An 86,195-nucleotide genomic window follows, 5' to 3' on the forward strand; every position below is an offset into this window, starting at 1 on the left:
GGCCCGCCCGGGCGTGGACACACGGACGCGCGGCGGCCGCGGTGGTCCCCCTCCGGCCACCGCGGCCCCCGTGCGTCGTTCCCCCGTGCGGACGGCCCGGATTCCCCCGAATCCCCCGTGGACCGTCCGTCCCGGCGTTCTCCCCCCCCCCGTACGCCCCCCGAGCGGTTCCCCCGTACGACCGCTCAAGGGCCCCCCGTACGTTTCCCCCCGTACGCCTTGCCGTGCTCCCGGTGTTACGGGAGCGGGCCGGACGCGTGGTTGTCCAGCGAGACGATCTCCTCGCCGGAAGCGTGGACCCCGTCCGGTGTCTCCCCGGGCTGCGCCACCGGCGGCTCCGCGGGAAGCTCCCGCGGATCGACCTCGGCGCCCGAGGCGTGGTTGTCGAAAGGTCTGATGTCTCCGTCGAGCGGCAGGCTGTTCTCGTTCGTCGTCATCGGATCTCCAGATCGTGTGTCGGGCCCGTTCGGCGGTTCCCCCGTGGACCGCCGAACGGGTAGTCCTCCAACCGGCCCGGATGCCCCCCGAAGCGCCGGGTCGATGTATCCATGGTGGCGTGAGGCGATAAACGAACGATGAACGTCCACGTCCATCGCGAAGCCACCCGGCCGCCACCCGGCCGCCGCGCCGCCCGGGGCGCGGTCAGGCGGCCAGTTCCGACGCCAGCAGGGCCCGCACCTCGGCCAGTTCGGCGGACCCCAGCTGGGCGAACACCGTCTCCGCGTCCCGCCAGCAGGCCCGCGCCCGGTCCGGCTGGCCCAGGCGCCACAGCGCCTTCCCGAGGACGGTCAGCACCGTCGCCCGGCGCCACTCCCCGCCGATGCCGCGCAGCGCGATGGCCTGCTCGGCGTGCTTGGCCGCCAGGGTGGGCCGCAGCGCCGCCAGGTGCGCCTCGGCGAGCCGGAAGTGCGTGACGCCCTCCCACAGCGGCTGGCGGTTGTCGTGGAACAGCGACAGGGCCTCACCGAGCTGGGCGAGGGCCTCGCCGAGCCGGCCGGCCTGGGTGAGGGCGATGCCCAGCGCGTAGCGGCCGTTGGCCAGGCGCAGGGTCAGGCCCATCCGGTCGTAGACGGCGATGCCCTGCTGGGCGAGGTCGATGGCGCTGCCGAGGCGGCCCAGGCCGACGTGGATGCGTGAGAGGTTGCACAGGGCGCTGGCCTCGCCGATGCGGTTGTCGTCGGCGCGGAAGTTCTCTATGGCCTCCAGCAGGTAGCGCTCGCCGTCCTCGTAGCGGTTCTGGTAGAGGGCGATGATCCCCCGGTCGTTGGGGGCCCAGCAGCTGGGCAGCGGGTCGCCGGCCTCGCGCGCCAGGTCCATGGCCTGGCGGGCCTCGTCGTCGGCCTCGCAGAAGCGCCCGGCGAAGAGGTGGACCATGGTCAGCGTGGTGCGCGCCCGGCCCTCCGCGCGCGGGTCCCGCGCGGCGCGGGCTGCCTCGCACAGGGTCAGCGCGGCGGACTCGTACTGCTTGGAGTTGGCACCGGACTCGGACAGGTCCTTGGCCGCCCACAGCAGGTCCACGGCCCGGCGCAGGGCCCCCGGGCGGCCGGCGGACTGCCGTACGCAGGCCAGCAGCGGGTCGGCCTCGGCGAAGAGCCAGTCAAGGGCGGCGCGGGGGTCGGTGAGGACCAGGCCGGGGTGGCGGGTGGCACTGAGGTGGGCGGGGAGCCGGTCCCCGGGGCGCTCCACGGAGTACACGCGGGCGGCGGTGGCGAGGTAGAAGTCGAGGAGCCGGTCCAGGGCGTCCTCGCGGCCCGGGGCCTGCTCGTCCCGTTCGGCGCACGCACGCGCGTAGAGGCGTACGAGGTCGTGGAAGCGGTAGCGGCCGGGCGCGGCGGATTCCAGCAGGGAGCAGTCGACTAAAGCCTCCAGGAGGTCCTCGGTGTCGTGCTCGGGCAGGTCGAGGACGGCGGCCGCGGCGGCCAGGGAGATGTCGGGGCCGTCGGCGAGCCCGAGCAGGCGGAAGGCGCGCTGCTGGGCGGGCTCCAGCTGGCCGTAGCCCAGCTCGAAGGTGGCCTTGACGGCGAGGTCGCCGGCCTGGAGCTCGTCGAGGCGGCGGCGCTCGTCGGCGAGCTTGGCGGCGAGGACGGAGACGGTCCAGGTGCGGCGGGCGGCGAGCCGGGACGCGGCGATGCGGATGGCGAGCGGCAGGAACCCGCAGGCGCCGACGACGTCGAGGGCGGCCTGGCGTTCGGCGCCGACCCGTTCGGCGCCCACTATGCGGGTGAACAGCTGCAGGGCCTCCTCGGGGCTCATCACGTCGAGGTCGACGAGATGGGCCCCGGCGAGGCCCGACATCCGGACCCGGCTGGTGACGAGGGCGGCGCAGCCGGCGGTGCCGGGCAGCAGCGGCCGTACCTGGGCGGCGTCCCGGGCGTTGTCGAGCAGGACCAGGACGCGGCGGCCGTCGAGGATCGAGCGGTAGAGCGCGGCCCGGTCGGCGGGGGAGTCGGGGATGGAGCTGTCGGGGGTGCCGAGGGCCCGCAGGAAGGAGCCGAGGACGGCTTCGGGGAGGGCGGGGCGGGGTTCGGTGCCCTGGAGGTCGACGTAGAGCTGGCCGTCGGGGAAGTGCGGGCGGGCGGCGTGCGCGACGTGCACGGCGAGGGTGGTCTTGCCGACACCGCCGATGCCGGCCAGCGCGGAGACGGCCATCACCTGCCCGTCGGCGCCGGCGAGGATCTCCCCGAGCTCGGTGACGAAGGCGGCGCGCCCGGTGAAGTCGGGCACGGTGGCGGGCAGTTGCGCGGGCCTCACGGGGACGGGTGCGGCGGCGGGCGCGGGGCCCTCGGCGCGGGCGAGTTCGGCGTCGGCGTTCAGGATCCGCTGCTGGAGCGCGGAGAGCTCGGGGCGCGGGTCGACGCCGAGTTCCTCGGCGAGGAGCCGACGGGTGTCCGCGTACACGGCGAGGGCCTCGGCCTGCCGGCCGCTGCGGTAGAGGGCGAGCATCAGCAGCTCGCGCAGCCGCTCCTGGAGGGGGTGGGCGGCGGTGAGGGCGGTGAGCTCGGAGACGGCCTCGGCGTGGTGGCCGACCTCCAGGTCGAGGTCGAGGCGGGTCTCCAGCAGCTGGAGGCGCCATTCGGACAGACGGGTGCGCTCGGTCTCGGCGTGCGGGCCGGGGACCCCGGCGAGGGGCTCGCCGTCCCACATCTCCAGGGCGCGGGCCAGCAGCGTACGGGCGAGGGTGCGGTCCCCGGCGGCGCGCGCCTTCTCGGCGTCGGCGGCCAGGCTGCGGGCGATGCCGAGGTCCAGGGCCTCCTGGTGGCGCAGCCGGATGGCGTAACCGCCGGCGTCGCTGACGAGCAGCCCGGGTTCGAGGACCTTGCGCAGCCGGGAGGCGTAGGTGCGGATGGTGGCGAGGGCCTGCTGCGGGGGGTCGTCGCCCCAGATGGCGTCGATGAGCTCGGGTGCGGTGGCGGTGCGGCCGTCGCGCAGGAGCAGTACGGCGAGCAGCGCGCGCTGCTGGGGGCTGCCGGAGGGCAGTCCCACGCCGCCGCGCCAGGCGCGGACGGGGCCGAGGACGGCGAAGCGGTTGTCGGCGGTGGCGGTGGCGGTGGCGGGGGAGGGGGCCGGGGCGGCTGCCGCGTGCGCGCCGGGGGACACGGGGGTGTCCGGGGGCGTGCGGGTGCTGGTGCTGGTGCGGTTGTCGGTGCGGGTGTTGGTGCGGGACCGGGCCGCTTCGGGGTGGTTCCGCTGGTGCGGGATGGCCGGTACGCCGTCCATCTGTCGTCCCCCCTGCCTTCCGTCGGTTTAAGGGTCAGTCTGCCCTGTGTCGCGCGTACGCGTCAGCCCGCGGCGGAGCCATCCGCTCCTGGCCGAAGCGCGACCGCGGCCGGAGTAGCTGACGGTTCGTCAGATCAGCGCTACGGTAGAGCGCATGGAGACCTTCCCGAAGATCATCTCGGTGGACGACCACACGGTTGAGCCCCCCAACGTCTGGCGGGACCGGCTCCCGTCCAAGTACCGCGACACCGGCCCCCGGATCGTCCGCGCCCCCCTCAAGGAAATGACCTTCCTCGGCGGCAGGTTCGCGCCCGTCATGGGCGCGAGGGGCGACGAGGGCCCGGTCGGCGACTGGTGGGTGTACGAGGATCTGCACCGGCCGCTCACCCGCCTCGACACCGCGGTGGGGTACGACCGTGACGAGATCAAACTGGAAGTCATCACCTACGAGCAGATGCGCCCGGGCTCCTTCTCGGTTCCCGAGCGGCTCGCCGACATGGACGTCAACCACGTCCAGTCCGCCCTCTGCTTCCCCACCTTCCCGCGCTTCTGCGGCCAGACCTTCACCGAGGCCAAGGACCGCGAGCTCGGGCTGCTCGGCGTACGTGCCTACAACGACTGGATGGTGGAGGAGTGGTGCGGCCCCGAGGCACACGGCCGCCTCATCCCGCTGACCCTGGTCCCGCTGTGGGACGCGCACCTCGCCGCCGCCGAGGTCCGCCGCAACGCCGCCCGGGGCGTGCGCGCGGTCGCCTTCTCCGAGATACCCCCCCACCTGGGGCTGCCGTCGATCCACACCGACGAGTGGGACCCCTTCCTCCGGGCCTGCGACGAGACCGGCACGGTCATCGCCATGCACATCGGCTCCTCGTCGAGGATGCCGTCCACCTCCGCGGACGCCCCGCCGGCCGTCGGCTCCACCATCACCTTCGCCAACTGCTGCTTCTCGATGGTCGACTGGCTGATGAGCGGCAAGTTCGAGCGCTTCCCGAACCTGAGGATCATGTACGCGGAGGGCCAGATCGGGTGGATCCCCTACGTCCTGGAGCGCGCCGACGTGGTCTGGGAGGAGAACCGGGGTTGGGGCGGAGTCGCCGACAAGGTGCACCGCCCGCCGTCCGAGCTCTTCGCGGAGCACGTCTTCGGCTGCTTCTTCGACGACGCCTTCGGGCTGCGGAACCTGGGCGCCATCGGCGTGGGCAACGTCCTCTACGAGACGGACTACCCCCACTCGGACTCCACCTGGCCGAAGTCCCGCGAGGTCGGCGAGGCGCAGATGGGCCACCTGGACGCGGAGGTGGTGGACCGCATCGTGCGGGGCAACGCGATCGACCTGCTGGGACTGACGGCGGAGGGGCTCTGGGCTGCCGGACCTGACCGGCCCGGTGGAGCCGTCTGCCGGTGAGGTCGACGATGTGCAGGCCAGGGCGGTATGACCGAGCGCTTCCTGATCGACAAGTCCGCCCCGGCCCGCTATCCCAAGCCGCCAGTGCGTGCCGTGATCGATCCGCTGCACGTTGCGGGAGTGCTGGGTGTGTGCGGCGCGGTGGAACTGGAGGTTCTTTACGGCGCCCGCTCCAAGGCGGACGCCGACCGGGTCCGAGCAGGGTGGGGAGCCTTCGCCTGGCTTCCGGCCCCGGACGAGGTCTGGGACCGGGCCCTGGAGGTGCAGAAGCAGCTGATCGAGACGGGGAAGTGGAAGGCGGTGTCACTGCCGGACCTGGTCATCGCGGCGACGGCTGAACGGCACGGCGCGACCGTCCTGCACTACGACGGCGACTACGACATGATCGCCGCCGTCACGGGCCAGTCGATGCGGTGGGTCGTCCCGCGCGGCACGGCGGACTGACGCCGGAGGCCGTCAGACGGTGGTGCGGGCGGCCGTCACGGCCGGGCGGACGTGCCTCGGGAGGAGCTCCAGGAAGCGCTCCGGGTGGCGCAGCGCCGCGAAGTGACTCGCGTCCTCGATCAGCTCGAACGCCTTCACCGGAGCCTCGACCGCGTCGAAGTACGCCTTCGCCCGCGCCGCCGGGGTGATCACGTCCCGGGCGCCCTGGAAGACGAAGAACGGCATCCGGAAGATGGTCCCCTCCGCCCAGACGTCGATGCCGTGGGAGCCGGGCGTGACGGACTCCGAGAAGCCCTGGGCCCTGAAGTACGCCGCGATCCGCCCGAGGCGACGGCGACAACTGCGTCGAAGTAGCCCTCTCCTGGCACAAGTCGACGTACAGCAGTGCCGACGGTGACGACTGCGTCGAGGTGGCCACCTGCGCGCAGGCCGTCCACGTCCGGGACTCCAAGGTGACGGCCGGGCCCGAGCTGGCCCTGGCCCCTGCGGCCTGGGTGGCCTTCCTCGGCGGCGTCACGGGCTGACGGGGTTCCGGCCGGGCGGTCTCGGGGAAGGTCGGGGGCTTCCCGTCAGTCCCATCGTCCTTCCGCGTCGGGCCGGCCTGTCAAGGGCGCTCCTTCGTCGCGTCGCTTCGCGATGGCCTTCGGCCACCCCTTGACAGACCGTCCCGCCCCGGAAAAACGAAGACTGCCGGGAACCCCCAAAGAAACGGGACGGTCCAGAGGAGAAGGGACGGGTCCGTCACGGACCAGTCGAGGGACCGGGCACCGGCCCACCGGGCATCCGGGCCCCCTTCGGCCTCATCCGAGCCAGGACCCGCGGCGGATCGCTACGCGCTCCTCCCGGCTTGGCGTCCGACGACCGTCCTGGGCCGATACCCGCACCAGAGGGTGACGAGAAGCCCGCCGGGGACCGGCAGGCGCATCAGATCGCTACGCGCTCCTCAGATCTCGGCGACAGCGGGCCTCTGGGTCCGATACCCACACCAGAGGGTGATCAGGAGCCCATCTGGAGCCGACAGGCGCGCCAGATCGCTGCGCGATCCTCGGGATGTCATCAGATGTCGATCAGAGGCGCATCAGGGGACGACCGGGACCCGTCGCGCCCATCCGGTGGCGGCGTGGATCACGTCGCGCTCCTCTGAGGTGGCGGGGCGGAAGTCGAGGCGCTCGCCGTACCAGTCGAGGACTCCACTGCGCAGCTCGGCGGCCAGCTCGTCGAGTCCGTCGGTCTCGAACATGTCGTTCGCATCCGACGGACGTCCCGGTGCCGCCGTCTGGAAGAGGACGACCTGGATGAAGTCGAAGGCTCCCTCGCCACGGTCATAGGTGAGCTCGCCCGTGGTGATCCGTACGTAGAACGGCAGCCCGTCACCGTCTTCGCCGATGCCCACGACACCGTTCAGATCCATGTGTTCCCGACTCATGCGCCCATTCTCCGCTCCGGACGGCCGCCGTTACATGAGGAACGGATACCGGTCCCTCGCGTCTGCGGGTATCTGCCCAGGACGGTCGTCGGACGCTGAGACGAGGGGAGCGCGTAGCGATCTGGTGCGCCTGTCGGCTCCTGGCGGGCTGCTCGTCACCCTCTGGTGCGGGCATCAGCCCCAGAGGCCCGCTGTCGCCAAGCCGGGAGGAGCGCGTAGCGATCTGTCGCGGGCCCTGGCTCGGATGAGGCAGAAGGGGGCCCGGATGCCCGGTGGGCCGGCGCCCGGCCCCTCGACTGGTCCGTGACGGACCCGTCCCTTCTCCTCTGGACCGTCCCGTTTCTTTGGGGGGTTCCCGGCAGTCCTTGTCTTTCCGGGGCGGGACGGTCGGTCAAGGGTGGAGCGAAGCGACATCGCGTAGCGACGCGAACGAAGTGAGCGCCCTTGAGGGACCGGCACGAACCGGAAGGACGATGGGACTGACGGGAAACCCCCAAACCCTCCCCGACCCGGCCCCACCAGGGCTCCGTCCCCGTGCCCCGTCCCCCGCCCGGTCTGCCCGCGCCGCGACAGGCGCAGGGGGCGCCGCCCGTCTCCGACGTGATTCGGCCAGGTTGGTTCGCGCCAACCCCGGTCCGCCCGACCCTCCGGCCTTGCTCTTCGGTGCACCCCCAAGGCATGCTCGCCACGGGCGAAGCGGGAGGGATCATGGCGGTGGACAAGCGGTCCGTGGTGACGGCGGTGCTGTGTGCGTTGGCGGCGCTGGGCGCCTCTGCGGCGGTGGCCGAGTTGGCTCCGCCCCCCGAGGGGGCCGCTCCCGTGCGGGCCGAGTCGGCCCTGCCCTCGGCGTCACCGACCGGGCCGTCACGGCCGCAGGTGTCCAAGCCGCAGCTCGCCACGCCGCCGCCGGCCGCCACGTCGCCCGCCGCCGCGAACCCACGGCCCGGCGGGACCGCCGCGTTCACCGGCGCCCTCTTCACCGGGGGCCTCGACGGTGAGCACTTCTGCACCGCGACCGTGGTGCGCAGCCCCGGCAAGAACCTGATCGTCACCGCCGGCCACTGTCTGATGGAGGGCAAGCAGTCCGGTGGCGCCGGCGCCGTCTTCGCTCCCGGGTACGTGAACGGAACGGCCCCCTACGGCGTGTGGAAGCTCGACGAGGTCTACGAGGACGAGCGCTGGGCCGAGGGCACCGACGACGACTACGACCTCGCCTTCGCCCGTCTCGCCCCCGACGACAAGGGTCGCGCCATCGAGGACGTCACCGGCGGCGCGCCGCTGGACACCTCCGGCCGCGCGGGCGAGGAGGTCACGGTGACGGGCTACCCCGCCGACCGCAAGGTTCCGCGTACCTGCACGGCGGTCGCCGTCCGCACCGGTGAGCGGGAGCAGCGCTTCGACTGCGCCGATTTCCCCGGCGGCACCAGCGGCAGCGCCTGGATCGGCCGCGACGGGAAGATCATCGGCATCCTGACCGGCGGGGACACGGACGACGTCTCCACGAGCACGGTCCTCGGCGACTACGCGGCCAGGCTCTACGCGCGGGCCACCGCCCAGCGCTGACCCCGTACGGCCCGGCCGGCCCGCCCCGCATCTCGGTGCGGTTCAGGCGAGCAGCCCCAGGTGCACCGGTTCGGCGGGGGTGCGGGCGAGGAGCTCGGGCAGGCGCGGGGGCCAGAGCGGTTCGCCGAGGCCGGCGAGGCGTTCCGGGGAGAGCCACTGCCAGTGGATGCCGGGGGCTTCGAGGACCGGCTCGCGGCGGGGGCCCGTGGTGACGTAGATGTGCTCGTGCTGGCGAACCCGGACGCCCTGGTGGGTGAAGTCGTGCTCCCAGGTGCACAGCAGCCGCTGCGGCTCCAGGTCGGTCCACCCGGTCTCCTCGCGCAGCTCGCGCCGCACGCACTCCTCCGGGGTCTCCCCCGGGTCCATCCCGCCGCCCGGGGGCAGCCAGTGGATGCCGACTTCGACGTTGTTCTCGCGGAACAGGAACACCGATCCGCTGGGGGAGAGGACGACAATGCGGGCTGCCTGGCGCGGAGTTCTCATCAGATCAGAGTAAGTCGGGCGGTACCGGGGCGGGAGGGGTCGGAGGAGTGCAGGCGTGCCGGAGTGCCGGGCCGGGGCGTGCCGCTCCGCCGGTCCCCGTGATGGTTCCGCTTCCGCTCCGGAGCCGCCCCCGCCCCCCGGGCCGGGCCGTCGCCGGGCCGGCGCCACGCCGACGGTGACCGGCACCGGGCCGCCGGCGGAGCCCGGCGGCGGCCCGGGCCCGGCGGCGGCCCGGGCGGCGGCGTCCGTTTTCCCGCGCCGCACGGTGCGCGGCGTACCGCCGTTCGCGGGGAACGATGATCACCTGATGTACCTTCGGGTGGATGAGCAAGCACGCCCGAGCCGGCTCCCGCTTCCGGACCGGTGGCCGTACGCTGTCCCGTACGGGCCCCCGCGCGGCCGAACGCCGACGTTCCGCTTCGGCCGCCCGCCCGCCGAAGGCCCTGATCGCCGTGGCCGTCCTCGGCCTGCTGACCTTCGCCGCCGGCTGGGTGCACGCCCTGCACGAGCAGCCCGGCGCGCCCGTCCCGGCGGCCCGTTCGGACGCCCGCCCCCAGGGCCCGGCCGCCCAAGGGGTCCGCCCCCAGGCCGCCCCCGCGCAGGGCGTCCCCGCCCACGCCACCCGCGGCACCCCCCGGGCGGACGCGCTCCACGGCCTCCCCGCGTCCCTCAGCGCGGCGACCCGTGCCCGGATCCCGGCGAGCGCCCGCCAGCTGGTGCTGGTCACCGGCAAGGCGAAGGACTCCTCGGACTCCACCGTCACCTTCTTCCAGCGGACCGCCCCGGGCGCCGACTGGACCGCCGCCGGGCACTGGCCGGCCCGCAACGGCGCCAAGGGCTGGTCGACCGAGCGCGAGTACGGGGACCTGACCTCCCCGCAGGGCGTGTTCTCCCTGACCGACGCGGGCGGGCTGCTGCCGGCGCCGCCCGGCACGAAACTCCCGTACGACCAGGACGAGGGTTTCGTCCCGTCCGGCCGGGGCGTGAACGGCGAGTCCCTCGACGGTTCCTTCGACTACGTCGTGGCCATCGACTACAACCGCCGCAAGGGGGTCTCCCCGCTCGACCCGGGCATGCCGGAGGGCGAGGACAAGGGCGGCAACATCTGGCTCCACGTGGACCACGACGGCCCCTCCCAGGGCTGCGTCGGCCTCCCCAAGGAGGCGATGAAGCAGCTGCTGCGGACCCTGGACCCGGCGGCGAAGCCGGTCATCGCCATGGGGCCCTCCGGGTTCTGAGCCCGCCCGCACCGAAGCCGCACGCACCCCTTGCCTGACGGACCGTCAGCTACGACGATGGCCCGGCACCGCACGACGAATCGGCGGCACACGAAGGCGAGGCGGGCCCGGCATGGCACGCGTGTTTCCGGAAGGCCGGCTGGCGTACGGGATGCAGCTCCCCGTCCAGTCGCAGAGCACCCTCTACGCCGAGCCCTGGGAGGCCTCGGCCGGCGCGGCCGACCTCGCCGAGGTGGCCCGCGCCGCCGACCGGGCGGGCTTCGGGTACGTGGCCACCTGCGACCACGTGGCCGTCCCGCGCCGCCTCGCCGGCCCCATGGGCACCGTCTGGTACGACCCGGTGGCCACCCTCGCCTTCCTGGCGGGGATCACCCGGCGGGTGCGGCTGCTGAGCCACGTCGCGATCGTCGGCCTGCGCCACCCCCTGGTCACCGCCAAGCAGTACGCCACCCTCGACCACCTCTCCGGGGGCCGGCTCGTCCTCGGGGTGGGGGCCGGGCACGTCCAGGAGGAGTTCGAGGTGCTCGGCGTCGGCTTCGAGCGCCGGGGGGCGCTCCTCGACGAGTGTCTGGACGCCCTGCGCGCGGCGCTGGGCCCCGAGGAGTACCCGGAGTTCGACGGGGAGCGGTTCTCCTTCCGCGACCTCGGGCAGCTGCCCCGGCCCGCGCAGGCGCGGATCCCCGTCTGGGTCGGCGGCTCCTCGCCGGCCGCCGTCCGCCGGGCCGCCGTGCGCGGCGACGGCTGGCTCCCGCAGGGGGACCCGCGCGAGCGGATCCCGGGGCAGGTCGCCCGGATCCGCGAGCTGCGGGAGGCGGCCGGGGCCGGGGGGCCCTTCGAGGTCGGCGCGATCACCGAGCCGCTGTACGTGGGCGAGCCGGGCTGGGACACCGGCCGCCGGACCCTGACCGGCAAGGCGGAGGCGCTCGCCGGGTCCCTCCGGGAGTACCGGGCGCTGGGCGTGGACCAGGTCCAGGTCCGCTTCCGCAGCCGCGACCGCGCCGAACTCGTGGACCAGATCGCCGCTTTCGGGGCCGAGGTGGCCCCGCTCCTCAACGACTAGCGACCGGGGGGACCCATGGGCAAGCTGGACGGGCGCGTCGTCGTCATCACCGGTGCGGCGCGCGGCCAGGGCGAGCAGGAGGCCCGTCTCTTCGCCGCCGAGGGCGCGCGGGTGCTGCTGGGCGACGTGCTGGACGAGCGGGGCGCCGCGGTCGCCGGAGAGATCGCCGCGGAGGCGGGCGGTGACCGGGCGCGGTACGTACGGCTGGACGTGAGCCGGGAGGAGGACTGGGCGGCCGCCGTGGCGGTGGCGAAGGACGCCTTCGGCCGGGTGGATGGGCTGGTGAACAACGCGGGCATCCTGCGGTTCAACGAGCTGGCCTCGACCCCGCTGGAGGAGTTCCGCCAGGTGATCGAGGTCAACCAGATCGGGGCCTTCCTCGGCATCAGGGCGCTCGCCCCGGAGATCGCGGCGGCCGGCGGCGGGACCATCGTCAACACCTCCTCCTGCACCGGCCTGACGGGCATGGCGTACGTGGGCGCGTACGCGGCGACGAAGGCCGCGATCCTGGGTCTGACGCGGGTGGCCGCGCTGGAGCTGGCCGCGAAGAACATCCGGGTCAACGCCATGTGCCCGGGCGCGGTGGACACCCCGATGGCGAACCCGGGGCTGCTGGACCCGGCCGGGGTGACGGACGGGGCCAGGGAGGCGATGGCCGGGCTGTACGAGCGAGTGGTCCCGCTGGGCCGGGTGGGGCGGCCGGAGGAGATCGCGAAGCTGGCCCTCTTCCTGACCGGCGATGACTCCTCCTACATCACGGGCCAGCCGTTCGTGGTGGACGGCGGCTGGACGGCCGGGGTCAGCCTTCCCTGAACGTTCCTGACGGTACGTCAGACGAGGCCCTACGGCTCTCTTGACGGTCCCGCCCCGGCGGTGGAACAGTCGGACCATCAAATCTGACGTCACGTCAGAAACCTAAGGACGGTGACCCCTTGGAATTCGGGCTCTTCGTGCAGGGATACGTGCCTGAGGCGCGTTCCAAGGTCGACCCCGAGGCGGAGCACAAGGCGCTGCTCGAGGAGACCCAGTACGTCATCCAGGCCGACAAGTCCGGCTTCAAGTACGCCTGGGCCTCGGAGCACCACTTCCTGGAGGAGTACTCCCACCTCTCCGCCAACGAGGTCTTCCTCGGCTACCTCGCCGCCGCCACCGAACGCATCCACCTCGGCTCCGGCATCTTCAACCCGCTCGCCCCGGTCAACCACCCGGTGAAGGTGGCCGAGAAGGTCACCATGCTCGACCACCTCTCCAAGGGCCGCTTCGAGTTCGGCACGGGCCGTGGCGCGGGCAGCCACGAGATCCTCGGCTTCCTCCCCGGCATCACGGACATGAACCACACCAAGGAGATCTGGGAGGAGACCATCGCGGAGTTCCCCAAGATGTTCCTCCAGGAGGAGTACGAGGGCTTCCAGGGGAAGCACTGGTCACTGCCGCCACGCAAGATATTCCCCAAGCCGTACGGCAAGGCCCACCCGGCCATGTGGTACGCCGCCGGCTCCCCCTCCTCGTACGCGATGGCGGCGAGGAAGGGCCTCGGGGTGCTGGGCTTCAGCGTCCAGAAGGTCTCCGACATGGAGTGGGTCCTGGAGCAGTACAAGACGGCGATCCAGGAGGCGAAGGCGATCGGGGCCTTCGTGAACGACAACGTGATGGTCACCTCGACGGCGATCTGCGCCGAGACGCACGACAAGGCGGTGGAGATCGCGGTCAACGCGAACATGAACCGCTTCCAGTCGCTGGTCTTCCGCTACCACGACACCTTCCCGCGGCCGGAAGCGATCCCGCAGTGGCCCGAGACCCTGCCGGAGTACAACGCGGAGATCATCGAGCTGCTCATCGCGGAGGAGCTGCTGATCTGCGGCGACCCGTCGGAGGTGCGGGCCCAGTGCGAGCGCTGGGAGCGGGCGGGCGCGGACCAGCTGTCCTTCGGCCTGCCGACGGGCGTCTCGTACGAGGACACGATGACGACGATCAAGCTGATCGGCGAACACGTCATCCCGCACATCGACACCGACCCCGTCCACCGCACGACCCGCTTCCGCGAGTCCGCCCCGCCGATTTCCTGACGCGCCGCTCGCACGGCTCGGTCGCGGGCGGCCTTACCGGCATCGCGCCGCTGCGCCGGACTCCGTCCGGCGGGTGCGGTGCGGGGCGGGGCCACGGGCCGGGCCGGGGCCGGTGGTCGGTCCGCGGGTGGTTGCCGCCGCGCGGAGCGGCCCCCAACCCGCCCTTCCACCGTTCCCACCTCAATCGCCGGGCGCGCCGGGGCTGCCCGTCGGGCGGAAACGTCCGGCACGACCGAATCCAGCCCCGCCGGCGCTTGAGGCGCGGGGGTCCGGGGGCGGAGCCCCCAGGGGGTCCGGGGCGCAGCCCCGGGGAACGGAGGAAGGGCGGGTAGGGGACAGCCCCGCAGGGCCGGCCCCGCCCGGGGTCGGCCCCACCCGCAGCCCGCTCGGAAAGCGGGACCCCCGGCGGGAGGCGGCCCGGGCAGCGGGACCCCAGCCCAGCCCCGGGGCGGCCCGCAGGCCAACGCCCCCGCCGCGAGGCCCGGGCAGCGGGACGGCCCGCCGGGGGACCGGACGGCCAACCGGCCGGGAGACCCCGCCCGGCGGGACAGGGAGCACGTCACACCAGGAGGGGAACCGTCATGCTCGACCACCTCATCCGCGGAGCGACCGTCGTCGACGGCACCGGCGCCCCCGCGTACACCGCGGACGTCGGCATCCAGGGCGGCAGGATCGCCCTCATCGCGGCGCCCGGCACCGCGGCGCAGGCCCGCACCAGCGAGGACGCCACCGGCCTCGTCCTCACACCCGGCTTCATCGACCCGCACACCCACTACGACGCCCAGCTCTTCTGGGACCCCTACGCCACCCCCTCCATGAACCACGGCGTCACCACCGTCGCCGGCGGCAACTGCGGTTTCACCCTCGCCCCCCTCAACCCCGCCCGCCCCGAGGACGCCGACTACACCCGCCGCATGATGAGCAAGGTCGAGGGCATGGCCCTCGCGGCCCTCGAGGAAGGCGTCGACTGGACCTGGTCCACCTTCGGCGAATACCTCGACGCCCTCGAAGGCCGCATCGCCGTCAACGCAGGCTTCATGGTCGGCCACTGCGCCCTGCGCCGCCACGTCATGGGCGAGGACGCCGTCGGCGGACAGCCCACCCCCGAGCAGCTGCGGCAGATGACCGGCCTCCTCCACGAGGCCATGGCCGCCGGCGCCTGGGGGCTGTCCACCACCCAGTCCTCCACCCACTCCGACGGCGCCGGCGCCCCCGTGGCCTCCCGGCACGCGAAACCCGCGGAGCTCCTCGCGCTCTCCCGCGCCGTCGGCGAACACGAGGGCACCCAGCTCGAAGCCATCGTCGCCGGCTGCCTCGACCAGTTCTCCGACGAGGAGATCGACCTCTTCGTCGCCATGAGCGCCGCCGCCGGCCGGCCCCTCAACTGGAACGTCCTCACCATCGACGCCGCCGTCCCCGAACGCGTCCCGCGCCAGCTGGTCCCCAGCGAGCGCGCCCGCCGGTCCGGCGGCCGGATCGTCGCGCTGACCATGCCGATCCTCACCCCCATGAACATGTCCCTCGGCACGTTCTGCGCCCTCAACCTCATCCCCGGCTGGGGCGAGGTCCTCGCACTGCCCGTCCCCGAGCGGATCACGAAGCTGCGCGACCCGGGCGTCCGCGCCGCGATGCTGCGCCGCGCCGACAGCAAGGAGGCGGGCGTCTTCCGGCGCCTGGCCGACTTCGGCCGCTACGTCATCGGTGACACGTACAGCAAGGAGAACGCGGGCCTCTCCGGACGGGTCGTCGGCGACATCGCCGCCGAGCGCGGACAGGACCCCTTCCAGTGCCTCGTCGAGATCTGCGCCAACGACGACCTGCGCACCGTCCTGTGGCCCATGCCCACCGACAACGACCCCGCCAGCTGGGCCCTGCGCGCCGAGACCTGGCAGCACGAGGACGTCATGCTCGGCGGCTCGGACGCCGGCGCGCACCTGGACCGCATGTGCGGGGCCCCCTACACGACCCGCTTCCTCGGCGACTGCCTGCGCGGCCGCAGGCTGGTGCCGCTGGAACAGGCGGTACGGATGCTCACCGACGACCCGGCCCGGCTGTTCGGGCTGCGCGAACGCGGCCGGATCGCCGAGGGCTTCCACGCGGACCTGGTCCTCTTCGACCCCGAGCGGATCGACGCCGGCCCGGCGACCCTCGTCCACGACCTGCCCGGCGACAGCCCGCGGCTGGACGCGCGGGCCGTCGGCGTGGTCTCCGTACGCGTCAACGGCGTCGAGACCATCCGCGACGACCGGGTGACGGGCGCGGTCCCCGGGACCGTGCTCCGGTCCGGCCGCGACACGAGGACGGTGAGCACCCGATGACGCGCCTCTACATCGGCGGCGAGTGGGTCGAGCCCGACGGCGGCCACTACGAGGTGGTCGACCCGGCCGACGAGTCCGTGGTCGGCCTGGCCCCCGAGGCCTCGCGCGCCCAGGTCGAGGAGGCGGCCCGCGCCGCCGCCGGGGCCTTCGGCACGTGGTCCCGTACGCCCCCCGAGGAGCGCGCGGCGGTCCTCGACCGCGCGGCGGACGTCATGCGGCGCGAGTTCGAACCGTGGGCGGCCCTCGCGCGGGCGGAGACGGGCGCCCCGACGGGCATCGCACGCGGGATGCAGGTCGGCGTCGGGATGTCCCGCTTCCGGCGCTACGCCAAGGGCGCCCTGGAACCGGTGGAGAGGGGACTCCCGCCCCAGGTCACCGAGGCGGGGCCGATGGGCGCGGCGAGCGTGCTGGGCGCGCTGGAGGTGCGCCAGCCGGTCGGGGTGGTCACCTGCATCACCTCGTACAACAACCCGTGGGCGAACGCGGCGGGCAAGGTCGCCCCGGCCCTGGCCATGGGCAACACGGTAGTGGTCAAGCCGGCGCCGCAGGACCCGCTGTCGGTGTTCAAGATGGCCGAGGCGCTGCACGAGGCGGGCGTCCCGGCGGGAGTGGTGAACGTGGTCTCGGGGACCTCGGTGGAGGTCGGCGAGGCGGCGGTGGACTCCCCGTACGTGGACATGGTGTCCTTCACCGGCTCCACGGGCGTCGGACAGCGCATCGCCGAGGTCTGCGGGCGGTCCATGAAGCGGCAGCTGATGGAGCTGGGCGGCAAGGGCGCGGCGATCGTCCTCCAGGACGCCGACCTGGACGCGGCGGTGCGGGGGATCGGCACCACCTTCTCCTTCTACAGCGGCCAGATCTGCACCGCGCCCACCCGGGTGATCGTCCACCGCTCGGTGTACGAGCCGCTGGTGGAGAAGCTGCGCGGCTACCTGGCGTTCATGAAGGTCGGCGACCCGAAAGAGCGGGACACGGTCGTCGGCCCGGTGATCTCGGCGGCGCACCGCGACCGCGTGGAGTCGTACGTGGAGCTGGGCCGCAAGGAGGGCGCGCGGATCGCGTACGGCGGGGAACGCCCGGTGGTCGGCGACGGCCGCGGCTTCTACGTGGCGCCGACGCTGCTGGTCGACTGCACCAGCGACATGCGGGTGGTGCGGGAGGAGATCTTCGGGCCGGTCGTGGTGGTGGTCCCGTTCGACGGGGACGAGGAGGAGGCGGTCCGGCTGGCGAACGACAGCGACTTCGGCCTGCTGAGCTACGTGTGGTCCGCGGACGTCGCCCGCGCCTTCCGGGTGGCGCGGGCGCTGCGCTCGGGCGGGGTCGGGGTCAACACGGTCGGCCGCAACATGGAGGCCCCGTTCGGCGGGTTCAAACGGTCGGGGGTCGGGCGGGACGTGGGCTCGTACGCGCTGCACGCGTACAGCGAGGTGCAGTCGCTGGTCTGGACGACGTGAGCCGCGCCCCGGGGCCCGCGACCCCGGGGACCGGTGGGTCAGAGCTTGGTGAAGCACATGGTGTAGTCGAACCCGCGGGACGCCGTGCGCTGGATGCCGTAGTCGAACTTCGGCCCGCACTTCATGCCCTCGCCGGGCAGGATCTCGCCGGTCTTGTACTGGGCCTCCGGCGAACCGCAGTCGACGATCGTCGGCAGCGGCTTGCCCTGGGGGTCCTGCACCTTGACGCAGTCGCCGACCTGCGGCTCGTGAGTCTTGTCCTCTTTGTGCTGGGCGACGGCCTCGGCTTCCTTCTTCGCCTGGCCGCCGTTGGGGTTGGTGTTGTAGTCGTACACCCAGTAGCCGACACCACCGACTATCGCCAGGAAGATGACCATGGTGAGGAGCAGCTGGAGCACGTTGCCCTGCCGCGGCCGGTTCGGGCCCCCGGGCGCCGGCTGCCGGGGCTGCCCGTAGGGCTGCTGGTAGGACGGCGGTGTGGACATGGTGACCCCCATGGATCGGATACGGCAAGGGAAGGATCGCAGTGACGATCATGCGCAGGCTACCGTCCGGTGACTGACGGCCCGACCAGCCGCCTTGGCGCTCCAACTGCGGTGTGCGGGCGCCCTGGTTGGCCGGATCTCGGTGGCCCGGGTCGTCGACGCACGGGACGCGGAAGAGCCCGGACGCCGACGCCGGACGCGTGAGGACTAGCTCCGCTGCGGCCAGGTGTAGCCGAGGGACTCGGCCAGCTCCCGGTCCCCGCCCACTACCGTCGCGTACGTCTTGGGGTCGGTGCCCTCCAGCCGCCGCACCGCCGCTTCGGCCTGTGCCCCGGCCGGGCGGCCGTCGTCGGGCAGCCGCCACTCGAAGATCAGGCTCGGGCCGTTCCCCTCGTCCGGTCCCGGCGGGGCCGGGACGGCCGGGGCGGGCCTGTGGAGGAAGGTCACCTGCACGGTGTCCGGGTCGCGCCATCCGGTGGCGGCCCGCATCCGCTGGATGCCCCAGCGGGCCGTCAGCTCGGGCCGTTCCCACAGGGCCGCCGTGATCCGCCGGGCGGTGCAGCGGGCGGGCCAGGACCAGGAGCGGTCCTCCCGGGCCCGCCGGAGCTCCGCTTCGTAGGCGGCGGCGTCGAAGCGCAGCTCGGGCGGGGGCGGTCCGGCCGCTCCGCGCCAGCCGCCCCAGACGACCTCGTCGCCGTCACGGCGGACCGTCACGTACAGGGCGCCGCAGCAGCCCTCGGTGCAGTCCGCCTCGGCGAGCTGCACCTCGCGCGGCTCGGGCCCGGCGCGCAGGGCGCCGCTGTCGAGCAGGTACTCGGGCGGATGGGCCGGGCCCTTGCCGAAGAGGGCCGGTACGAGGGGCCGGCCGTCGATGAGGATCCGCGTCTCGACGGCGGGGGATTCCTCGGGGTCCTCCACCACCACCTCGATGCGCAGGGGTGAGGGGGACGCGGGGCCGCGGAAGGGGCGCGGGCGGTTGCGGCGGAGCCAGTCGGCGCGGCGGGGGTCCTCCTCCCCGGAGGGCGGGGCGGCCGTCCGCAGGTGCCGTCCGAGGAGGGCGAGCTGTGCTTCCCGTTCCCCGGCCGGCCAGTCGAGCAGTGCGCCCGGGCCGCTGTGCAGGTCGAGGGCGAGGGAGAGCAGGAGGGCCTGGTGGCCGAGGTCCGGGGCCGGCCGGCCCGCCCGGGCGATCACCGTCCGGTACGCCTCCACCGCCGGGCCGTAGTCGAGGACGTCGGCCCGGGCGTCGCGCTGACCGGCCATGGCGTGCAGCAGCCGCCCGGCGGCCGTGACCAGCCCGGTGTCGTCGGGGCGGGCGCGCAGGAGCTCGTCGAGCCGGGCGGCCTCGGCGATCCGCCGGGCCTGCCAGCGGACCACCGCGTGCCGCTCCGGGGAGGTGGCGAGGGCGACGAGCGCGTCCCGTACGGACGTGCCTCCGGATCCGGTCGGCCCGTCGGGTGTGCCCCCGTCGCGGCGGGCTTCGTGGGCCGCGACCGCCCGGATGAACGGGGTGATCCCCTCGTCGCGGCTGCGGCCGGCCAGGGACAGCAGGGCGGCCGCCTGCCGGTCGAGGGGGTCGAGTGCGGCCGCGGCCGGCAACCGCAGCGCTGACAGCAGTCCGAGGGCCTTGAGGCAGGGCACGTCCTCGGGTTCTCCGAGGCGGATCAGCAGGGCCAGGCCGACGCCGACGGCGGCGGGGCTGGTTCCGGTGCGGGTCAGCCGTCGGGCGGTGTGCCGGGCGGCCGTCTCGTCGGTCAGCGGCAGCCGGGTGACGACCGCGCGGACGGTGCGGTCCGGCAGCGGGAGGCGGGCGACCGCGAGGTGGACGGCTTCGGCGGCCCGCACCGGGTCCGGGCCGGCGAGCGGCGCGGCGAGGGCGGCGGTGACTTCCTCCCGGGCCTGGTTCCAGCGGAGCGCGGGGCGGGAGGGGGGTGAGGGCGGCGGGCCGTCGGGGACGTGGGCCGGGACGGGGAGGGCGTAGCCGCGGCGGGGGAAACCGCCGTCGGGTTCGATGCCCTGGCGGAACAGGGCGTAGTCGTACAGGGAGGGGCTGGGAGTGAGCGGCGTCCGCTCGTCGCGGGCGCTCAACGGGCGGGGTGGGACTCGATTCCGTAGGTCATGCCGGCAGCCTGCCAGGCGTGGTCACGGGCCGTCCAGCGGTTTTCACCGCACGCAGTCGTTTGGGGGCCTGCGGGGGGTTCCGGAGGGGCCGAAAATTGGCACGGGTAAGTTTTGAAACGGACATAACGGGTACTCCTGCGGTTTCCGCATTCTGGAACTCACGTCTCGGCGCCTCTTGAATCGCGGATGGGTGCGCGTGGGGGCCTTGTATTACGAGTTCGTGAACGGCGTCGATCTTGTCAATCCAAGGGATTTAGACCTGTGAATTACCGGACTTAAGTCTTCCGGAAGAGGAAACCGCAGCATCTAACGTCCTGACCCATGACACAGATGGAGACACGGCCTCAGGTCGGAGACACGGTAAGCGGCGTCGCCGAGGGCGACGCCGGAGTTCGCGGCAAGGGCCTCGGCAAGGGCTCCGTCGGCCTGGTGGGCAGCGCCGTCATCGGCATCTCCACCGTCGCCCCCGTCTACTGCCTGACCTCCACCCTCGGCTCCACCGCCGGCGAGGTCGGCGTCCAGATGCCGGCGGTCTTCCTGGCCGGCTTCCTCCCCATGCTCCTGGTGGCCTTCGCCTACCGCGAGCTCAACAAGGCCATGCCGGACTGCGGCACCTCGTTCACCTGGACCGTCAAGGCCTTCGGCCCCCGGATCGGCTGGATGTGCGGATGGGGCCTGGTGATCGCCACGATCATCGTGCTCTCCAACCTCGCCGGCGTCGCCACCTCCTACTTCTGGCTGCTGGCCGGCGAAATCACCGGGAACCCGTCGGTCGCCGCCCTGGACGGCAACAAGCTCGTCCACATCGCCACCTGCCTGACGCTGATCGCCGTCGCGACCGCCATCAGCTACCGCGGCATGACCGCCACCAAGGGCGTCCAGTACGCCCTGGTCGGCCTCCAGCTCGCCGTACTGGTGATCTTCGTAGCGATGGCCCTCCAGAAGGCCTCCGCCGGCACCTTCGACACCGGCCTGGACTTCTCCTGGCAGTGGATGAACCCCTTCGCGGTCGAGTCCATGGCGGCCTTCACCGCCGGACTCTCCCTCTCGATCTTCATGTACTGGGGCTGGGACGCCTGCCTGGCCACCAACGAGGAGACCACCGGATCCGCCAAGACCCCCGGCCGCGCCTCCCTCATCGCGATGGTCGTCCTGGTCGGCTCCTACCTGGCCACCGGCATCGCCGCCCAGATGGCCGTCGGCTCCGGCGCCGAAGGACTCGGCCTCGCCAACGAGGAGACCTCCGGCAACGTCTTCGCCGCCCTCGCCGGCCCCGTCATGGGCCCCGCGCTCGGCATCCTGCTCTTCGTCGCGGTGCTCGCCTCCGCCGCCGCCTCGCTGCAGACCACCTTCATCCCGGTGGCGCGCACCGTCCTGGCCATGTCCGCGTACGAAGCCCTGCCGCCCTCGTACGCCAAGGTCCACCCGAAGTTCAAGACCCCGGGCCGCGCCACCGTCATGGCGGGCATCGCGACCGGCGCCTTCTACACGGTGATGACCCTGGTCAGCGAGAACGTCCTCACCGACACGATCTTCGCGCTCGGCCTGATGATCTGCTTCTACTACTCCCTGACCGCCTTCGCCTGCGCCTGGTACTTCCGCGGCGACCTGCGCCGCTCCGCGCGGGACCTGTTCTTCAAGGGCGTCTTCCCGGTCCTGGGCGGCCTGCTCCTCGCCGCGGTCTTCTGCAAGACCCTGGTGGACGCGTGGGACCCCGCGTACGGCTCCGGGTCCGACGTGCTCGGTGTCGGCAGCGTCTTCGTCATCGGCGTCGGCCTGCTGGCCCTGGGCCTGGTCATCATGCTCATCACCGAGCGCCGCAGCCCGGCCTTCTTCCGCGGCGAGGTCCTGACGAAGTCCACGCCGGCCCTGGTGGTGCAGGACTGACCGCTGGTCCTGATTCCCCGCTGTGTCATGGCCGTCGGCCCCGGATCGATCCCCCGATCCGGGGCCGACGGCGTACCCGGGGCCGGGTCATCCGATGCGCGGAACGGGCGGGGCCGGCGGTGACCCGGGGTGCCGGGTGTCGTTGGGCGGGGCATGAAGGCAATGAAGCGCACCCTTTCCGTCCTGGCCCTCACCGGCGGGGCCGCACTCGCACTCACCCCCCTCACCGCGCACGCCGCCGACGGAGCCGACGGGGCCACCCTCGGAGGACAGCCGCCCCTCAAGCGCGTCGTCGACATCGTCGACCACCCCGGCCAGGCCGTGACGGACGCCAAGACCGCCATCGCCGTGACCGGCGCCGCCGCCAGCGGCGCGGCGAAGTCCACCAACACCTCCCTCGCGGGAGCCGGCGACGCCCTGGACGCGGGCGTACCGGACGCGCCGAAGGTGAAGGGGTAGCCGGACGGCTCCCTCAGCCGGCGGGGGTGACCAGGACCAGCGGGATCTCCCTGGTCGTGGCGTCGCGGTAGGCCGCGTACGAGGGCATCGCGGCCACCACCGCCGGCCACAGCCGCTCCGCCTCCGCCGGGCTCGCGCGACGGGCGAGCGCCGGGAAGGTGCCGGCGCCGACCTGGAGGGTGACGGCCGGGTCGGCCGACAGATTCAGGTACCAGGCGGGGTGGCGGTCACCACCCGCGTTCGACGCCGTCAGGACGTACGCATCCCCGTCGCGCACGTACGCCAGCGCCGTCCGCCGCAGCAGGCCCGAGCGGCGCCCCCGCGTGGTCAGCAGCAGGTCCGAGATCCCGGGACGCGGCCGGCCGGCGGTCTCCTCGAAGCGCCGGATGTGCTCGGCCACCCAGGGGTTCGGGCTGTCCGTCACACCGGCGGGCGGCGCGGTGGCCGTGCTTCCCGTCTGCGGCTCCCGGCTCATGCCGCCGCCTGCGCGACACCCACGTGGAGCGCCCGCAGGGTCGGGGCCGTGGCCTCGTCCAGGACCGCCGCGGCGAAGTCCGCCGGCGTGATCCGGCTGTCCGCCTCCGCGGGAGCGTACGCGTAGCCGCCCCGCTGGGTGCCGTCGTGGTCGAAGTCCCCGGCCGGGGACAGCACCGCCCAGTCCAGGGCCTCCGGCGCGGCGGCCCGCAGCGCCTCGGTGCCGGCGGCGTGGCCGACGTAGAACTCCCGCCACTCCTGGGGGTACCCGGGGGTGTCCATCAGCGGGGTCCCGTCCGCCGTCGGCAGTACGGAGGCCAGCCCGACGGACACCAGCCGCCGCACCCCCGCCTGCGCGAGGCCCTCCGCCATCGCCCGCGCCACGGCCGGGAAGAACTCCCCGGGCGCCGCCTGGGCGTCGTACACCGACACCACCGCCGCGTCGTGCCCCGCGGCGAGCCGCGCCACGTCCGCCGCCGAGGTCACCTCCCCGTCGGCCCGCCCCACAGCCGTCACCTCGACCCCGCGCGCCCGCGCCCCGGCGACCACGGCCCGGCCGACGCGCCCGGTGGCGCCGAACACGATGAGGCGGGCGGGGGTGGGGGGCTGGTTGCTGTGCTGGTGCTCGTTCGTCATGCCGGTGAGCGTACGGACGGGGGTGGTTACCGATTGGATACCGGCCTACGGTGGTGATCATGACGCAGCCGCCCCTCAACCCCGAGATGTTCGACCCCGTCTGCCCCTCGACGCTGGTGCCGATCCGCGTCGGCGACAAGTGGGCCGCGCTGATCCTGCGCTGCCTGGAGGGCGGTCCACGCCGCTTCTCGGAGCTCAAGGTGCCCCTGCGGGGGATCACCGCAAAGTCCCTGACGCAGTCCCTGCGCGGGATGGAGCGCGACGGCTTCGTCGTACGAGAGGAGCCCGGCGGCTACGCCCTCACCCCGCTCGGCCGTGGCCTGCTGGGGCCGTTGGACGCGGCGTGCGAGTGGACGCGGGAGCACTGGGACGAGCTCATCGACGCCCGGGAGGCGGGACTGGCGGCCCAGCAGCACCCCGCCCCCCGGCCCCTGCCCAGCGCTGCCCCCGCCCCGCCCCCCGCCCCCCGACCCCGCATACTCGGTCCGTGATCACCCCCGAGACCCTCCGCACCCCCCGGCTGGACCTGCTGCCGCTGCGGGTTGAGCACGCCGACGAGATGGCCCGTGTGCTCTCCGATCCCGCCCTGCACACCTTCATCGGTGGCGCCCCGGAGCCCGTCGGGGCGCTGCGGGCGCGTTACGAGGGCTGGTCCGCCGGCTCGCCGGATCCGGGCGTCTCCTGGTGCAACTGGGTGGTGCGGCTCCGTGAGGAGGGCTGCCTGACCGGTACCGTCCAGGCGACGGTCGGAGGCGGCACCGCCGAGGTGTCCTGGGTGGTGGGAACCCCCTGGCAGGGGCGCGGCATCGCCACCGAAGCGGCCCGGGGGCTGGTGGCGTGGCTCCGGGAGCGGGAGGCGGGCACGGTCATCGCCCACGTCCACCCCGACCACCGGGCGTCCGCCGCCGTCGCCGCCGCGGCCGGCCTCGCGCCCACCGGCCAGTGGCAGGACGGCGAGGCCAGGTGGCAGCTGCCCTAGCCCTGCCGTCAGCCCCGTTCGGCGGCGCTGCGTTCCACGCAGAACTCGTTGCCCTCCGGGTCCGCCATGGTCACCCAGCCCGCCCCGTCGGGCTTGCGGTGGTCGCCGACGACGGTGGCGCCCAGGGCCGTCAGCCGTTCCACCTCCTCGTCCCGTGAGCGGTCCTGCGGCTGGAGGTCCAGGTGCAGACGGTTCTTGACCGTCTTGCCCTCCGGTACCCGGATGAACAGCAGCCCGGCACCGGCGGTTTCGACCAGGACCTCGGGGTCGCCGGGGAAGTCGCCGTCGCCGAGTTTGCCGTCGAGCGCGGCGATCCAGAACTGGGCCAGGGCGTAGGGGTCGGAACAGTCGATGGTCACGTGTCGCACGAGAGAAGCCATGGCGGCACTATCGATCACCGCCCGCCCGGTGTCCACGGTGGGCGCCCGGAGAAGTCACCTGCGCCAGAACAGGTGATGTGTCACCCCGCTCGGGCTGGGGACGACCTCCAGGTGGAAGCGGTCGAGCAGTTCGTCGGGGGACTTCCACAGCCGTGAACCGGCTCCCAGCTCCATCGGGGAGACCGCCACGTGCAGGGTGTCGACGAGGTCGGCGTCGAGGAACTCGCGGATGGTGGTGGCCCCGCCGCCCAGCCGTACGTCCTTGCCCCGCGCGGCCTCCTTCGCCCGTGCGAGGACGGTGGCGGGATCGGCGTCCGCGAAGTGGAACGTCGTGTCGGAGAGCGTGAACGAGGGCCGCGTGTGGTGGGTCATGACGAACACCGGTGTGTGGAAGGGCGGCTCGTCGCCCCACCAGCCCTGCCAGTCGTGGTTCTCCCAGGGCCCCCGCTGGGGGCCGAACTTGTTGCGGCCCATGATCTCGGCGCCGATGTTGTGGGAGAAGTCGCGGGTGAAGTAGTCGTCGAGGCCGCGGCTGCCCCCGGGCTCGGTGCGGTTCGGCCAGCTGGCCGTGGCGCCGGCCCAGGCGAACATGGTCCCGGGGTCGGCGTCGCCGAAGGGCCGTTCGAGACTCTGGTGCTCACCGGCACCGAATCCGTCCCGCGAGACGTTGAAGTGCTGCACTCTCAGCAGCTGCACCACGGTTCCTCCTCAGTCGTCGACTGTCGACGACGATGGAGACTGCCCCGGCCGGCGGAACTCATCGCCTGCCCGCCGGTCATTCCCTCCACTAGGCAGTGTCTGACAATGATCACGGATCGGTTCGCGGAGCCAGAGGGTCAGCGAGGCCAGGACGACTCCGGCGCGGTAGCGGTCGGCGAGCCTGTCGAACCTGGTCACGATCGCGCGGAACTGCTTGAGGCGTGCGAAGCATCGTTCGACCACGTTGCGGTCGCGGTAGACCTCCTTATCGAAGGCTGCTCAGCGCATCCATGGGCTCGTAGAGCACGTCGGTTCTGAGAATTGTTTTCGTACCCTCAAGAAGCGGGGCCGAGTCGTGGAGCGTCCGATGCCAGAAGAGGAGCGCATCGCCCGGTTCGGGGCGGTGGGCGCTCAATATTTCCTCAGGCTCTGCGAGCCGGGGCCAGTCCGAGAAGTCGCGTTGCGCAAAGGGAAGGTCGTTCTGCTTGTCGGCGATGAACCGAGTTTCTCCGCCCACTGCCTCATACGACAGGTAGACGACGACCGTCAGGTGAGTTCGCGTTCCGTCGGGGGCGAAATAGGGCGAATCGTAGTGCGGGACGAGCAATCCGCCCTGCTTGTACGTGATGAAGCGCATACGCGGATTGACGGACGCCGGCTTCCAGCGCCTTCCGTCCGCATCCGCCGGATCGTCCGGTCCTACTTCAAACGACAGAAACGTCCGCAGCCTGCGGTAGAACTCTGCCGCCAAGACTTCGGATTCAGCCGTGGCGCGGAGAGAGCCGACCGGATCTCCCTCTGCGTAGTTGGCGGCAATGCCGTCCAGACCCACCGGCACAAAATGCTGGGCAGCGAGTTCGGCCGCGAATACCTCCACTTCAGCCGGAGTGAGGAAATGGCGAATCACCCTGGCATCGACGTGTGGGATCTTCGACTCGGTCGGGGCCCATGAGTCGTCGGCGGATATTCGGCTCAGCGTTTCTTCGGAGAGGTCAAAGGGATTTACCGGCATTGTGAACATGCTCACTTTTCCGTCCTGAGGTCATTGCCGATGCCACCGTGGCCGTGGAGGAGGACAGGGTGCAGCGTGGCGGATGGGGGAGGGGGGCTGGCGTGGCGCACGAAGCGCTCCTGGGGGTGGATTTCTCCGGGAGGAGAGGGGTTGCGCCATCCGAGTTCACACTTCGATCGACGCGCTTCTTCGCGTCGGTCCGGTGGCAGGCGGCCGCCGGGCGGCTGGTGCGCGCGTTGGCATGGCTCCGGGCTCGTGCTCGACGTCACGGCCGTGCGCGCGGCGGCGGATCGAGGCCCCTGGAGGCCATGCCCGCGGGGAGCGGGGGCCGCCGAGCGGTTATCGTCATAATGACGATATTAGACCGGGGTGGACCCGCAAAGCAAGCAGGACGTCCCCAACGCGGCGGAAGGGGGCGGGAGGTGGGGCGGGGACCGGTTCGTGGGACTACCGATGCGCGGTAGTCCCACGCGGCGCTGGGCCGCTCCGTACTGGGTGACCGCACGTGCGGTGTGGGAACACCGCTCTGACGCGGGGCCCGTCAACGACGCCACCGCGTTCGCCCAGGTCCTCGACGGGATCCGCATCCCGCGCATCGCCACGGGCCGCCCGCGCACGACACCGACCCGGGTCCTGGGCGACAAGGCCTACTCCAGCCGGGTCGATCCGGCACCTGCTGCTGCGGCGGGCATCGCCGTCACGATCTCCGAGCGCCGCGACCAAGCGGCCAACCGCCGGCTCCGAGGGCGCACCGGCGGCCGGCCGCCCGCCTTCGACAAGGAGGTCTACCGCGAGGTTCGGCAAGCTCGCCGACCGCTACCGTGCCGGCGTCGTCCTGACCTCACGGATCCTCTGGCTCCGCGAACCAATCCGTGATCATCTGTCAGACACTGCCTGGCCCCGGGCCCCGCCCGGCCGTCAGGGCGTCGGGCCGGGCTTCGTGTGGAGGACATCGCGGGCCTGGTCCGCCGCGCGGACGATGCTCTCGGAGACGAAGTCGACGAAGCGGCCGATGTTCTCCAGGCGGGTCGCGGCGGGGGTGTCGCGGCCGAGGACGCCGACGCCCTTGCGCGCCGTCTCGGCGAGGAGGGCCGTGGAGCGGGCGCTGGCCATCATCGACTCGTACCAGACGTCGTCGTCGACGACGTAGCGCTCGCGGCGGCGCTCGTCGCGTTCCCGGCGGATGAGGCCCTGTCCCTCCAGCAGCGCGACCGCCTTCGAGATGGACCCCGCGCTGACCTGGAGCCGCTGGACGAGTTCGGACGCGGTGAGGGTGCCGCTGTCGGCGGTGTACAGGGAGACCAGGACACGGGCCGTCATCTTGGGCAGGCCCGACTGCATCAGGACGGTCGTGAACATCTCCTCGTACTCGCGGACCGCCTCCGGGTCGCGTCCGTGGGGCAGCGCGGGGGCTTGCGGGTCCTTGGGCGCGGCCTGCTTGCGGCGGTGGGTGCGGTGTTCGGTGGCGCGCTGGGCGAGGTCGGCGCGGTAGCCGGTGGGGCCGCCGTTGCGCATCACCTCGCGGGTGACGGTCGAGGTGGGGCGGTCGAGACGTCTGGCGATCTCGGCGTAGGCGAGGCCGTCGGCCACCCCCAGCGCGATCTGCTGGCGTTCCTGCGGGGTGAGCCTGCCTCCCGGCATCGCGGTCTCCTTGGTCGTTCCCGTTGCTCCTGACGGCCCCAGCGTAGCGTTCAGTTCTGGCCTGTTGCAACGGAGGCGTGGGTTTCGTTGCATTGAATTCAGGAGCGGTGCAACGATATTACGGTCTTGACCTGCGCTAATGAGCACTCTGCGCAACGAATCAGTTGCCTGGATGGTGAACGATCCGTAGCGTTCAGGTCATCGGAAACAACGAACCGAAGGAAAAAGACCATGCAGAAGTTCCAGACCCCCGCCGCGATCGCCACCGTCCTCGACATCCCGGCCGGGAACATCCGCTTCATCGCCGCCGACCGCGCCGACACCACGGTCGAGGTCCGCCCGGCCGACGCCTCCAAGGGCCGCGACGTGAAGGCCGCCGAGCAGACCACCGTCGACTTCCAGGACGGCGTCCTGCGGATCAACACCCCCTCCAAGAACCAGATCCTCGGAGCCCCCGGCTCCGTCGAGGTCACCGTCCAGCTCCCGGCCGGCTCCGGCGTCGAGGCCAAGACGGCCAGCGCCGAGTTCCGCGGCGTCGGTCGCCTGGGCGACGTCGCCCTGGAGAGCGCCCACGGCACCGTCAAGCTCGACGAGACCGCCGAGGTCCACCTCACCCTCGCCGCCGGTGACATCGCCATCGGCCGCCTGGGCGGCTCCGCCGACATCCGCACCCAGAAGGGCGACCTGACCATCGCCGAGGCCACCGGCGGCAACGTCACCCTGCGCACCGAGCACGGCAACATCAGCGTCGGCGCCGCCCGCGGCGTCTCCGCCTCCCTCGACGCCGGCACCTCCTACGGCCGGATCAGCAACTCCCTCAACAACACCGAAGGCGCCCGCGCCGCCCTCACCATCCGGGCCACCACCTCCTACGGCGACATCACCGCCCTCAGCGCCTGAACACCCCCGCCCCGCCCCGCCGCCACCCACACCGAGGAGCACACCGCATGTCCGTCACGTCGAACGACCGTCCGGAACTCCAGAAGGCCATCGAGGAGATCGCCGCATCCGGCAGCTGGGCCGGGGTGCAGGTCCGCGTGAACGACCCGCGCGGCGAATGGACCGGCGCCGCCGGTATACGCGAGCTCGGCAAGAGCGGCGCGCCGCGGACCGACGGTCACTTCCGGATCGGCAGCAACACCAAGACCTTCACCGCCGTCCTCGTCCTCCAGCTGGTCGCCGACGGCCGGATCACCCTGGACGCCCCCGCCGACGACCACCTCCCCGGGTACGGGCTGGACCGGCGGATCACCGTCCGGATGCTGCTCCAGCACACCAGCGGCCTCTTCAACTTCACCGGCGAGTACTACGAGGACGGCACCACCGCCCCGGGCATCGCCTGGCAGGGCCAGGAGTGGGTGGACAGCCTCCACCGCACCTACGAGCCCGGGGAACTCGTCCGCCTCGCCCTGTCCAAGCCGGCCCGCTTCGAGCCGGGAACGGACTGGAGCTACTCCAACACCAACTACGTCGTCCTGCGGCTCCTGGTCGAGGAAGTCACCGGCCGCCCGTTCGCCGAGGAGATGCGGGCCCGGATCCTGACCCCGCTGGGCCTGACGGGCACGGTCGTCCCGGACGCCTCACCGGAGCTCCCCGAGCCGCACGCCCACGGCTACTACACCTACCAGGACGACGGCGCATGGAAGACCGTCGACGTCACCCACGCCAACCCCTCCTGGATCTCCGCCGCGGGCGACATGATCTCCACCACCCGGGACCTGCACACCTTCTTCTCCGCCCTGATGAGCGGCAAGCTCCTGCCCGCCCCGCTGCTCGCCGAGATGCGCACCCCGCACCCCGCGTTCGGCTACGGCCTCGGCCTGATCGTGCAGGAGACCGAACACGGCACGCTCTACACCCACAACGGCGGCTTCTGGGGCTGGGGCGCCCTGATGTTCAGCTCCCCGGACGGCGGGACGACGCTCACCGCCTCGCTCACCACCGGCGACGCACGGCTCGACCTCGCGAAGGCGGCGGAAGCCTTCGCCGAGGTCCAGGGGAGGCTGCTCGGCGAGGTGTTCGGCGCCTGACCTCCCGCAAAAAGCAGGTGCGGCGGCCCGCAGGGGACGCCTAGCTTGAACCGGGTGAGCAGCGACTATCCCTTCGCCGACGGGTACAACCTCGTCTGGGATCTGACCGGATTCGGAACGGACGAAGAGATAGTCGAGTCCGTCTCCCTCTCCCGGGACCAGTTCCTGAAGATCAGGCACCTCTTCGCGCTGGGCGACGACCCCTGGATGGTGGCCGGCGAGTACCGCGTCGCGCCGGGCATCTGGGCGCACGTACGCGACGCCGTGCCGGGTGTCCGGTTCCAGCGCGACTCCGACTACTTCCTCGGCGCCCGTCAGGCCCTGCCTGACGGGCGCTTCTGGCGTCCGGCCCCGGGCGTGGCGGCACCGGGACCGATCCCGCCGCCTTAGGCGGTGACCCCGCCGAGGAACGCGGTCCAGGTGGCGGGGCTGACCGCCAGCTCCGGGCTCGCGGCGAGCTTCGAGTCCCGGACGTGGACGGTGTCGGCGCAGGAGGCGACCTCGACGCAGTTGTCTCCGTCACCGCTGCTGTGCGTCGACTTGTGCCAGGAGAGAGCGACTTCGACGCAGCTGTCGCCCTGGCTACCGCTGTAGCTGCTCTTGAACCACCGGAGCTGGGAGCTGTTCACAGGGATCCTCGCAATCGCATCAACAGGCCCGCACTGTCCGTGGGATTGAGAGCCTGGATGCGAAGTTTTGCATACCGCTGGTGGAGGAGGCTGATGTCTTTCGGGTCGGAAATGACCCGACCGGTCTGCTGTCCCTCGCTGTAGCCCCACCACTCGTTCTCCTGGGATTCGAGGAGTTGGAAGGGACCGTCGGTCCCCGAGTGTTTCGGGGTGACCGTCGGCATGAGCTGGACGTCGACATTGGGCAGTTGGGCGCACTCGAGTAGGCGGTCGATCAGCTCCCGTGTAACCGCTGGCCCTCCTGTCTGCCGCTCGATCACCGTCTGCTCGATGATGAAGCTGAGGGAGGTGTACGGCGTGCGCATGAGCAGCTTCTGCCGCTCCAGGCGCCGAGCTATCCGGTCCTCCGCCTCTTGGGCTGTGGGCATGGGCGGCACGTCCTGGATCAGAGTTCGCGCGTAGGCCTCCGTTTGGAGCAGTCCCGGCACCACCCTGCACTCGTACGTGTTGAGCGCGACCGCCGTCTCCTCCAGTTCGGCCCACCGCCTGAACCACGAGGCCAGCCCCCGTCTCCGTGCCAGCTGCTTCGCCGCGATCTGGATGACCCCGAAGGCATCCAGCACCTCATCCGCCTTGTTCACGAACTTCGCGGACGGATGTCGGCGGCCCTGGTCCACGGACGCCACGTACTGCACCGAGTAGCCCACCAGCGGCGCGAACTGCTCCTGGGTCAGGTCGGCCCGCTTGCGGAACGCCTTGAGCATTTCGCCGAAGTTCCGTAGATCGGCATCCGGTTCCACCTGGTTGTCACCGTCGCCGCCCTCGCCAGCTGTCATTACGGTCACCTCCCGACTCATCATGCTCACGGTCGGTGACTGTCCCTGTCCAGAGCGTGGACTGCTACAGCTGAAGAGTAGTAGTCGCCGTGCTGGGAACTCCCCTGCCCACACGGGACGTTCTCCCCATGACCGCACCCTCCGGCCACCCCCAGGCCGTCGTACGCATGTTCACTCAGCGTTTCAGCTGCACCCCCCGGGGCGCACGCCTCGCACGGCAGCTCGCCCTCGTCTCGCTGCACGACTGGGGTGTCCCCGAGGGCACGGCGCTCTCCGCCGACGCCGGGCTCCTCGTCGCGGAGCTCGCCTCCAACGCCGTCGCCCACGGCCGTGTCATCGGGCGGGACTTCGAGCTGCGCATGACCCTCCTGGAGGGCGTCCTGCGCGTGGAGGTGTCCGACCCCCGGCGGGAGCGGCGTCCCGCCGTGCGGCCGCAGGCGGGCCAGGCGGAGTCGGGGTACGGGCTGCGCATCGTGGAGGCCCTCGCGACCGACTGGGGGGTGACGGACCGGATCATCGGCAAGACCGTCTGGGCGGAGCTGGCCCGGTAGGGGCGTTGTCACACGCGGCGGCTACCTTGCAGCTCGGCACACAGGCAAAGGGGCAAGGAGCCGTCATGGTGGTCGAGGTGGCGTACGCGCGGGCGTGGGACCCGGAGGCCGGCGCGGCCTGGGGGCCGGTGTCCGCCGGGGAGGCCCGGGAGCGGGATGCCGCCGGGCTCCCGTACGTGGTGGTGTACCGGGAGCCGGGCCGGGAGGCTCCGCTGGAGGTCCGGCTCGTCTCCTGGCGGGACCACTACGTCGGGCTGTGGGTGTACGACGCCCAGGGCCGCCGCACCCACGACCTGGACCTGCGGCTGCTGGACGACCCGGCGCGGCTGCTGCGCCGGTACTCCGTCGCCTGGAACTACACCGGGCCGGAGATGGCGGAGTTCGACAGGGAGTGCCCGCGCGTCACCGTGGACCTCCTCCTGGACGGGCGGGGGCGGCGGACCGAGGAGTCGCGGGGCGATGCCGGGGGGTCGTACTGCACCTCGCCCAGGCTCCGGGAGGACGAGCGTTGGATGGACCGGCCCGCCTTCGGGGAGTGGCCGCTGCTCTCGGCGCAGGTCCACGGGCTCACGGAGCCGCCGGTGTTCGAGGTGGTCGAGCCGACGGGCGAGGGCGGCCACGGTGACGCGCCCGCCGGGTGCTGGCGGCCGCCGCGGCCCGCGCGGCCCGGCCGGATCGGCGAGCTGTTCCGGCCCGGGGTGCGGGTCACCGACGGGTACCACCCCGAGCAGACCGTCGTGGAGCCGTGCCGGGTCGGCACCCTGCGCGTGCCCAGCGGGCTGCTGGCCGTCTCCGGCCCCGACAACTGCGACGAGGGTCCGGCGATCACCGTCCCCGTGCCGCCCGGGGAGTACGTGCTCGACGAGGCGCGGGTCCGCTACACCTACCACTGCGAGTGGCGGAACCAAGAGGTGACGACCACGGACCCCACGGCCGTGCGCGTGCTCGTCAGCGAGACCCCCGCCGCGTCCTGGGAGATGGCCCTCGGCGCGGACGACGACCTCCGGCTGTTCATCGAGGACCAGATATCCGGCTTCGACACCGACGGCGCCACGGGCTGCTTCGCCGACGCGGGCGCCTTCGAGCCGCTCATCGGGCTCTACGAGCGGGGGCTGATCAAGGGCGAGCCGGACCTCGACGGGTACGAGGACCTCGCCGACGGCTCCATGTTCATGCAGCGCACGTGGGACACGGCCACCGGCGGCGAGCTGGTGGCCTTCGCGACGTGCGGGGACGGTACCTACCCGGTCTGGGTGGGCCGCTGCGCGGACGGCCGGGTGGTCGCGGTCGTGGTGCTGGTGGAGGGGATGCCGGAGCTGCTCCCGTAGCCGTAGCCGTAGCCGTAGCCGTAGGCGCGGGTGCCGACGCGTGACCGGTCCGCCTCCCGGTGGGGGAGGCGGACCGGCCCGCCGCGACTACGACTTCGGCAGGGCCGGGAGCGAGGGGAGCTTGCCCGGCTCGCTCTTCTGGAAGGTGTCCTGGCCCGCGCCCTCCCAGGTGACCTTCAGGGTGGTGGCGTCGACCGAGTCGACCTTGCCCTTCGAGCGGGTCGCGCCCGCCGGGCACTTCAGGTCCAGGGTCGAGCCGTTGGTGGTGCCCTCGCAGGTCAGGCCGGTGGCGGCCTCGACCACGAACGCCCTCTGGCCCTTGACGGTGAGCACCACGCCCTTGCCCGGCGTCGCCATGGCGATCCAGCCGCCGTCCAGGGTGCCCGCGCCCGCGGCCGAGCCGCCGCCCGCCGAGGGCGTTGCGGCCGGGGTCGGGGCGGAGGCGGAGGCGCCCGGCTTCTTGTCGTCGGCGGGCTTGCTGTCGCTGCCGCAGGCGGTCAGGGTGAGCAGGGCCGCGACTCCGGCTGCGGCGGCGACGGAGATACGCAGGTTGCTGTGCACGGGTGGTCCCCCAGGGGCGAGTCGATCCAAAGACGGGCCAAGCTACCAGCCGTCCGGGCAGGCGGCGGTACCTACGGACACGCCGGGGCGGGGTGGTCCGGTTCCGCGCGGCGCCGGTCAGAGGAACTGGGCGAACTCGTCCAGGGCGCGCAGGACTTCCGACTCCCGCGCCGAGGGGAGCTGGAGGACGACCTCCTCGATGCCCAGGTCGGCGTAGTGCCCGAGCTTGCCCGGCGTCGGCTGGACGGCGTACGGGACCACCTGGAGGGTCTTGGGGTCGCGTCCGGCGTCCTCCCAGACCCGCCGCAGCGCCGGCAGCGACTCGGTCAGGCCGCGTCCGCCGATGGGGAGCCAGCCGTCGGCGTGGTCGGCGATCGCGGCGAAGAGCTTCGGGCCGGCCGCTCCGCCGATCAGGGTGCGCGGCCCGTACAGCGGCTGTCCGGGGGCGAGTTCGCGCGGCGCCTGGACCGGCTTGGGGTACGCGGAGCTGGCGCGGACGGAGGCGTACGGGCCCTCGTACGCGGTCGGCTCCGGCGACCACAGGGCGCGCATCAGCGCCATGTGGTCCCGGACGCGTGCGCGCCGGGTGCGCCAGTCGACGCCGTGGTCGGCGGCCTCCTCGAGGTTCCAGCCGTACCCGATGCCCAGGGTGAGGCGGCCGCCGCTGAGGTGGTCCACGGTCGCGACCTGCTTGGCGAGGCCGATGGGGTCGTGCTGGGCGACGAGGGTGATGCCGGTGCCGAGGTGGAGGCGTTCGGTGACGGCGGCGGCCTGGCCGAGGGCGACGAAGGGGTCGAGGGTGCGCCCGTACTGCTCGGGGAGTTCACCGCCCATCGGGGCGTCGGTGTCCCGGCTGACGGGGATGTGGGTGTGCTCGGGGAGGTAGAGGCCGGAGAAGCCGCGCTGCTCCAGGGAACGGGCGAGGCGGGTGGGGGAGACGGTGCGGTCGGTGAGGAAGATGGTCGTGGCGATCCGCATGGGCGTGGGCACCTCCGAGACGTCGGGAGGGCCAAGTTACGGGCTTCCCCGCCCGGAGGGCAGGGCGCGGGGCGGGCCCGCGCGCCGCGTGTGATGAGGTGTGCGCCATGGACTCGATGGAGACGATCACGGTTCCGGAGGCGTTGCACGGCTACCCCGGAGTGGCCTTCGGCGGATACGTGGCCGGGCTGCTGGCGGAGCGCGTCGCCGGGCGGCTGGCGGCGGACGCCGGGGCGGTACGGGTGGACTTCCGGCGGCCCGTACCGACCGGGGCGGCGGTCCGGCTGGACCCGCACGCCGAGGACGGCGGAGCCGCCCTGCTCGACGCCGACGGGGTGCTGCTCGCCGCCGCGTCGGCGGTGGCCGCGCCGGACGGGGAGGTGCCCGAGCCCCCGTCCTGGGCGGAGGCCTCGAAGGCCGCGGACGCCTACCGGGCGGATCCGCCGGACGGGCAGGTCGACTGCTTCGGCTGCGGGCTGGACCGGACCCCGGCGACGGGGCTGCGGCTGCACTGCGGGCCGGTGCCCGGGCGGGACCTCGTGGCCACGGCCTGGACCCCGGACGCCGGACTCCTCGACGGTGACGGGCTGCTGCCGCCCGAGCTGGCCTGGGCCGCGCTGGACTGCCCCGGCAACGCGGCGGGCCGGCTACTGGGCGCGGGCGGGGGGCCGGCCGGGGCGGTGACGGCGTCACTGACCGGGCGGCTGCTGCGCCCGGTGCCGGCGGCCGGGGGGCTGGTCTCGTACGCGTGGCTGCTGGGCGGGGAGGGCCGCAAGTACACGGTGGGCACGGCGCTGGCCACCGCCGGGGGAGAACTGTGCGCCGTCGGGCGGGCGTTGTGGGTGCACCCGAGGCGGCCGCACGCCTGACCGGCGCCCGGGCCGGGGAGCCGCCCCCGGGCTCCGGGCGGGTCAGCCGCGGGGGTAGCGGGCCAGCCAGCCCGGGGCGGAGCCCGCGGGGCCGTGCAGGGCGGCGCCCTGGGTCATCTCCAGGGCGAAGTCGTCGGCCAGCTCCAGCAGCGTCGCCCGGCCCTCCAGTTCGGCCAGCCAGGCCGCCGGGAGGGCCGTCTCGCCGTGCAGGGCGCCGAGCAGGGCCCCGCACAGGGCGCCGGTGGCGGCGGAGTCGCCGCCGTGGTTCACGGCCAGGCGCAAGCCGTGCGGGACGTCCTCGGCGACCAGGGCGCAGTAGACGGCGGCGGCGAGGGCGTCCTCGGCGGCCCGGCCGTCGCCGCCGGCCGGGAAGAGGGACTCGACGGTGCCGGGGCCGGGCGCGCCCCGGGTGACGGCCGCGAGGGCGCGCCCGAGGGCTTCGGTGACGGGCTCGTGGCCGGGGCGGGCGGCGAGCAGGCCGAGGGCGCGCCGGACGGCGGCGTCCAGGGGTTCGCCCCGGGTGAGGCCGTGGACGGTCACGGCGAAGGCTCCCGCCGACAGGTACGCGGCGGGGTGGCCGTGGCTCTGGACGGCGCACTCGACGGCGAGCTGGAGCACGAGGGCGGGCTCCCAGCCGACCAGCAGCCCGAAGGGGGCCGAGCGGACGGCGGCGGCGGCGTCCCGGGCGGTCGGGTTCTTCGGACGGTCCAGGGTGGCGAGGGTGTCGTCGGCGAAGCCGGTCAGGCAGGCGCGCTCGGGGGCGCGCCGGGCGTAGAGCCACTCCTCGTTGGCGAGCCAGCCGTTGTCCTCGCGCCGCTCGTCGGGGCCCCAGTCGTGCTGGGTCGCGGCCCAGCGGCGGTAGGCGCGGTGGACGTCGGTCGGCGGGTGCCAGCCGCCGGAGTCGCGGCGCACGTGGGCCCGTATCAGGCCGTCGACGGTGAACATGGTCAGCTGCGTGGCGGCGGTGACGGCGCCGCGCCGGCCTGGGGCCGGTGCGGCCGGTGCGGCCGGGGCGGACACCCCGGCCGGGCCGTGGGCGCGGCGGATGGCGTCGAGGGTGAGGCCGGCGACGGGTGCGCCGAGGGCGTCCGCGACGGCGGCGCCGAGCAGGGTGCCGCGTACCCGGCTGCGGAAGTCCTGCTGTTCGGCGCGGCCCCACAGGGCGGTGGCGGCGGCCCCGGCGGGGACCGTCCCCGGCAGGGCCGTGCCCGTCGTCGTGCCCGTCGTGCTCCCCGCCGTGTCCGCCGCCGTGCCGTTCACCGCGTCCACCGCGTCGTCCACCGTGCTCATCGTCGTGTCCATGCCGTCCCCCCAGGCTCAGGACGCGCACTGTAGTGGACAGCTTCGGTCACGTTCGGAAGCACTCTGTCGCGTCGCCCGTAACTGACCGGAGAACGGCCGGAATGCGAAGGGATCCGGCCACGAGGCTGCCCGGCCGCACGCTTCGCCATCCGCCCGGTCGCCGCCGCGCTGCCGCCGCCCGGCCCCCCCGTGCCGCCGCCCGCTCAGTCCAGCACCGGCAGCAGCTCCGGCAGGTGGCCGTCCGAGACGCGGGCCGCGTCCTGGCGTTCCGCCGGGACCTCCCCGTACAGGGTCGTACGGGCCTTCGCGGGGCGGCCCGCCGCCTCCGCGACCGCGACCAGGTCCCGTACGGACTTGTACGAGCCGTAGCTCGACCCCGCCATCCGGGAGATGGTCTCCTCCATCAGGGTCCCGCCCAGGTCGTTGGCGCCGGAGCGGAGCATCTCGGCCGCGCCCTCCGTGCCCAGCTTCACCCAGCTCGTCTGGATGTTGGGGATGTGCGGGTGCAGCAGCAGCCGGGCCATCGCCGTGACCGCCCGGTTGTCGCGGACCGTCGGCCCGGGCCGGGCGATGCCCGCCAGGTAGACGGGGGCGTTGGTGTGGATGAAGGGGAGCGTCACGAACTCCGTGAACCCGCCGGTCCGCTGCTGGATGCGGGACAGGGTGCGGAAGTGGCCGAGCCAGTGCCGGGGCTGGTCCACGTGCCCGTACATCATGGTGGAGGACGAGCGGATGCCCAGCTCGTGCGCGGTCGTGATCACGTCGATCCAGTCGGCCGTCGGGAGCTTGCCCTTGGTGAGCACCCAGCGGACCTCGTCGTCCAGGATCTCCGCCGCCGTGCCCGGGATGGAGTCCAGCCCGGCCTCCTTGGCGGCCGTCAGCCAGTCCCGTACGGACATCCCCGTCCGGGTGGCGCCGTTGACGACCTCCATCGGGGAGAAGGCGTGCACGTGCATCCCCGGGACCCGCTGCTTCACGGCCCGCGCGATGTCGAAGTACGCCGTCCCCGGCAGGTCCGGGTGGATCCCGCCCTGCATGCACACCTCGACCGCGCCGACGTCCCAGGCCTGGGCCGCCCGGTCGGCGACCTGCTCCAGGGACAGGGTGTAGGCGTCGGCGTCCGTACGGCGCTGCGCGAAGGCGCAGAAGCGGCAGCCGGTGTAGCAGACGTTGGTGAAGTTGATGTTCCGCGTGACGACGTACGTGACGTCCTCGCCCACCACCGACCGGCGCAGGTCGTCCGCGATCCGGCACAGCGCGTCCAGCGCCGGGCCGTCCGCGTGCAGCAGGGCCAGGGCCTGGTCGTCGGTGAGCCGCTCCGGGTCGTCGGCGGCCCGCGCGAGGGCGGCCCGTACGTCGGTGTCGATGCGCTCGGGCACCATGCCGGGCGCCGCGGCCTCGCGCAGGGCCTCCCAGTCGCCGTAGACCTCGTCGAAGTCCTCGCGGCGGTCGCCGGTGCGGCCCTCGGTGTCGACGGCGGTGTGCAGGTCGGTGCGCCCGTAGGCGGCGAAGGAGTCGTCGGGCTCCTGCCACGGGTGCCCCTCGACGACCGCGTCCGGATCGGCGAGCCCGGTCTCCGGGTCCGCGAGGGCCCGTACGTGGGGCAGCAGGCGGGGGTCCAGCCACGGCTCGCCGCGGCGCACGAACTCCGGGTAGGCGCAGAGCCGTTCGCGGAGCTCGAAGCCGGCCTCCGCCGAGCGCCGGGCCAGCAGGTCGATCTGGGGCCACGGCCGCTCGGGGTTGACGTGGTCCGGGGTCAGCGGGGAGACCCCGCCCCAGTCGTCGATGCCGGCGCCGATCAGCCGCGCGTACTCCCCGTCGACCAGGTTGGGCGGGGCCTGGAGGCAGGCCGAGGGACCCATGATGTGCCGGGCGACGGCGATCGTGGCAACGAGGTCGTCCAGTTCGGCGTCCGGCATGCCGCGCATGGCCGTGTCCGGCTTGGCGCGGAAGTTCTGGATGATCAGCTCCTGGATGCCGTGGTAGGCCCGGGAGATCCGGCGCAGCGCGAAGAGCGAGTCGGCGCGCTCCTCGTACGTCTCCCCGATGCCGATCAGCAGCCCGGAGGTGAAGGGGACCGAGGAACGTCCGGCGTCCTCCAGGACGCGCAGCCGGACCGCGGGCTCCTTGTCCGGGGAGCCGTGGTGCGGGCCGCCGGGCTCGGACCACAGACGGGTGGCGGTGGTCTCCAGCATCATCCCCATGGAGGGGGCGACGGGCTTGAGGCGCTGGAAGTCGGACCACGACATCACGCCGGGGTTGAGGTGGGGCAGCAGCCCGGTCTCCTCCAGGATGCGGATGGAGACGGCCCGCACGTAGGAGATCGTGTCGTCGTAGCCGTGGGCCTCCAGCCACTCGCGCGCCTCGGGCCAGCGGTCCTCGGGCTTGTCGCCGAGGGTGATGAGCGCTTCCTTGCAGCCGAGCGCGGCACCGCGGCGGGCGATGTCGAGGACCTCGTCCGGGGACATGAACATCCCGTGGCCCGCGCGGCGCAGCTTGCCGGGGACGGTGGCGAAGGTGCAGTAGTGGCACTTGTCGCGGCACAGGCGGGTGAGGGGGATGAACACGCTCTTCGAGTACGTGATCACGCCCGGCCGGCCGGCGGCCGCCAGGCCCGCGTCGCGGACCCGGGCGGCGGAGGCAGCCAGGTCCTCCAGGGCCGGGCCGCGTGCCTGGAGGAGCACGGCCGCCTCGGTCGCGTCGAGGGCGACGCCGTCGCGGGCCCGCCGCAGCGCACGGCGCATCGCGTTGTCGGTCGGAGCGTCACTCGGAGTGGTCATGGGGCGAGCATACGATCCGCCCGGACACCGGCGGAGGGCGTCATCGCATCAGCTCACCGGCGTTGACCAGCAGGGACTGGCCGGTTATCGCCCGCGCCCGGTCGGAGGCGAGGAAGACGGCGGCGTCGGCGACGTCGCCGTCGGTGGCGAGGTCGGGCAGGGCCGTCCGGCCGGTCAGGCGCCGGAGCACCTCGGCCTCGGGGACGCCCTCGGCGTGGGCGGTGAAGGTGACGAAGGCCTGCACGGGCGGACCCCACATCCAGCCGGGGAGCACGGTGTTGACGCGGATCCGGTGCGGGCCGAGCTCCCGCGCCAGGGAGTACATGGCGGAGGTCAGCGCGCCCTTGGAGGCGGCGTACGCGGCCTGGCGGACCTCGCTGGGCGCGGCGACGGCGGACTGGGTGCCGATGAGGACCACGGAGCCGCCGCCCGCCTTGAGGGCGGGCAGGCAGGCCCGGGTCATGCGCAGGGTGCCCAGCAGGTTCACGTCGAGGATCTGCTGCCAGGTCCCGAAGTCGGCGTCCTCCAGGCCGCCGAAGTACGAGTCCCAGGCGGCGACGTGCACCACGGCGTCGATCCCGCCGAAGCGCTCGCGGGCGAGCGCGGCGAGGGCCTCGCACTGCCGCTCGTCGGAGATGTCGGTGGGCAGGTGGGCGGTGTGGGCCCCGTCGGGGTCGATCTCGGCGGCGGACTTGACCAGATTGGCCTCGGTGCGCGCCCCGAGGACGGCGTTGCCGCCGTCGCGCACCACGGCGGCGGCCACCTGGTGGCCGAGCCCGGCCCCCACACCGGAGACGACGACGGTCTTCCCTCGCAGCAGCATCAAGCGCTCCCGGGCGGCTCGGATCCATGGATCTGACGGACCGTCAGGGTAGGGGTGCGGGGTCCCGGTGTGAAGGGGCGGGCCCGGAGATGCCCCGGCGGGGTTCAGCGGCGGCCGGTGACGTCCAGGAAGATGTTCACGGCGACCCAGGTGGCCCAGAGCAGCGGGATGATCGCCACGTAGGCGAGCGGGCGCGCGTGCACGGGCGGACCCTCCTCCAGCGGCTGCCGGCCCGGCGCGGGGGTCGGCTCCGGGAGCTTGGCGTACTTCATCGAGGCGAACAGGTTCCACAGCAGGGTGAACGGCGTGAAGATCACCAGCGAGAAGGGGCTCCACCAGCCCTGGCACAGGGTCTTGGTGGTCATGGTCCGGATCAGCGAGCGGGCGCACCGGCGGCAGAAGGGCCCGTTGAGGGTGTGGAAGCGCATCAGGATCAGTACGCCGACGTGGGCGCGCACCGCGAAGTTCGCCGTCTCCGGCGCCCCGCAGTTCCGGCAGCCGGGCGCCTGGGCGTGCGGGTACGGGGCCGCGTACTGGGGGTAGCCGGGGGCGGGGTGGCCCTGACCGGGGGCGGGGTGGCCCTGACCGGGGGCGGGGTGGCCGCCCGCGTCGGGCTGTCCGTACGGGGCCTGCCCGTACGGGTTCGGGCCCGCCGGCGGCTGGCCGTACGGGTTCTGGCCGTACGGATTCGGGCCCGCCGGCGGCTGGCCGTACGGGTTCTGTCCGGCCGGGGCGCCGGGGTGCGGGTTCGGCGGAACGGGGGCTCCTGAGTAGGGGTTCGGCGGCGGAGTGCTCATGGGCGGGCCTTCGGTATCGGCGACGGCGGGGAGCGGCGACGGGCGGGACCCCCCGGACCGGTCCCGAATCCGGTTCCGATTCCGTTTCCGCTTCCGGGCGTTCTCACGGAAGGGCTCGCGGAAGAGGGGTGCCGAACACCAGTGCGCTCGATCGGCCCTGAACGTATCAGGCTCCGACGACAACTCCCGTTCCGAATCGGCGCGCGCGCCCTCCGCGGCCGGCCGGGCGAAGCCCCCGGGAGTGACGGGCCGTCCCCGCTGCCGCTCGCCCTGACATCCCGGACAAAGGGCGGGGTTCCGTAACGGTGCGGGCCTTCGGGGTGTTACGGACAAGGGCGCCGGTCCTCTCCCGGGCCGGGCCGGAGCGCCGCCGGAGCGGGCTGGACGTCCTGGGCCACAGCCGGGTGAAGCCGAGACGAATGGTGCGTCATATCTCCGGGGGCGCCGGTGAGTCGTATCGGAATACCTGATAGACAGAAGAATCGCGGCCCGACCGGCCGCCCGCCTTTGACGGCCGCCTTGGGGGGATCGCCGCACCGTGAAGCCGCTTCACCGCCATGTAGTCAACACCTCGCGCAAGGTCTTGTGCACCGCCGCGCTCGCGGCCAGTCTGACCACCGCCGCCGTCGTGACCAACACCCCGGTCGCCGGCGCCGGAGAGGCCGAGCCCACGCCCGACAGCCCGCAGGCCGCCGACCGCGGTGACGCCCGCCTCGACCTGCCCGGGCAGCTCGCGGACCCGGTGGTCCCGCCCGCCGCCGGTACGGGCGGCACCGTCGCCGAGGGCGCCTCCGGCATACCCGCGACCGCCCTCGACGCCTACAAGCGTGCCGAGGTGGCCGTGGCCGCCGCCCTCCCCAAGTGCAACCTGTCCTGGGCGCTGGTCGCCGGCATAGGCCGCGTCGAGTCGGTGCACGCGTCCGGCTACGGCCTCAAGACCGACGGCACCACCGAGAAGCCGATCCGCGGCCCGCGCCTGGACGGCAACGGCTACGCGAGGATCCTGGACACCGACAAGGGCGAGTTCGACGCCGACACCGAATTCGACCGCGCCTTCGGCCCGCTCCAGTTCATCCCCTCCACCTGGGCCACCTGGAAGGCCGACGGCAACGGCGACGGCAAGCGCGACGCGAACAACATCTACGACGCGGCGCTCGGCGCGGGGCTCTACCTCTGCTCCGGCGGCAAGGACCTCTCGCTCCCTGCCGACCTCGACAAGGCCGTCCTCAGCTACAACCAGTCGCGCGAGTACGTGAACTCCGTGCTCGGCTACATGCGCCAGTACCAGCAGGACGGCACGGCCGGCATCCCGAACCCGCCCGTCGGCAACTACCCGGCGCCGCCCACGCCGAGCATCCCCACCCCGCACGTCCCCACGCCGCGGCCGCCCGCGACGAAGCCGGCCGACCCGGGCACCCAGACCCCGAAGCCGAAGCCCACCCCGACGCCGGAGCCGACGAAGCCGACGCCGACGCCGGAGCCGTCCAAGCCGACGCCGGCGCCCGCCACCCTGGCCAAGCTGGAGCGGGTCGGCGACGCGAAGCTGGAGGCCGAGGCGGGCAGCCTCTTCGCGGACGGCACCCGCTTCAAGGCGGTGCTCAGCGACGGCAAGCCGGCCGTCGGCCAGGCCGTCGTCGTCGCCGTCGAGCAGGACACCACCGGCGGCACCGGCTTCGTCTTCGGCGACGAGGCGAGCGTGGTCGTCCGTACGGACGCCGAGGGCATCGCCACCGCCCCGCGGCTCAAGGCCGGTCCGAAGGCGGGCACCTTCACCCTGCGGGCCACCGCCTACGACGCCAAGGGCCAGTTCACCGTGGCCCTGGAGGGCAGGACCACCGCGAAGCCGGCCGAGGTGCCGGTCGAGCTGAGCCGCACCGGCTCCGCCACCCCGGTGCGCGTCCAGGCGGGCACCGCGGTCAAGGGCCTGGAGTTCCTGGCCGCCCGCGGCGAGAAGCCGGTGGCCGGCGCCCGGATCACCGCCGCGCTCGTCGAGAAGACCGGCGGCGTCTGGGCCCCCGTGGACCCGCAGACCGCCAAGGGCCCCTACTTCAAGGGCGCCACGGCCGAAGCGAAGCTGTTCACGGCGTCGCTGCCCGCGACCGGGACCGACGGCAAGGCCGTCCTGCCCGACCTGCTCACCCAGGGCGTTCCCGCGGGCACGTACCACCTGCGGCTGCTCACGGCCGACAAGGCCGAGCTGATCGTCACCATCGAGATCACCGCCGCCCCCACGGCCTGACCGGGCTCCGCGCACGACACGGCCGGCCGCCTCCGGGCGGCCGGCCGTGTCGTGTCCTGCGGCGCGTCGGGCGGGCGCGCGTTATACCGGGGTGGCCTGGAGGGGCTGGAAGCCGACCCCGCAGGTGCCCGCCAGGTTCGTCGGGCTGAAGGGGGTCGAGCTGGTGGTGCAGCGGGCCTCGTAGATCACGCCGGTCTTGCTGAGCAGGCTGAGGGTGAGCCGGCCGTTGTTGGCCTCCTCGACGGAGACGGCGACGTCGACGACGCACTTCGGCGCGTGCGGGACGGCCCTCAGGTCGATCCACACGCCCTGGTTGCGGCTGTCGTTGAGGAAGGCGCGTCCGTCCCGGTCGGTCGCCAGGCGGAACACCGTACCGAGGGCGAAGGCGAAGTCGGGGGCGGCGGAGGCGACGTGGCGCGCCACCGGACCGCACTTCCTCTTGGCGTGGGGGTCCGGCTCCGGCGCGGGACCGCCGGTGGCAGCCGCGGACGGGGCCATCAGGGCCCCGAGGAGCAGAGCCCCCGTAGCGGCGGAGATGCCTCGTGCGGTCCAAGCGATCTTCCTCATGTGCTGTGCGTCCTTTCCGTGGCGGCTGGTACCAGGGCCCAGACTCCCCGGAGCCGGAAAGATGAACACATGAAGTGACGCATACTCACCCTGCGGAACCAGCGGCTCCCCCCGAACGGCGTCGGCCGCCCCCCGGCCGCCCGCACACCGCGCACGGAAAAAGGCAGGAGCCCTGCCCCCTCCGCTCGCACGGAGGAGGCAGGGCTCCTTGGGTACTGCTACGTCGACCGCGATCCGGTCGGCCTGGCGACTAGACCGGGGTGACGTTCTCCGCCTGCGGACCCTTCGGGCCCTGCGTGACGTCGAAGTTGACCTGCTGGTTCTCCTCGAGGGAGCGGAAACCAGAGGCGTTGATCGCGGAGTAGTGGACGAAGACATCCGGGCCGCCGCCGTCCTGGGCGATGAAGCCGAAGCCCTTTTCAGCGTTGAACCACTTCACGGTTCCGGTAGCCATGAGCCCTCCTATGGGCCAAAGGGTCGCCCTGCTCCAGAACCTGCTAAGAAGTCTGAAAACTACAAAAGCCTGCGGGTTACATGCTCCGCAGGCCTCGTACTGCAAGGGAAACCAAACTGCAACTTGCGTCGAGCCTAGCACGCACCCTCGGGCCGAGACCAGAGGGAAAGATCACGTCACCCGGACGTTTGAGACCCGCTCGATCGCTGACGGAGAACCGACGCTAGTCTCGCGATGTGGACGTCTATCGCAGCCGGCCCCGCGTCGGCCACATCCAGTTCCTGAACTGCCTGCCCCTCTACTGGGGGCTGGCCCGAACCGGCACGCTGCTGGACATGGAGCTGACCAAGGACACCCCGGAAAAGCTGAGCGAGCGGCTCGTCCAGGGTGACCTGGACATCGCCCCCATCACCCTCGTGGAGTTCCTCCGCAACGCCGACCGGCTCGTGGCCTTCCCCGACCTGGCGGTCGGCTGCGACGGCCCCGTCATGTCCTGCGTGATCGTCTCGCAGGTCCCGCTGGAGCAGCTGGACGGCGCCCGCGTCGCCCTCGGCTCGACCTCCCGCACCTCCGTGCGCCTGGCCCAGCTGCTGCTCGCCGAGCAGTACGGAGTCCGGCCCGACTACTACACCTGCCCCCCTGACCTGGGGGTGATGATGCAGGAGGCCGACGCGGCGGTGCTGATCGGCGACGCCGCGCTGCGCGCCTCGCTGCACGACGCGCCCCGGCTCGGGCTGACCGTGCACGACCTGGGCCACATGTGGAAGGAGTGGACGGGGCTGCCCTTCGTCTTCGCCGTCTGGGCCGCCCGCAAGGACTACCTGGAGCGCGAGCCCCTGGTCGTGCGGGAGGTCCACCAGGCGTTCCTCGCCTCCCGGGACGTCTCCCTGGAGGAGGTCGTCAAGGTCGCCGAGCAGGCCGCCCGCTGGGAGGCCTTCGACGCCGAGCTGCTCCAGCGCTACTTCACCACCCTCGACTTCCGCTTCGGTCCCGACCAGCTGGCCGGCGTACGCGAATTCGCGCGCCGGACCGGAGGCGACACCGGGTACGACGAGGACGTCGTCGTGGAGCTGCTGAAGGCCGCCGCGCCGGATCGCTGACGGCGATATCGGCGCGGGCCTTCCGCTTCTCCCAGAGGAATGTTCCGTTTGCCGGGAATTCGTTCCCCTTTCGTATTCACGTCGCTCGAAGGCGAATGCGAACGGGACCGCCGGAAGCGGAAGGTATTCGGCGGGAACGCGCCCCCGCCACCCCCTAAGGTTCTGTCTGTTCGCACCACACGGATCTCGGGGGACGGGGGACGCGATGCAGCCGCTGGAAGCCGGCGAGCCGCGCACCATCGGCGCTTACCGGCTGCTCGGCCGGCTCGGCGCGGGCGGCATGGGGCGGGTCTATCTGGGGCGCAGCGCCGGCGGCCGGACCGTCGCCGTCAAGATCGTGCACCCGCACTTCGCCTCCGACCGGGAGTTCCGCGCCCGTTTCCGCCGCGAGGTGGAGGCCGCCCGGCGGGTCGGCGGGGAGTGGACCGCGCCCGTGCTGGACGCCGACCCGGAGGCGGCCGTGCCGTGGGTCGCGACCGGGTACGTGGCGGGACCCTCCCTCGACCGGGCCGTGGCCGGGCACGGGCCGCTGCCCGAGACCTCGGTGCGCGCGGTCGGCGGGGGGCTGGCCCGCGCGCTGGTGGCGGTGCACGGACTGGGCCTGGTCCACCGCGACGTGAAGCCCTCCAACGTGATGCTCACCCTCGACGGACCGCGGCTGATCGACTTCGGGATCGCCCGGGCCACGGACGGGACCGCCTCGCTGACCTCCACCGGGGTCTCCGTCGGCTCGCCCGGCTACATGTCCCCGGAACAGATCCTCGGCAAGGGCGTCACCGGTGCGTCGGACGTGTTCTCCCTGGGTGCGGTCCTGGCCTTCGCGGCGACGGGCCGGCCGCCCTTCAGCGGGGACAACTCCGCGACCCTCCTCTACAAGGTGGTCCACGAGCCGCCGGAGCTCGACGGGATCCCCGCCGGGCAGCTGCGCGAGCTGATCGGCGCGTGCCTCGCCAAGACGGCCTCCGAGCGGCCGGCGCCCGAGGCCCTCGCGGGGGCCCTGGGCGGGGCGCTGGGCGCGCCGGGGTGGCTTCCGGCGCCGCTGGTGGAGGAGGCGAGCCGGGCGGCGGTGGCCCTGCTGGACCTGGACGCCGACGCCTCCGGGTCCGGCACCCCGGCCGGGTACGCGGCCCCGCCCGCCACCGAGACCGGCTCCGGGTCCGGGTCCGGGTCCGGTTCCGGGTACGCCGCCGGGTCCGGGTCCGGGCCGGTGCCGTTCACGGGCGGGTCCTCCGGCGGGCCCGCCGGCGTCGGCTTCGGGACGCCCGACCCGTCGTACGGGACCCCGGGCGGCTACGCCGGCGGCGGGGTGTACGGCGCCCCGACCGAGACGGCCGGCGGCGGCGCGGGCGGCGGGGTCCCGCAGCAGCGCACCGCGGCCGGCGCCGGCGGCCGCGGGGTCACCCTCAGCGCGGCCGGCCGCCGCTTCAGCTGCACCCTGGTGCTCGGCGCGGCCGCCGTGCTCGCGGCCGTGTCCGGCGGGCTCTACGGGCTGGGCCTGCTGCCGGGGGGCCGGGAGGAAGGCCGGGACGCGGCCCACGGCAATCCCCCGAAGACCACGGCCCCGAATCCGGCGGGCTCCGCACCGGGCTCCGCCCAGCCGTCGGGGTCCGCTTCGGCGGCCCCGCCCAAGGGGACCCGCAACGACGTCCCCAAGGAACTCGTCGGCACCTGGAAGGGCACGGTCGTCACCGCCCGCATGGGCGTCCCCAGCAAGTTCGAGATCACCATCAGGGCCGGGAAGGTCGGCGAGGTCGTCGCCCGGGACAAGTCGGTCATCGACCTGCTCGGCACCGACTGCAGCGGCGACTGGAAGCTCGCCTCCGCCACCGACCGCTCCCTCGTCCTCGACACCGCCGGCGGCCCCAACCCGGCACCGGGCATCTGCTCCAACGGTTCCTCCGACGAGCGCTTCACCCTCAACGAGAACGGAACCCTGCACTACAAGTCGGGGGACGTGCCCGCCGGGAACCCCGAGGGAGACCTCACCCGCAGCCCGTGACCCCCGCCCTGAAAGCTGCGCACGGCCCCTGGCGTAGGCTGGATCGGTCCGGAACCCTGACACACCGCCGAAAGGTGATCCACCGGTGACCGACCCGGCCGCACTCCAGTCCGTCCTCGACCGCGCCGCCGCAGGGGGCCGGATCACCAAGGAAGAGGCCCTCGACCTCTACCGGCACGCCCCGCTGCACGCGCTCGGCCAGGCCGCCGACGCGGTGCGCCGCCGCCGCTACGCCGGTACGGAGCACATCGCGACGTACATCATCGAGCGCAACATCAACTACACGAACGTGTGCGTCACGGCGTGCAAGTTCTGTGCCTTCTACGCGGCTCCCAAGGACGCGAAGAAGGGCTGGTCCCGCGACCTCGACGACATCCTGCGCCGCTGCGCGGAGACCGTGGAGCTGGGCGGCACCCAGATCATGTTCCAGGGCGGGCACCACCCGGACTACGGCGTCGAGTACTACGAGCACCACTTCTCGGCGATCAAGAAGGACTTCCCGCAACTGGTCATCCACTCACTCGGCGCGTCCGAGGTCGAGCACATGGCCCGCATCTCGGGCGTCTCCGCCGAGGAGGCCATCCAGCGCATCCACGCCGCCGGCCTCGACTCCTTCGCCGGCGCCGGCGCCGAACTCCTCCCCGAGCGCCCGCGCAAGGCGATCGCCCCGCTGAAGGAGTCCGGCGAGCGCTGGCTGGAGATCATGGAGATCGCCCACCGGCTGGGCGTGGAGTCCACCTCCACCATGCTGATGGGCACCGGCGAGACCAACGCCGAGCGCATCGAGCACATCGCGATGATCCGGGACACCCAGGACCGCACGGGCGGCTTCCGCGCCTTCATCCCGTACACGTACCAGCCCGAGAACAACCACCTCAAGGGCCGGACCCAGGCGACCGTCTTCGAGTACCTGCGCATGATCGCCATCGCGCGGCTCTTCCTCGACAACATCGCCCACATCCAGGGCTCCTGGCTCACCGTCGGCAAGGAGGCGGGGCAGCTCGCCCTGCACTACGGCGCCGACGACCTCGGCTCGATCATGCTGGAGGAGAACGTGGTCTCCTCGGCCGGTGCCAAGCACCGCTCCAACCGCCAGGAGATCATCGACCTGATCCGCAAGGCGGGCCGCGTCCCCGCCCAGCGCGCCACCACGTACGAGCACATCGTGGTGCACGACGACCCGGCGGACGACCCCGTCGACGACCGCGTTGTCTCGCACATCTCCTCGACCGCCATCGAGGGCGGCACCGCGCACCCCGAGCTGAAGCTCATCTCCACGAACTGACGCCCGATGCTGACGCTGCACACCGCCGGCCTCCTCGTCACCGGACCGGGCGCCGTCCCGCTGGAGGACGGCGCGGTCCTGGTCGAGGGCGACCGGATCGTCCGCGTGGGCCCGTACGGGGAACTCGGCGCGGCGGCGCCGCACGCCCGGGTCCGCCGCTGGCCCGGCGTGCTGACCCCGGGGCTGCTCGCACGCGGCGCCGACGAGCTGCTGGAGCGCACGTACTACCCGGACGACCCGTACGAGGTCACCGAGCTCGGCGCGGCCCCGATCACCGGGGACGCGGCCCTCGACGCGCTGAAGATCACCGAGTCCCGCTGGGGCAACAGCGCCCGCCGGGGCACGCAGAAGCTGCTCGCGCGCGGGGTGGTGGCGGTGGCGGGGCGTTTCACCACCGCCTCCGTCCGCACGGCGGTGACCCGCTCGGGCCTGGCCGTGGTACCGCCCGCCCCGTACGAGGGCACGCCCGCCCTGGATCCGCTCGCCGGGCGGGAGTCGGCCGGGCAGGCCTTCCACGGGGTGCTGGAGGCGGGCGCCGCGGCCCGGTTCGCGGTCTTCGCGGTCGCGGACGAGGCCGAGCTGCTGGAGCGCGGCGCGACCACCTGCGTGGCCACGGTCATCTCCGGCCGGCTGCTGCACCGGCGGCGCTGAGCGGCGGCATCGGAGTCCCGGCCCGGGGGTGCCGTGACGGCGCGCCCCGGCTCACGGGACGGGCGGTCCGCCCAGGTACGTCCCGTCGGCGCCGTACGGCCACGCGTTGGACGTGCACCCCCGCAGGCCCTTGATCTGCTGCATCATCGCCGGGGCGGGGGCGCCGGGGCCCGGGCAGGTCTCGTGCGCGCGGCCGAGTTCGTGGCCCACCTCGTGGTTGACGATCAGCGCCCGGTACTCGGCGAGCGGGCCCCGGAACCGGGGCGAGCCCTCCTGCCGGCGCTTGAGGTTCACCACGCCCGTGTGACCGACCCGGCAGTTGGCCTCCCCGATCAGCTCGGGAGTGACCACCCCGCACAGCCGGTCGCTGGTGGCGGGCGCGGCGATCCGCACGGTGAAGTCCACCGGTTCCCCGGGGCCGGCCAGCCGGAAGCCGTGAGCGGGGTCGCGCATCCAGCCGCGCCGGTCCCCGAGCATCCCCTCGACGGTCCGGGCGGCGGCGTCCGGATCGATCCCGCTGCCGTTCTCCGCCTCTACCCGCCAGCGCAGCGGACGCCCCTCGCCCTGGGCCCGGCCGGCGGCGGAGGAGGCGGTGAACCCCACCGGCACCGAGGCCGCCCGCTCGGCCGCCCAGCCCGCCGGCCGCCCAGCCCGCCGGCGGCCCCGCCCTCCCGCGGCCCGAGCCGGAAGGCGGCCACCGAGAGGGCGGCCAGCGCCGCCGACCACAGGACCGTGCGGCGCAGTCGCCCGCGCCGCCCGGCCCGCCGAGCGCTCACTGACCGGCCTGTCGCCATCCGTAGACCCTTTGTTCGGATTGTCCGGCCCAGTCTGCCCGGTTCCGGTCCGGATCCGCATGAGTTCCGGCCGGGCCGGGGCAGCGGTCCGCCGGGGCCGGCGGCCTGAGAGGATGACGGTGTACCCGTCCACGCAGACACACCGAGCACCGAGGGGCCAACGCCAGTGACAAGGGCTTCCCTGGACAAGCAGCCGCACGAAGTCGCCTCCATGTTCGACGGGGTGGCCGCGAACTACGACCTCACCAACGACGTCCTGTCCCTCGGCCAGGCGCGCCTGTGGCGCAAGGAGGCCGCCCGGGCGGTCGCCGCCCGGCCCGGCCAGATGGTGCTCGACCTGGCCGCGGGCACCGCGACCTCGTCCCTCCCGTACGCCGCGACCGGCGCGTACGTCGTCCCCTGCGACTTCTCCCTCGGCATGCTCCGCGAGGGCAAGAAGCGCAACCCGTGGCTGCCGCTGACGGCGGGCGACGCGACGCGGCTCCCCTTCAAGGACGACGTCTTCGACACCGTGACGATCTCCTTCGGGCTGCGCAACGTCCAGGACACCGACGGCGCGCTGCGCGAGATGTACCGGGTGACCAAGCCCGGCGGCCAGGTCGTGATCAGCGAGTTCTCGCAGCCCACCTGGACCCCCTTCCGGACCGTCTACACCGAGTACCTGATGCGGGCCCTGCCGCCCGTCGCCCGCGCGGTGTCCTCCAACCCGGACGCGTACGTCTACCTCGCCGAGTCCATCCGCGCATGGCCCGACCAGCCGGCGCTGGCGGCCCTCCTGCGGAAGGCCGGCTGGTCGAAGGTGGCCTGGCGGAACCTGAGCGGCGGCATCGTGGCGCTGCACCGCGGGGTCAAGGCGTAACCGTCCATGGACTACCAAGGGCTGCTGGAGCGGATCGCGGCCGACGTCTCCCCCCTGGTGGGCAGCGGCACGCCCGCCGAGTACATACCGGCGCTGGCCAAGGTCGACCCGCGGCAGTTCGGCATGGCCCTCGCCGACCTCGACGGCAACGTCTTCGGGGTCGGCGACTGGCGCACCCCCTTCTCCGCCCAGTCCGTCACGAAGGTCTTCGCCCTGGCCCTCGCCCTCGCGGAGGGCGGGGACAGCCTGTGGGAGCGCGTGGGCCGGGAGCCGTCGGGCAACCCCTTCAACTCCCTGGTGCAGCTGGAGTACGAGAACGGCATCCCGCGCAACCCGTTCATCAACGCGGGCGCGCTCGTCGTCACCGACCGGCTCCAGACCCTGACGGGCGACGCGAGCAGTGAACTCCTCGACTTCCTCCGGCAGGAGAGCGGCAACCCGGACCTCGGCTTCGACGCCGACGTCGCGGCATCCGAACAGGAACACGGCGACCGCAACGCGGCGGTGGCCCACTTCATGTCCTCCTACGGCAACATCGACAATCCGGTGCCGGCGCTGCTGGAGCACTACTTCTGGCAGTGCTCCATCGAGATGAGCTGCGCCGACCTGGCCCTGGCCGGCCGCTTCCTGGCCAGCCACGGCCTCCGCGCGGACGGCTCGCGCCTCCTCACGCGCAGCGAGGCGAAGCAGGTCAACGCGGTGATGCTGACCTGCGGTACGTACGACGCGGCGGGCGAGTTCGCGTACCGCGTGGGCCTGCCGGGCAAGAGCGGCGTGGGCGGCGGCATCATCGCCGTGGTCCCGGGCCGCTGCACCCTCGCGGTCTGGAGCCCGGGCCTGGACTCCCGGGGCAACTCGGTGGCCGGCGTGGCGGCCCTGGACCGTTTCACCACCCTGACGGGCCTGAGCATCTTCTGAGCCCCTTCCGCGGCCGGGGCGGGGCCGCGGGCCGGGCCGGGGACGGTCCCGCGCAGCGGTGACGCCCTCGGCCCGGCCGGTACCGCGCCGCTGCATAGACTGCGTCATGTTCCTGTGCCGCCGGGCACTTTCCACCGAGCCTCCAGGAGACCCCGCAGTGACCGAGCCCCTCACCGAACACTCCGCGGACGTGATCGTCGTCGGGGCCGGGCCCGCCGGTTCCACGACCGCCCACTACCTCGCCAAGGCCGGGCTGGACGTCCTGCTCCTGGAGAAGACGGCGTTCCCGCGCGAGAAGGTCTGCGGTGACGGTCTGACCCCCCGGGCCACCAAGCAGCTGGTCGCCATGGGCATCGACATCTCCGAAGAGGCCGGCTGGCTCCGCAACAAGGGCCTGCGCATCATCGGCGGCGGGCAGCGGCTCCAGCTGGACTGGCCGGAACTCGCCTCCTTCCCGGACTACGGACTCGTCCGCAAGCGCGACGACTTCGACGAGACCCTGGCCCGCCAGGCGCAGAAGGCGGGCGCCAGGCTGTACGAGCGCTGCAACGTCGGCGAGCCGGTGCGCGACCCCCGCACCGGGCACATCACGGGCGTGCAGGCCAAGCTCGGCGAGGAGAAGACCCCGGTCACCTTCCACGCCCCGCTCGTGGTCGCCGCCGACGGCAACTCCTCGCGGCTGTCCCTCGCCATGGGCCTGCACCGGCGCGAGGACCGCCCGATGGGCGTCGCGGTGCGCACGTACTTCACCTCGCCGCGGCACGACGACGACTACCTGGAGTCCTGGCTGGAGCTGTGGGACCGGCGCGGTCCGCAGGACCGGCTGCTGCCCGGCTACGGCTGGATCTTCGGCATGGGCGACGGCACGTCCAACGTCGGCCTCGGCATCCTCAACTCCTCCTCCGCGTTCAAGGAGCTGGACTGGCGCGAGGTCCTGAAGGCCTGGTGCGCGTCCATGCCGGAGGACTGGGGCTACACCCCGGAGAACATGACGCAGCCGATCCGCGGCGCGGCGCTGCCGATGGCCTTCAACCGCCAGCCGCACTACACCAAGGGCCTGCTGCTGGTCGGTGACGCGGGCGGGCTCGTCAACCCGTTCAACGGCGAGGGCATCGCCTACGCGATGGAGTCGGGACAGATCGCGGCCGAGGTGATCGTGCAGGCCCACGCCCGGGCCACTCCGGCGCAGCGCGAGCTGGCCCTGCACAGCTACCCGAAGGTGCTGAAGGAGACCTACGGCGGCTACTACTCGCTGGGGCGCGCCTTCGTGAAGCTGATCGGCAACCCGAAGGTCATGAAGATCGCCACGCAGCGCGGCCTGACGCACCCGGTGCTGATGCGCTTCACGCTGAAGATGCTGGCGAACCTGACCGACCCGGCGGGCGGCGACGCGATGGACCGCATCATCAACGGCCTCTCGAAGGTGGCCCCGAAGGCCTGATGATCCGACGCCGGGCCGCTCGTCGGACAGTCGAGCGGCCCGGCTCGTCGTGTCCGGACGTCACACGATGACGATCTTCACCTTCGGTGAGCCGGGCGGCTCCTCGGCGGCCTTGCACAGTGCCGGGATGTGCGACGTGTCTGAAGTGACGAGGAGTACCGGGGGAGCGCAGAGGGCGGCCGTGGCGACCGCGAGGGCGTCCACGAGGCATGCGTGTCCGTCAAGGCCCGAGGCTTCCAGCAGCTTCGCTGCGGCCTCCGTCACTGCATCGTTGACCGGTTTCACGTCGAACCGGGACAGCAGGAACTGGAGTCGCCTGGCGGCTTGCCCCGTCCGGCGCACCTCCAAGGGCGTCAGTGCGGACAGCGCCACGCGTCGGCCGCTCTGCTGAGCGACCTCGATGCGCGCACGCATCCCCTCGTCACCGTCGACGTGCAGAGAAAGCCCTCGGGCGTCCAGGACGAGGGTGCCCTCGCTCTTCGCCTTGATCGTGAGGCGCTTGCTTACCACTCCTGCTCGGCCTGCCGCCGCGCTTCGGCGGAGACAGGGCCGAACGCCTTGCGGTCGGCGGTCACGACCTCACGGAGCTTCTGCGCGGCGAGCCATTCCTTCAGAGCTTCGGCCACGTTCCCGTCCGGTGTGCTGCTTCGGCCAAACCCAGGTGTCCGCCCGGCGGCGTCTGAGAGCCGCCCCCGGGGCCGGGGGCGGCTCTCAGACGTCCCCGGGCCTCCGCAAGGGCCGTGCCGGGCCCGTCGGGCGTGTGGGGGGCGTCCTCGCCGCCGTGGCCGCCGTGGACCGTGCGGGGCCGTGTTCTCGGCATGCCGAAGGTCCGCTACTCCGCCCCCGAGCGGGGGAGTACCGGACCTCGCGGACGGTCGTGCGGTCAGAGGACGCGGACGGCGCCCGTCGGCATGTCGTAGCTCATGTTGCGCTCGACGATGCCCGTGCTGGGGTTCTGCGCACCGATGAACTTGCCGTTGCCCGAGTAGATGGCGACGTGGTACGCGCTGCCCTTGGCGCCCCAGTACAGGATGTCGCCGGGCTGCAGGTTGCTCAGCGAGACCGAGCGGCCGGCCATGGACTGGTCCTGGGAGACGCGGTCCAGCTTGATGCCGGCCTGGCGGTACGCGGCCTGGACGAGGCCGGAGCAGTCGTACGCGGTGGGGCCGGTGGAGCCGAGCACGTACGCCTTGCCGATCTGGGCGCGGGCGAAGCTCACGATGGCTGCCGCCGAGCCGGTGGCCGGCTTCGAGGCGGTGGAGCCGGTGGAGGCGGCGGAACCGCCGTTGTCGGCGGCGGAGGCGGTGGTCAGGGAGGTGCGGTCGGTGCTGCGGCCCGCGCGCTCGGCCTCGGCCTTGCGGTCGGCCTCCTGCTTCGCCTTGAGCTCGGCGGCCTTGGTGGCGTCTTCCTTCGCCTTCTTCGCCTCGGCGGCGGCCCCCGTACGGGCGCTCTCCTCCAGGGCGTTCAGCTCGCCGGTGACGGCGGCCTCCACGGCGGCGACGCGGGTGTTCTCGGCGGCCGTGTTGACGGCGTTGGAGACTTCGGTGCCGAGGTCCAGGTCGAGGACCGGCATCTCGAGCGTCGTCTCGGCCACGGGCTCGGACGGCGACGCGCTCGCGGTCCCGGCCATGGCCAGGGTGCTGAGGACGCCACCGGCAACTCCGGCGCGGACCGCGAGCTTCGAGGCGCTGCGGCGGGGCTTCCGGTGGCTGGGTATGTGAGCGGTGTGGGACATGGGACAACCGCTATCAGGGGTGCCGGGTTTCCTTCAAGAAACGTGGTCTGCGCCACAGTTGCCCGCCGAGGCCGCTAACCGGGCGCGTCGCGCCTCTTATTGACGCCGTAACGGACGTAACGGACACGCTTTCACAAGCCTGTGATCATGGGGTTTCAGTAATAAGTCCGAATTGATCCACGGCCTACCATCGACCCGCACAGATGGCCAAGCCCCCTTTCGGCGGCCTCTGTTCCACGTGATGCAGGTCACAGTCACCTGTGGCCGCGAGGGCGTCGTGGCCGCTTCGTGATCCGGCCGTGAACGCGCCGTGCGGTTCGTGAACGGATGCACAGGATCTCCCTCCGCTCCCCTCCGGCGGCGACTTCCGGCCAACGTGTCCACTCCCGTACTCGGGACGTCCCCCGGGTGAGGGACGCGCGCTCCCTTATCACTTGAGCGGCTCAGACACCAATTTGCCTGCACTGCGCATCGTTTGATAGGGCGACAGGCCTTCCACCTGCGCCTACGGGCCCGGATGTCACCTTTGGTGATCATGTGGATGCCTTGCGTGCGAAGATCACCACTCATCGGGGTTCATGATCGTTCGCCAGGTGGTGGAGATCACAAAGCCGGTGTCGGCACCCGTGTCGCAGATCACAGAGCAGCGGGCATAAGATGCGCACCAGTCCGGCTTGTGAACTGCCTCACATGCGATCGGCCCCCGCTTCCGGGGACTGCCTTCGAGGGGGCGGGGCACTCGGTGCCGGCGCAGCGGCCCAACGGTCAAGGACGACTGGAAGGAGCGAGGAGCGTGAATGCGTACGCACCCATCCTCGTGCTCGGCGCCATCGGCGCAGGGTTTGCGATCTTCTCCGTGGTCATGGCCACGCTGATCGGCCCAAAACGGTACAACCGGGCGAAGCTCGAAGCCTACGAGTGCGGCATCGAGCCCACCCCGATGCCCGCCGGCGGCGGTCGCTTCCCCATCAAGTACTACCTGACGGCGATGCTCTTCATCGTCTTCGACATCGAGATCGTCTTCCTCTACCCCTGGGCCGTCACCTTCGACGCCCTGGGGATCTTCGGGCTCGTCGAGATGCTGCTCTTCGTGCTCACCGTCTTCGTCGCCTACGCCTACGTGTGGCGGCGCGGCGGCCTGGAATGGGACTGAGGGGCTGAATTCCCATGGGACTGGAAGAGAAGCTGCCGAGCGGCTTCCTGCTCACCACCGTCGAACAGGCCGCGGGCTGGGTGCGGAAGTCATCCGTCTTCCCGGCCACCTTCGGCCTCGCGTGCTGTGCCATCGAGATGATGACCACCGGCGCCGGCCGCTACGACCTGGCCCGCTTCGGCATGGAGGTCTTCCGCGGCTCCCCGCGCCAGGCCGACCTGATGATCGTGGCGGGACGCGTCAGCCAGAAGATGGCGCCGGTACTGCGCCAGGTCTACGACCAGATGCCCGCCCCCAAGTGGGTCATCTCCATGGGCGTGTGCGCCTCTTCGGGCGGAATGTTCAACAACTACGCGATCGTCCAGGGCGTCGACCACATCGTCCCGGTGGACATCTACCTGCCCGGCTGCCCGCCCCGCCCCGAGATGCTGATGGACGCGATCCTCAAGCTCCACCAGAAGATCCAGGGCTCGAAGCTCGGCGTGAACCGGGAAGAGGCGGCGCGCGAGGCGGAGGAGGCCGCCCTCAAGGCCCTCCCCACCATCGAGATGAAGGGGCTCCTTCGGTGAGCGACGACCCGGCCGTCGAGAACGGCAACAACGTCCCCGCTCCCCGGGCCGTCACCGGACCCGAGGTGATCGGCGTCCGCAAGGGCATGTTCGGCGCCGGGAACGGCGGCGACACCAGCGGCTACGGCGGCCTCGTGCGCACCGTGGCCCTGCCCGGGGCGAGCACCCGCCCGTACGGGTCCTACTTCGACGAGGTCGTCGACGAGCTGGAAGGCGCCCTGGAGGAGCAGGGCCTGCTCCCGGACAACGCCATCGAGAAGACCGTCGTCGACCGGGGGGAGCTGACCCTCCACATCGCCCGCGAGCACCTCGTGCGCGTCGCCTCCACCCTGCGCGACGACCCGGCCCTGCGCTTCGAGCTCTGCACCGGCGTCTCGGGGGTGCACTTCCCCGGCGACAAGGGCCGCGAGCTGCACGCCGTCTACCACCTGCGCTCGCTCACCCACGGCCGGATCCTGCGGCTGGAGGTGTCCGTCCCGGACGGCGACCCGCACCTGCCCTCGCTCGTCGGCGTCTACCCGACCAACGACTGGCACGAGCGCGAGGCCTACGACTTCTTCGGCCTGGTCTTCGACGGCCACCCGGCCCTCACCCGGATCATGATGCCGGACGACTGGCAGGGCTTCCCCCAGCGCAAGGACTACCCGCTCGGCGGGATCCCCGTCGAGTACAAGGGCGCCCAGATCCCGGCTCCCGACCAGCGGAGGTCGTACAGCTGATGTCCCCCACGTCGAACCACGCAGAGAACCCCGCGGCCTCCCGCGACACGACCGAGGGCACCGTCTACACCGTCACCGGCGGGGACTGGGACGAGATCGTCCGGTCGGCGGCCAAGGCCGACGACGAGCGGATCGTCGTCAACATGGGCCCGCAGCACCCCTCCACCCACGGAGTGCTCCGCCTGATCCTGGAGATCGACGGCGAGACCGTCACCGAGGCCCGCTGCGGCATCGGCTACCTGCACACCGGCATCGAGAAGAACCTCGAATTCCGGAACTGGACGCAGGGCACCACCTTCGTGACGCGCATGGACTACCTGACGCCGTTCTTCAACGAGACGGCGTACTGCCTCGGCGTCGAGAAGCTGCTCGGCATCACCGACCAGATCCCCGACCGCGCCACCGTCATCCGCGTCCTGCTGATGGAGCTGAACCGGCTCTCCTCGCACCTGGTGTGCATCGCCACCGGCGGCATGGAGCTGGGCGCGACCACGATCATGATCTACGGGTTCCGGGACCGCGAGCTGATCCTCGACGTCTTCGAGCTGATCACCGGCCTGCGCATGAACCACGCCTTCGTCCGCCCCGGCGGCCTCGCCCAGGACCTGCCCCCCGGCGCGGTCGACCAGCTGCGCGAGTTCGTCAGGACGATGAAGAAGAACCTGCCGGAGTACGACAAGCTCGCCACCGGCAACCCGATCTTCAAGGCCCGCATGCAGGACGTCGGCTACCTCGACCTCACCGGCTGCATGGCGCTCGGCGCCACCGGCCCCATCCTGCGCTCGGCCGGCCTGCCGCACGACCTGCGCAAGGCGGAGCCGTACTGCGGCTACGAGGACTACGAGTTCGACGTCCCCACCACCGAGAGCTGCGACTCCTACGGACGCTTCCTGATCCGCCTGGAGGAGATGCGCCAGTCGCTGCGGATCGTCGAGCAGTGCCTGGACCGGCTGGAGCCGGGCCCGGTGATGGTCGCCGACAAGAAGATCGCCTGGCCGGCGCAGCTCGCCCTGGGCCCCGACGGCCTCGGCAACTCCCTCGACCACATCAAGAACATCATGGGCACCTCCATGGAGGCCCTCATCCACCACTTCAAGCTGGTGACCGAGGGCTTCCGGGTGCCGGCCGGGCAGGCGTACGCGGCCGTCGAGTCACCCAAGGGCGAGCTCGGCGTCCACGTCGTCTCCGACGGCGGCACCCGCCCTTACCGGGTCCACTTCCGCGACCCGTCCTTCACCAACCTGCAGGCCATGGCCGCGATGTGCGAGGGCGGCCAGGTCGCCGACGTCATCGTGGCCGTCGCCTCCATCGACCCCGTGATGGGAGGCGTCGACCGATGACCGCCGTGCCTTCTGGAGGGGGTACCCCCCAGACCGCCCCCCTCAGCCTGGGGATGCCCCAGCTGCCCGCCCCCGACTACCCGGCCGAGGTGCGCGAACGACTGGCGGCCGACGCCGCCGAGATCATCGCCCGCTACCCCGACAGCCGCTCCGCGCTGCTGCCGCTGCTGCACCTGACCCAGTCCGAGGAGGGCTACGTCTCGCGCACCGGCATCCGCTTCTGCGCCGAGACCCTGGGCCTGACCACGGCCGAGGTCACCGCCGTCGCCACCTTCTACACGATGTACCGGCGCAAGCCCTCCGGGGACTACCAGGTCGGCGTCTGTACGAACACCCTGTGCGCGGTGATGGGCGGCGACGCCATCTTCGACGAGCTCAAGCGGCACCTGGGGGTCGGCAACAACGAGACCACCCCCGACGGCAAGGTGACGCTGGAGCACATCGAGTGCAACGCGGCCTGCGACTACGCGCCCGTGGTGATGGTCAACTGGGAGTTCTTCGACAACCAGACCCCCGAGTCCGCCAAGGACCTGGTCGACGACCTGCTGGCCGGCCGCCCCGTCGAGCCGACCCGGGGCGCGCCGCTGTGCACGTACAAGGAGACCGCCCGGATCCTGGCGGGCTTCCCCGACGAGCGCCCGGGAGCGGTCGAGGCGAGCGGCGGCGCGGGCCCCGCCTCCCTGATCGGCCTGCGCATCGCGCGCGGCGAGTCCCCGCGCACCCCGATCGTGCACCCGCGCGGCGAGGCCCGCCGGGAGACCGGTACCGAGGGAGGGGAGTGATGAGCGTGTCCGCCAAGGAAAGCCACGGGGGCACCTCCCGGCCGGAGACCGGCGGAGGGACGAGCCCCGAGAAGCTGCTCTCACCGGTGCTGTCGGCCTTCTGGGACGAGCCCGAGTCCTGGACGCTGGAGACCTACCGGCGCCACGAGGGCTACGAGGGCCTGCGCAAGGCCCTCGCCATGACCCCGGACGAGGTGATCGCGTACGTCAAGGACTCCGGTCTGCGCGGACGCGGCGGCGCCGGCTTCCCCACCGGGATGAAGTGGCAGTTCATCCCGCAGGGCGACGGAAAGCCGCACTACCTCGTCGTGAACGCGGACGAGTCGGAGCCGGGAACCTGCAAGGACATCCCCCTCCTCTTCGCCAATCCGCACGCCCTCATCGAGGGAATGATCATCGCCTGCTACGCGATCCGCTCGGAGCACGCCTTCATCTACCTGCGCGGCGAGACGGTCCCCGTACTGCGGCGCCTGCACGAGGCGGTGCGGGAGGCCTACGCCGCCGGATACCTCGGCAAGGACCTCGGGGGCACCTCCCGGCCGGAGGCCGGGGGAGGCACCGGCCGCAACCTCGACATCACCGTGCACGCGGGAGCGGGCGCGTACATCTGCGGCGAGGAGACGGCACTGCTCGACTCCCTCGAAGGCCGGCGCGGCCAGCCCCGGCTGCGTCCCCCCTTCCCCGCCGTCGAGGGGCTCTACGCCTGCCCCACCGTCGTCAACAACGTCGAGTCCATCGCCTCCGTTCCCGCGATCTTCAACAGGGGCAAGGACTGGTTCAAGGCGATGGGGACGGAGAAGTCCCCCGGCTTCACCCTCTACTCGCTGTCCGGGCACGTCGCCGGCCCCGGCCAGTACGAGGCCCCCCTCGGCATCACCCTGCGCCAGCTCCTCGACATGAGCGGCGGGATGCGCCCCGGGCACCGGCTGAAGTTCTGGACCCCGGGCGGCTCCTCCACGCCCATGTTCACCGACGAGCACCTCGACGTCCCCCTCGACTACGAGGGCGTCGGCGCCGCCGGCTCGATGCTCGGCACCAAGGCGCTCCAGTGCTTCGACGAGACCACCTGCGTGGTACGCGCCGTCACCCGCTGGACCGAGTTCTACGCCCACGAGTCCTGCGGCAAGTGCACCCCCTGCCGCGAGGGCACGTACTGGCTCGTCCAGCTGCTGCGCGACATCGAGGCGGGCAAGGGCGTCATGTCCGACCTCGACAAGCTGAACGACATCGCCGACAACATCAACGGCAAGTCCTTCTGCGCGCTCGGCGACGGCGCGGCCAGCCCGATCTTCTCCTCGCTGAAGTACTTCCGCGAGGAGTACGAGCAGCACATCACCGGCAAGGGCTGCCCCTTCGACCCGGGGAAGTCGACCCTCTGGGCGGACGGTCCCCTCAAGAACACCGAGGTGAACGCATGACCGTCACCACGAACGCCCCGGCGGGCGGCGGCGAGACGGGGAAGCGTCCGCAGGACGCGGACAACACGGTCTCCCTGACCATCGACGGCATCGAACTGTCCGTCCCCAAGGGAACCCTGGTCATCCGGGCCGCCGAGCAGCTCGGCATCGAGATCCCCCGGTTCTGCGACCACCCCCTCCTCTCTCCGGCCGGTGCCTGCCGCCAGTGCATCGTCGAGGTCGAGGGCCAGCGCAAGCCGATGGCCTCCTGCACCATCACCTGCACCGACGGCATGGTCGTCAAGACGCAGCTGACCTCCCCGGTCGCCGACAAGGCCCAGCGCGGGGTGATGGAGCTGCTGCTCATCAACCACCCGCTGGACTGCCCCGTCTGCGACAAGGGCGGCGAATGCCCGCTGCAGAACCAGGCGATGTCGCACGGCAACGCCGAATCCCGGTTCGAGGGCCGCAAGCGGACGTACGAGAAGCCCGTCCCGATCTCCACGCAGGTGCTGCTGGACCGCGAGCGGTGCGTGCTGTGCGCGCGCTGCACCCGCTTCTCCAACGAGATCGCCGGCGACCCGATGATCGAGCTGCTGGAACGCGGCGCGCTCCAGCAGGTCGGCACCGGTGAGGGCGACCCCTTCGAGTCGTACTTCTCCGGCAACACCATCCAGATCTGCCCCGTCGGCGCCCTCACCTCGGCCGCCTACCGGTTCCGCTCCCGCCCCTTCGACCTCGTCTCCTCCCCGAGCGTGTGCGAGCACTGCGCGGGCGGCTGCGCGACCCGTACCGACCACCGGCGCGGCAAGGTGATGCGCCGCCTCGCCGCCGAGGACCCCGAGGTCAACGAGGAGTGGATCTGCGACAAGGGCCGCTTCGCGTTCCGCTACGCGCAGCGCCCCGACCGGCTGACCACCCCGCTGGTGCGCGGCACGGACGGCGTGCTCGCCCCGGCGAGCTGGCCCGAGGCGCTGGAGGCCGCCGCGCGGGGGCTCACCGCCGCGCGCGGGCGGGCCGGCGTCCTGACCGGCGGCCGGCTCACCGTCGAGGACGCCTACGCCTACTCCAAGTTCGCCCGGGTGGTGCTCGACACCAACGACATCGACTTCCGGGCCCGGGTGCACAGCGCAGAGGAGACCGACTTCCTGGCCGCCGAGGTGGCCGGCAGCGGCAAGGACCTTGACAGTACGGGCGTCACGTACGCCTCCCTGGAGGCGGCCCCCGCCGTGCTCCTCGCCGGCATCGAGGCCGAGGAGGAGGCCCCAGGGGTGTTCCTGCGCCTGCGCAAGGCGCACCGCAAGCACAAGCAGCGGACCTTCGCCCTCGCCCCCTTCGCCACCCCGGGCCTGCGGAAGGCGGGCGGCACCCTGCTGGCCGCCGCCCCCGGCACCGAGCCCGAGTGGCTCGCGGCCCTCGCCACCCGCACCGGCCTGGAGGCCGGCGGCGCCGAGGCCGCGGAGGCGCTGCGCCGGCCCGGCGCGGTCATCGTCGTCGGCGAACGCCTCGCCGGCGTGCCCGGCGCGCTGACCGCCGCCGTGCGCACGGCCACCGCCACCGGGGCCCGGCTGGTGTGGATCCCGCGCCGGGCCGGGGAACGGGCCGCCGTCGAGGCGGGCGCGCTGCCGTCCCTGCTGCCCGGCGGCCGCCCCGCCACCGACCCGCGGGCCCGCCAGGAGGTCGCCGCCGCCTGGGGGCTGGACGAACTCCCGCACCGCTACGGCCGCGACACCGGGCAGATCATCGAGGCCGCCGCCACCGGCGAGCTCCCGGCCCTGCTGGTCGCGGGCGTCGAGGTCACCGACCTGCCCGACCCGGACCGCGCCCGCACCGCGCTGAAGGAGGCCTTCGTGGTCTCCCTGGAGCTGCGGCCCGGTGAGGTCACCGACCACGCGGACGTGGTCCTGCCGGTCGCCGCCGTCGCGGAGAAGGCCGGCACGTTCATCAACTGGGAGGGCCGGGTCCGCCCGTTCGAGGCGGCCCTCAAGCCCGACCAGATGACCCGCCGCCTCGCCCCCGCCGACGCCCGCGTGCTGCACATGCTGGCCGACGCCGCCGACCGGCCCCTCGCGCTGCCCGACGTGCACGCCGTACGGCGGGAGCTGGAGCGGCTCGGTCCGTGGGAGGGGGAGCCCGCGCCCGAGCGGTCCACCGACCCCGAGCCGCTGCCCCGCCCCGGCACGGGCGAGGCCGTCCTCGCCGGCCACCGGCTGCTGCTGGACCTCGGCCGGCTCCAGGAGGGCGACGAGGCCCTGGCCGGGACCCGGCACGAGGCCTGCGCCCGGCTCTCGGCCGACACCGCCGCCGAGACCGGCGTCAAGGACGGTGACCTCCTCGCCGTCACCGGCCCGGCGGGCGCGGTGCAGCTCCCGCTGCGGATCACCGAGATGCCCTACCGGGTGGTGTGGCTCCCGCTGAACTCCACCGGCTCCGGTGTCCTCGCCGACACCGGCGCCCGCCCCGGAACCCTCGTACGGATCGGCCCGGCCGGGGCCGGACCTGCGGCCGACGCGGAGGTACGACCGTGACCCACCTCGCCCAGTTCGCGGCGCAGTCGCCGCACGTCCTGGCCGCCGAGGACCTGACCCTGTTCGGCAGGGACGTCTGGTGGCTGGTCCTCGTCAAGGCGGTGTTCTGCTTCGCCTTCCTGATGGTGACGGTGCTCTTCTCCATCGTGTGGGAGCGCAAGGTCGTCGCCTGGATGCAGCTGCGCATCGGCCCCAACCGGCACGGCCCCTGGGGCATGCTCCAGTCGCTCGCCGACGGCGTGAAGCTGATGCTCAAGGAAGACGTCATCGTCAAGCGGGCCGACAAGGTCGTCTACGTCCTCGCGCCGATCATCGCGGCGATCCCGGCGTTCATGGCCATCGCGGTGATCCCCTTCGGCCCCGCGGGCAACGAGGTGTCCATCTTCGGCCAGCGCACCACGATGCAGCTGACCGACCTGCCGATCGCGATGCTCTACGTCCTCGCGGTCGCCTCGGTCGGCATCTACGGCATCGTCCTCGCCGGCTGGTCCTCCGGATCCACCTACCCGCTGCTCGGCGGCCTGCGCTCCTGCGCGCAGATGATCTCGTACGAGATCGCGATGGGCGCCGCCTTCGCCTCGGTGTTCCTCTACTCCGGGTCGATGTCGACCTCGGCGATCGTGGAGGCGCAGGCGGACCGCTGGTACATCGTGCTGCTGCCGGTGTCCTTCATCATCTACGTCGTCACGATGGTCGGCGAGACGAACCGCGCCCCCTTCGACATGCCGGAGTCCGAGGGCGACCTGGTCGGCGGCTTCAACACCGAGTACTCCTCCATCAAGTTCGCGCTGTTCATGCTGGCCGAGTACGTCAACATGGTCACCGTCTCGGCGGTCTCGGTCACCCTCTTCCTGGGCGGCTGGCGGGCCCCGGCGCCGATCTCCACCTACTGGGAGGGCGCGAACCACGGCTGGTGGCCGATGCTCTGGTTCGTCCTCAAGGTCCAGCTGCTGCTGTTCTTCTTCATCTGGCTGCGCGGCACGCTCCCCCGCGTGCGCTACGACCAGCTGATGAAGCTCGGCTGGAAGGTCCTGATCCCGGTCTCCGTGACCTGGCTGATGCTGGTCGCCACCGTCCGGGCGCTGCGCAACGAGCGCTACGACTTCAGCGAGATCGTCCTGTACGTCGGGGGCGCGGTCCTCGCGGTCCTGCTCGTCTCCTCCGTCGCGGACCACTTCCGGGACCGGCGGGAGAAGGCCGCCGCCGCCGAGGCCGCGAAGGCCGCCGCGGCCGAGCCCTTCGATCCGATGGCGGGCGGGTTCCCCGTACCGCCCAAGCCGGGCCAGCACCTGGCACCCGTACCGCGCCGACGTCCCCGCGGCGAGCGGGAGCTGATTGTCAGTGGCGGGGCGAATACTGACAGTGACCGAGAGGAGGGTGCTGACCATGTCTGACGCGGACCGGAGCGAGCAGTGGCAGAACCCGGTGGCCGGCTTCGGCGTGACCTTCAAGGCCATGTTCAAGAAGCGGCTCACCGAGCAGTACCCGGAGCAGCAGAAGACCACCGCCCCGCGCTTCCACGGACGGCACCAGCTCAACCGCCACCCCGACGGCCTGGAGAAGTGCATCGGGTGCGAACTGTGCGCCTGGGCCTGCCCCGCCGACGCGATCTACGTCGAGGGCGCGGACAACACCGAGGAGGAGCGCTACTCCCCGGGCGAGCGGTACGGCCGGGTCTACCAGATCAACTACGCCCGCTGCATCCTGTGCGGGCTGTGCATCGAGGCGTGCCCGACGCGCGCGCTGACGATGACGAACGAGTTCGAACTGGCCGACGCCAGCCGCGAGTCGCTGATCTACACCAAGGAGCAGCTCCTCGCCGGGCTGACCGAGGGCATGGTCGAGGCTCCGCACTCGGTCTTCCCGGGCACCGACGAGCAGGACTACTACCGCGGACTGGTGACGGGCGCCGCCCCGGGCACCGTCCGGCAGGTGGCGGTGTCCAAGGGCGAGACGGCCGAAGCCGACGCCGGGGCTGGGGCCCAGGCCGGCAACACCGAGGAGGTGGGGGCATGAGCGCCCTCGCCGCGGCCGCCGGCGCGACCTCCACCGGGGAGGCCGTGCAGTTCTGGGTCCTCGGGACCGTCGCCGTCATCGGCGCGCTGTGCACGATCCTGATGAAGAAGGCCGTGCACAGCGCCCTGTGCCTGGCCGGGACGATGATCATCCTGGCGGTCTTCTACCTCGCCAACGGGGCGTACTTCCTGGGCGTGGTCCAGGTCGTCGTCTACACCGGCGCCATCATGATGCTCTTCCTCTTCGTGGTCATGCTCGTCGGCGTCACGGCGGCCGACTCGCTGAAGGAGACCCTCAAGGGGCAGCGCTGGATGGCCGCCCTGTGCGGGCTCGGCTTCGGCATCCTGCTGATCGCCGGCCTCGGCAACGCCGGCCTCACCCACTTCAACGGGCTCGGCCGGGTCAACTCCGCCGGGCACGTGGAGGGCCTCGCCGAACTGATCTTCACCCGCTACATCTTCGCCTTCGAGCTCACCGGCGCCCTGCTGATCACGGCGGCCGTCGGCGCGATGGTGCTCACCCACCGCGAGCGCACCGAGCGGGCCGCCACCCAGCGCGAGCTCGCCGAGAAGCGCGTACGCGAGGGCGTGCAGCTCCCGCCGCTGCCGGCGCCCGGCGTCTACGCCCGGCACAACGCGGTGGACATCCCCGGCCTGCTGCCGGACGGCACCCCCTCCGAGCTGACCGTCAACAAGACGCTCCGCGCCCGCGGCCAGATCCGCGACGTGTCCGGCCAGGCCCTGGACGACCTCAAGGCGCTGGAGCAGAGCTCCGCGGAGCGCCTCGGCCGAGAGGAGGCCTCGAAGTGAACCCGGTCAACTACCTGTACCTGGCCGCCCTGCTGTTCACCATCGGCGCGGCCGGCGTACTCATCCGGAAGAACGCCATCGTGCTGTTCATGTGCGTCGAGCTGATGCTCAACGCCTGCAACCTCGCCTTCGTGGCCTTCTCCCGGATGCACGGCAACCTCGACGGCCAGATCATCGCGTTCTTCACGATGGTCGTCGCCGCCGCGGAGGTCGTGGTGGGCCTCGCGATCATCGTGTCGCTGTTCCGTACCCGCCACTCGGCCTCGGTCGACGACGCCAGCCTGATGAAGCTGTAAGGGGCGTTCACAGTGGAGAATCTGATTGCGCTGCTGGTGGCGGCGCCCCTGCTCGGAGCGGTGGTGTTGCTGTGCGGCGGCCGGCGCCTCGACAAGGCCGGCCACTGGATCGGCACCCTGCTCGCGGCCGTCTCCTTCGGGATCGGCGCCGCCCTGTTCGCCAGCATGCTGGGGCGCGGCGCCGAGGACCGGGCCCTGCACCAGCGGCTGTTCAGCTGGGTGCCGGTGGAGGGCTTCCAGGCGGACATCGCCTTCCAGCTGGACCAGCTGTCGATGACCTTCGTCCTGCTCATCTCCGGGGTGGGCACGCTCATCCACGTGTACTCGATCGGGTACATGGAGCACGACGAACGCCGCCGCCGCTTCTTCGGCTACCTCAACCTGTTCGTCGCGGCGATGCTGCTGCTCGTCCTCGCCGACAACTACCTCCTGCTGTACTTCGGCTGGGAGGGCGTGGGCCTCGCCTCGTACCTCCTGATCGGCTTCTGGCAGCACAAGCCCAGCGCGGCCACCGCCGCCAAGAAGGCCTTCCTGGTCAACCGGGTCGGCGACATCGGCCTGTCGATCGCCATCATGCTGATGTTCACCACCTTCGGGACCTTCGCCTTCGGGCCGGTGTTCGCCTCCGCCGGTGACGCCTCCGAGGGCATGCTGACGGCGATCGGCCTGATGCTGCTGCTCGCCGCCTGCGGCAAGTCGGCGCAGGTACCGCTGCAGTCCTGGCTCGGCGACGCGATGGAGGGCCCGACCCCGGTCTCGGCCCTGATCCACGCCGCCACCATGGTCACCGCAGGCGTCTACCTGATCGTCCGCTCCGCCGCGGTCTTCAACGGGGCGCCGGACGCACAGCTCGCCGTCACCGTCGTCGGCGCGGTCACGCTCCTCTTCGGTGCGATCGTCGGTTGCGCGAAGGACGACATCAAGAAGGCCCTCGCCGGGTCGACGATGTCGCAGATCGGCTACATGATCCTCGCCGCCGGCCTCGGCCCGGTCGGCTACGTCTTCGCGATCATGCACCTGGTGACGCACGGCTTCTTCAAGGCCGGACTCTTCCTCGGCGCCGGTTCCGTCATGCACGGCATGAACGACGAGGTCGACATGCGCAAGTACGGCGGCCTGCGGAAGTACATGCCGGTCACCTTCGCCACCTTCGGCCTCGGCTACCTCGCCATCATCGGCTTCCCGGGACTGTCCGGCTTCTTCTCCAAGGACAGGATCATCGAGGCTGCCTTCGCGAAGGGCGGCACCGAGGGATGGATCCTGGGCGGATTGGCCCTGCTGGGCGCCGCCATCACCGCCTTCTACATGACCCGCGTCATGCTCCTCACCTTCTTCGGCGAGAAGCGCTGGCAGCCCGCCCCCGACGCCGACCGGGCGCCGAGCGCCGAGCCGGCCGCCGAGCACCACGCGGGACAGCTTCCCCACCCGCACGAATCCCCGAAGTCCATGACCGTCCCCATGATCGTGCTGGCCTTCGGCTCGGTCTTCGCGGGCGGCTTCTTCGGGATCGGCGACCGCTTCCTGAACTGGCTGGAGCCGGTCACCGGGCACGAGCACGGGCACCCGCCCGTCAGCGCCCTGACGGTCACCCTCGCCACGATGGCGGTCCTCGCCGTCGGAGTCGCCATCGCCTGGGCCATGTACGGCCGCAGGCCCGTCCCCGTGGTCGCGCCCCGGGGCAGCTGGCTCACCCGGGCGGCCCGCCGCGACCTCCTCCAGGACGACTTCAACCACGTCGTCCTGGTCCGCGGCGGGGAGCACCTGACCCGCTCCCTCGTGTACCTCGACCACAGCGTGGTCGACGGAGTGGTCAACGGCACGGCCGCCTCGGTCGGCGGCCTCTCGGGCCGGCTGCGCAAGCTCCAGAACGGCTACGCCCGCAGCTACGCGGTCTCGATGTTCGGGGGCACGGCGATCCTGATCGCCGCGACCCTGCTGATGAGGGCGGTGTGAAATGAGTTTCCCGCTTCTGACGGTGACGGCCGCGGTCCCCGCGGCCGGCGCGATCCTGACGGCGGCCGTCCCGGCCGCCCGCAGGACCGTCGCCAAGTGGCTCGCGCTGCTCTTCTCGCTGGCCACGCTGGCCCTGGCCGTCATGGTCGCGGTCCGCTTCGAGCCCGGTGGCGCCCGCTACCAGCTCACCGAGTCCCACGCCTGGATCGCCGACTTCGGCGTCCGCTACGACCTGGGCGTCGACGGCATCGGCGTGGCGCTCATCGCGCTCACCGCGCTGCTGATCCCCTTCGTCATCCTGGCCGGCTGGCACGACGCGGACCCGCTGGAGACCGCGTCTTCCCGCTGGCGGCCGACCCAGGGCTTCTTCGCCCTGATCCTGCTGGTCGAGGCGATGGTGGTGATCTCCTTCGAGGCCACCGACGTCTTCCTCTTCTACATCTTCTTCGAAGCCATGCTCATCCCGATGTACTTCCTCATCGGCGGCTTCGGGGACCGCGCCCACGCGGGCTCCGACGAGAACGCGGCCGCGCAGCGCTCGTACGCGGCGGTCAAGTTCCTCCTCTACAACCTGGCCGGCGGTCTGATCATGCTGGCCGCCGTCATCGGGCTGTACGTGGTCGCCGGCAGCTTCTCCCTCCCGGAGATCGCCGCCGCCCGCGCCGCGGGCACCCTGGAGATGGCGACCGACACCGAACGGCTGCTCTTCCTCGGCTTCTTCCTCGCCTTCGCCGTGAAGGCCCCGCTGTGGCCGCTGCACACCTGGCTGCCCAACGCGATGGGCGAGGCCACCGCCCCGGTCGCCGTCCTCATCACCGCGATCGTCGACAAGGTCGGCACCTTCGCGATGCTCCGCTTCTGCCTCGGACTCTTCCCCGAGGCCAGCAAGTGGGCCACCCCGGTGATCCTCGTCCTGGCCCTCGTCAGCATCGTCTACGGCGCGCTGCTCGCGGTGGGCCAGCGGGACATCAAGCGGCTGATCGCCTACGCCTCGATCTCCCACTTCGGTTTCATCATCCTGGGCATCTTCGCGATGACCTCCCAGGGCCAGTCGGGCGCCACGCTCTACATGGTCAACCACGGGATCTCCACGGCGGCGCTGATGCTGGTCGCCGGCTTCCTGATCTCCCGGCGCGGCTCGCGGCTCATCGCCGACTACGGCGGCGTGCAGAAGGTGGCCCCGGTCCTCGCCGGAACCTTCCTGGTCGGCGGCCTCGCCACCCTGTCCCTGCCGGGCCTCGCACCCTTCGTCAGCGAGTTCCTCGTCCTCGTCGGCACCTTCGCCCGGTACCCCGTCGTCGGCATCATCGCCACCGTCGGGATCGTGCTGGCCGCGCTGTACACGCTGGTGCTCTACCAGCGCACCATGACCGGCCCCGTGAAGGAGGAGGTCCGCACCATGCCGGACCTGCGCGCACGGGAACTGCTCGTCATCGCCCCCCTGATCGCGCTGCTGATCGGACTGGGCGTCTACCCGAAGGTGCTGACGGACATCGTCAACCCGGCGGTGGAGCACACCATGTCGGACGTGAAGCTGACGGACCCGAAGCCCGAGCTGTCCATCCAGAACGTGGAGGCGGCCAAGTGATCGCTGCCCAGAGCCTGCTGACGCTGGCGGCCGACGGACCGGCCGACCGGATCCCGGCCCCGCACATCGAGTACGCACAGCTCGCGCCCACGCTCATCGTGGTGGGCGCGGCCGTCCTCGGAGTCCTCGTCGAGGCCTTCGTACCGCGCAAGTCCCGCTACTACGTCCAGGTGTTCCTCGCCGTCGCCGCGCTGGCCTCGGCCTTCGCGGCGGTCGTCGGCCTCGCGGCCGGCGGGTACGGCGGCACCAAGGCGCAGATCGCGGCCATGGGCGCCATCGCCGTCGACGGCCCGGCGCTCTTCCTCCAGGGCACCATCCTGCTGGCCTCGATCGTGGCCGTGTTCACCTTCGCCGAGCGCCGCCTCGACCCGAAGGCGCACGGCAGGCGGGTGGACTCCTTCGCCGCACAGGGCGCGTCCGTCCCGGGCAGCGACAGCGAGAAGGCCGCCGTCAAGGCGGGCTTCACCACCACCGAGGTCTTCCCGCTGGCCCTGTTCGCGGTCTCCGGCATGCTGATCTTCCCCGCCGCGAACGACCTGCTGACGCTGTTCATCGCACTGGAGGTCTTCTCCCTCCCGCTGTACCTGCTCTGCGCCCTCGCCCGGCGCCAGCGGCTGATGTCGCAGGAGGCGGCGGTCAAGTACTTCCTCCTCGGCGCCTTCTCGTCGGCCTTCCTCCTCTTCGGCATCGCGCTGCTCTACGGGTACGCGGGATCGGTCTCCTACGCGGTGATCGCCGACGTGGTGGACGGCACCGTCGCCCGGATCGACCCGGCCCTGGCCTCCACCATGGGCAACGACGCGCTGCTGCTCATCGGCGGCGCGCTGATCCTGATGGGCCTGCTGTTCAAGGTCGGCGCGGTCCCCTTCCACATGTGGACCCCGGACGTCTACCAGGGCGCCCCGACCCCGGTCACCGGCTTCATGGCGGCGGCGACCAAGGTGGCCGCCTTCGGCGCGCTGCTGCGGCTGCTGTACGTGGTCCTGCCCGGCCTGCGGTGGGACTGGCGGCCGGTGATGTGGGGCGTCGCCATCGTCACGATGCTCGCGGGCGCGGTGATCGCCGTGACCCAGACCGATGTGAAGCGGCTCCTGGCGTACTCCTCGATCGCGCACGCCGGGTTCATCCTGGCCGGTGTGATCGCCACGTCGGAGGAGGGCGTCAAGTCCGTCCTGTTCTACCTGGCCGCCTACTCCTTCGTGACCATCGGCGCCTTCGCGGTGGTCACCCTGGTCCGCGACGCGGGCGGCGAGGCGACGCACCTGTCGAAGTGGGCGGGCCTGGGGCGGCGTTCGCCGCTGACGGCGGCCGTCTTCGCGGTGTTCCTGCTGGCCTTCGCCGGCATCCCGCTGACCTCCGGCTTCGCCGGGAAGTTCGCGGTGTTCAAGGCGGCGGCGGAGGGCGGCGCCGGGGCGCTGGTGGTCGTCGGTGTGGTCTCGTCGGCGATCGCCGCGTTCTTCTACATCCGGGTCATCGTGCTGATGTTCTTCAGCGAGCCGAAGGCCGACGGCCCGACGGTCGCCGTCCCCTCGCCGCTGACGATGACCACCATCGCGGTGGGCGTCGCGGTCACCCTGGTCCTGGGCCTGGCCCCGCAGTACTTCCTGGACCTCGCGGGACAGGCGAGCACCTTCGTACGCTGACCCGGTACCGCGGACAGCAGGGCCCGGCCCCCTCGGGGGCCGGGCCCTTCGCCGTTCCGGTGCCCCGTGCCCGTGCCTAGTGCCCGTGGCCGTGACCGGGGGCCGGCGGGGTGGTTCCCGCGGCGGGCTTCTTCGGGGGGCAGCTCAGGCCGGGATTCCAGTTGTGGAAGCGGCCGGCGGGGTTCTTCTCGTACGCCCACATGTGGAGGTCGTAGTGCTTGGGCATGCCCGGCCAGTGGCCGGGCATGGGGCCGTCGAAGGGCAGCCCGAACATGCGGGGCCGGTCGTCGGTGGTCTTGAGGTCCTGGTCCCGGTCGGTGGACATCCACTCCACCGTCTGGAGCTTGCGGCGCCCGTGCCGGTCCTTCTCGGTGCTGTAGAGGAGCGCGGTCGGCCTGGCGGGGTCCGTGGAGCCCCAGTTGGCCTGCTTGACGTAGTGGTAGCCCATGGTGCCGACGCCGAACGGGTTGGTCATGCACTCCTGGCCGTGCGGGACGTAGCCGTCCCTGAGGGCCGCCCGCTCGTCCACGTACTTCGCGGTCGCCGCGATCGCCGTGGCCATGTCGCGCATCGCCTGCTTGTCGCGGGGGTCGGGCGCGGGCCCTTCGACCGCCTGGGCCGGGGGGAGGGCGGCGAGGAACAGCGACGCCGCGGCGGCGGAGGCGGCGAACAGGGCCTTGGCGGTGCGCGGTAGGGGCATGGGAGCTCCTGGTGGTCGGGGGTCCCGGAGGGCTTTCGTCCACCATCGCGGGGAGGCGGGGGCCGCGCACGCGGCGGGCCCCCGAACGGGGGGCGGCGCGGAGCTAAGGGGTGGCGGCGGGTACGGCGGGGCGGGGGCGGGTGGTGCCGGGCCGGCAGACGACCGACGGGTTGAAGGGCTCGAACCGCCCCGAGGGGTTCTTCTTCCACAGCCACAGGTGCAGCGAGTAGTGCACCTTCTGGCCCGCGTACCGGGCGGGGAGCGGGCCGCGGAAGGGCTGCCCGAAAAGGGCGGGGCGGTCGTCGTCGGTGTCCATGCGGCCGTCGCGGTCCACGACCATCCATTCGAGGCCGGCGAGCCGCCAGCGCCCCGCGCCGTCGCCCTCGTAGAGCAGGGCCGTGGGCTTCGCGGGGTCGGTGGAGCCGTCGTAGGCGTGGTTGAAGTGCGGGTAGCCGAGGGCCCCGCCGCCTTCGCCCGGGTTGACGACGCAGTACCGGTCGGGGACGTAGCCGGCGGCGACGGCCTTCCGGTGGTCGTGGTACTTGGCGGTGGCCCGGTAGGTCGCGGCCAGTTGGGCGTTGGGCGTCGCCGTGGGGGCGGCGGGGGCGGCGCCGAGCGTGAGGGAGGCGGTGGCCGCGAGGGCCAGGGGAGCGAGCTTTGCGGTACGAGAGGCCATGCGAGCAGCGTCACCGCGGCTCCCGGCCCCCGCCACCCGGGCGGTGCGGGCGGAGTAGGCGCGCCGGGGCGGTACGCCCGACCGGCGGCGGCGGGGCGGCGGGGCGGCGGGGCGGCTGGGGCGGCGGGGGAGGCCCGCCGCCCCTCGTGCGTCCTACCGGGCGGCGGTGATGCGGCCGGTGACCTCGCCGAGGCCGACGCGGGTGCCGTCGGCGCCGGGGGCCCACGCGGTGAGGGTGACGGTGTCGCCGTCCTCCAGGAAGGTGCGCTTGCCGTCGGCGAGCTCGACGGCGTCGCGGCCGTTCCAGGTGAGCTCCAGCAGCGAGCCCCGCTGGTCGGGCTCCGGGCCGCTGACCGTGCCGGAGCCGTACACGTCGCCGGTGCGCAGCGAGGCGCCGTTGACGGTCATGTGGGCCAGCTGCTGGGCGGCCGTCCAGTACATCGAGGCGAACGGCGGCCGGGCGACCTCCTCCCCGTTGATGGAGACGCTGATGCGGAGGTCGAAGCCGCCGGGGCGGTCGACGCCGGCGTCGTCGAGGTAGGGCAGCAGCGGGAAGTCCCGGGCGGGCGGGGCGACCCGGGCCGCGTCCAGGGCCTCCAGGGGGGTCACCCAGGCGGAGACGGAGGTGGCGAACGACTTGCCGAGGAACGGGCCGAGCGGCACGTACTCCCAGGCCTGGATGTCGCGCGCGGACCAGTCGTTGAGGAGGAACAGCCCGAAGACGTGTTCCTCGAAGTCGCCGAGCGCGACCGGACGGCCCATTTCCGAGGGGGTGCCGACGACGAAGCCGACCTCGGCCTCGATGTCGAGCTTCACGGACGGCCCGAAGACCGGCGCCGGGTCGGCGGGTGCCTTGCGCTGCCCCGACGGCCGCACCACATCGGTGCCGGAGACCACGATCGTGCCCGACCGGCCGTGGTAACCGATGGGCAGGTGCTTCCAGTTGGGGGTGAGCGCGTCCCCGTCCGGGCGGAAGATCCGTCCGACGTTGGTGGCGTGGTGCTCGCTCGCGTAGAAGTCGACGTAGTCGGCGACCTCGTACGGCAGGTGCAGGGTGACCGCGTCCAGCGGCAGCAGGTGCGGCTCGACCGTCCCACGGTGCCCGGGGTCGGTGACCCACGCGGTCAGCGCGCGGCGCACGTCGCGCCAGGCGGTCCGGCCGGCGGCCAGCAGCGGGTTGAGCGAATCCTGGGCGAGCAGCCCGCCGTACGGGGACCCGAGGGCGACGGCCACCGCCCCCGCGTCGAGCACGTACCCGCCGAGGCGCACGCCGACGCGGCGGCGCTCCGGCTCCGCCGGGGTGGAGAACACGCCGTAGGGGAGGTTGTGCGGCCCGAACGGGTCGCCCTCGGGGACGTCGAGGGGGCTCTGCTGGGGCATGGGGTGCTGCCTCGCTTTCGAGGGGGGCCGGGGGTGTCCCGGGGGCTGGCTGACACGTTACGTGGCGCGTGGGGTCTGTGGGAGGCCGGATTCGGGCGCTATTTGTAGGACTTGTCCAAGGGGGTCCGTATCCTTGGCGGGGTGACTTCCGCCCTCCCCTATGCCTTGATCGCCACCGACCTGGACGGGACTCTGCTGCGCGCCGGTGACACCGTCTCCGCCCGCTCCTGCACGGCGCTCGCGACGGCGCGCGCGGCCGGTGCCCGGCACATCGTCGTCACCGGCCGCCCCGTCCCACAGATCCGGCACGTCCTCGACGACCTCGGCTACACGGGGCTCGCGGTGTGCGGGCAGGGTGCGCAGGTGTACGACGCGGCGCGCGGAATCCTGCTGCACTCCGTCGCGATGGACCGGGGCCTGGCCGAGGTGGCCCTCGGCAAGATCGAGGCGGAGATCGGCGAGGTGTACGTGGCCGTCAACCAGGAGGGGCTGGACGCGGAGATGCTGGTGGGGCCGGGCTACCGGATGCCGCACCCGCACCTCCCGATGGTGCGGGTGCGCGGGCGGGGCGAGCTGTGGTCGTCGCCGATCAACAAGGTGCTGCTCCAGCATCCCCGGCTGGACGACGACGAACTGACGCGGGTGGCGCGGTCGGTGGTCGGTGACCTGGTGAACGTCACGATGGCGGGGGAGCACACGGTGGAACTCCAGCCGCCGGGCGTCGACAAGGCCAGCGGGCTCGCGCGGGCGGCGTCGGTGCTGGAAGCCGCGGCGGAATCGACGATCGCCTTCGGCGACATGCCGAACGACATCCCGATGTTCGCGTGGGCCGCGCACGGGGTGGCGATGGCGAACGCCCACCGGGAGCTGGTGGCCGTCGCCGACGAGGTGACCCTGTCGAACGAGGCGGACGGCATCGCGGTGGTGCTGGAGCGGCTGTTCCGCTCGTGACGCGGCTCAGCCCGCCGCGCGCGGCAGGCGGCGTTCCCACGTGCGGTGGAAGACGACCTCCTCGCCCTCACGGCAGACGACCTCGTCCGACGTGAGGAAGCCGCCCTCGTCGCACGAGATCTCCGACCGGGTCTCCACCCGCGCGTCCCACCCGTCCTCCGGGCGGTGCAACCGGATCCGCCAGTCCGAGCGGGTGCGGGCGGACAGCGCGTCGGCCTGCTGGATCTCGTACACCTCCGTCGCCTCCTCCTCGTACTCCAGCCCGTCCGGGTACACCCGCGTCCCCCCGTGCCGGGGGTCCACCTCCAGCCGCCACACCCCGCGCGCGACGTCGCGTACGGCCACCCGCTCGGGGCGCGGCGCGTCCAGCGTCTCCGGGTGGACCACCCCCAGCGGCTCGGCCTGTTCCGGCGGCTCGAAGGCGATGCCCGCGTCCAGGGAGGAGGCGGCGCGGACCGGGAGTTCCAGCGTGCTGCCCGCGGGGTCCAGGGTCCAGCCCGCCTCCGAGCCGGCCCGCGGCCAGATCCACGGCCAGTACGCGGAGGACACCGCGAGCCGGATCCGGTGCCCCGGCGGGAAGGAGTGGCCGATGCCGTTGAGCTCGAAGGTGACGTCCTCGTACGCGCCCGCCCGCCACGGCGCCGCCCGGTCCGCCCCGTACCGCGCCGACAGGTTCAGCGCCCCCCGCGTGACCAGTGTCGACGCCCCGTCGGGGGCGACGTCGCACAGCCGCGCCACGACCTGTCCGTACGGGACGTCCATCCGCAGCCGCAGCGTCACCGACGGCCGCCCCAGGACCTCCACCGGCTCGCCCGTGTCCACGGGCACGGGGAACTCGAAGCAGGCGGACTTCGCGTCCTCCTCCCGCTGGTCCGGCGGCAGGTCGGCGTCGTCGCCGACGGGGCGGTAGCGCCCGGCGTCGAGCCCGGTGTGCTGCGGCGAGGCCACCGTCACCGGCGGGCCCTGGAGCCCGTACGAGACGGGCACGACCGAGGGCGACGGCCACGCCTTCTCGCCGGCCCAGCGGCCCGGCAGCCGGTCGTACACGGTGGCCGGCGGGTGCGAGCCGCTGATCCACGCGCGCAGCAGCGGTTCGTCCAGCACCCCGTTGTCGGCGCCCTTCAGCCAGTGGTCCCACCAGCGCAGGGTCTCCTGGAGGAAGCCGATGGCCGGTCCCGGCGGCAGCTCCCGGTCCGGGTACTGGTGCGACCAGGGCCCGATCAGGCCCCGCACCCGGGAGGCGGGCAGGTGGGAGACGAGCCGCAGCACCGCGTCCCGGTGGGGGTCGTGCCAGCCGCCCACGGCGAGGACCGCCGCGCCGATCGCCGCGTACTCCTCGCGGACGCCGCCGTGGCGCCAGTAGGCGTCGCGGGTCTGGTGCGAGAGCCAGGTGTGGACCGGCGGTTCCACGCCCTCCAGCCGGTCCAGCCACTGCTCCCGCCAGCCGTCGCCGGCGTGGCGCGGGTCGGGCGGGCGGGCGGCGAGGGCCAGCGCCATGGCGGACCGGGCGTGCATGCCCGCGGCCAGTACCGACCCGCCCGTGTAGCAGGCGTCGTTGTCGTAGGGGTCGTCCGTCGAGCAGACGGTGACGACGGCCTTCAGCGCCTCCGGCGCCAGGGCGGCGATCCGCAGGGCGTCGCGGCCGCCCCGGGAGATGCCGATCATCCCCACCGCTCCCGTGCACCACGGCCGCGCGGCCAGCCACTCCACCACCGCGGCCCCGTCGGCGATTTCGAGCGCGTCGTGCGCGCCGCCGGAGCGGCCCCCGCTGCACCCGTGGCCGCGTACGTCCACCCGTACGGAGGCGTAGCCGTGCCCGGCGTACCAGGGGTGGCGCTGGCGGTCGCGGGGCGCGGTGCAGTCGGTCAGCCGGTCGGGGAGGTACTCCAGCAGGGCGGGCACGGGTTCGTCCGTCACGGGGCGCCAGACGCGGGCGTGGAGCCCGACCCCGTCCGGCATCGGGATCCGGACATCCTCGTGGGCGGTGGCGTACGGGAAGTCGGTACGGATGATCATCGGTTTTCCCTCACCGGCCCCTCGGCGGACGGGGCCGAACGGGCCGTCGTCAACCGGCCGATACGCGCCAGGGGGGTGGCGGGCGCGGCGGAACCGCGGCACCCGTCGGCGACCCGTCGGGCGGCCGCGGCCGGCGGGCGGGCGAAGGCCCCGGTGCTTCCGGCCCCGGGCCCGCCCCTATCGGTGACAGTTCTGGACAAAACGTGTTCTCCGGTTGTTTCGGCTCTCACCGAACATACCGGGATGGATCGGACTGCGCGTGTGCGGCAACCGGACAGGCGCTCTCGGTGATCGAAAACAGACCGGATACGCTGGCTTGAGTGATGGCAGCGACACATCGACAATCCAGGTGATCGTCAGCGTGATCGTCAGCAGACAGGAGTACCCCTCGTGACCGTCGTCGGGCCGTTCGGACTGAGCGTGCGGGACCAGGCTCTTGAGACCGATGTCCAGGCCGGACTGGCCGCCGTCGAGGCGGGTCTGCTGGAGGCCACCAAGAGCGAAGTCCCCTTCATCACCGAGGCCGCGCAGCATCTGGTGCGCGCCGGGGGCAAGCGGTTCAGGCCGCTGCTGGTGATGCTGGCCTCCCGCTTCGGCGACCCCTACGCGCCCGGCATCGTGCCGTCCGCCGTGGTCGTGGAGCTCACCCACCTGGCGACGCTCTACCACGACGACGTCATGGACGAGGCGGACGTACGCCGTGGGGTGGAGAGCGCCAACGCCCGCTGGGGCAACTCCGTCGCGGTCCTGACGGGTGACTTCCTCTTCGCCCGCGCCTCGCACATCCTCGCGGACCTCGGGCCGGAGGCCGTGCGCATCCAGGCCGAGGCCTTCGAGCGGCTCGTCACGGGCCAGATCCTGGAGACGGCCGGTCCGCGCGACGGCCGCGACCCCGTCGCGCACTACCTGGACGTCATCGCCGGCAAGACCGGCTCGCTGATCGCCGTCTCCGGCCGCTTCGGCGCGCTCATGTCCGGCGCCGACGAGTCCGTCGTCGACATCCTGACCCAGTACGGCGAGCGCCTCGGCACCGCCTTCCAGCTCGCGGACGACGTCCTCGACATCGCCTCCGACTCGCACGAGTCCGGCAAGACCCCGGGCACCGACCTGCGCGAGGGCATCCCGACCCTGCCCGTGCTGCGGCTGCGCGAGACGGCCGCGCGGGACCGTCGCCCCGAGGACCTGGAGCTCGTGGCCCTGCTGGACGGGGACCTCACGGACGACGCCCGGCACGCCGAGGTCCTCTCCCGGCTGCGGGTGCACCCCGCGCTGGAGCAGGCCCGCCGCGACACCGTCCAGTACGCGGAGGACGCGCGCGCCACGCTCGCCCCGCTGCCGGAGTGCTTCGCGAAGTCGGCGCTGGAGGAGCTGTGCGACGCGGTGGTCCACCGCGCCGGCTGACCTCCGCCCCCCTCCGCGGCGGAAGGGCCCCCGCGCCCCGCGACCCCTACGGGTCCGGGGAGCGGGGGCCCTTCCCGTGTCATCCCACGGTCGTACACGGAGTTGATTCCGGGGACTGACGCCCCGAGTCCGCCGATTTGGTCAGATGGAGACATCGAATCCCACCGGAACGGGTGAGTGCGGCGCCACGGGGGCCGCCGCCGTAGACACAGAGGGCAGGGCACTCAGATGGCAGCGAACACGAAGACCTCGCGCAAGGCCGCCCGGTACGCCGTACCGGTCGCCGTGGCGGGTGTCGCGGCGGCAACCGTCGCGATGGTCCCGGCCTTCGCCAACGCCGGGGGTCCCGACCTGCCCAAGGTGACGGCGCAGCAGCTGATCGAGAAGGTCGCGGCCTCCGACGCGCAGCAGCTCTCCGGCACCGCGAAGATCTCCACCGACCTCGGCCTTCCCCAGTTCGCCTCCGGCCTGCTGGGCGGCGGCGGGGTCGCGGGCGGCTCGGCCGACCCCGAGGAGAAGATCGCGCAGCTGGCCAACGGCACGCACACCTTCCGCGTCGCGGCCGACGGCCCCGACCGCCAGAAGCTGACCTTCCTGGACGGCAAGGACGAGTACACCCTCGTCCACAACGGCAAGGACGTCTGGGGATACGACTCCAAGTCCAACGAGGTCTTCCACGACAAGGACGGCCAGGACGCCCGCCCGGGCCACGGCAAGACCGCCGACCGCCTCCCGGCCTCGCCGCAGGAGCTGGCCCAGGAGGTCCTCAAGGCCGCCGGCCCCACCACCGACATCAGCGTGGGCGAGACCGCGCAGGTCGCCGGGCGCGACGCCTACCAGCTGGTCCTCACGCCCAAGCAGAGCGGCTCCACCGTCGGCTCGGTGCGGATCGCGGTCGACGCCCGCAACGGCGTACCGCTGCGCATCCAGCTGCTGTCCAGCCAGGGCGGCAAGCCGATCGTGGACGCGGGCTTCACCCAGGTTGACTTCGCCAAGCCGGCCGCGGACGCCTTCGCCTTCACCCCGCCGAAGGGCGCCAAGGTGACGGAGGGCGGCGAGCACGGCAAGGGGCAGAAGGAGGACAAGCCGCTCAAGGCGCTGGAATCCTTCCCCGGCCTCGGTGACCTGGCCGCCGGGGCGGACGGCAAGGGCGAGGTGAAGGTCCTCGGCGAGGGCTGGTCCACGGTGGCGCGGATCGACACGGGCGCCGGCCGGTCCCTCAAGGACCTGGAGAACGACAAGAACGCGCCGAAGGAGGCCAAGCAGTTCCTGAACTCCCTCGGCGACAAGGTCTCCGGGAAGTTCGGCGAGGGCCGGGTCTTCTCCACCCGCCTGGTCAACGCCCTGATCACGGACGACGGCAAGGTCTACGTCGGCGCGGTCACCAAGGACCAGCTCGTCAGGACGGCCGACTCCGCCAAGTAACCGCAGTACCGCCGGGGTGGCCGGGGACCTGTGTCCCCGGCCACCCTTGTGCCGTTCCCCTCCTCCGTACAGCGCTGCCGCTGTACCGTGATGGACATGTCGAGACACGTCACCATCCGCCTGGACGAAGAGTTCCACGAACGCCTCAAGGCGCGCGCGGCGGCGCTGGGGACGACGGTCACCGCGCTCATCACCGAGGTCACGGAACGCGAACTCGACGAGGACCGCAAGACGTTCCTCACCGGCATAGAGGAGTTCGCCGACCACTGGGGCTACTTCCAGGAGCGGTTCGGCAATTGAAGATCACCATGGAGTGGGCCTGGACCGCGCTGGCCCACCATCTGCCGTCGGACCCCGCCGTGTGGGACCCCTCCGGGGTGGCCGCCGCAGTCGCCCGGCACCAGAACGACCTGGTCATGGTCCCGGAGCAGCCCGCCCCCGACACCGCCTGGCGGGCCGCGGCCTTCCTGCACACGCTCGCCGTCTGCCCCGCGCTGGAATCCCCGATGAACGAGTTCTACGCGGCCGCCGCGACCCGCTCGTACCTGCGGGTGGCCGGCGCGAAGCAGCTGCCCACGCCCGAGGAGCTCGGCGACCTGGTGGAGGCCGCGAAGCTGGGCCGCGCGGACGTGACCGCGGTCGCCCAGGAGCTGCGCGCCCGCATCCAGGAGCCCCTGTCCGCGTCGACGCGGCCGGCGTCGGAGGACGCGTAGCACTGCCGGCGTCGCAGGACGCGCGGCGCCGGCGGTGTCCCGTCGTACGCGACGGGCCCCGGCGTGATCGCGTCGGATCACGCCGGGGCCCGGAGATCCGGACCGGGCCCGGAAGGGGTGCCGTCAGAAGGTGATCTTCCAGCTGTTGATGTAGCCCACGTCCTGCGCGGCCACGTCCTTGACCTGGAGCTTCCACACGCCGTTGGCGACCTCGGCGGAGGCGTTCACCGTGTAGCTGGCGACCAGGTTGTCGGCGGAGTCCGAGCTGGAGTTCTTCAGCCGGTACGCCGTGCCGTCCGGGGCGATCAGGTCGATCACCAGGTCACCGCGGTAGGTGTGGACGATGTTCACGTCGACCTTGGTGGTGGCCGGCGCGTTGCCCGCCACGCCCGAGACCGTGATCGGCGAGGTCACCGCGGCGGCCGGGGAGTCGGGGATGGTCACGTCGGCGGTGTTCTCGAAGGACGGGCCCGGCGGGACCGGGGTGGCCGCGCCGAGGTTCCAGATCGCGTGGGCGATGGCGTCGGAGTTGCGGTCCAGGGCGGTGTCGTTGATGTTCGACGTGGTGTCGCAGGACGAGTGGTAGCAGCGGTCGAAGGCCTGGCCGGCGGTGCCGCCCCACTTCTGGGCCTGGGCCGAGGTCTTGGTGTTGCTGGCGCCCGTGAACAGACCGCCGACGGGTATCCCCACGTTCTTGAAGGACGCGTGGTCGGAGCGGCCGTCGCCCTCGGTCTCGATCTCGGTGGGGACGCCGAGGCCCGTGAAGTAGTTCTTGAAGGTCTGCTCGATCGTCGGGTCGTCGTCGTAGACGAAGTAGCCCGGGTTCGGCGAGCCGATCATGTCGAAGTTCAGGTAGCCGGAGAACTTCGCCCGCTCCGTCGCCGGCAGGCTGTTGACGTAGTACTTCGAGCCGACCAGGCCCAGTTCCTCCGCGCCCCACCAGCCGAAGCGCAGGTGCTTCGTCGGCTGGAGGTTGGCGCGGGACACCGCGAGCGCGGCCTCCAGGACGGCCGCCGAGCCGGAGCCGTTGTCGTTGATGCCCGCGCCCGAGCTCACCGAGTCCAGGTGCGAGCCGGCCATGAGGACCGAGTTGGGGTCACCGCCCGGCCAGTCGGCGATCAGGTTGTAGCCGGTGGCGCCGCTGGAGGTGAAGGTCTGCACGCTGGTGGTGAAGCCCGCCGCGTCCAGCTTGGCCTTCACGTAGTCGATCGAGGCCTTGTACCCGGCCCGGCCGTGGGCGCGGTTGCCGCCGTTGTTGGTGGCGATGGTCTGGAGCTGCGTCAGGTGGGCCTTGACGTTGGCCAGCGGGATGTCGGGCGGCGTCGGCGCCGCGGTCACGGCCGTGGGCGCGGCGAGCGCGGCGGGAGAGGTGGCGGCCAGCAGCCCCGCGACCGCGAGGGCGGTCGCGGCGGCAAGACGCCGGGAGACGGACAGGCTCATGTGGGGGCTCCGGGATTCCGTTGGGATGATCCGTTGGGGATGAGACGGAACGTGCGGGAATCGTGCAGGTGAGCATTGGTGCGTCAGTGCGAGCCTGATGTTCAGTGAGAGCGTGACTATCCGTCAAGACCACAATCCGGTCAGGGTAGTTCGGAAAACGGACGATCCCCGGTACGGATGTTCCGTACCGGGGACCGTGTGGTGTATCGGGGCGCGTGCAGCGGATGCGCGCACCCGCGCGCGGCTACGCGGGATCGCGGCTCGGAGCCGGTCCTGTTCCGGGCGGTACCGGAACCGGTCCGGCACCCCCTCCGGCCACGGCCGCGGCGACGGCTCCGGCCGCCGCCGCGACGGAGGCTTCGGCCAGCAGGGCCCGCGAGCGCCGGGCGGTCCGCAGCGCGTCCCAGGTCAGCAGCGCCAGCGCGCCCCAGACCAGGGAGAAGCCGGCCCACCGCTCCGGCGGCATCGCCTCGTGGAAGTAGAGGACGCCGAGCCCGAACTGGAACACCGGCGCCAGGTACTGGAGCAGCCCCAGCGTGGAGAGCGGCACCCGGATCGCGGCCGCCCCGAAGCAGACCAGCGGGATCGCCGTGACCAGCCCCGTCGCGGCGAGCAGCGCCGCATGTCCCAGCCCGTGTGAGGTGAAGGTGGACTGCCCCTGGACCCCCAGCCACAGCAGGTAGCCCAGGGCCGGCAGGAACTGCAGGGCCGTCTCGGCGGCCAGCGACTCCAGCCCGCCCATGTCGAGCTTCTTCTTGATCAGCCCGTAGGCGGCGAAGGAGAAGGCCAGCGTGAGCGAGATCCACGGCAGCCGGCCGTAGCCGACGGACAGCACCAGCACGGCGGCGAAGCCGATCCCCACGGCCGCCCACTGGGCCCGGCGCAGCCGCTCGCCCAGCACCAGGACGCCGATGGCGATGGTGACCAGCGGGTTGATGAAGTAGCCGAGGCTGGCCTCGACGACCTGGCCGTTGTTGACGGCCCAGATGTACAGGCCCCAGTTGACGCTGATCACGGCCGCCGCGAGGGCCGTCAGCCCGAGCTTGCGCGGTTGGCGGACGATCTCGGCGATCCACCCCCAGCGGCGCAGCGCGAGGAGCGCGATGCCGACCGCGGCCAGCGACCAGACCATGCGGTGGGCGAGGATCTCGATCGCCCCGGAGGGCTTGAGGAGGGGCCAGAAGAGGGGGACGAGCCCCCACATTCCGTATGCGCCGAATCCGTAGAGCAAACCCGTGCGCTGCTCGTTCTCCGCCTTCACGGGACCTCCAGTGCAACTTCCAGCCAATCTCACAACCTCACGACCGTAGCGCCGCAGGGCGCTGCTGTCATGCCCGTTCCCACGAGATACTCATGACATCCGCATGGCACCCGCCATGACATCCCCCCGGGGCGGACGGCCGGCGAGCGGGCCGGGCGCGGGGCCGGACGGCCGGTGATCAGGCCAGGGCGGCGGCGATGGCCGCGGCCACCGGCGTCGTCGGCCGCCCGATCAGGCGCGACAGGTCGCCGCTCGTCCCGGCCAGCCGGCCGCGCGAGATCGCCGCGTCCACGTCCACGAGGATCGCCGCGAAGGGCTCGGGCACCCCGGCGCCGGTCAGCACGGTCAGGTGCGCGTCGGCCGGCACGGCGGCGTACGAGATCTCGCGGCCGGACTGCCGGGCCACCTCGCCGGCGTACTCGGCCAGGCTCCAGGCGGTGTCGCCCGACAGCTCGTAGGCCTGGTTCAGGTGGCCCTCGCCGGTCAGTACCGCCGCCGCGGCGGCCGCGTAGTCCGCCCGCGCCGCCGAGGCGATCCGGCCTTCGCCCGCGCTGGCGACGACCGCGCCGTGCTCCAGGACGGCGGGGAGCTGGGCGGTGTAGTTCTCGTGGTACCAGCCGTTGCGCAGGAAGGTGTACGGCAGCCCGGAGTCGAGGATCGCCTGCTCCGTGGCCCGGTGCTCGGCCGCCAGCTCGAAGTCGGCCTCGGGCCCGCCGAGGATGCCGGTGTAGGCCAGCTGGGCCACCCCGGCCGCCTTCGCGGCCGCGATCACGGCGGTGTGCTGCGGGATCCGCCGCCCGACCTCGCTGCCGGAGATCAGCAGGACCCGGTCGCCGGCCCGGAAGGCGCCGGCCAGCGCGGCCGGGTCGTCGTAGTCGGCGATCCGTACGTCGATGCCGCGCGCGGCCAGGTCGGCGGCCTTATCCGCGCTGCGCACGACCACGGCCAGCTCGCCGGCGGGGACCTGCTCCAGCAGTTCTCCGACGACGAGGCGGCCGAGGGCTCCGGTGGCTCCGGTGACGACGATGCTCATGATGCGCTCCTGGTGCGGTGGGTTCCCCGCGTTCGTTCGCGGAGACAGCACCAGCGTATGGAGAGCGCTAACTATCCGTAAGTACCCACTTCAAAGTAAGGTACTGGTATGGACGTAAGTGTGCAGCCCGTGACCGTGAAGGCCCCCATGTGCCCGTCGCGGGGGATCCTGGAGCACGTGACCAGCCGCTGGGGCGTGCTGGTCCTCGCCGCCCTGGTGGAGCGCTCCTACCGGTTCAGCGAGCTCCGCCGGGAGGTGGGAGGGGTCAGCGAGAAGATGCTCGCCCAGACCCTCCAGACGCTGGAGCGGGACGGTTTCGTACTGCGCCACGCGCACCCCGTGATCCCGCCGCACGTGGACTACTCCCTGACGGACCTCGGCCGGGAGGCCGCCGAGCAGGTGTGGGCCCTGGCCCGCTGGACGGAACGCCGTACCGGCGAGGTGCAGGCGGCCCGGGCCGCTTACGACGAAGCCCGGACCCCGTAGCGGGATCCGGGCTCCCGGAGGCCGCCCGCGCCGTGCGCCGGGGCCCGTGCGCCCTAGCCGACCACGGTCCAGGTGTCGGAGCCGGCCAGCAGCGCCGCCAGGTCACCCTTGCCGCGCTGGTCGACGGCGGTGTCGAGCTGGTCGGCCATGAGGGTGTCGTAGACGGGGCGTTCGGTGCTGCGGAAGACGCCGATGGGGGTGTGGTGGAGGGTGTCGGGGTCGGCGAGGCGGGAGAGGGCGAAGGCGGTGGTGGGGGAGGTGGCGTGGGCGTCGTGGGTCAGGATCCGCGACTCGTTCTCCGTGGTGACGGTGACGGCCCGGAGGTCTCCGGTGGCGGGATCGCGGAGCACGCCCTTGGTGTTGTCGGTGCCGAAGCGGATGGGTTGGCCGTGTTCGAGGCGGATGACGGCTTCGCGGGCGTGGTCCTGGTCTTTGAGGGTGTCGAAGGCG

Annotated in this window: 82 protein-coding genes and 3 pseudogenes; 49 read left to right on the plus strand and 36 right to left on the minus strand. The window is 72.5% G+C overall.

Annotated elements, in window-relative coordinates:
- Positions 1-236: 236 nt before the first annotated feature.
- A complete protein-coding gene (locus ACZ51S_RS28770) occupies positions 237-437 on the minus strand; it encodes a hypothetical protein (protein WP_468477103.1) in 201 nt (66 codons plus the stop codon).
- A gap of 205 nt (positions 438-642) precedes the next feature.
- Entirely contained in the window at positions 643-3,717 is a 3,075-nt protein-coding gene (gene afsR / locus ACZ51S_RS28775; RefSeq protein WP_468962404.1) for an SARP-family global regulator AfsR, read from the minus strand.
- Positions 3,718-3,871: 154 nt separating this feature from the next.
- On the opposite strand from afsR, the gene ACZ51S_RS28780 reads away from it, so the two are divergent.
- Positions 3,872-5,122 carry an amidohydrolase family protein gene (locus ACZ51S_RS28780; RefSeq protein ID WP_468477101.1) on the plus strand — a complete coding sequence of 417 codons (1,251 nt, stop codon included), beginning with the start codon at positions 3,872-3,874 and terminating at the stop codon, positions 5,120-5,122.
- Positions 5,123-5,149: 27 nt separating this feature from the next.
- Entirely contained in the window at positions 5,150-5,566 is a 417-nt protein-coding gene (locus tag ACZ51S_RS28785; protein WP_468962406.1) for a PIN domain-containing protein, read from the plus strand.
- A gap of 12 nt (positions 5,567-5,578) precedes the next feature.
- On the opposite strand, the gene ACZ51S_RS28790 is transcribed toward ACZ51S_RS28785, so the two are convergent.
- Positions 5,579-5,791, minus strand: coding sequence for an alpha/beta fold hydrolase (locus ACZ51S_RS28790; protein ID WP_468803638.1), 213 nt, complete (start codon positions 5,789-5,791; stop codon positions 5,579-5,581).
- A 101-nt stretch (positions 5,792-5,892) separates the two neighbouring features.
- Here ACZ51S_RS28790 and ACZ51S_RS28795 point away from each other — a divergent pair.
- A pseudogene (locus ACZ51S_RS28795) lies at positions 5,893-6,090 on the plus strand (DUF397 domain-containing protein); the annotation flags it as partial.
- A gap of 554 nt (positions 6,091-6,644) precedes the next feature.
- Here ACZ51S_RS28795 and ACZ51S_RS28800 read toward each other — a convergent pair.
- Positions 6,645-6,992, minus strand: coding sequence for a hypothetical protein (locus ACZ51S_RS28800; RefSeq protein ID WP_468962408.1), 348 nt, complete (start codon positions 6,990-6,992; stop codon positions 6,645-6,647).
- Between the two features lie 678 nt (positions 6,993-7,670).
- Here ACZ51S_RS28800 and ACZ51S_RS28805 point away from each other — a divergent pair.
- Positions 7,671-8,555, plus strand: a complete 885-nt coding sequence (locus ACZ51S_RS28805) for a trypsin-like serine peptidase (RefSeq protein ID WP_468803640.1) — start codon at positions 7,671-7,673, stop codon at positions 8,553-8,555.
- Positions 8,556-8,597: 42 nt separating this feature from the next.
- On the opposite strand, the gene ACZ51S_RS28810 is transcribed toward ACZ51S_RS28805, so the two are convergent.
- Positions 8,598-9,038: an NUDIX hydrolase gene (locus tag ACZ51S_RS28810; RefSeq protein ID WP_468803641.1), complete on the minus strand. Its 441-nt coding sequence runs from the start codon at positions 9,036-9,038 to the stop codon at positions 8,598-8,600.
- 323 nt (positions 9,039-9,361) lie between these two features.
- On the opposite strand from ACZ51S_RS28810, the gene ACZ51S_RS28815 reads away from it, so the two are divergent.
- From ACZ51S_RS28815 to ACZ51S_RS28840, 6 genes are all read left to right on the plus strand, one after another.
- Entirely contained in the window at positions 9,362-10,276 is a 915-nt protein-coding gene (locus ACZ51S_RS28815; RefSeq protein ID WP_468803642.1) for a L,D-transpeptidase family protein, read from the plus strand.
- A 112-nt stretch (positions 10,277-10,388) separates the two neighbouring features.
- Entirely contained in the window at positions 10,389-11,336 is a 948-nt protein-coding gene (locus ACZ51S_RS28820; RefSeq protein WP_468803643.1) for a TIGR03619 family F420-dependent LLM class oxidoreductase, read from the plus strand.
- 15 nt (positions 11,337-11,351) lie between these two features.
- Positions 11,352-12,149, plus strand: a complete 798-nt coding sequence (locus ACZ51S_RS28825; RefSeq protein WP_468477092.1) for an SDR family NAD(P)-dependent oxidoreductase — start codon at positions 11,352-11,354, stop codon at positions 12,147-12,149.
- Positions 12,150-12,268: 119 nt separating this feature from the next.
- The gene (locus tag ACZ51S_RS28830; protein ID WP_468477091.1) at positions 12,269-13,402 is read left to right on the plus strand and encodes an LLM class flavin-dependent oxidoreductase; all 1,134 of its coding nucleotides are present in this window, start codon (positions 12,269-12,271) and stop codon (positions 13,400-13,402) included.
- 581 nt (positions 13,403-13,983) lie between these two features.
- Positions 13,984-15,720, plus strand: a complete 1,737-nt coding sequence (locus tag ACZ51S_RS28835; RefSeq protein ID WP_468477090.1) for an N-acyl-D-amino-acid deacylase family protein — start codon at positions 13,984-13,986, stop codon at positions 15,718-15,720.
- Positions 15,717-17,174: an aldehyde dehydrogenase family protein gene (locus ACZ51S_RS28840; RefSeq protein ID WP_468477089.1), complete on the plus strand. Its 1,458-nt coding sequence runs from the start codon at positions 15,717-15,719 to the stop codon at positions 17,172-17,174. The genes ACZ51S_RS28835 and ACZ51S_RS28840 overlap by 4 nt, the downstream gene beginning before the upstream one ends.
- A 38-nt stretch (positions 17,175-17,212) precedes the next feature.
- Here ACZ51S_RS28840 and ACZ51S_RS28845 read toward each other — a convergent pair whose 3' ends face one another.
- Positions 17,213-17,659: an LppU/SCO3897 family protein gene (locus tag ACZ51S_RS28845; protein ID WP_468803645.1), complete on the minus strand. Its 447-nt coding sequence runs from the start codon at positions 17,657-17,659 to the stop codon at positions 17,213-17,215.
- Positions 17,660-17,866: 207 nt separating this feature from the next.
- Positions 17,867-19,744: a hypothetical protein gene (locus ACZ51S_RS28850; protein ID WP_468962412.1), complete on the minus strand. Its 1,878-nt coding sequence runs from the start codon at positions 19,742-19,744 to the stop codon at positions 17,867-17,869.
- A gap of 354 nt (positions 19,745-20,098) precedes the next feature.
- On the opposite strand from ACZ51S_RS28850, the gene ACZ51S_RS28855 reads away from it, so the two are divergent.
- Both ACZ51S_RS28855 and ACZ51S_RS28860 read left to right on the plus strand, forming a co-directional pair.
- Complete coding sequence (locus tag ACZ51S_RS28855; RefSeq protein ID WP_468477086.1) at positions 20,099-21,664, plus strand: APC family permease; 1,566 nt, start codon at positions 20,099-20,101, stop codon at positions 21,662-21,664.
- 153 nt (positions 21,665-21,817) lie between these two features.
- Positions 21,818-22,123 carry a hypothetical protein gene (locus tag ACZ51S_RS28860; RefSeq protein ID WP_468962414.1) on the plus strand — a complete coding sequence of 102 codons (306 nt, stop codon included), beginning with the start codon at positions 21,818-21,820 and terminating at the stop codon, positions 22,121-22,123.
- A 13-nt stretch (positions 22,124-22,136) separates the two neighbouring features.
- Here the strand turns inward: ACZ51S_RS28860 and ACZ51S_RS28865 are convergent, their stop codons facing one another.
- The gene (locus ACZ51S_RS28865; RefSeq protein ID WP_388943143.1) at positions 22,137-22,598 is read right to left on the minus strand and encodes a nitroreductase/quinone reductase family protein; all 462 of its coding nucleotides are present in this window, start codon (positions 22,596-22,598) and stop codon (positions 22,137-22,139) included.
- Positions 22,595-23,233 carry an NAD(P)-dependent oxidoreductase gene (locus ACZ51S_RS28870; RefSeq protein WP_468477084.1) on the minus strand — a complete coding sequence of 213 codons (639 nt, stop codon included), beginning with the start codon at positions 23,231-23,233 and terminating at the stop codon, positions 22,595-22,597. The genes ACZ51S_RS28865 and ACZ51S_RS28870 overlap by 4 nt, the downstream gene beginning before the upstream one ends.
- A gap of 59 nt (positions 23,234-23,292) precedes the next feature.
- Between ACZ51S_RS28870 and ACZ51S_RS28875 the strand changes: the two genes are divergently transcribed.
- Positions 23,293-23,724: a winged helix-turn-helix transcriptional regulator gene (locus ACZ51S_RS28875; RefSeq protein WP_468477083.1), complete on the plus strand. Its 432-nt coding sequence runs from the start codon at positions 23,293-23,295 to the stop codon at positions 23,722-23,724.
- Positions 23,721-24,212 carry a GNAT family N-acetyltransferase gene (locus tag ACZ51S_RS28880; protein WP_468477082.1) on the plus strand — a complete coding sequence of 164 codons (492 nt, stop codon included), beginning with the start codon at positions 23,721-23,723 and terminating at the stop codon, positions 24,210-24,212. The genes ACZ51S_RS28875 and ACZ51S_RS28880 overlap by 4 nt, the downstream gene beginning before the upstream one ends.
- 8 nt (positions 24,213-24,220) lie before the next feature.
- Here the strand turns inward: ACZ51S_RS28880 and ACZ51S_RS28885 are convergent, their stop codons facing one another.
- From ACZ51S_RS28885 to ACZ51S_RS28900, 4 genes and pseudogenes are all read right to left on the minus strand, one after another.
- Positions 24,221-24,592: a VOC family protein gene (locus ACZ51S_RS28885; RefSeq protein WP_468477081.1), complete on the minus strand. Its 372-nt coding sequence runs from the start codon at positions 24,590-24,592 to the stop codon at positions 24,221-24,223.
- A gap of 54 nt (positions 24,593-24,646) precedes the next feature.
- A complete protein-coding gene (locus ACZ51S_RS28890; protein WP_468962416.1) occupies positions 24,647-25,291 on the minus strand; it encodes a dihydrofolate reductase family protein in 645 nt (214 codons plus the stop codon).
- Between the two features lie 108 nt (positions 25,292-25,399).
- Positions 25,400-25,567 (minus strand): annotated as a pseudogene (locus ACZ51S_RS28895) (IS5/IS1182 family transposase); the annotation flags it as partial.
- Positions 25,557-26,312: a 2OG-Fe(II) oxygenase gene (locus ACZ51S_RS28900; protein WP_468477121.1), complete on the minus strand. Its 756-nt coding sequence runs from the start codon at positions 26,310-26,312 to the stop codon at positions 25,557-25,559. The pseudogene ACZ51S_RS28895 and the gene ACZ51S_RS28900, both read right to left, overlap by 11 nt.
- A gap of 486 nt (positions 26,313-26,798) precedes the next feature.
- On the opposite strand from ACZ51S_RS28900, the gene ACZ51S_RS28905 reads away from it, so the two are divergent.
- Positions 26,799-27,179 carry a hypothetical protein gene (locus tag ACZ51S_RS28905; protein WP_468962418.1) on the plus strand — a complete coding sequence of 127 codons (381 nt, stop codon included), beginning with the start codon at positions 26,799-26,801 and terminating at the stop codon, positions 27,177-27,179.
- A gap of 42 nt (positions 27,180-27,221) precedes the next feature.
- On the opposite strand, the gene ACZ51S_RS28910 is transcribed toward ACZ51S_RS28905, so the two are convergent.
- Positions 27,222-27,944, minus strand: a complete 723-nt coding sequence (locus tag ACZ51S_RS28910; RefSeq protein WP_468477078.1) for a MarR family transcriptional regulator — start codon at positions 27,942-27,944, stop codon at positions 27,222-27,224.
- A gap of 231 nt (positions 27,945-28,175) precedes the next feature.
- Here ACZ51S_RS28910 and ACZ51S_RS28915 point away from each other — a divergent pair, with 231 nt between their 5' ends.
- The 3 genes from ACZ51S_RS28915 to ACZ51S_RS28925 are packed head-to-tail and all read left to right on the plus strand — an operon-like array spanning position 28,176 to position 30,364.
- Positions 28,176-28,844 (plus strand): DUF4097 family beta strand repeat-containing protein, encoded by a 669-nt coding sequence (locus ACZ51S_RS28915; protein WP_468888009.1) that lies wholly within the window; start codon positions 28,176-28,178, stop codon positions 28,842-28,844.
- 47 nt (positions 28,845-28,891) lie between these two features.
- Entirely contained in the window at positions 28,892-29,974 is a 1,083-nt protein-coding gene (locus ACZ51S_RS28920; protein ID WP_468477076.1) for a serine hydrolase domain-containing protein, read from the plus strand.
- A gap of 54 nt (positions 29,975-30,028) precedes the next feature.
- Positions 30,029-30,364 carry a hypothetical protein gene (locus ACZ51S_RS28925; protein WP_468803652.1) on the plus strand — a complete coding sequence of 112 codons (336 nt, stop codon included), beginning with the start codon at positions 30,029-30,031 and terminating at the stop codon, positions 30,362-30,364.
- Here the strand turns inward: ACZ51S_RS28925 and ACZ51S_RS28930 are convergent.
- Both ACZ51S_RS28930 and ACZ51S_RS28935 read right to left on the minus strand, forming a co-directional pair.
- A complete protein-coding gene (locus tag ACZ51S_RS28930; protein WP_468477074.1) occupies positions 30,361-30,603 on the minus strand; it encodes a DUF397 domain-containing protein in 243 nt (80 codons plus the stop codon). The genes ACZ51S_RS28925 and ACZ51S_RS28930 overlap by 4 nt on opposite strands.
- Positions 30,600-31,439, minus strand: coding sequence for a helix-turn-helix domain-containing protein (locus ACZ51S_RS28935; RefSeq protein ID WP_468477073.1), 840 nt, complete (start codon positions 31,437-31,439; stop codon positions 30,600-30,602). The genes ACZ51S_RS28930 and ACZ51S_RS28935 overlap by 4 nt, the downstream gene beginning before the upstream one ends.
- A gap of 128 nt (positions 31,440-31,567) precedes the next feature.
- Between ACZ51S_RS28935 and ACZ51S_RS28940 the strand changes: the two genes are divergently transcribed.
- Positions 31,568-31,990 (plus strand): ATP-binding protein, encoded by a 423-nt coding sequence (locus ACZ51S_RS28940; protein WP_468477072.1) that lies wholly within the window; start codon positions 31,568-31,570, stop codon positions 31,988-31,990.
- 65 nt (positions 31,991-32,055) lie between these two features.
- Positions 32,056-33,318, plus strand: coding sequence for a DUF4241 domain-containing protein (locus ACZ51S_RS28945; RefSeq protein ID WP_468962422.1), 1,263 nt, complete (start codon positions 32,056-32,058; stop codon positions 33,316-33,318).
- Between the two features lie 87 nt (positions 33,319-33,405).
- On the opposite strand, the gene ACZ51S_RS28950 is transcribed toward ACZ51S_RS28945, so the two are convergent.
- Both ACZ51S_RS28950 and ACZ51S_RS28955 read right to left on the minus strand, forming a co-directional pair.
- Positions 33,406-33,879, minus strand: a complete 474-nt coding sequence (locus tag ACZ51S_RS28950; protein ID WP_468887997.1) for a hypothetical protein — start codon at positions 33,877-33,879, stop codon at positions 33,406-33,408.
- Positions 33,880-33,996: 117 nt separating this feature from the next.
- A complete protein-coding gene (locus tag ACZ51S_RS28955) occupies positions 33,997-34,857 on the minus strand; it encodes a TIGR03619 family F420-dependent LLM class oxidoreductase (protein WP_468887994.1) in 861 nt (286 codons plus the stop codon).
- Between the two features lie 107 nt (positions 34,858-34,964).
- Between ACZ51S_RS28955 and ACZ51S_RS28960 the strand changes: the two genes are divergently transcribed.
- On the plus strand, positions 34,965-35,726 hold the full coding sequence (locus tag ACZ51S_RS28960; RefSeq protein WP_468803657.1) for a hypothetical protein: 762 nt from the start codon (positions 34,965-34,967) through the stop codon (positions 35,724-35,726).
- A gap of 42 nt (positions 35,727-35,768) precedes the next feature.
- Here ACZ51S_RS28960 and ACZ51S_RS28965 read toward each other — a convergent pair whose 3' ends face one another.
- The 4 genes from ACZ51S_RS28965 to ACZ51S_RS28980 all read right to left on the minus strand — a co-directional run bounded on the left by ACZ51S_RS28965 (position 35,769) and on the right by ACZ51S_RS28980 (position 41,428).
- Positions 35,769-36,887, minus strand: a complete 1,119-nt coding sequence (locus ACZ51S_RS28965; RefSeq protein WP_468888074.1) for an ADP-ribosylglycohydrolase family protein — start codon at positions 36,885-36,887, stop codon at positions 35,769-35,771.
- Positions 36,888-37,231: 344 nt separating this feature from the next.
- Complete coding sequence (locus ACZ51S_RS28970) at positions 37,232-39,808, minus strand: bifunctional FO biosynthesis protein CofGH (protein ID WP_468477066.1); 2,577 nt, start codon at positions 39,806-39,808, stop codon at positions 37,232-37,234.
- Positions 39,809-39,848: 40 nt separating this feature from the next.
- Positions 39,849-40,631: an SDR family oxidoreductase gene (locus ACZ51S_RS28975; RefSeq protein WP_468477065.1), complete on the minus strand. Its 783-nt coding sequence runs from the start codon at positions 40,629-40,631 to the stop codon at positions 39,849-39,851.
- 104 nt (positions 40,632-40,735) lie between these two features.
- Positions 40,736-41,428, minus strand: a complete 693-nt coding sequence (locus ACZ51S_RS28980; RefSeq protein ID WP_468962424.1) for a hypothetical protein — start codon at positions 41,426-41,428, stop codon at positions 40,736-40,738.
- Positions 41,429-41,966: 538 nt separating this feature from the next.
- On the opposite strand from ACZ51S_RS28980, the gene ACZ51S_RS28985 reads away from it, so the two are divergent.
- Positions 41,967-43,667 (plus strand): lytic transglycosylase domain-containing protein, encoded by a 1,701-nt coding sequence (locus ACZ51S_RS28985; RefSeq protein WP_468962426.1) that lies wholly within the window; start codon positions 41,967-41,969, stop codon positions 43,665-43,667.
- An 81-nt stretch (positions 43,668-43,748) separates the two neighbouring features.
- On the opposite strand, the gene ACZ51S_RS28990 is transcribed toward ACZ51S_RS28985, so the two are convergent.
- Positions 43,749-44,234: a hypothetical protein gene (locus ACZ51S_RS28990; RefSeq protein ID WP_468477062.1), complete on the minus strand. Its 486-nt coding sequence runs from the start codon at positions 44,232-44,234 to the stop codon at positions 43,749-43,751.
- Between the two features lie 250 nt (positions 44,235-44,484).
- Positions 44,485-44,688: a cold-shock protein gene (locus tag ACZ51S_RS28995; protein ID WP_003984261.1), complete on the minus strand. Its 204-nt coding sequence runs from the start codon at positions 44,686-44,688 to the stop codon at positions 44,485-44,487.
- Positions 44,689-44,924: 236 nt separating this feature from the next.
- Here ACZ51S_RS28995 and ACZ51S_RS29000 point away from each other — a divergent pair, with 236 nt between their 5' ends.
- The 4 genes from ACZ51S_RS29000 (at position 44,925) to ACZ51S_RS29015 (ending at position 49,723) form a co-directional block, all read left to right on the plus strand.
- The gene (locus tag ACZ51S_RS29000; RefSeq protein ID WP_468477061.1) at positions 44,925-45,788 is read left to right on the plus strand and encodes a menaquinone biosynthetic enzyme MqnA/MqnD family protein; all 864 of its coding nucleotides are present in this window, start codon (positions 44,925-44,927) and stop codon (positions 45,786-45,788) included.
- A 205-nt stretch (positions 45,789-45,993) separates the two neighbouring features.
- The gene (locus tag ACZ51S_RS29005) at positions 45,994-47,787 is read left to right on the plus strand and encodes a serine/threonine-protein kinase (protein ID WP_468962428.1); all 1,794 of its coding nucleotides are present in this window, start codon (positions 45,994-45,996) and stop codon (positions 47,785-47,787) included.
- Positions 47,788-47,872: 85 nt separating this feature from the next.
- The gene (mqnC, locus tag ACZ51S_RS29010; RefSeq protein WP_468477059.1) at positions 47,873-49,072 is read left to right on the plus strand and encodes a cyclic dehypoxanthinyl futalosine synthase; all 1,200 of its coding nucleotides are present in this window, start codon (positions 47,873-47,875) and stop codon (positions 49,070-49,072) included.
- A 6-nt stretch (positions 49,073-49,078) separates the two neighbouring features.
- Positions 49,079-49,723, plus strand: coding sequence for an amidohydrolase family protein (locus tag ACZ51S_RS29015; protein ID WP_468477058.1), 645 nt, complete (start codon positions 49,079-49,081; stop codon positions 49,721-49,723).
- A 51-nt stretch (positions 49,724-49,774) separates the two neighbouring features.
- On the opposite strand, the gene ACZ51S_RS29020 is transcribed toward ACZ51S_RS29015, so the two are convergent.
- Positions 49,775-50,332 carry a DUF3152 domain-containing protein gene (locus tag ACZ51S_RS29020; RefSeq protein ID WP_468962430.1) on the minus strand — a complete coding sequence of 186 codons (558 nt, stop codon included), beginning with the start codon at positions 50,330-50,332 and terminating at the stop codon, positions 49,775-49,777.
- A gap of 351 nt (positions 50,333-50,683) precedes the next feature.
- Here ACZ51S_RS29020 and ACZ51S_RS29025 point away from each other — a divergent pair, with 351 nt between their 5' ends.
- The 3 genes from ACZ51S_RS29025 (at position 50,684) to ACZ51S_RS29035 (ending at position 53,735) form a co-directional block, all read left to right on the plus strand.
- Complete coding sequence (locus ACZ51S_RS29025; protein WP_468962432.1) at positions 50,684-51,376, plus strand: demethylmenaquinone methyltransferase; 693 nt, start codon at positions 50,684-50,686, stop codon at positions 51,374-51,376.
- Positions 51,377-51,382: 6 nt separating this feature from the next.
- Positions 51,383-52,294, plus strand: coding sequence for a glutaminase (locus tag ACZ51S_RS29030; protein ID WP_388943221.1), 912 nt, complete (start codon positions 51,383-51,385; stop codon positions 52,292-52,294).
- A gap of 157 nt (positions 52,295-52,451) precedes the next feature.
- Entirely contained in the window at positions 52,452-53,735 is a 1,284-nt protein-coding gene (locus ACZ51S_RS29035) for a geranylgeranyl reductase family protein (RefSeq protein WP_388943223.1), read from the plus strand.
- A gap of 60 nt (positions 53,736-53,795) precedes the next feature.
- Here the strand turns inward: ACZ51S_RS29035 and ACZ51S_RS29040 are convergent, their stop codons facing one another.
- The 3 genes from ACZ51S_RS29040 to ACZ51S_RS29050 form a co-directional block, all read right to left on the minus strand.
- Positions 53,796-54,245 carry a DNA-binding protein gene (locus ACZ51S_RS29040; protein WP_468962433.1) on the minus strand — a complete coding sequence of 150 codons (450 nt, stop codon included), beginning with the start codon at positions 54,243-54,245 and terminating at the stop codon, positions 53,796-53,798.
- Positions 54,239-54,361, minus strand: a complete 123-nt coding sequence (locus tag ACZ51S_RS29045; RefSeq protein ID WP_468962435.1) for a hypothetical protein — start codon at positions 54,359-54,361, stop codon at positions 54,239-54,241. Before ACZ51S_RS29045 ends, ACZ51S_RS29040 begins: the two co-directional genes overlap by 7 nt.
- Positions 54,362-54,618: 257 nt before the next feature.
- Positions 54,619-55,470, minus strand: coding sequence for a C40 family peptidase (locus tag ACZ51S_RS29050; protein ID WP_388943226.1), 852 nt, complete (start codon positions 55,468-55,470; stop codon positions 54,619-54,621).
- Between the two features lie 793 nt (positions 55,471-56,263).
- Here ACZ51S_RS29050 and ACZ51S_RS29055 point away from each other — a divergent pair.
- Genes ACZ51S_RS29055 through nuoN form a run of 14 tightly spaced genes read left to right on the plus strand, consistent with a single transcriptional unit; the run spans position 56,264 to position 72,263 of the window.
- Positions 56,264-56,623, plus strand: a complete 360-nt coding sequence (locus ACZ51S_RS29055) for an NADH-quinone oxidoreductase subunit A (protein WP_249767272.1) — start codon at positions 56,264-56,266, stop codon at positions 56,621-56,623.
- 14 nt (positions 56,624-56,637) lie between these two features.
- Entirely contained in the window at positions 56,638-57,192 is a 555-nt protein-coding gene (locus ACZ51S_RS29060) for a NuoB/complex I 20 kDa subunit family protein (RefSeq protein ID WP_007265818.1), read from the plus strand.
- On the plus strand, positions 57,189-57,911 hold the full coding sequence (locus ACZ51S_RS29065) for an NADH-quinone oxidoreductase subunit C (protein WP_388943229.1): 723 nt from the start codon (positions 57,189-57,191) through the stop codon (positions 57,909-57,911). The genes ACZ51S_RS29060 and ACZ51S_RS29065 overlap by 4 nt, the downstream gene beginning before the upstream one ends.
- Positions 57,911-59,251, plus strand: a complete 1,341-nt coding sequence (locus tag ACZ51S_RS29070) for an NADH-quinone oxidoreductase subunit D (protein WP_468172607.1) — start codon at positions 57,911-57,913, stop codon at positions 59,249-59,251. The genes ACZ51S_RS29065 and ACZ51S_RS29070 overlap by 1 nt, the downstream gene beginning before the upstream one ends.
- Before the next feature lie 53 nt (positions 59,252-59,304).
- On the plus strand, positions 59,305-60,033 hold the full coding sequence (nuoE, locus tag ACZ51S_RS29075; RefSeq protein WP_468962437.1) for an NADH-quinone oxidoreductase subunit NuoE: 729 nt from the start codon (positions 59,305-59,307) through the stop codon (positions 60,031-60,033).
- Positions 60,033-61,451 (plus strand): NADH-quinone oxidoreductase subunit NuoF, encoded by a 1,419-nt coding sequence (nuoF, locus tag ACZ51S_RS29080; RefSeq protein ID WP_468477053.1) that lies wholly within the window; start codon positions 60,033-60,035, stop codon positions 61,449-61,451. Before nuoE ends, nuoF begins: the two co-directional genes overlap by 1 nt.
- Positions 61,448-63,958, plus strand: coding sequence for an NADH-quinone oxidoreductase subunit G (locus tag ACZ51S_RS29085; RefSeq protein WP_468477052.1), 2,511 nt, complete (start codon positions 61,448-61,450; stop codon positions 63,956-63,958). The genes nuoF and ACZ51S_RS29085 overlap by 4 nt, the downstream gene beginning before the upstream one ends.
- A complete protein-coding gene (gene nuoH, locus ACZ51S_RS29090; protein ID WP_468477051.1) occupies positions 63,955-65,352 on the plus strand; it encodes an NADH-quinone oxidoreductase subunit NuoH in 1,398 nt (465 codons plus the stop codon). Before ACZ51S_RS29085 ends, nuoH begins: the two co-directional genes overlap by 4 nt.
- Positions 65,345-65,974, plus strand: a complete 630-nt coding sequence (nuoI, locus tag ACZ51S_RS29095; protein ID WP_468803666.1) for an NADH-quinone oxidoreductase subunit NuoI — start codon at positions 65,345-65,347, stop codon at positions 65,972-65,974. The genes nuoH and nuoI overlap by 8 nt, the downstream gene beginning before the upstream one ends.
- The gene (locus ACZ51S_RS29100; protein ID WP_388943251.1) at positions 65,971-66,783 is read left to right on the plus strand and encodes an NADH-quinone oxidoreductase subunit J; all 813 of its coding nucleotides are present in this window, start codon (positions 65,971-65,973) and stop codon (positions 66,781-66,783) included. The genes nuoI and ACZ51S_RS29100 overlap by 4 nt, the downstream gene beginning before the upstream one ends.
- Complete coding sequence (gene nuoK / locus ACZ51S_RS29105) at positions 66,780-67,079, plus strand: NADH-quinone oxidoreductase subunit NuoK (protein ID WP_030864698.1); 300 nt, start codon at positions 66,780-66,782, stop codon at positions 67,077-67,079. Before ACZ51S_RS29100 ends, nuoK begins: the two co-directional genes overlap by 4 nt.
- A 12-nt stretch (positions 67,080-67,091) precedes the next feature.
- A complete protein-coding gene (gene nuoL / locus ACZ51S_RS29110) occupies positions 67,092-69,032 on the plus strand; it encodes an NADH-quinone oxidoreductase subunit L (protein ID WP_468962439.1) in 1,941 nt (646 codons plus the stop codon).
- Position 69,033: 1 nt separating this feature from the next.
- Positions 69,034-70,620 carry an NADH-quinone oxidoreductase subunit M gene (locus ACZ51S_RS29115; RefSeq protein WP_468477048.1) on the plus strand — a complete coding sequence of 529 codons (1,587 nt, stop codon included), beginning with the start codon at positions 69,034-69,036 and terminating at the stop codon, positions 70,618-70,620.
- On the plus strand, positions 70,617-72,263 hold the full coding sequence (nuoN, locus tag ACZ51S_RS29120; RefSeq protein ID WP_388943261.1) for an NADH-quinone oxidoreductase subunit NuoN: 1,647 nt from the start codon (positions 70,617-70,619) through the stop codon (positions 72,261-72,263). Before ACZ51S_RS29115 ends, nuoN begins: the two co-directional genes overlap by 4 nt.
- A gap of 76 nt (positions 72,264-72,339) precedes the next feature.
- On the opposite strand, the gene ACZ51S_RS29125 is transcribed toward nuoN, so the two are convergent.
- From ACZ51S_RS29125 to fahA, 3 genes are all read right to left on the minus strand, one after another.
- The gene (locus ACZ51S_RS29125; protein WP_468477047.1) at positions 72,340-72,963 is read right to left on the minus strand and encodes a hypothetical protein; all 624 of its coding nucleotides are present in this window, start codon (positions 72,961-72,963) and stop codon (positions 72,340-72,342) included.
- Between the two features lie 103 nt (positions 72,964-73,066).
- Complete coding sequence (locus ACZ51S_RS29130) at positions 73,067-73,639, minus strand: hypothetical protein (RefSeq protein WP_468477046.1); 573 nt, start codon at positions 73,637-73,639, stop codon at positions 73,067-73,069.
- 153 nt (positions 73,640-73,792) lie between these two features.
- A complete protein-coding gene (gene fahA, locus ACZ51S_RS29135; protein ID WP_468803667.1) occupies positions 73,793-75,019 on the minus strand; it encodes a fumarylacetoacetase in 1,227 nt (408 codons plus the stop codon).
- Positions 75,020-75,160: 141 nt separating this feature from the next.
- On the opposite strand from fahA, the gene ACZ51S_RS29140 reads away from it, so the two are divergent.
- Positions 75,161-75,970, plus strand: a complete 810-nt coding sequence (locus ACZ51S_RS29140) for a Cof-type HAD-IIB family hydrolase (RefSeq protein ID WP_468699878.1) — start codon at positions 75,161-75,163, stop codon at positions 75,968-75,970.
- A 6-nt stretch (positions 75,971-75,976) separates the two neighbouring features.
- Here the strand turns inward: ACZ51S_RS29140 and ACZ51S_RS29145 are convergent, their stop codons facing one another.
- Entirely contained in the window at positions 75,977-77,986 is a 2,010-nt protein-coding gene (locus ACZ51S_RS29145) for a CocE/NonD family hydrolase (protein WP_468962441.1), read from the minus strand.
- 390 nt (positions 77,987-78,376) lie between these two features.
- Here ACZ51S_RS29145 and ACZ51S_RS29150 point away from each other — a divergent pair, with 390 nt between their 5' ends.
- The 4 genes from ACZ51S_RS29150 (at position 78,377) to ACZ51S_RS29165 (ending at position 81,525) form a co-directional block, all read left to right on the plus strand.
- Entirely contained in the window at positions 78,377-79,387 is a 1,011-nt protein-coding gene (locus ACZ51S_RS29150; RefSeq protein WP_388943278.1) for a polyprenyl synthetase family protein, read from the plus strand.
- A gap of 228 nt (positions 79,388-79,615) precedes the next feature.
- Complete coding sequence (locus ACZ51S_RS29155; RefSeq protein WP_468477041.1) at positions 79,616-80,812, plus strand: LolA family protein; 1,197 nt, start codon at positions 79,616-79,618, stop codon at positions 80,810-80,812.
- Between the two features lie 96 nt (positions 80,813-80,908).
- Positions 80,909-81,112 (plus strand): hypothetical protein, encoded by a 204-nt coding sequence (locus tag ACZ51S_RS29160; protein ID WP_361608417.1) that lies wholly within the window; start codon positions 80,909-80,911, stop codon positions 81,110-81,112.
- Positions 81,109-81,525, plus strand: coding sequence for a hypothetical protein (locus ACZ51S_RS29165; RefSeq protein WP_388943284.1), 417 nt, complete (start codon positions 81,109-81,111; stop codon positions 81,523-81,525). The genes ACZ51S_RS29160 and ACZ51S_RS29165 overlap by 4 nt, the downstream gene beginning before the upstream one ends.
- 123 nt (positions 81,526-81,648) lie before the next feature.
- Here the strand turns inward: ACZ51S_RS29165 and ACZ51S_RS29170 are convergent, their stop codons facing one another.
- The 3 genes from ACZ51S_RS29170 to ACZ51S_RS29180 all read right to left on the minus strand — a co-directional run bounded on the left by ACZ51S_RS29170 (position 81,649) and on the right by ACZ51S_RS29180 (position 85,259).
- Positions 81,649-82,965 (minus strand): M28 family metallopeptidase, encoded by a 1,317-nt coding sequence (locus tag ACZ51S_RS29170; protein ID WP_468477040.1) that lies wholly within the window; start codon positions 82,963-82,965, stop codon positions 81,649-81,651.
- Positions 82,966-83,209: 244 nt separating this feature from the next.
- Positions 83,210-84,226: an EamA family transporter RarD gene (gene rarD, locus ACZ51S_RS29175; protein WP_468962443.1), complete on the minus strand. Its 1,017-nt coding sequence runs from the start codon at positions 84,224-84,226 to the stop codon at positions 83,210-83,212.
- 178 nt (positions 84,227-84,404) lie between these two features.
- Complete coding sequence (locus ACZ51S_RS29180; RefSeq protein ID WP_468477038.1) at positions 84,405-85,259, minus strand: NAD(P)H-binding protein; 855 nt, start codon at positions 85,257-85,259, stop codon at positions 84,405-84,407.
- Positions 85,260-85,367: 108 nt separating this feature from the next.
- Here ACZ51S_RS29180 and ACZ51S_RS29185 point away from each other — a divergent pair, with 108 nt between their 5' ends.
- Complete coding sequence (locus tag ACZ51S_RS29185; RefSeq protein ID WP_388943295.1) at positions 85,368-85,745, plus strand: winged helix-turn-helix transcriptional regulator; 378 nt, start codon at positions 85,368-85,370, stop codon at positions 85,743-85,745.
- A 53-nt stretch (positions 85,746-85,798) separates the two neighbouring features.
- Here the strand turns inward: ACZ51S_RS29185 and ACZ51S_RS29190 are convergent.
- Positions 85,799-86,195: pseudogene (locus ACZ51S_RS29190) on the minus strand (2-oxoacid:ferredoxin oxidoreductase subunit beta); the annotation flags it as partial.

This window comes from Streptomyces sp. NPDC034043 (assembly GCF_055575675.1).

Bases quoted from the DNA above. Each gene is read 5' to 3' on its own strand.
- ACZ51S_RS29085 (WP_468477052.1), top strand. From the start codon at position 61,448: ATGACCGTCACCACGAACGCCCCGGCGGGCGGCGGCGAGACGGGGAAG.
- ACZ51S_RS29155 (WP_468477041.1), top strand. From the start codon at position 79,616: ATGGCAGCGAACACGAAGACCTCGCGCAAGGCCGCCCGGTACGCCGTA.
- ACZ51S_RS28810 (WP_468803641.1), bottom strand. From the start codon at position 9,038: ATGAGAACTCCGCGCCAGGCAGCCCGCATTGTCGTCCTCTCCCCCAGC.
- ACZ51S_RS28815 (WP_468803642.1), top strand. From the start codon at position 9,362: ATGAGCAAGCACGCCCGAGCCGGCTCCCGCTTCCGGACCGGTGGCCGT.
- ACZ51S_RS28845 (WP_468803645.1), bottom strand. From the start codon at position 17,659: ATGTCCACACCGCCGTCCTACCAGCAGCCCTACGGGCAGCCCCGGCAG.
- ACZ51S_RS29180 (WP_468477038.1), bottom strand. From the start codon at position 85,259: ATGAGCATCGTCGTCACCGGAGCCACCGGAGCCCTCGGCCGCCTCGTC.
- ACZ51S_RS28980 (WP_468962424.1), bottom strand. From the start codon at position 41,428: ATGAGCACTCCGCCGCCGAACCCCTACTCAGGAGCCCCCGTTCCGCCG.
- nuoE (WP_468962437.1), top strand. From the start codon at position 59,305: ATGCCCCAGCTGCCCGCCCCCGACTACCCGGCCGAGGTGCGCGAACGA.
- ACZ51S_RS28790 (WP_468803638.1), bottom strand. From the start codon at position 5,791: ATGCCGTTCTTCGTCTTCCAGGGCGCCCGGGACGTGATCACCCCGGCG.
- ACZ51S_RS28970 (WP_468477066.1), bottom strand. From the start codon at position 39,808: ATGACCACTCCGAGTGACGCTCCGACCGACAACGCGATGCGCCGTGCG.
- ACZ51S_RS29050 (WP_388943226.1), bottom strand. From the start codon at position 55,470: ATGTCCCACACCGCTCACATACCCAGCCACCGGAAGCCCCGCCGCAGC.
- ACZ51S_RS28855 (WP_468477086.1), top strand. From the start codon at position 20,099: ATGACACAGATGGAGACACGGCCTCAGGTCGGAGACACGGTAAGCGGC.
- ACZ51S_RS28825 (WP_468477092.1), top strand. From the start codon at position 11,352: ATGGGCAAGCTGGACGGGCGCGTCGTCGTCATCACCGGTGCGGCGCGC.
- ACZ51S_RS28945 (WP_468962422.1), top strand. From the start codon at position 32,056: ATGGTGGTCGAGGTGGCGTACGCGCGGGCGTGGGACCCGGAGGCCGGC.
- ACZ51S_RS28835 (WP_468477090.1), top strand. From the start codon at position 13,984: ATGCTCGACCACCTCATCCGCGGAGCGACCGTCGTCGACGGCACCGGC.
- ACZ51S_RS28910 (WP_468477078.1), bottom strand. From the start codon at position 27,944: ATGCCGGGAGGCAGGCTCACCCCGCAGGAACGCCAGCAGATCGCGCTG.
- ACZ51S_RS29030 (WP_388943221.1), top strand. From the start codon at position 51,383: ATGGACTACCAAGGGCTGCTGGAGCGGATCGCGGCCGACGTCTCCCCC.
- ACZ51S_RS29005 (WP_468962428.1), top strand. From the start codon at position 45,994: ATGCAGCCGCTGGAAGCCGGCGAGCCGCGCACCATCGGCGCTTACCGG.
- ACZ51S_RS28860 (WP_468962414.1), top strand. From the start codon at position 21,818: ATGAAGGCAATGAAGCGCACCCTTTCCGTCCTGGCCCTCACCGGCGGG.
- ACZ51S_RS29115 (WP_468477048.1), top strand. From the start codon at position 69,034: ATGAGTTTCCCGCTTCTGACGGTGACGGCCGCGGTCCCCGCGGCCGGC.
- ACZ51S_RS28885 (WP_468477081.1), bottom strand. From the start codon at position 24,592: ATGGCTTCTCTCGTGCGACACGTGACCATCGACTGTTCCGACCCCTAC.
- ACZ51S_RS29070 (WP_468172607.1), top strand. From the start codon at position 57,911: ATGTCCCCCACGTCGAACCACGCAGAGAACCCCGCGGCCTCCCGCGAC.
- ACZ51S_RS29015 (WP_468477058.1), top strand. From the start codon at position 49,079: ATGCTGACGCTGCACACCGCCGGCCTCCTCGTCACCGGACCGGGCGCC.
- ACZ51S_RS28865 (WP_388943143.1), bottom strand. From the start codon at position 22,598: ATGAGCCGGGAGCCGCAGACGGGAAGCACGGCCACCGCGCCGCCCGCC.
- ACZ51S_RS29130 (WP_468477046.1), bottom strand. From the start codon at position 73,639: ATGGCCTCTCGTACCGCAAAGCTCGCTCCCCTGGCCCTCGCGGCCACC.
- ACZ51S_RS29060 (WP_007265818.1), top strand. From the start codon at position 56,638: ATGGGACTGGAAGAGAAGCTGCCGAGCGGCTTCCTGCTCACCACCGTC.
- ACZ51S_RS28975 (WP_468477065.1), bottom strand. From the start codon at position 40,631: ATGCTGCTGCGAGGGAAGACCGTCGTCGTCTCCGGTGTGGGGGCCGGG.
- ACZ51S_RS29170 (WP_468477040.1), bottom strand. From the start codon at position 82,965: ATGAGCCTGTCCGTCTCCCGGCGTCTTGCCGCCGCGACCGCCCTCGCG.
- ACZ51S_RS29100 (WP_388943251.1), top strand. From the start codon at position 65,971: ATGAGCGCCCTCGCCGCGGCCGCCGGCGCGACCTCCACCGGGGAGGCC.
- fahA (WP_468803667.1), bottom strand. From the start codon at position 75,019: ATGCCCCAGCAGAGCCCCCTCGACGTCCCCGAGGGCGACCCGTTCGGG.
- ACZ51S_RS29125 (WP_468477047.1), bottom strand. From the start codon at position 72,963: ATGCCCCTACCGCGCACCGCCAAGGCCCTGTTCGCCGCCTCCGCCGCC.
- ACZ51S_RS28915 (WP_468888009.1), top strand. From the start codon at position 28,176: ATGCAGAAGTTCCAGACCCCCGCCGCGATCGCCACCGTCCTCGACATC.
- nuoI (WP_468803666.1), top strand. From the start codon at position 65,345: ATGTCTGACGCGGACCGGAGCGAGCAGTGGCAGAACCCGGTGGCCGGC.
- ACZ51S_RS28820 (WP_468803643.1), top strand. From the start codon at position 10,389: ATGGCACGCGTGTTTCCGGAAGGCCGGCTGGCGTACGGGATGCAGCTC.
- ACZ51S_RS29185 (WP_388943295.1), top strand. From the start codon at position 85,368: ATGGACGTAAGTGTGCAGCCCGTGACCGTGAAGGCCCCCATGTGCCCG.
- ACZ51S_RS28920 (WP_468477076.1), top strand. From the start codon at position 28,892: ATGTCCGTCACGTCGAACGACCGTCCGGAACTCCAGAAGGCCATCGAG.
- ACZ51S_RS28870 (WP_468477084.1), bottom strand. From the start codon at position 23,233: ATGACGAACGAGCACCAGCACAGCAACCAGCCCCCCACCCCCGCCCGC.
- ACZ51S_RS28995 (WP_003984261.1), bottom strand. From the start codon at position 44,688: ATGGCTACCGGAACCGTGAAGTGGTTCAACGCTGAAAAGGGCTTCGGC.
- ACZ51S_RS28785 (WP_468962406.1), top strand. From the start codon at position 5,150: ATGACCGAGCGCTTCCTGATCGACAAGTCCGCCCCGGCCCGCTATCCC.
- ACZ51S_RS28940 (WP_468477072.1), top strand. From the start codon at position 31,568: ATGACCGCACCCTCCGGCCACCCCCAGGCCGTCGTACGCATGTTCACT.
- ACZ51S_RS28900 (WP_468477121.1), bottom strand. From the start codon at position 26,312: ATGTTCACAATGCCGGTAAATCCCTTTGACCTCTCCGAAGAAACGCTG.
- ACZ51S_RS28935 (WP_468477073.1), bottom strand. From the start codon at position 31,439: ATGACAGCTGGCGAGGGCGGCGACGGTGACAACCAGGTGGAACCGGAT.
- ACZ51S_RS28840 (WP_468477089.1), top strand. From the start codon at position 15,717: ATGACGCGCCTCTACATCGGCGGCGAGTGGGTCGAGCCCGACGGCGGC.
- ACZ51S_RS29160 (WP_361608417.1), top strand. From the start codon at position 80,909: ATGTCGAGACACGTCACCATCCGCCTGGACGAAGAGTTCCACGAACGC.
- nuoF (WP_468477053.1), top strand. From the start codon at position 60,033: ATGAGCGTGTCCGCCAAGGAAAGCCACGGGGGCACCTCCCGGCCGGAG.
- ACZ51S_RS28800 (WP_468962408.1), bottom strand. From the start codon at position 6,992: ATGAGTCGGGAACACATGGATCTGAACGGTGTCGTGGGCATCGGCGAA.
- ACZ51S_RS29145 (WP_468962441.1), bottom strand. From the start codon at position 77,986: ATGATCATCCGTACCGACTTCCCGTACGCCACCGCCCACGAGGATGTC.
- afsR (WP_468962404.1), bottom strand. From the start codon at position 3,717: ATGGACGGCGTACCGGCCATCCCGCACCAGCGGAACCACCCCGAAGCG.
- ACZ51S_RS28955 (WP_468887994.1), bottom strand. From the start codon at position 34,857: ATGCGGATCGCCACGACCATCTTCCTCACCGACCGCACCGTCTCCCCC.
- ACZ51S_RS28780 (WP_468477101.1), top strand. From the start codon at position 3,872: ATGGAGACCTTCCCGAAGATCATCTCGGTGGACGACCACACGGTTGAG.
- ACZ51S_RS28960 (WP_468803657.1), top strand. From the start codon at position 34,965: ATGGACTCGATGGAGACGATCACGGTTCCGGAGGCGTTGCACGGCTAC.
- ACZ51S_RS28990 (WP_468477062.1), bottom strand. From the start codon at position 44,234: ATGAGGAAGATCGCTTGGACCGCACGAGGCATCTCCGCCGCTACGGGG.
- ACZ51S_RS28875 (WP_468477083.1), top strand. From the start codon at position 23,293: ATGACGCAGCCGCCCCTCAACCCCGAGATGTTCGACCCCGTCTGCCCC.
- ACZ51S_RS28805 (WP_468803640.1), top strand. From the start codon at position 7,671: ATGCTCGCCACGGGCGAAGCGGGAGGGATCATGGCGGTGGACAAGCGG.
- ACZ51S_RS28770 (WP_468477103.1), bottom strand. From the start codon at position 437: ATGACGACGAACGAGAACAGCCTGCCGCTCGACGGAGACATCAGACCT.